Annotated in this window: 108 protein-coding genes, 12 tRNA genes, 1 other RNA gene and 2 pseudogenes (2 of these 123 only partly in view); 32 read left to right on the top strand and 91 right to left on the bottom strand. The window is 65.3% G+C overall.

Going from position 1 to position 111,900, the window contains the following annotated elements; genetic code table 11:
- The 4 genes in view from ACVOMH_RS04955 to ACVOMH_RS04940 are tightly spaced (at most 13 nt apart) and all read left to right on the top strand, a layout consistent with a single transcriptional unit that may run on beyond the window.
- Positions 1–838 carry the 3' portion of an AAA family ATPase gene (locus ACVOMH_RS04955; protein WP_481551220.1) on the top strand. It extends 110 nt beyond the left edge of the window, so the window shows 838 of its 948 coding nt (coding positions 111–948); the start codon falls outside the window, past its left edge; it ends in the stop codon at positions 836–838.
- Between the two features lie 13 nt (positions 839–851).
- Positions 852–1,796 carry a DUF58 domain-containing protein gene (locus ACVOMH_RS04950; RefSeq protein ID WP_481551572.1) on the top strand — a complete coding sequence of 315 codons (945 nt, stop codon included), beginning with the start codon at positions 852–854 and terminating at the stop codon, positions 1,794–1,796.
- Positions 1,793–3,742: a transglutaminase TgpA family protein gene (locus tag ACVOMH_RS04945; protein WP_481551219.1), complete on the top strand. Its 1,950-nt coding sequence runs from the start codon at positions 1,793–1,795 to the stop codon at positions 3,740–3,742. Before ACVOMH_RS04950 ends, ACVOMH_RS04945 begins: the two co-directional genes overlap by 4 nt.
- Positions 3,739–4,266: a Slp family lipoprotein gene (locus tag ACVOMH_RS04940; protein WP_057506287.1), complete on the top strand. Its 528-nt coding sequence runs from the start codon at positions 3,739–3,741 to the stop codon at positions 4,264–4,266. Before ACVOMH_RS04945 ends, ACVOMH_RS04940 begins: the two co-directional genes overlap by 4 nt.
- A 154-nt stretch (positions 4,267–4,420) precedes the next feature.
- Here ACVOMH_RS04940 and ACVOMH_RS04935 read toward each other — a convergent pair whose 3' ends face one another.
- From ACVOMH_RS04935 to dnaX, 4 genes are all read right to left on the bottom strand, one after another.
- Positions 4,421–4,771, bottom strand: coding sequence for a histidine triad nucleotide-binding protein (locus ACVOMH_RS04935; protein WP_481522881.1), 351 nt, complete (start codon positions 4,769–4,771; stop codon positions 4,421–4,423).
- Between the two features lie 51 nt (positions 4,772–4,822).
- Positions 4,823–5,422, bottom strand: coding sequence for a recombination mediator RecR (recR, locus tag ACVOMH_RS04930; RefSeq protein ID WP_481522880.1), 600 nt, complete (start codon positions 5,420–5,422; stop codon positions 4,823–4,825).
- 93 nt (positions 5,423–5,515) lie between these two features.
- Positions 5,516–5,836, bottom strand: coding sequence for a YbaB/EbfC family nucleoid-associated protein (locus tag ACVOMH_RS04925; RefSeq protein ID WP_054659998.1), 321 nt, complete (start codon positions 5,834–5,836; stop codon positions 5,516–5,518).
- Positions 5,837–5,842: 6 nt separating this feature from the next.
- Positions 5,843–7,738, bottom strand: a complete 1,896-nt coding sequence (gene dnaX / locus ACVOMH_RS04920; RefSeq protein ID WP_481551218.1) for a DNA polymerase III subunit gamma/tau — start codon at positions 7,736–7,738, stop codon at positions 5,843–5,845.
- Between the two features lie 217 nt (positions 7,739–7,955).
- Here dnaX and ACVOMH_RS04915 point away from each other — a divergent pair, with 217 nt between their 5' ends.
- Entirely contained in the window at positions 7,956–10,619 is a 2,664-nt protein-coding gene (locus tag ACVOMH_RS04915) for a methyl-accepting chemotaxis protein (RefSeq protein WP_481551217.1), read from the top strand.
- Between the two features lie 99 nt (positions 10,620–10,718).
- Positions 10,719–10,811, top strand: a tRNA-Ser gene (locus ACVOMH_RS04910).
- 37 nt (positions 10,812–10,848) lie between these two features.
- Here the strand turns inward: ACVOMH_RS04910 and ACVOMH_RS04905 are convergent.
- Positions 10,849–10,998, bottom strand: coding sequence for a hypothetical protein (locus ACVOMH_RS04905; RefSeq protein WP_481551571.1), 150 nt, complete (start codon positions 10,996–10,998; stop codon positions 10,849–10,851).
- A 497-nt stretch (positions 10,999–11,495) separates the two neighbouring features.
- On the opposite strand from ACVOMH_RS04905, the gene ffs reads away from it, so the two are divergent.
- An RNA gene (gene ffs, locus ACVOMH_RS04900) (signal recognition particle sRNA small type) lies at positions 11,496–11,592 on the top strand.
- A 36-nt stretch (positions 11,593–11,628) separates the two neighbouring features.
- Here ffs and ACVOMH_RS04895 read toward each other — a convergent pair.
- Positions 11,629–12,387, bottom strand: a complete 759-nt coding sequence (locus ACVOMH_RS04895; RefSeq protein ID WP_057506284.1) for an MBL fold metallo-hydrolase — start codon at positions 12,385–12,387, stop codon at positions 11,629–11,631.
- Between the two features lies 1 nt (position 12,388).
- A complete protein-coding gene (locus tag ACVOMH_RS04890) occupies positions 12,389–13,138 on the bottom strand; it encodes a 3-deoxy-D-manno-octulosonic acid kinase (protein ID WP_481551216.1) in 750 nt (249 codons plus the stop codon).
- Positions 13,139–13,160: 22 nt separating this feature from the next.
- On the opposite strand from ACVOMH_RS04890, the gene ACVOMH_RS04885 reads away from it, so the two are divergent.
- Complete coding sequence (locus ACVOMH_RS04885) at positions 13,161–14,207, top strand: glycosyltransferase family 9 protein (RefSeq protein WP_481551215.1); 1,047 nt, start codon at positions 13,161–13,163, stop codon at positions 14,205–14,207.
- 65 nt (positions 14,208–14,272) lie between these two features.
- Here the strand turns inward: ACVOMH_RS04885 and ACVOMH_RS04880 are convergent, their stop codons facing one another.
- Positions 14,273–14,671 carry a DUF6165 family protein gene (locus ACVOMH_RS04880; protein ID WP_054658772.1) on the bottom strand — a complete coding sequence of 133 codons (399 nt, stop codon included), beginning with the start codon at positions 14,669–14,671 and terminating at the stop codon, positions 14,273–14,275.
- Between the two features lie 178 nt (positions 14,672–14,849).
- Positions 14,850–14,940: transfer RNA gene (locus ACVOMH_RS04875), tRNA-Ser, on the bottom strand.
- Between the two features lie 203 nt (positions 14,941–15,143).
- On the opposite strand from ACVOMH_RS04875, the gene ACVOMH_RS04870 reads away from it, so the two are divergent.
- Positions 15,144–15,848, top strand: coding sequence for a PP2C family protein-serine/threonine phosphatase (locus tag ACVOMH_RS04870; RefSeq protein WP_054657159.1), 705 nt, complete (start codon positions 15,144–15,146; stop codon positions 15,846–15,848).
- A gap of 15 nt (positions 15,849–15,863) precedes the next feature.
- Here the strand turns inward: ACVOMH_RS04870 and dnaQ are convergent, their stop codons facing one another.
- Genes dnaQ through ACVOMH_RS04855 form a run of 3 tightly spaced genes read right to left on the bottom strand, consistent with a single transcriptional unit; the run spans position 15,864 to position 17,654 of the window.
- Positions 15,864–16,592, bottom strand: a complete 729-nt coding sequence (dnaQ, locus tag ACVOMH_RS04865; protein WP_481522875.1) for a DNA polymerase III subunit epsilon — start codon at positions 16,590–16,592, stop codon at positions 15,864–15,866.
- A gap of 8 nt (positions 16,593–16,600) precedes the next feature.
- Positions 16,601–17,053: a ribonuclease HI gene (gene rnhA / locus ACVOMH_RS04860; protein ID WP_054657155.1), complete on the bottom strand. Its 453-nt coding sequence runs from the start codon at positions 17,051–17,053 to the stop codon at positions 16,601–16,603.
- 16 nt (positions 17,054–17,069) lie between these two features.
- Positions 17,070–17,654 (bottom strand): class I SAM-dependent methyltransferase, encoded by a 585-nt coding sequence (locus ACVOMH_RS04855; protein WP_241772669.1) that lies wholly within the window; start codon positions 17,652–17,654, stop codon positions 17,070–17,072.
- Positions 17,655–17,734: 80 nt separating this feature from the next.
- Between ACVOMH_RS04855 and gloB the strand changes: the two genes are divergently transcribed.
- Both gloB and ACVOMH_RS04845 read left to right on the top strand, forming a co-directional pair.
- Entirely contained in the window at positions 17,735–18,499 is a 765-nt protein-coding gene (gene gloB, locus ACVOMH_RS04850) for a hydroxyacylglutathione hydrolase (protein ID WP_481522873.1), read from the top strand.
- Positions 18,496–19,710: a lytic transglycosylase domain-containing protein gene (locus ACVOMH_RS04845; RefSeq protein ID WP_481551214.1), complete on the top strand. Its 1,215-nt coding sequence runs from the start codon at positions 18,496–18,498 to the stop codon at positions 19,708–19,710. Before gloB ends, ACVOMH_RS04845 begins: the two co-directional genes overlap by 4 nt.
- A gap of 87 nt (positions 19,711–19,797) precedes the next feature.
- Here the strand turns inward: ACVOMH_RS04845 and ACVOMH_RS04840 are convergent, their stop codons facing one another.
- From ACVOMH_RS04840 to ACVOMH_RS04765, 16 genes are all read right to left on the bottom strand, one after another.
- Positions 19,798–21,765 (bottom strand): peptidyl-prolyl cis-trans isomerase, encoded by a 1,968-nt coding sequence (locus tag ACVOMH_RS04840; RefSeq protein WP_481551213.1) that lies wholly within the window; start codon positions 21,763–21,765, stop codon positions 19,798–19,800.
- A gap of 130 nt (positions 21,766–21,895) precedes the next feature.
- Positions 21,896–21,972, bottom strand: a tRNA-Asp gene (locus ACVOMH_RS04835).
- 69 nt (positions 21,973–22,041) lie between these two features.
- A tRNA-Asp gene (locus ACVOMH_RS04830) sits at positions 22,042–22,118 on the bottom strand.
- A gap of 80 nt (positions 22,119–22,198) precedes the next feature.
- A tRNA-Asp gene (locus ACVOMH_RS04825) sits at positions 22,199–22,275 on the bottom strand.
- A gap of 26 nt (positions 22,276–22,301) precedes the next feature.
- Positions 22,302–22,376 (bottom strand) — tRNA-Val (locus ACVOMH_RS04820).
- Positions 22,377–22,388: 12 nt separating this feature from the next.
- Positions 22,389–22,661 carry an HU family DNA-binding protein gene (locus tag ACVOMH_RS04815; RefSeq protein ID WP_054657149.1) on the bottom strand — a complete coding sequence of 91 codons (273 nt, stop codon included), beginning with the start codon at positions 22,659–22,661 and terminating at the stop codon, positions 22,389–22,391.
- Positions 22,662–22,868: 207 nt separating this feature from the next.
- Positions 22,869–25,325 carry an endopeptidase La gene (lon, locus tag ACVOMH_RS04810; protein ID WP_481551212.1) on the bottom strand — a complete coding sequence of 819 codons (2,457 nt, stop codon included), beginning with the start codon at positions 25,323–25,325 and terminating at the stop codon, positions 22,869–22,871.
- A gap of 177 nt (positions 25,326–25,502) precedes the next feature.
- Positions 25,503–26,789, bottom strand: coding sequence for an ATP-dependent Clp protease ATP-binding subunit ClpX (clpX, locus tag ACVOMH_RS04805; protein WP_054657145.1), 1,287 nt, complete (start codon positions 26,787–26,789; stop codon positions 25,503–25,505).
- Between the two features lie 127 nt (positions 26,790–26,916).
- A complete protein-coding gene (gene clpP / locus ACVOMH_RS04800) occupies positions 26,917–27,543 on the bottom strand; it encodes an ATP-dependent Clp endopeptidase proteolytic subunit ClpP (RefSeq protein ID WP_054657143.1) in 627 nt (208 codons plus the stop codon).
- A 66-nt stretch (positions 27,544–27,609) separates the two neighbouring features.
- Positions 27,610–28,905, bottom strand: a complete 1,296-nt coding sequence (tig, locus tag ACVOMH_RS04795; RefSeq protein ID WP_481551211.1) for a trigger factor — start codon at positions 28,903–28,905, stop codon at positions 27,610–27,612.
- Between the two features lie 182 nt (positions 28,906–29,087).
- Positions 29,088–29,172: transfer RNA gene (locus ACVOMH_RS04790), tRNA-Leu, on the bottom strand.
- Between the two features lie 138 nt (positions 29,173–29,310).
- A tRNA-Lys gene (locus ACVOMH_RS04785) sits at positions 29,311–29,386 on the bottom strand.
- Positions 29,387–29,496: 110 nt separating this feature from the next.
- Positions 29,497–29,572, bottom strand: a tRNA-Lys gene (locus ACVOMH_RS04780).
- A gap of 77 nt (positions 29,573–29,649) precedes the next feature.
- Positions 29,650–29,726, bottom strand: a tRNA-His gene (locus ACVOMH_RS04775).
- Between the two features lie 34 nt (positions 29,727–29,760).
- A tRNA-Arg gene (locus ACVOMH_RS04770) sits at positions 29,761–29,837 on the bottom strand.
- A gap of 44 nt (positions 29,838–29,881) precedes the next feature.
- Positions 29,882–29,958 (bottom strand) — tRNA-Pro (locus tag ACVOMH_RS04765).
- A 141-nt stretch (positions 29,959–30,099) separates the two neighbouring features.
- Here ACVOMH_RS04765 and ACVOMH_RS04760 point away from each other — a divergent pair.
- Positions 30,100–30,861, top strand: a complete 762-nt coding sequence (locus ACVOMH_RS04760; protein WP_481551210.1) for a Bax inhibitor-1/YccA family protein — start codon at positions 30,100–30,102, stop codon at positions 30,859–30,861.
- A gap of 243 nt (positions 30,862–31,104) precedes the next feature.
- Here ACVOMH_RS04760 and ACVOMH_RS04755 read toward each other — a convergent pair whose 3' ends face one another.
- The 3 genes from ACVOMH_RS04755 to grxC form a co-directional block, all read right to left on the bottom strand.
- Entirely contained in the window at positions 31,105–32,109 is a 1,005-nt protein-coding gene (locus ACVOMH_RS04755) for an isocitrate dehydrogenase (protein ID WP_057505861.1), read from the bottom strand.
- A gap of 131 nt (positions 32,110–32,240) precedes the next feature.
- Positions 32,241–32,633 (bottom strand): carboxymuconolactone decarboxylase family protein, encoded by a 393-nt coding sequence (locus ACVOMH_RS04750; protein ID WP_054657139.1) that lies wholly within the window; start codon positions 32,631–32,633, stop codon positions 32,241–32,243.
- On the bottom strand, positions 32,630–32,926 hold the full coding sequence (grxC, locus tag ACVOMH_RS04745; protein ID WP_054657137.1) for a glutaredoxin 3: 297 nt from the start codon (positions 32,924–32,926) through the stop codon (positions 32,630–32,632). The genes ACVOMH_RS04750 and grxC overlap by 4 nt, the downstream gene beginning before the upstream one ends.
- A gap of 151 nt (positions 32,927–33,077) precedes the next feature.
- Between grxC and ACVOMH_RS04740 the strand changes: the two genes are divergently transcribed.
- The 8 genes from ACVOMH_RS04740 (at position 33,078) to lpxH (ending at position 43,119) form a co-directional block, all read left to right on the top strand.
- Positions 33,078–34,730: a M48 family metalloprotease gene (locus ACVOMH_RS04740; protein ID WP_481551209.1), complete on the top strand. Its 1,653-nt coding sequence runs from the start codon at positions 33,078–33,080 to the stop codon at positions 34,728–34,730.
- Between the two features lie 111 nt (positions 34,731–34,841).
- The gene (gene phoB, locus ACVOMH_RS04735; RefSeq protein WP_054659077.1) at positions 34,842–35,531 is read left to right on the top strand and encodes a phosphate regulon transcriptional regulator PhoB; all 690 of its coding nucleotides are present in this window, start codon (positions 34,842–34,844) and stop codon (positions 35,529–35,531) included.
- A gap of 62 nt (positions 35,532–35,593) precedes the next feature.
- A complete protein-coding gene (gene phoR / locus ACVOMH_RS04730) occupies positions 35,594–36,934 on the top strand; it encodes a phosphate regulon sensor histidine kinase PhoR (RefSeq protein WP_481551208.1) in 1,341 nt (446 codons plus the stop codon).
- A complete protein-coding gene (gene ppk1 / locus ACVOMH_RS04725; RefSeq protein WP_481551207.1) occupies positions 36,931–39,018 on the top strand; it encodes a polyphosphate kinase 1 in 2,088 nt (695 codons plus the stop codon). The genes phoR and ppk1 overlap by 4 nt, the downstream gene beginning before the upstream one ends.
- A gap of 74 nt (positions 39,019–39,092) precedes the next feature.
- Positions 39,093–40,613 (top strand): exopolyphosphatase, encoded by a 1,521-nt coding sequence (ppx, locus tag ACVOMH_RS04720; RefSeq protein ID WP_481523061.1) that lies wholly within the window; start codon positions 39,093–39,095, stop codon positions 40,611–40,613.
- Positions 40,614–40,703: 90 nt separating this feature from the next.
- Entirely contained in the window at positions 40,704–41,834 is a 1,131-nt protein-coding gene (locus ACVOMH_RS04715) for a glycosyltransferase family 4 protein (protein WP_481551206.1), read from the top strand.
- Positions 41,821–42,357: a phosphatase PAP2 family protein gene (locus tag ACVOMH_RS04710; RefSeq protein WP_481522861.1), complete on the top strand. Its 537-nt coding sequence runs from the start codon at positions 41,821–41,823 to the stop codon at positions 42,355–42,357. The genes ACVOMH_RS04715 and ACVOMH_RS04710 overlap by 14 nt, the downstream gene beginning before the upstream one ends.
- A gap of 21 nt (positions 42,358–42,378) precedes the next feature.
- A complete protein-coding gene (gene lpxH / locus ACVOMH_RS04705; RefSeq protein WP_481551205.1) occupies positions 42,379–43,119 on the top strand; it encodes a UDP-2,3-diacylglucosamine diphosphatase in 741 nt (246 codons plus the stop codon).
- Positions 43,120–43,177: 58 nt separating this feature from the next.
- On the opposite strand, the gene ACVOMH_RS04700 is transcribed toward lpxH, so the two are convergent.
- The 9 genes from ACVOMH_RS04700 to ACVOMH_RS04660 all read right to left on the bottom strand — a co-directional run bounded on the left by ACVOMH_RS04700 (position 43,178) and on the right by ACVOMH_RS04660 (position 51,411).
- Positions 43,178–43,627 (bottom strand): COG3650 family protein, encoded by a 450-nt coding sequence (locus ACVOMH_RS04700; protein ID WP_481522859.1) that lies wholly within the window; start codon positions 43,625–43,627, stop codon positions 43,178–43,180.
- Between the two features lie 34 nt (positions 43,628–43,661).
- Positions 43,662–44,102: a DUF2628 domain-containing protein gene (locus ACVOMH_RS04695; protein ID WP_054659399.1), complete on the bottom strand. Its 441-nt coding sequence runs from the start codon at positions 44,100–44,102 to the stop codon at positions 43,662–43,664.
- A gap of 219 nt (positions 44,103–44,321) precedes the next feature.
- Positions 44,322–45,134 carry a ferritin-like domain-containing protein gene (locus ACVOMH_RS04690; RefSeq protein WP_256202360.1) on the bottom strand — a complete coding sequence of 271 codons (813 nt, stop codon included), beginning with the start codon at positions 45,132–45,134 and terminating at the stop codon, positions 44,322–44,324.
- Between the two features lie 30 nt (positions 45,135–45,164).
- Positions 45,165–46,631 carry an amidophosphoribosyltransferase gene (gene purF, locus ACVOMH_RS04685; RefSeq protein WP_054659395.1) on the bottom strand — a complete coding sequence of 489 codons (1,467 nt, stop codon included), beginning with the start codon at positions 46,629–46,631 and terminating at the stop codon, positions 45,165–45,167.
- Between the two features lie 29 nt (positions 46,632–46,660).
- Positions 46,661–47,425, bottom strand: a complete 765-nt coding sequence (locus ACVOMH_RS04680) for a CvpA family protein (protein ID WP_481551204.1) — start codon at positions 47,423–47,425, stop codon at positions 46,661–46,663.
- Between the two features lie 64 nt (positions 47,426–47,489).
- Positions 47,490–48,494 (bottom strand): SPOR domain-containing protein, encoded by a 1,005-nt coding sequence (locus ACVOMH_RS04675; RefSeq protein WP_481551203.1) that lies wholly within the window; start codon positions 48,492–48,494, stop codon positions 47,490–47,492.
- Positions 48,495–48,560: 66 nt separating this feature from the next.
- Complete coding sequence (folC, locus tag ACVOMH_RS04670) at positions 48,561–49,835, bottom strand: bifunctional tetrahydrofolate synthase/dihydrofolate synthase (RefSeq protein ID WP_057505882.1); 1,275 nt, start codon at positions 49,833–49,835, stop codon at positions 48,561–48,563.
- Between the two features lie 155 nt (positions 49,836–49,990).
- Complete coding sequence (locus tag ACVOMH_RS04665) at positions 49,991–50,755, bottom strand: energy transducer TonB family protein (protein WP_481551202.1); 765 nt, start codon at positions 50,753–50,755, stop codon at positions 49,991–49,993.
- Positions 50,756–50,766: 11 nt separating this feature from the next.
- Positions 50,767–51,411, bottom strand: a complete 645-nt coding sequence (locus ACVOMH_RS04660; RefSeq protein WP_481522853.1) for a histidine phosphatase family protein — start codon at positions 51,409–51,411, stop codon at positions 50,767–50,769.
- Positions 51,412–51,808: 397 nt separating this feature from the next.
- On the opposite strand from ACVOMH_RS04660, the gene ACVOMH_RS04655 reads away from it, so the two are divergent.
- Positions 51,809–52,678: a type II toxin-antitoxin system RelE/ParE family toxin gene (locus tag ACVOMH_RS04655; protein WP_481551201.1), complete on the top strand. Its 870-nt coding sequence runs from the start codon at positions 51,809–51,811 to the stop codon at positions 52,676–52,678.
- A 326-nt stretch (positions 52,679–53,004) separates the two neighbouring features.
- Here ACVOMH_RS04655 and ACVOMH_RS04650 read toward each other — a convergent pair whose 3' ends face one another.
- A complete protein-coding gene (locus tag ACVOMH_RS04650; RefSeq protein ID WP_481551200.1) occupies positions 53,005–55,170 on the bottom strand; it encodes a S46 family peptidase in 2,166 nt (721 codons plus the stop codon).
- A gap of 153 nt (positions 55,171–55,323) precedes the next feature.
- On the opposite strand from ACVOMH_RS04650, the gene tdh reads away from it, so the two are divergent.
- The gene (tdh, locus tag ACVOMH_RS04645; protein ID WP_481551570.1) at positions 55,324–56,346 is read left to right on the top strand and encodes an L-threonine 3-dehydrogenase; all 1,023 of its coding nucleotides are present in this window, start codon (positions 55,324–55,326) and stop codon (positions 56,344–56,346) included.
- A 307-nt stretch (positions 56,347–56,653) separates the two neighbouring features.
- On the opposite strand, the gene ACVOMH_RS04640 is transcribed toward tdh, so the two are convergent.
- The 6 genes from ACVOMH_RS04640 to ACVOMH_RS04615 form a co-directional block, all read right to left on the bottom strand.
- On the bottom strand, positions 56,654–57,406 hold the full coding sequence (locus ACVOMH_RS04640; protein ID WP_481551199.1) for a TorF family putative porin: 753 nt from the start codon (positions 57,404–57,406) through the stop codon (positions 56,654–56,656).
- A 110-nt stretch (positions 57,407–57,516) separates the two neighbouring features.
- On the bottom strand, positions 57,517–58,554 hold the full coding sequence (locus ACVOMH_RS04635) for a sulfate/molybdate ABC transporter ATP-binding protein (protein ID WP_481551198.1): 1,038 nt from the start codon (positions 58,552–58,554) through the stop codon (positions 57,517–57,519).
- A gap of 7 nt (positions 58,555–58,561) precedes the next feature.
- A complete protein-coding gene (gene cysW / locus ACVOMH_RS04630) occupies positions 58,562–59,509 on the bottom strand; it encodes a sulfate ABC transporter permease subunit CysW (RefSeq protein WP_481551197.1) in 948 nt (315 codons plus the stop codon).
- Complete coding sequence (gene cysT, locus ACVOMH_RS04625; protein ID WP_481551569.1) at positions 59,506–60,351, bottom strand: sulfate ABC transporter permease subunit CysT; 846 nt, start codon at positions 60,349–60,351, stop codon at positions 59,506–59,508. The genes cysW and cysT overlap by 4 nt, the downstream gene beginning before the upstream one ends.
- 16 nt (positions 60,352–60,367) lie before the next feature.
- On the bottom strand, positions 60,368–61,390 hold the full coding sequence (locus ACVOMH_RS04620) for a sulfate ABC transporter substrate-binding protein (RefSeq protein ID WP_481551196.1): 1,023 nt from the start codon (positions 61,388–61,390) through the stop codon (positions 60,368–60,370).
- Between the two features lie 11 nt (positions 61,391–61,401).
- The gene (locus tag ACVOMH_RS04615) at positions 61,402–62,823 is read right to left on the bottom strand and encodes an OprO/OprP family phosphate-selective porin (RefSeq protein WP_481551195.1); all 1,422 of its coding nucleotides are present in this window, start codon (positions 62,821–62,823) and stop codon (positions 61,402–61,404) included.
- A 161-nt stretch (positions 62,824–62,984) separates the two neighbouring features.
- Between ACVOMH_RS04615 and kbl the strand changes: the two genes are divergently transcribed.
- On the top strand, positions 62,985–64,199 hold the full coding sequence (kbl, locus tag ACVOMH_RS04610) for a glycine C-acetyltransferase (protein WP_481551194.1): 1,215 nt from the start codon (positions 62,985–62,987) through the stop codon (positions 64,197–64,199).
- 67 nt (positions 64,200–64,266) lie between these two features.
- Here kbl and ACVOMH_RS04605 read toward each other — a convergent pair whose 3' ends face one another.
- From ACVOMH_RS04605 to ACVOMH_RS04590, 4 genes are all read right to left on the bottom strand, one after another.
- Positions 64,267–64,575 carry a hypothetical protein gene (locus ACVOMH_RS04605; protein WP_481522845.1) on the bottom strand — a complete coding sequence of 103 codons (309 nt, stop codon included), beginning with the start codon at positions 64,573–64,575 and terminating at the stop codon, positions 64,267–64,269.
- A gap of 56 nt (positions 64,576–64,631) precedes the next feature.
- Positions 64,632–65,504 (bottom strand): pseudouridine synthase, encoded by an 873-nt coding sequence (locus ACVOMH_RS04600; RefSeq protein ID WP_481551193.1) that lies wholly within the window; start codon positions 65,502–65,504, stop codon positions 64,632–64,634.
- Between the two features lie 28 nt (positions 65,505–65,532).
- Positions 65,533–66,021 (bottom strand): hypothetical protein, encoded by a 489-nt coding sequence (locus ACVOMH_RS04595; RefSeq protein ID WP_481522843.1) that lies wholly within the window; start codon positions 66,019–66,021, stop codon positions 65,533–65,535.
- 190 nt (positions 66,022–66,211) lie between these two features.
- On the bottom strand, positions 66,212–67,318 hold the full coding sequence (locus ACVOMH_RS04590) for an OmpA family protein (RefSeq protein WP_054657988.1): 1,107 nt from the start codon (positions 67,316–67,318) through the stop codon (positions 66,212–66,214).
- 385 nt (positions 67,319–67,703) lie between these two features.
- Between ACVOMH_RS04590 and ACVOMH_RS04585 the strand changes: the two genes are divergently transcribed.
- The 5 genes and pseudogenes from ACVOMH_RS04585 to ACVOMH_RS04565 all read left to right on the top strand — a co-directional run bounded on the left by ACVOMH_RS04585 (position 67,704) and on the right by ACVOMH_RS04565 (position 73,502).
- Positions 67,704–68,729: a zinc-binding alcohol dehydrogenase family protein gene (locus tag ACVOMH_RS04585; RefSeq protein ID WP_481551192.1), complete on the top strand. Its 1,026-nt coding sequence runs from the start codon at positions 67,704–67,706 to the stop codon at positions 68,727–68,729.
- Positions 68,730–68,833: 104 nt separating this feature from the next.
- A pseudogene (gene yczE / locus ACVOMH_RS04580) lies at positions 68,834–69,457 on the top strand (membrane protein YczE); the annotation flags it as partial.
- Between the two features lie 383 nt (positions 69,458–69,840).
- Positions 69,841–71,871 carry an oxidoreductase gene (locus tag ACVOMH_RS04575; RefSeq protein ID WP_481551191.1) on the top strand — a complete coding sequence of 677 codons (2,031 nt, stop codon included), beginning with the start codon at positions 69,841–69,843 and terminating at the stop codon, positions 71,869–71,871.
- Between the two features lie 453 nt (positions 71,872–72,324).
- Positions 72,325–72,783 (top strand): cell wall hydrolase, encoded by a 459-nt coding sequence (locus ACVOMH_RS04570; protein WP_054660722.1) that lies wholly within the window; start codon positions 72,325–72,327, stop codon positions 72,781–72,783.
- 101 nt (positions 72,784–72,884) lie between these two features.
- A complete protein-coding gene (locus ACVOMH_RS04565) occupies positions 72,885–73,502 on the top strand; it encodes a glutathione S-transferase family protein (RefSeq protein ID WP_481522840.1) in 618 nt (205 codons plus the stop codon).
- Between the two features lie 93 nt (positions 73,503–73,595).
- Here the strand turns inward: ACVOMH_RS04565 and ACVOMH_RS04560 are convergent, their stop codons facing one another.
- Together ACVOMH_RS04560 and prpE are read right to left on the bottom strand one after the other, a co-directional pair.
- Complete coding sequence (locus ACVOMH_RS04560) at positions 73,596–74,075, bottom strand: hypothetical protein (protein WP_481551190.1); 480 nt, start codon at positions 74,073–74,075, stop codon at positions 73,596–73,598.
- 135 nt (positions 74,076–74,210) lie between these two features.
- Positions 74,211–76,103 (bottom strand): annotated as a pseudogene (prpE, locus tag ACVOMH_RS04555) (propionate--CoA ligase); the annotation flags it as partial.
- Positions 76,104–76,544: 441 nt separating this feature from the next.
- On the opposite strand from prpE, the gene ACVOMH_RS04550 reads away from it, so the two are divergent.
- Entirely contained in the window at positions 76,545–77,843 is a 1,299-nt protein-coding gene (locus ACVOMH_RS04550) for a M14 family zinc carboxypeptidase (RefSeq protein ID WP_481551189.1), read from the top strand.
- A gap of 21 nt (positions 77,844–77,864) precedes the next feature.
- Here the strand turns inward: ACVOMH_RS04550 and ACVOMH_RS04545 are convergent, their stop codons facing one another.
- From ACVOMH_RS04545 to ACVOMH_RS04535, 3 genes are all read right to left on the bottom strand, one after another.
- Positions 77,865–78,488: an RluA family pseudouridine synthase gene (locus tag ACVOMH_RS04545; RefSeq protein ID WP_481551188.1), complete on the bottom strand. Its 624-nt coding sequence runs from the start codon at positions 78,486–78,488 to the stop codon at positions 77,865–77,867.
- A 107-nt stretch (positions 78,489–78,595) separates the two neighbouring features.
- On the bottom strand, positions 78,596–79,579 hold the full coding sequence (locus tag ACVOMH_RS04540) for a malate dehydrogenase (protein WP_481551187.1): 984 nt from the start codon (positions 79,577–79,579) through the stop codon (positions 78,596–78,598).
- Positions 79,580–79,696: 117 nt separating this feature from the next.
- Positions 79,697–80,191, bottom strand: coding sequence for a peptidylprolyl isomerase (locus ACVOMH_RS04535; protein ID WP_054658419.1), 495 nt, complete (start codon positions 80,189–80,191; stop codon positions 79,697–79,699).
- Between the two features lie 211 nt (positions 80,192–80,402).
- Between ACVOMH_RS04535 and typA the strand changes: the two genes are divergently transcribed.
- Genes typA through ACVOMH_RS04520 form a run of 3 tightly spaced genes read left to right on the top strand, consistent with a single transcriptional unit; the run spans position 80,403 to position 84,370 of the window.
- Positions 80,403–82,232: a translational GTPase TypA gene (typA, locus tag ACVOMH_RS04530; protein WP_054658417.1), complete on the top strand. Its 1,830-nt coding sequence runs from the start codon at positions 80,403–80,405 to the stop codon at positions 82,230–82,232.
- Between the two features lie 5 nt (positions 82,233–82,237).
- The gene (locus ACVOMH_RS04525) at positions 82,238–82,711 is read left to right on the top strand and encodes a DUF7144 family membrane protein (protein ID WP_481522836.1); all 474 of its coding nucleotides are present in this window, start codon (positions 82,238–82,240) and stop codon (positions 82,709–82,711) included.
- A gap of 45 nt (positions 82,712–82,756) precedes the next feature.
- Entirely contained in the window at positions 82,757–84,370 is a 1,614-nt protein-coding gene (locus tag ACVOMH_RS04520; RefSeq protein WP_481551186.1) for an amidase, read from the top strand.
- Between the two features lie 16 nt (positions 84,371–84,386).
- Here the strand turns inward: ACVOMH_RS04520 and ACVOMH_RS04515 are convergent, their stop codons facing one another.
- From ACVOMH_RS04515 to rpoC, 35 genes are all read right to left on the bottom strand, one after another.
- Positions 84,387–85,769 carry a class II 3-deoxy-7-phosphoheptulonate synthase gene (locus tag ACVOMH_RS04515; protein WP_481551185.1) on the bottom strand — a complete coding sequence of 461 codons (1,383 nt, stop codon included), beginning with the start codon at positions 85,767–85,769 and terminating at the stop codon, positions 84,387–84,389.
- A 42-nt stretch (positions 85,770–85,811) separates the two neighbouring features.
- On the bottom strand, positions 85,812–86,318 hold the full coding sequence (locus tag ACVOMH_RS04510; RefSeq protein ID WP_481522833.1) for a disulfide bond formation protein B: 507 nt from the start codon (positions 86,316–86,318) through the stop codon (positions 85,812–85,814).
- Positions 86,319–86,462: 144 nt separating this feature from the next.
- Positions 86,463–86,849 (bottom strand): 50S ribosomal protein L17, encoded by a 387-nt coding sequence (gene rplQ / locus ACVOMH_RS04505; RefSeq protein WP_054657231.1) that lies wholly within the window; start codon positions 86,847–86,849, stop codon positions 86,463–86,465.
- A 192-nt stretch (positions 86,850–87,041) separates the two neighbouring features.
- Positions 87,042–88,040 (bottom strand): DNA-directed RNA polymerase subunit alpha, encoded by a 999-nt coding sequence (locus tag ACVOMH_RS04500; protein ID WP_054657229.1) that lies wholly within the window; start codon positions 88,038–88,040, stop codon positions 87,042–87,044.
- A gap of 54 nt (positions 88,041–88,094) precedes the next feature.
- A complete protein-coding gene (gene rpsD / locus ACVOMH_RS04495; protein WP_017355428.1) occupies positions 88,095–88,724 on the bottom strand; it encodes a 30S ribosomal protein S4 in 630 nt (209 codons plus the stop codon).
- A gap of 14 nt (positions 88,725–88,738) precedes the next feature.
- Positions 88,739–89,131, bottom strand: coding sequence for a 30S ribosomal protein S11 (gene rpsK, locus ACVOMH_RS04490; protein ID WP_054657227.1), 393 nt, complete (start codon positions 89,129–89,131; stop codon positions 88,739–88,741).
- Positions 89,132–89,143: 12 nt separating this feature from the next.
- On the bottom strand, positions 89,144–89,500 hold the full coding sequence (gene rpsM, locus ACVOMH_RS04485; RefSeq protein WP_057505879.1) for a 30S ribosomal protein S13: 357 nt from the start codon (positions 89,498–89,500) through the stop codon (positions 89,144–89,146).
- A 347-nt stretch (positions 89,501–89,847) separates the two neighbouring features.
- Positions 89,848–91,203, bottom strand: coding sequence for a preprotein translocase subunit SecY (secY, locus tag ACVOMH_RS04480; protein WP_054657223.1), 1,356 nt, complete (start codon positions 91,201–91,203; stop codon positions 89,848–89,850).
- Positions 91,204–91,210: 7 nt separating this feature from the next.
- Complete coding sequence (gene rplO / locus ACVOMH_RS04475; protein WP_054657221.1) at positions 91,211–91,654, bottom strand: 50S ribosomal protein L15; 444 nt, start codon at positions 91,652–91,654, stop codon at positions 91,211–91,213.
- A gap of 6 nt (positions 91,655–91,660) precedes the next feature.
- Complete coding sequence (gene rpmD / locus ACVOMH_RS04470; protein WP_054657219.1) at positions 91,661–91,852, bottom strand: 50S ribosomal protein L30; 192 nt, start codon at positions 91,850–91,852, stop codon at positions 91,661–91,663.
- Positions 91,845–92,387: a 30S ribosomal protein S5 gene (rpsE, locus tag ACVOMH_RS04465; RefSeq protein ID WP_054657217.1), complete on the bottom strand. Its 543-nt coding sequence runs from the start codon at positions 92,385–92,387 to the stop codon at positions 91,845–91,847. Before rpsE ends, rpmD begins: the two co-directional genes overlap by 8 nt.
- A 158-nt stretch (positions 92,388–92,545) precedes the next feature.
- Positions 92,546–92,899: a 50S ribosomal protein L18 gene (gene rplR, locus ACVOMH_RS04460; RefSeq protein WP_054657216.1), complete on the bottom strand. Its 354-nt coding sequence runs from the start codon at positions 92,897–92,899 to the stop codon at positions 92,546–92,548.
- A 33-nt stretch (positions 92,900–92,932) separates the two neighbouring features.
- Positions 92,933–93,460 carry a 50S ribosomal protein L6 gene (rplF, locus tag ACVOMH_RS04455; RefSeq protein WP_054657214.1) on the bottom strand — a complete coding sequence of 176 codons (528 nt, stop codon included), beginning with the start codon at positions 93,458–93,460 and terminating at the stop codon, positions 92,933–92,935.
- A gap of 15 nt (positions 93,461–93,475) precedes the next feature.
- Positions 93,476–93,874 (bottom strand): 30S ribosomal protein S8, encoded by a 399-nt coding sequence (gene rpsH / locus ACVOMH_RS04450; protein ID WP_054657212.1) that lies wholly within the window; start codon positions 93,872–93,874, stop codon positions 93,476–93,478.
- 214 nt (positions 93,875–94,088) lie between these two features.
- Positions 94,089–94,394, bottom strand: a complete 306-nt coding sequence (gene rpsN, locus ACVOMH_RS04445) for a 30S ribosomal protein S14 (protein WP_057505880.1) — start codon at positions 94,392–94,394, stop codon at positions 94,089–94,091.
- A gap of 18 nt (positions 94,395–94,412) precedes the next feature.
- A complete protein-coding gene (gene rplE / locus ACVOMH_RS04440) occupies positions 94,413–94,955 on the bottom strand; it encodes a 50S ribosomal protein L5 (RefSeq protein WP_054657210.1) in 543 nt (180 codons plus the stop codon).
- Positions 94,956–94,966: 11 nt separating this feature from the next.
- On the bottom strand, positions 94,967–95,284 hold the full coding sequence (gene rplX / locus ACVOMH_RS04435) for a 50S ribosomal protein L24 (RefSeq protein ID WP_054657208.1): 318 nt from the start codon (positions 95,282–95,284) through the stop codon (positions 94,967–94,969).
- Positions 95,285–95,300: 16 nt separating this feature from the next.
- The gene (rplN, locus tag ACVOMH_RS04430; protein WP_003479595.1) at positions 95,301–95,669 is read right to left on the bottom strand and encodes a 50S ribosomal protein L14; all 369 of its coding nucleotides are present in this window, start codon (positions 95,667–95,669) and stop codon (positions 95,301–95,303) included.
- Between the two features lie 12 nt (positions 95,670–95,681).
- Entirely contained in the window at positions 95,682–95,951 is a 270-nt protein-coding gene (gene rpsQ / locus ACVOMH_RS04425) for a 30S ribosomal protein S17 (RefSeq protein WP_054657206.1), read from the bottom strand.
- A gap of 11 nt (positions 95,952–95,962) precedes the next feature.
- On the bottom strand, positions 95,963–96,148 hold the full coding sequence (gene rpmC / locus ACVOMH_RS04420; protein ID WP_054657204.1) for a 50S ribosomal protein L29: 186 nt from the start codon (positions 96,146–96,148) through the stop codon (positions 95,963–95,965).
- Entirely contained in the window at positions 96,148–96,561 is a 414-nt protein-coding gene (rplP, locus tag ACVOMH_RS04415) for a 50S ribosomal protein L16 (protein ID WP_054657202.1), read from the bottom strand. The genes rpmC and rplP overlap by 1 nt, the downstream gene beginning before the upstream one ends.
- 5 nt (positions 96,562–96,566) lie before the next feature.
- Positions 96,567–97,301 (bottom strand): 30S ribosomal protein S3, encoded by a 735-nt coding sequence (rpsC, locus tag ACVOMH_RS04410; protein ID WP_054657200.1) that lies wholly within the window; start codon positions 97,299–97,301, stop codon positions 96,567–96,569.
- 17 nt (positions 97,302–97,318) lie between these two features.
- On the bottom strand, positions 97,319–97,654 hold the full coding sequence (rplV, locus tag ACVOMH_RS04405) for a 50S ribosomal protein L22 (RefSeq protein ID WP_054657198.1): 336 nt from the start codon (positions 97,652–97,654) through the stop codon (positions 97,319–97,321).
- A 12-nt stretch (positions 97,655–97,666) separates the two neighbouring features.
- Entirely contained in the window at positions 97,667–97,936 is a 270-nt protein-coding gene (gene rpsS / locus ACVOMH_RS04400) for a 30S ribosomal protein S19 (protein WP_054657196.1), read from the bottom strand.
- Between the two features lie 6 nt (positions 97,937–97,942).
- Positions 97,943–98,770 carry a 50S ribosomal protein L2 gene (gene rplB / locus ACVOMH_RS04395; protein ID WP_054657195.1) on the bottom strand — a complete coding sequence of 276 codons (828 nt, stop codon included), beginning with the start codon at positions 98,768–98,770 and terminating at the stop codon, positions 97,943–97,945.
- Between the two features lie 10 nt (positions 98,771–98,780).
- Positions 98,781–99,080, bottom strand: coding sequence for a 50S ribosomal protein L23 (rplW, locus tag ACVOMH_RS04390; protein WP_054657193.1), 300 nt, complete (start codon positions 99,078–99,080; stop codon positions 98,781–98,783).
- Positions 99,077–99,682, bottom strand: a complete 606-nt coding sequence (gene rplD / locus ACVOMH_RS04385) for a 50S ribosomal protein L4 (protein ID WP_054657239.1) — start codon at positions 99,680–99,682, stop codon at positions 99,077–99,079. The genes rplW and rplD overlap by 4 nt, the downstream gene beginning before the upstream one ends.
- A 12-nt stretch (positions 99,683–99,694) precedes the next feature.
- Positions 99,695–100,345, bottom strand: coding sequence for a 50S ribosomal protein L3 (gene rplC, locus ACVOMH_RS04380; RefSeq protein ID WP_481522831.1), 651 nt, complete (start codon positions 100,343–100,345; stop codon positions 99,695–99,697).
- An 11-nt stretch (positions 100,346–100,356) separates the two neighbouring features.
- Complete coding sequence (rpsJ, locus tag ACVOMH_RS04375) at positions 100,357–100,668, bottom strand: 30S ribosomal protein S10 (protein ID WP_010341589.1); 312 nt, start codon at positions 100,666–100,668, stop codon at positions 100,357–100,359.
- A gap of 449 nt (positions 100,669–101,117) precedes the next feature.
- Positions 101,118–103,922, bottom strand: a complete 2,805-nt coding sequence (locus ACVOMH_RS04370) for a M14 family metallopeptidase (protein WP_481551184.1) — start codon at positions 103,920–103,922, stop codon at positions 101,118–101,120.
- Positions 103,923–104,166: 244 nt separating this feature from the next.
- The gene (gene tuf, locus ACVOMH_RS04365; RefSeq protein ID WP_481522827.1) at positions 104,167–105,357 is read right to left on the bottom strand and encodes an elongation factor Tu; all 1,191 of its coding nucleotides are present in this window, start codon (positions 105,355–105,357) and stop codon (positions 104,167–104,169) included.
- A gap of 54 nt (positions 105,358–105,411) precedes the next feature.
- Positions 105,412–107,553: an elongation factor G gene (fusA, locus tag ACVOMH_RS04360; protein WP_057506326.1), complete on the bottom strand. Its 2,142-nt coding sequence runs from the start codon at positions 107,551–107,553 to the stop codon at positions 105,412–105,414.
- Between the two features lie 138 nt (positions 107,554–107,691).
- Positions 107,692–108,159 (bottom strand): 30S ribosomal protein S7, encoded by a 468-nt coding sequence (gene rpsG, locus ACVOMH_RS04355; RefSeq protein WP_054657535.1) that lies wholly within the window; start codon positions 108,157–108,159, stop codon positions 107,692–107,694.
- 10 nt (positions 108,160–108,169) lie between these two features.
- Positions 108,170–108,544 (bottom strand): 30S ribosomal protein S12, encoded by a 375-nt coding sequence (gene rpsL / locus ACVOMH_RS04350; RefSeq protein ID WP_004145320.1) that lies wholly within the window; start codon positions 108,542–108,544, stop codon positions 108,170–108,172.
- Between the two features lie 228 nt (positions 108,545–108,772).
- A protein-coding gene (rpoC, locus tag ACVOMH_RS04345) for a DNA-directed RNA polymerase subunit beta' (protein ID WP_481551183.1) crosses the window boundary here: on the bottom strand, positions 108,773–111,900 show its 3' portion. The gene runs 1,099 nt beyond the window's last position; only the last 3,128 of its 4,227 coding nucleotides appear in the window; its start codon lies beyond the right edge, outside the window; it ends in the stop codon at positions 108,773–108,775.

The following is a 111,900-nucleotide window of genomic DNA, read 5'->3' as shown; positions in this document are numbered from 1 at the left end:
GGCCTTTGTCGCCCTGCTGTCCGGAGGGCACCTGTTGATCGAGGATCTGCCGGGCCTGGGCAAGACCACACTGGCGCATGCCATGGCCTCCAGCGTCGGCCTGCAGTTCCAGCGTGTGCAGTTCACCTCGGACCTGCTGCCGGCCGATGTACTGGGCATCTCGATCTATGAGGCCCACAGCCGCAGCTTCCAGTTCCATCCCGGGCCGGTGTTCTGCAATGTGCTGCTGGCCGACGAAATCAACCGGGCACCGCCGCGCACCCAGAGTGCGCTGCTGGAGGCCATGGCCGAACAGCAGGTCACGCTCGATGGCGTGACCCATGCCCTGCCCGATCCGTTTTTCGTGATCGCCACCCAGAACCCGGCCGACATGTCCGGCACCTTCCCGCTGCCCGATTCGCAGCTGGACCGCTTTTTGCTGCGGCTGACCCTGGGCTATCCCAATACCGAATCCGAACGTGCCCTGCTGGCAGGCAGCAGCCGCCGGGAACTCATCGCACAGACAATGCCGTGCCTGTCCGAAGACGATATCCGCCAGCTCCGTGCGGCCGTTGAACACATCCATGCCAGCGATGCGCTGATCGACTACGTACAGCGCTTGCTGACGCGCAGCCGCCAGCAACCGGGGATACGGGTGGGACTGTCACCGCGCGCGGGCATCGCCCTGCTGTGTGCGGCCAAGGCCCATGCGCTGCTGCTGGGACGGCAGCACGTGCTGCCGGAAGATGTGCAGGCGCTGTTCCTGGGTGTGGCCGGCCATCGGCTGGTTCCCGAAGCCGAGTCGACCACCGGGCCGGCGCTGGCCCGCGCGATCCTGCACGGTGTGCAGGTTGATTGAAGTACGCCAGCTCATGCGCGGCGACTGGCAGGTGTTGCAGCTGCTGGCCCGTCCACGCCATCCCGAGACCCTTCCGGTCACCCTCGACCGGAAGCGGATCTACGTGCTGCCCACGGGTTTTGGCCTGTTTCTGGCCGTTCTGCTGACGGTGATGCTGCTGGGCGCGCTCAACTACAACAACAACCCCGCACTGCTGCTTGCGCTGCTGCTGGCAACCACCGCACTGGCCAGCGCGCTGCAGGCCCACCTGCAGCTGTCCGGGCTGCAACTGGAAGCGCTCTCAGCCGAGCCGGTCGCCGCCGGCCAACCACTGCGGTTGCGGCTGGTGATCGCCCGCCAGGATCGGCGCCCGCGCCGCGGCCTGCGGATCGAACACCCGCAGGCCCACGCCCGCGCGGACCTTGAGGGTGATGAGCGCAGCGAAGTGGACCTGTGGCTGACGACCTCCCGCCGGGGCTGGCTGGATCTGCAGCGCATCCGGTTCTCCACCACCCAGCCGCTGGGGTTGCTGCGGGCCTGGAGCTGGGTGTGGCCCGAAAGCCCCGTGCTGGTCTACCCCGCGCCGGAAACGCCCGCACATCCGCTGCCCGACAGCAGCGACGGCGCCACCCGCACCCGTATCCATCCGCTCGGCGAGGAACTGCAACAGCTGCGCCCGTACCGGCAGGGCGACGCCATGCGCACCATCGCCTGGAAACACTCCGCACGCCGCGATGGCCTGCTGGTACGCGAGTACGAGCGCCCCGCCGGTGCGGAACTGGTGCTGGACTGGGCCACCCTGGGCGCGTTGCCGTATGAGTGGCGCATCGCCCGTTTGGCACGCTGGGTGGACGACGCCGAGCGTGAAGGCCGCCGCTATCGCCTGCTGCTGCCCGACGCCGCACCGATCGGCCCGGGCAGCGGTGATGCACATCGCCACCAGTGCCTGAGGGCGTTGGCCCTGATGCCGCCGGCATGAAGACCAGCCCACCACTGGACGCCCCCACCCGGGGCTGGGCACTGCTGACCACCGCCCTGGCCCTGCTGCCCCTGCTGCTGCAGCTGCCGGCAGTGCTGGCCGTCGGCTATGCGATCGCCGCCATCGCCGTGGCGGCACTGGCGTGGCGCCACACGGTTCCCATGTCGCTGCGGCTGCTGCTTATCGCCGTCATGCTGGTGGCCATCTACTGGCAGATGGGTCCGCGCCCGGGCCGCGACAGCGGCTGCGCCCTGCTGGCGGCGATGCTGGCGATCAAATCCAGTGAACTGCGCACGCTGCGCGATGCCCGCAGCCTGCTGGGCTTCGCCCTGTTCGCGCCATTTTCGGCATTTCTGCTGGACCAGGGCCCGGGCACCCTGCTGCTGGCACTGGCTGCCGTGATCAGCACCCTGCTTAGCCTGCAGCGTATCGCGGATGGTGAAGCCGGGCGCGCCTCTGCGGCGATCAACCAGCAACTGCGCGTGGTAGGCCGCTTGATGGTCGTCGCCCTACCGCTGGCGCTGGCCGCGTTCTGGCTGGTACCGCGCCTGCCCACACCACTATGGGGTATTCCCGAACGCGCGGCCGGACGCCCCGGTCTTTCGGACACGATGCAGCCGGGCGAGTGGATCGACCTGATGGCCGATGACAGTCCGGCCTTGCGGGCGCAGTTCTTCGGTCCGGTGCCGGCGGCGAGTCAGCGTTACTGGCGCGGCCCGGTGCTGACCCGTTTTGACGGGCGCGCCTGGACGCGGCTGGACAGCCAGCGCCACACCGCCGCCCCCCGCCTTGTGGCCGCCGATGTCCGCTGGGACTACCAGATCGAATACGAGCCTACCGAACGCCGCCAGTTGGTTGCACTGGACCTGCCGACCACCGCGCCGGCGGACACCCAACTGGATGCCGATTACAGCCTGACCAGCCGACGCCCGCTGACCGCGCTCACGCGCTGGCGCCTGCAGTCCACCAGCTACCGCCAGTTCCAGCCGGACCTGCCGCCGCTGTTGCGCCAGCAGGCGCTGCAGCTGCCACCCGGCTTCAACCCGCGCACGCAGGCATTGGGACAGCAATGGCGCAGCGAGGCCGGCGGCGACGAGGCCGCCATCGTGCAGCGCGCCTTGCAATGGATCACCCGCGAGTTCGCCTACACCCTGGAAACGCCGCTGGCCGGCCGGCACAGCGCCGATGAATTCCTGTTCGAACAGAAGGCCGGCTTCTGCGAGCACTTCAGCTCGGCCTTCGTGGTGCTGATGCGCAGCGCCGGCATACCCGCGCGGGTGGTCACCGGCTATGCCGGCGGGGTGCGCAACCGTTTTGGCGACTACTGGGTCGTGCGCAAGATGGACGCGCATGCCTGGAGCGAAGTGTGGCTGTCCGGACGTGGCTGGGTCCGCGTGGACCCCACCGCCGCCGTCGCCCCGGAACGGATCTATGACACCCTCGAAGACCGTCTCGGCCAAGCCAATGCCGGCGGCTTCGACGTCGCCGGGCAATGGAACCAGCTGGCCCAGCTCGGCGACTGGATGCGCCGTGGCTGGAATGACATGGTGCTGTCCTTCGATGCCAGACGGCAGCAGCAGCTGCTGCGTCCACTGGGCATCGAGCGTCTGCAGCCGGCGCAGCTGATCGCGCTGTTCGCGGTGCTGGCGCTGCTGACGGTCGGTGCGATGATCCGGCTGCTGGCCCGCGGCGAACGCGAGCGCGATCCACTGCTGCGTGCCTGGCACCGCCTGGGCGCCCGCTATACCCGGCTCGGCCTTGCCCGTGGGCCCCACGAATCCGCTACCGCCTGGGCACGAAGGGTCGAGGAAAAACATCCCGGCAGCGACCTGCCATTACTCAGCCAACGTTTCAGCGATGCGCGTTACGCTGGCGCCCAGTCCGACCTCGCTTCACTATTGGCAGACCTGCGCAGGCATCGCCCGAAACCCGGAGCACGAACATGAAGACCCGCATTTTCCTCACCCTTGCCGCCAGCCTGGTACTGGCCGGCTGCGCGACCGCTCCCAAGCCGCTGCAAGGGCAGTTCAGCACCGTCTCGCCGCGTGATTCGGTGGCCCAGAAGCAGACCGGTACGCCGGTGCGCTGGGGCGGTCGCATCATCGAAACGCTGCCGGGACAAGGCGAGACCTGCTTCCAGATGATCGCCCGCCCGCTCAATGGCAGCGGCCGCCCGAGCAGCACCTCGGCCGACGCCAGCGACGGTCGTTTTATCGCCTGCCGTGCCGGCTTCTATGATCCGGCGGTGTTCGAGCCGGGCCGCGACGTGACCTTCATCGGCCGCATCGATGGCTACCAGACCACCAAGATCGGCGAGTACGACTATCCGCTGCCCAAGATCGCCGCCGACGTGGTCTATCTGTGGCCGGTGCAGCGCGAGGTGGAAGTGGTACCGGCCTACCCGTACGGCCCGTGGGGCCCGGGTTGGGGTCCTGGCTGGGGCTGGGGCTGGCGCGGCGGCTGGTGGTGATCCAGCCGCGTGTGACCGAAAAACGCCGCCCGATAGGCGGCGTTTTCATTTTCGTAGTGCGTGCACCCCAGCGATCGGCACGGCCGGGGGCACCTGCAACTGCGGGAGTTCCATACGTGCGCAGCGCGCGCCGGACCACTCCGCGCCCTGCTGCTCAGCCAGCGCCGAAACGCCCCAGTGGTGCGCCGGCCAGCAGATGCAGGTGGATATGGAACACGGTCTGCCCGGCATCCTCGCGGCAGTTCATCACGATGCGGTAGCCCTTCTCGGCAACCCCCTGCTGCCGTGCGTACGCGGCGGCGGCCAGGGCCAGTTTGCCGATCAGATGCGCCTGCGACGGCTGCAGGTCATCCAGGGTCGGGATGACCTCGTTTTTCGGGATGAAAAGCACATGCACCGGCGCCTGTGGCGCGATGTCCTGGAAACCCAGCACATCCTCATCTTCATAGACGATGGTGGCGGGAATCTCGCGGCGGATGATCTTGCCGAAAATCGTGTCGGTCATGCGACTTCTCTCTGCAGGAAACGGCCTACAGCTTAGCGCCTCACCCGGCGCTTATTCGCCGATTTCGCTGCGGCTGCCAAACGCATGCGACAGCGTGCCGCGGTCCACGTACTCCAACTCGCCGCCCAGCGGCAGGCCCTGCGCCAGCCGGCTCGGCCGCACCTTGTGGCGGCGGGCCAGCTGCGCCAGGTAGTGCGCGGTGGCCTCGCCTTCGACCGTGGAATTGGTAGCGATGATCAGCTCGGTGACCTCCCCCTGTGCCAGCCGCGCTTCAAGCCGGTCCAGCCCCAGCTCACGCGGGCCGATGCCGTCCAGCGGCGACAGGCGCCCCTGCAGCACGTAGTACACGCCGCGGTAACTGGTGGCATGTTCGATCGCCAGCCTATCGGCAGGTGATTCGATCACGCACAGCATCTGCCGCTCGCGACTGGCGCTGGCGCACACCGGGCATACCTCGGACTCACTGAAATCGCGGCACTGCGTGCAATGGCCGATCTTCTCGATCGCCTCGGCCAGCACTTCCGACAGCCGCTGACCGCCCTCGCGGGCGCGTTCCAGCACGTGATAGGCCATGCGTTGCGCGGTCTTCTGGCCGACGCCGGGCAGCACCCGGAAGGCTTCGATCAGTTGTTCCAGCAGCGGCAGGCTCATCGCGACAAGCTCTCTTCAAAACGAACGCGCGAAGCCTTCGAGGCTTCGCGACGTGGGCGACACATGTGCCGGGCAGCGCCGGCACGCGTCTGGTCAGAACGGCAGTTTCATGCCCGGCGGCAGCTTCATGCCGGCCGTGGCCGAGCCCATGCGGCTCTGCGATTCGACATCGATCTTGTTGGACGCATCGTTGAAGGCGGCCGCGATCAGGTCTTCCACCATTTCCTGGTCGGACAGCAGCGACGGATCGATGCGTACCTTGCGGCACTCCTTGGCGCCGGTCAGGGTGACGCTGACCATGCCGCCGCCGGCACTGCCGGTGACTTCCAGCTTGGCGATCTCTTCCTGGGCCTTCTGCAGGTTTTCCTGCATTTTCTGGGCCTGCTGCATCATTTGGGCGATATTGCCGCGCATAGTTGCTTACTCTTCAATGGGACGGATGGAATCGGCCACGACCCGGGCGCCCTGCTGGAGCAGCTGACGCACCTGGGGGTCGGCCATGAACACGGCTTCAGCCGCATTCTGGCGCTCACCGCGCTGACGGTCAGCGCGTTCGTGCAACGTCTCGGCCTGAACGTTGCCGGTTTCAATCACGATTTTCGGTGTGGTGCCCAGCGCCTGCGCCAAGGCCTGGGCCAAGGCCGTCAACGCACGCTCGGTCTGCAGGTATTCAAACCCCGGCAGCAGGCCCAACCGCAACACGCCGTGCTGAAAACTCACGAAGGCGCAGTTGGCCGCCAGCTCACGCGACGGCCCCGAAAGACCACTGTCCGCCACCAGGTCCAGCCACTGCTCGGCATTTTCCAGCGCGCGCACAGGGACATCCGGGCCACGCTCAACGGCATCAGCGACCGGCGGCACCACAGCGGGCGCGGCTACCGGCGCCTGGCCTACCGGTTCGGGTTCGGCCTGCGCCATCTCCATGGCCATGGCTTCATCACGCGCACGGGCATCGGCGGCCTCTATCGCCCAAGGCGGCAGATCGTCGGTGGATACGGGTTTCCCGGCGGATACCTCCGGTGCCGACGGCCGCACGGGGTCAGGCACGGGCGCGGTCGTCGCCATCGCGACAGGGGGCGCCGGTGGGGGTGGCGCAACCGCCGGTGCCGGTTCGACAGGCCTGGCCACCGGCGGCGCTGGCGGCAATACGGGAGGCGCAGTGGCCACGGCCGAGGCTGCCGGTGCTGCCGCGCCCGGAGCCATCGGCATCACGCTCTCGGGAACGGCCGGCACCACGCCGGCCGGACGGAACGCCAGCATCCGCAGCACCGCCATCTCAAAGCCGGCACGCGGACTCGGCGCCAGATGCAGGTCGCGACGGCCACTCAGTGCCATCTGGTACCAGAGCTGCACCACTTCCGGGCGCAGCCGCTGTGCGAAGGCGCCCGAATCGATCCCTTCACCAGGCACCACGGTCCCGGGCACTAGCTGCTGCACCTGGATGCGGTGCAGCCCCTCGGCCAGCGCATCGAGCACGCCGTTCCAGTCCGGCGAGAACTCTGCCAGCGTGGCCACCACCTGCAACAGGCGCGCACCATCTCCTGCGGCCAGCGCATCGAGCATGGCCGCCACCTGGGTGCGATCGACTGTGCCGAGCATGGCGCGCACCACGTCATCGCGCAGCGCGCCACCGGCATAGGCGATGGCCTGGTCCAGCAGCGACAGCCCGTCACGCAGCGAGCCATCGGCGGCGTGGGCCAGCTGCACAAGGGCGCTGTCGTCGAATTCGATGCCCTCGGCGGTCATGATCCGCATCATCTGCCCGCGGATCTGCTCCTGGTCCAAGCGCTTGAGGTTGAACTGCAGGCAGCGGCTGAGCACGGTCACCGGCAGCTTCTGCGGATCGGTGGTGGCCAGCAGGAATTTCACATGCTCTGGCGGCTCCTCCAGCGTCTTGAGCAGCGCGTTGAATGCCGCCTTGGACAGCATGTGCACTTCGTCGATCAGGTAGACCTTGTACTTGCCGCGCGAGGGCATGTACTGCGCGTTCTCGATCACTTCGCGTACGTCATCCACGCCGGTGTTGGACGCGGCGTCGATCTCCAGCAGGTCGATGTAGCGGCCCGAATCGATGTCCAGGCAGGCCGGGCACTGGCCGCACGGATCGGCGCTGGTGCCCTGCTCGCAGTTCAGCGACTTGGCGAAGATGCGGGCGATCGTGGTCTTGCCGACACCGCGGGTGCCGGTGAACAGGAAGGCGTGGTGGACGCGACCACTGTCCAGCGCATTGCTGAGCGCGCGGACCACGTGTTCCTGGCCCACCAGCTCGGCAAAACGCTTCGGACGCCACTTGCGGGCAAGGACGAGATAGGACATCAGGCAACCGTCTTCATCTGAGGCCCCATTGTGCCATGCCGGGCCCCGCCGGCCGTATCCGGCGCCTGTCCCGGGCCAGTGCGCGCATGGCTCAGGTTCGCGTGCGCGCGGCCGCTACCTCCGGAGTAACCCCCGGACAGCGACCCACGAGGGAATTCCTGCTGGCCGGCCCCCGATTCCACAAGGGAGAGGCCCGATGCGGATACGCAAGACAGGATTGACATCGATTGTGGCGCGCACCGCGCTGGTACTGGGCCTGGTGGCTGCCACCTGCTTCGCCGGGGCGGCTTGGCTGATCCAGCAGAAAGCGGCCGCCGTTCAGGAAGCCAGCGCACTCAATGAACTGGAGCAGCTGGCCCGCGCGGAGGCCGCCAAGGTGCGGGGCTCGGTCAACGAGCCGCTGTCGCGGGTGCGCGGGTTGGCCGACGCCACATTGGCGCTCATGGACCGCGGCAACGGCTCGCGCGCCGAAGTTTCCGCCCTGGTGCGCCGCTATGCCGACACCGACCCTGCTGTGCTGGGCTACTGGCTGGAATTCGAACCCGATGGCTTCGATGGCGCCGATGCCCGCTTCGCACGCAGCTGGCCGGACGGCGAACCGACGGACGACACGCTGAAGACGTTCGTCGCCGGTCTCTCCGAAGATCAGCGCATCAGCACCGATTCGGGGCGGCTGTCGCTGTACTGGACACGCGAGCCCTCCGGGCAGACCTCCCTGCAGGACGCGGTCGGGCCGGAAAACGACCTCAAGGTCGATGGCCCGGACGCGGAAAAGTACTACGTGGCCGTGCGCGAACGCGGCGACGAGCTGATGTTCGAACCCTACGCCGATGAGGTCTCCGGCCAGCAGGTGCTGATGACCAGCCTGATGGTGCCGATCAAGGTCGACGGCCAGTTCCGCGGCGTGGCCGGCGCGGATATCGCGCTGTCCACCATCCAGGCCGAATTGGCCAAGATCCGCCCCTACCAGCGCGGCGTGGTACGCCTGCTCTCGCCCACCGGGCGGGTGCTGGCTGCGCCGGAGCAGCAGAATCTGGGCAAGCCGTTCGCCGCGGATATGGCGCCGCTGCTGGCGCAGCTGGCCAAGGGCCAGATCGTCCGCCAGCGCACCTTCGACCCGACCGTGGGCGGTGAGGTGCTGCGCATCTATGTCCCCGTCACCGCCGGCCGTTCGCCCGATGCCTTCGCACTGATGGTGTCCGCACCGGTCGACGCGGTCATGGCCGGCGTGGTGGAGATCCGCAACCGGGTGATCCTGGTCGGTGTGGCCAGCGTGCTGCTGCTGGTGGTGGTCGTGGTGGTGTTGCTGCGCACGCTGGTGGGCACGCCGCTGCGCGGCATCGTGCAGGGCGTGGACGCGGTGGCGGCCGGGCAACTGGACTATCCGATCAGCGCCGGGGGTGAGGATGAAGTCGGCCAAGTCTCCCGTGCCCTGCGCAAGATGCAGACCGATCTGAAGGCCCGATTGGACAGCGAACGCGCGATCGCCGCCGAGAACCTGCGCGTGCGCATCGCCTTGGACAATGCCGGCACAGCCATGCTGATCGCCGACGCCCACGGCCAGGTCGCCTACGCCAACCCGGCGATGCAGCGGCTGCTGCAGCAGCATCGCGGTGAACTGGCGCAGCACCTGCCGCACGCGAACCTGGACCATCTCCAAGGCCAGACGCTGGCGCAACTGCAACCGGCAGGCGGCAACGATCCAGCCAAGGTCCAATCCACGCAGCAGAGCGAGCTGCGGTTTGGCACCGCGGTGTTCGCCCAGACCGTGGCTCCGGTGATCTCGGCCGAGGGCCAGCGGCTGGGCGTGGTGGTGGAATGGCGCGACCGCAGCCAGGAAGTGGCGGTGGAAGCGGAAGTGGCCGGCGTCATCGATGCCGCCGCTGCGGGCGACCTGTCGCAGCGGATCGACACTCTCGACAAGAGCGGCTTCTTCCGGCGCCTGGCCGAAGGTGTGAACAGCATGTTCGATACCAACGCCGCGACCATCGGCGATGTGCAGCGCGTGCTCGGCGCCCTGGCGCAGGGCGACCTGACCCAGCGCATCACGGCCGACTACCGTGGCGTGTTCGGGCGGATGCGCGATGACACCAACACCACCGTCGAGCACCTGACCGGCATCCTGCAACGTGTGCATGGCGCGGTCGATGCCATCAGCAGCGCCGCCCGCGACATCAACGCCGGCAACAACGACCTGGCTGCGCGCACTGAACAGCAGGCCGCCAACCTGGAGGAAACCGCCGCCTCGATGGAAGAGCTGACGTCCACGGTGAAAAACAACGCCGGCACCTCGCAGCAGGCCCGCCAGCTGGCAACCGGCGCGGCCGACATCGCCGCACGCGGCGGCACGGTGGTCGCGCAGGTAGTCGAGCAGATGGACGGCATCACCCATGCCTCGCGGCAGATCGAGAGCATCATCGGCGTGATCGACGGCATCGCCTTCCAGACCAATATCCTGGCGCTGAACGCGGCGGTGGAAGCCGCCCGCGCCGGCGAACAGGGGCGCGGTTTTGCGGTGGTCGCCAGCGAAGTGCGCTCGCTGGCGCAGCGCTCGACCGAAGCGGCACGGCAGATCAAGCAATTGATCGGCGATTCGGCGCAGCGGGTGGACCAGGGCGCGGTGCTGGTCAACGACGCCGGCCGTACCATGCAGGAGGTGGTCACCGCGGTGCGCCAGGTCAACGAGCTGATGGCCGAGATCTCGGCCGCCTCGCAGGAACAGAGCGCCGGCATCGAGCAGGTCAACCAGACCATCATCCACATGGACAATGCCACCCAGCAGAACGCGGCGATGGTGGAGGAAGCCACCGCCGCGGCCCATGCCCTGCAGGAGCAGGCCGACGAGCTGGCACAGATGGTGGCCGTGTTCCGTCTACAGTGAGCCCCGGCATATGGCCCCGGTGCAGATTCGACTTGTGGCCGCCGCCGCGACCCTATAGAATTTGCGCCCCTGCAGCGCCTTTACGGTTGCGGCAGGTCCGGAGAGGTGTCCGAGTGGTTGAAGGAGCACGCCTGGAAAGTGTGTAAGCGTCTAAACCGCGCTTCGGGGGTTCGAATCCCCCTCTCTCCGCCAGTTTTGAAGAAAAAGGCCGCCCACCGGGCGGCCTTTTTCATATCCCTCTCCCAGTTGAGCCGCAGCGGCTTGATAGCTGTATCAGCTCAAGAGCACCGACAATCAGCAGCGCAGCGCCCATGCGCCCGGCATGGATCTGCTGGCCCAGCAAAACGATGCCGACCGCAAATGCACCGACCGCACCGATGCCGGTCCAGATCGTGCAAGCGGTACCCAGCCCGGCACATGGCCAAGGCCAGCCACCAGCAGCAGCTGGCGATCCTGCCGACCAGGGTGACAGTGCCGGGAACCCGCCGGGTGAATCCCTGCAACTGCCTCATCGTCAGCGCCCACACACTCTCCAGCCAAGCTGGCAATCAGCACATAGATCCAAGCGATCCGACCTGCGGGAAGGGGCCTGGCCGTTCGGGGGAGATTCCGAAGTTGGGAACAGGTCGTCTTCCCTGCGTGCGGCGTTCCAGCCAATCACGGGGCTGCCGCAGCAGCCCGCCTTGTGCGGGTTGCAGACGATTCAATGCATCTGCGGCTGGCTGTTGTGTCCCCGCATACGTTACAATCGCCGCGCGCTGCAGGGTTCGTGATCCGCAGCGCCCCTTCTGGAATACCCGCCGGCTGATATCCATCGCCCCGTTTTCCAGAAAGAGCTCAGGCCGCCGCAAGGCGGCCAACGTCTCTATGGTGGCCCCGTCGGCCCCTCGCGACGCTAGGTCGAAAATCCCGCCAGGGCCGGAAGGCAGCAACGGTATCGATCGACGCGGGCGCCGAGGTCAGCCGGCGGGGCCACCGCCTTTTTGGGCCACGTCGCCGCGTGGCCTGTTCAGACCGGCGCAGCAGTGGCGGCGGTCGGCCCAGCCAGGACCACACATTCGCCCGGCATCGCCACGCGATGTCCGCGTGCGCGCAGCGCATCGCCATCGGCCGCACTGGCGTAGTGGTAGAGGATCATCCGCGCCTGCGTCGCCGCGTCGTATTCGCGTTCGAGATCATCCACCCCGGTATGCGAGGGATTGCCATGCAGGCCGCAATCATGGGCGATCAGCTCGCCGTCGGCAGCATAGCGCAGCAGCATCTCCGGAATCGGACGGGTATCCCCGCTCCACACCAGCGCCCCTTTCAGGCGCAGACCGTAGGCGGTTTCCGGCCAGTGATGGCGCACGGGGAACACCTCCAGCCGCACGCCGTCATGCCAGAACGCCTCACCGACGGCGATCAGCTGGAAGGCATCCCAGAAATTGGCACCGCCCTCGGCCAGCACATTCGGATAGTCGCCGATGCGCCTGTGCAGCAGTGGCAGCACCGTGGCCGGCACATACACGCGCACCGTGCCGCGCCGGCGCGGATTGAAATACGCATCGACGAACAAGCGCTCGAAGCCGGCCACGTGATCCAGGTGCACATGGGTGACAAACAGCGCATCGGGCATCGCCGCGTAGTGCGCGCGATAGGCCGTGAGCCCCTCACCGCCACAGTCGATGGTCAACCACGGCTTGCCGTCGCGCTCGATCACCGCCATCGGCGAACCCAGATCGACCGCCGAGGCGTTGCCGACGCCCAGAAAACGTAATGCCCAGCTCATTTCAGACGCCCCGGTTCCAGGCCAGATCATAGGCACGGCGCAGCCGCGCGAAGTCATGCGCCACCTCCTCGCAACTGCGCTCACCGCGCAGTTTGAGCAGGGAGCGCAGCAGACGCTTGAGGTTGCGCTCGCGCCAGCGGGTGGCGGGAATACGCAGCACGCCACGATCGAAGTCGATCAACCAGCCGTGCCCGTTGGCATCGAACAGGATGTTGTGGGCGTTCAGATCGGCGTGATCCAGACCGGCGCGGTGGAAGCGGGCGATCAGCCGGCCGGTTTCCTCCCATGGCGCGCCACGCCCGGTCACCAGCGCACGATCGGCCAGCGAACGCACACCCTCCAGCCGTTCCATCAGGATCGCCGCGCGGTAGCCCAGCCCGTCGCGCATATAGAACGCGGCCAGCGGCCGCGGCACCGGAAGCTTGTGCGCGATCAGCTCACGCATCAGCCGGAACTCGGCGAAGCTGCGGGTGCGATGTGCGCCCTGCCACAGATACAGATCGCGGCTGAACTTGGCCGCGACACCGCCACGCAGGTAGCCGCGCAGCACGCAGTGCCCGAACGGCGCGTCGACAAACCACGCACCTCCGCGCCCCCCCTCGCCGACCGGCCGGGCCTTCTCGCCCCAGTGCGCAGGCGAAAACAGAGCAGGCTCGGCTTGCCGCAGGCGTTCGCGGTCGAACAGAATGGCGCCATAACCGCGACCATCGCGGCAGGGCGTCAGCGCTTCAGTGGCGTCGAATGCGACCATTCTTTGCGAGTCTAACAACACCATGCCTGCATCGTCCCCCTCATTGTGCCTCTTGCGCCTTTCGGCATTGGGAGATGTGACCCATGTAGTCCCCTTGGTGCGCACGCTGCAACAGGCACGACCGGGCACGACGCTGCACTGGGTGATCGACAAGGCAGGCCACAAATTGCTCGAAGGCCTGCCTGGCGTGACCTTCCATGTCTACGACAAGAAGACCGGCGTGGCCGGAATGCGCGCACTGCGCGAGCAGTTGCCTGCGGCGCGATTCGATGCGCTGCTGCAGATGCAGGTCGCCTTCCGCGCCAACCTGCTCTCGGCCTTCATCCCGGCCCGGCGCCGCATCGGCTATGACAGGTCGCGCTCGAAGGATCTGCACGGCCTTTTCATCAATGAACGTATTGCCGACCGTCCCGGCATCCATGTACTGGATGCGATCGGCAGCTTCTGCGAACCGCTGGGATTGAAGCAGACCGAGGTCAGCTGGGACCTGGCCACGCCACCAGAAGCTTCTGAGTGGGCGCACGCGCAGTGGGACGAGGATGGTCGTCCGGTGCTGATGATCTCGCCCTGCTCCAGCCACCAGCGCCGCAACTGGTATGCCGAGCGCTACGCGGCGCTGGCCGATCACGCCGCAACGCAGGGTTGGCGCGTGGTGTTGTGCGGCGGTCGCAGCGAACTGGAGCGCAGCACCAGCGATGCCATCCTTGCCGCGATGAAGCACCCGGCACTGGATCTGGTCGGCAAGGACACGCTCAAGCAGCTGCCGGCGCTGCTGGCCCGCGCCCATCTGCTGGTCACGCCGGACTCGGGCCCGATGCACATCGCCAACGCCGTGGGCACCAAGGTGCTGGGCCTGCATGCGGCCAGCAACCCGGCGCGCAGCGGTCCGTATTCGGATAGGCGCTATTGCGTGGACCGTTATGACGACGCCGCCCGCCGCTACCTGCACAAGCCGGCCAGCGCGCTGAAATGGGGTACCAAGATCGAGTTCGACGAGGTGATGTCGCTGATCAGCGTGGACGACGCCATTGCCGCCTTCGAGCGCTACCGCAGCGACCATCCACAGTGAACCGGCCGCGATGATGCCAAAGGCCGCCTCGATGGGCGGCCTTTGGCCTCCGGCAACCGCGCCTCTCAGCTGGCGCGGTAGTCCTGGTAGGACTTCTCTTCCACGTAACTGGAACCCAGCGCCAGGTTAATCGCCTTCTTGATCCGCGCGCGTTCGTCGTTCTGGAAATAGACGCTGCGCGCCAGCTGCACAAAGCCGTCATCGAACAGCTGCGCCTTTTCCTTCAGGCGGATGTCATCTTCGATATCCCACAGCCGCTCGTTGACCGCCTTCAGGTCCGCACGCAGGGCGGCGATGTCCTGGGCCGCGGCCGGGTGCGCCCTCCAGGTGGCGTCCAGCGCCGCCAGCTCCTTGCGCACATTGGCCAGCTTGGCCGCATCGCTCATCCGTTCGGACTTGATCTGCAGGATCGAGATCTTGTCCAGCAGCTCGCCGAAGGACACCGGCACCAGGATTTCAGACATGAAAGTCACCATTTGGATCAGGCGCACAGTGTAGCGGGCCAGACGCGCCATGGCCGGGCAACGCTGAGTAAGGTCCCCGACGCGACCGCGACCGGTGTCGGGTTCTTGCGAGAGCGGACACCGCGCCCTGATCCGCGCCCAAGAAAAAAGCCACCCGCAGGTGGCTTTTTCCGGTATCTGGCGGAGAGGGGGGGATTCGAACCCCCGAGGCGCTATAAACGCCTGCCTGATTTCGAGTCAGGTACATTCAACCGCTCTGCCACCTCTCCAGATGGTCCCCGGCGAACCGGGCTGCGAATGATAAGGGGCATTGGCATTGCCGACAAGCGGTTTTTCACAATTGACGCGCCATCGCTTGCCCGGAGCGGGCGTTGCGGCAACCGGCAGGCCATATTGCGACGCTTGCTGTACTCCTCCATGAACGCGATGATGCGTTGCCCTTCCTGACGCAATACAGCCCACGCCGGCACTCATGATCGAATTCGGACACCTCAGCCATGTCGGCCTGCGCCGCCAGCTCAATGAAGACACCTACTACGGTGACAGCGAGCTCGGCCTGTGGCTGGTGGCTGATGGCATGGGCGGACACGCCTGTGGCGAAGTGGCCAGCGCCCTGGCGCGGGAAACCATCGTCCGCGAGATCCGCAAGGGGATCCCGCTGGTCCAGGCGATCCGTATCGCCGATGAGGAGATCATCCGCACCTCGCGACGGCGCAATGACAGCCTGCCGATGGGCACCACCGTGGTGGCCGCACAGATCCTGGGGCACCAGTTCGAAGTGGCCTGGATCGGCGACAGCCGCGCCTACCTGTGGCGGGACGGCAAACTGAGCCAACTGAGCCAGGACCACAGCTACGTGCAGGAGCTGGTCGCAAAAGGCTCACTGACCGCCGAACAGGCCCGCGCCCACCCGCACCGCAACGTGGTCACCCAGGCATTGGGAGTCACCGACCCGGCGCACCTGAACGTGGCCACGATGACCGGGGAATTGCGCCCGGGCATGCAGCTGCTGCTGTGCAGCGACGGGCTGAGCGAGGAAGTGGACGATGCCAGCATCGCCAGCATGCTGGCCCATGCCGATTGCAGTGCGCAGGAATGCGTGGACACCCTGGTCGGCGCGGCACTGGATGGCGGCGGCTCGGACAACGTGACCGTCATCCTCGTCCGCTGCCACTAGCCCCCTTCGATTGCCTCAGGCGGTTTCCGGCGCCACCGGCGCACGCTCACCATCCCACCAGGCGTGACCGGCCTTCTTGCGCAGCCGCGCCAGCCGGGCTTCGTGCGCCTCCAGCTCGGAACTGGTCGCCAGCACCCGCGGGCGCGGCAGCAAGACCGCAGGGTCAAATGCCTGTACCGCGCCGACAGCGCCACTGCGCTCGGCCTCTGGCTGACCGAAGCCGATCTCCTCCTGGCCCGAGGTCAGGGCGATATACACATCGGCCAGAATCTGCGCATCGAGCAGTGCGCCGTGCAGCTGGCGATGCGAGTTGTCCACGCCCAGCCGCCGGCACAGCGCGTCCAGCGAGTTGCGCTGGCCAGGGTAGCGCTCGCGCGCCATCAGCAGGGTATCGGTGACGGTGACCCGCTCGGCCAGCCGGGTTTTTCCGGCCAGCGCCAGCTCGTTCTCCAGGAAGCCCATGTCGAACGAGGCGTTGTGGATGATCAGTTCGGCGCCATCGACATAGGCCAGGAACTCGTCGACTACTTCTTCAAAGCGCGGCTTGTCGGCGAGGAACTCCAGGGTCAGCCCGGTGACTTCCTGCGCCCCACTCTCGAACTCGCAATCGGGCTTGAGGTAACGATGGAAATTGTTGCCGCTGGGGCGGCGTTCAAGCAGCTCCACGCAGCCGATCTCGACCACGCGGTTGCCTTTCTTCCAGTCCAGGCCGGTGGTTTCGGTATCAAGGATGATCTGGCGCACGGCCTACCTCAGTTGCTTGCGGCGCTGGCGCGCACGCGGATGGCTTCATCGCGGGCCAGCTGGTCCACGCGTTCGTTGTCCGGGTCGCCCGAATGGCCCTTGACCCAGCGCCAGTCGATCCGATGCCGCTGGGTGGCCGCGTGCAGACGCTCCCACAGATCGCGGTTCTTGACCGGATCGCCACCGGCGGTTTTCCAGTTGCGTCGCACCCAGCCGCCCATCCATTCGGTGATGCCCTGGCGCACGTACTGCGAATCGGTATGCAGCACGATCTCACACGGCTCGGTGAGGGTCTCCAGGCCCGAGATGGCGGCCATCAACTCCATGCGATTGTTGGTGGTGTGACCTTCCCCGCCGGTGACCTCGCGCTCATGTCCCTTGTAGCGCAGCAGGGCGGCCCAGCCGCCCGGCCCGGGATTACCGAGGCACGCGCCGTCGGTGTGTATTTCAATGGATTTCATGTAGTTCCGTAAAAAGTCAGGTCGCCAGCGGCCGGCGCCAATCGGCCGTCCTGAGCTGGCCAATAGCGGTCAACGTGGTGGTGCGTTTTTCCCCGCTCAATACACAGATCGCGCGCAGTGCCGCCAACGAAGTACCTGCGCCTGCACCGGAGGAATCCAGCAAAGGCCCCAGATGGCGCAGCGAGGTGCAGCGCAGGCCCTGGCGTTGGATCAGCATCCGGCAATGCCCCGCCGAGGGTGGCCGTGCGCCCTGCCATTGCCAGTGCGTGCGGTAGGGACTGCAGCGGTTGAGCAGTGTCATCCACAGCCGCCCCCCGGGCATCAAGATCCGCGCGCACTCGGCCAGCAGATCCGCCGCCTGCTCCGCCGCCACATGCTGCAGCACGATCGCATTGACGGACTCGGCCGGCAGCGGCAGGGGCAGCGAGCAACGCAGATCGCCGTCGTACCCCGGTCCGGTCACATGCGGATGCAGCCGGATGCCCCGACCCTGGGGTGGAGACACGGGCAACCAGCTGGCCGCCGGCCCCATCCACAGCCAAGGCTGCGCCGGTACCGCACGCAACTGTTCAAGCAGGGTCCGATGCTCGAGTTCACGCATCGCAAGCGCGCCAGTTTTCTCAAACCAGGCCGAGACTGCAGCTTGACGGGGGAACGGGGCGGCAGGCATGGTCCAATTCTATGCGACTGACCGCCCTGCCTGCATTTCAGGACAACTACATCTGGGCGCTGCAAACGCCTGACGACCGCACGGTTTTTGTCGATCCGGGCCAAGCCGGCCCCGTATTCGACGCCGCGGACCAAGGCATGCAGCCCGCTGCCGTCCTGCTCACCCACCACCACGACGACCACATCGGCGGCGTCGCGGCGCTGCGCCAGCGCTGGCCCTGGCTGCCGGTGTTCGCCCCAGCCGATGAACGCATCACTTTGGATTGTGAACGGGTGGGTGAAAACGACCGGGTACAATTGCCCGGCTTCGATTTCACCGTGCTGGAAGTTCCCGGCCACACCGGGAGCCATATCGCCTACCTCGGCCACAACCACCTGTTTTGTGGCGACATGCTGTTCAGCCTGGGCTGTGGACGCATGTTCGAAGGTACGCCCGCCCAGATGCTGGCCTCGCTGCAACGCCTGGCCGCGCTGCCCCCGCAGACATGGGTCTGCTGCGGGCACGAGTACACACTGGCCAATGCCGTGTTCGCTCGGCATATCGATCCCACCAACGCGGCATTGCAACGCCGCCAACAGGAAGCTCAGGACATGCGCAGCCGCTCACGCCCCTCCGTTCCCGCCTTACTGGCCAGCGAACTGCAGTGCAACCCATTCCTGCGCACCAACGACTCCGCCATTCGCGCCGCCGTCGCCACCCGCCTAGGCCGGGCGCCAGCCGATGAAGTGGAGACCTTTGCCGAATTACGGCGCTGGAAAGACGGTTTCCGCGCATGAAGCGGCACGCTCTGGCGCTCGCGCTCGGGATGTTTCTGGGCGTGGGCGCGGCTGCCGCCAGTACCCCGGCGCTGCCCGTCAGCGCCGGGGTGAGCCAGAACCTCGCGGCACTGGGCGCCTTGCCCATTGACCCGGCCTCGCTGCCGCCGCCGACCAGCCGCAATGGTCGCGAGATTTTTGCCAACTTCCGCGAAGGCCTGGCCGACGCCCAGTGCGATGCCGCCGCGACCAGTCCCCGCTGGCGCAAGCACTTCGCACACGCCCCTTCGCGCCTGGGCAATATCGAAGACGACGCACTGCCGCTGTTCGGTTACGTGGTTGATGAACTGCGTGAGGCCGGCCTGCCGACCGAATATGCGTTGATCCCGTTTGTGGAAAGCGGCTACAGACCCGGCGCGCGCAATGCCGGGGGCCCGGCCGGCCTGTGGCAGTTCATCGCCACCACCGCACGCAACCACCGTGTACCGATGGAAGCCGGCTACGACGGCCGCCTTTCTGCGGTGGATTCCACCCGCGCGGCCGTTCGCTACCTGAAAACGCTGCACGGCATATTCGGCGGCGACTGGCGGCTGGCGGTGATGGCCTACAACGCCGGCGAGTACCGCATCCTGCAATCGCTACGGCGGGCCGGCATGAACGCCCAGAACGCGCGTCCTGCAGAGTTGCCCGGGCTCTCGCCCATCACCTATTCGTATGTCGAGAAACTGCACGCGCTGGCCTGTGTGCTGGAACAGGCCGAGAAGCAACCGGATCTGATGGCCGCCCTCGACCGTCCAGTACCGATTCTCAAGGGCCATTCGCTGCCAGCCAACACCACGCTGGCCGCCTGGTCGGCGCAGAACGCACTGGATCCGGCCCGAATCGCCCGTCTCAACCCGGCCGTGACCGGTGCACGCCCGGGCGTGCGGGTGCTGGCACCTGCGATGATCGGCCATGCAGAAGGCGCCATGGCGCCGACCGACAGCGTCGCAGTGGCCTCCTCCTCCCCACCACCTCCGGCCACGGCTGTAGGCGCGCGTGTGGCCAGCAGCAGCGCGGCAACCACCACTGGCCGGACCTCACGCCGCCATACCGTGCGCAGCGGCGAATCGGTCTGGTCGATCGCACGTCGCTACGGGGTTACCGTCAAAGCGCTGCTGGCCCGCAACAACCTGGACGCCAAGGCGACGCTCAAACCGGGCATGGTGCTCAACTTCGAAGAGGCGCGCTGAGGCCGCAACTCCCCTGCCCACCCGGCACTGCAGGACAGACAAATGAAAAAGCCCGGCGAAAGCCGGGCTTTTTACTTGACCCCAGACCTAGAGCTGGGATTCCTGCACCTGCACCTTGAAGCGCTTGCGCATGCCATCCACATAGGCCTTCGCCGCCGCAGCGCCATCGATCTGGCTGAGCTGCTGCTTCAACATGGACTGCTGCTGCTCACTCACTTCAGCGATATCGCCAGGCGTCACCTTGGTCACCGCGAACACCGCATAGCGACCATCGCCCATGTCGACTTTGCCATAGCTCGGCTTGTCGGCACTCGGCGGTGCTGCGGCGAATACGGCTCGATTGGCCTCAACGGTAGGCATCGGCGCGGTACGCGGCAGACCCGGCATCGGCAACAGCTGCAGTTTGTCGGATTCGGCCAGCAGCTGCAGGGTTTGTCCGCTGCCCAGCTTGGCCAGCAGTGCATCAGCGGCCTTGCTCGATGCTTCTTCCGTACGGTGTGCGCGAATGGCCGCAATCACCTGCTCACGTGCCTGCGCAAGCGGGATCGGCTGCTCCGGCGTGTGCTCGGTGACACGCAGCATCACGTTGTGGTTTGGCGCGATCTCGATCGGGTCACTGACCGTACCGTCTTCCACCCGCGCGTCGGAGAACGCTGCACGCAGCACTGCCGGATTGGCAGCGACGCCGCTGGCGGTGGTACGCGTGAACGGTCCCAGCACCTGCACCGGCACGCCCACTTCCTTGGCTGCCGGCTCCAGCGCGGTCGGGTTCTTGTAGACCAGATCCACCAGTCGGCCGCTCAGCTCGCTGAACGCCTTTTCGTTGTCGGCCTGCAACTGTTCGGCAGCCAGCTGGTCACGGACTTCCTCGAACGGACGCCCCTCACCACCCTTGATCTCGCGCAGCTTCAGCACGTGATAACCGAAGTCGGTCTTGACCGGCCCGGTGATCTCGCCAACCTTCATCGCATACAACGCGTCTTCGAACGGCTTGACCATCACGTCACGCTCGACCCAACCCAGATCACCGCCCTCGTTCTTCGAACCCGGGTCATCGGAGTTGGCTTTTGCCAATGCTTCAAAATCAGCGCCCTGCTTGGCTTCTTCGGCCAGCTTTGCCGCCTTGGCCTCAGCAGCCTTCTGCGATGCCGCATCGGAACCGGCGCTGATCAGGATGTGCGAGGCCAGACGCTGTTCCGGCGCGACGAAACGCGCCTTCTCCTCGTCATAGCGACGACGCAGCGTGGCTTCATCGGCCGGCGTTACCGCCGGCAGCGTCGCTGCATTGAGTTCCACGTACTCGATGGAGACGCTTTCCGGCTGCAGGAAATCCTTGGGATGAGCGTCGTACCACTGCTTGATCTCGTCATCGCTGACGGCTGCGGTGTCGGCTTCCGGCGCCGGCAACAGCGCGAACTCGACGTCACGGGTTTCACCCAGCAGCTTCAGCAGCCGCTCGCTTTCACCCTTGGTGGCAAAACCCGACTGGGCAAGCGCACTGGGAATGATCGACTGCTGCAAACTGGTGCGCACCAGCTGTTCGAACATCGCCGGCGTCCGCGGCGGTGCACTCTGCGCCAGCACCAGCCGGTACTGGTCGGCATCGAACTTGCCATCGCGCTGGAACGCCGGAATGCTGGCGATGTAGTCGCGCACCGCGGCGTCGCCGATCACGATATGCGCGTCTTCAGCCGCCAGACGCACGACTTGCTCGTCGATCAGCTGATCCAGAACCAGCAGTTTGTTTTCCGCCGTTTCGAATTCACGCGGATCAAAATCCTCACCCTGCTGCTCACGCGCCTGCATGCGCGCCTGCTCGAAACGGGTACGGAATTCTTCGGCACTGATTTCGTGATGGTTCCACAGGAACGACATCGGCCACCAGGACGGCGCCGACTGCCACCAGGTCGGCGGCGCCGACACCTTGGCCACGTTCTGCGCACCGACACCGCCGAGATAGCTGTTGTCGATCACGAACAGGAACGGAATCATCAACAGGCCCATGATCACGGTAACGATCCAGCCCGAGGTCTTGTCGCGGAGTTTCTGCAGCATGGGAAAAATCACGGCCCGATTGGCGAGCCGGGCAGTGTAACCCGCTTCCCGCCTGACTCCCAGCGCAGCCGTGCCGCACGGGCGGCCAAAGAAAAAGCCCCCGGCTTGCGCCGAGGGCTTTTGAGACAACTGGCGGAGCGGACGGGACTCGAACCCGCGACCTCCGGCGTGACAGGCCAGCATTCTAACCAACTGAACTACCGCTCCACGTTTTGACTCGTCCGTTTTGCCAGGTTTCCCCTGCAAAACGCGCATTCCGAAGAATGACTGGATAAATGGCGGAGCGGACGGGACTCGAACCCGCGACCTCCGGCGTGACAGGCCAGCATTCTAACCAGCTGAACTACCGCTCCACATTTAACCTTTTTGTTTTCTCTCATTCCGAAGAACTTGAGAAAACGAGGCCCCCGATTTCTCAGGGGCCCGTATGAAGTGGCGGAGCGGACGGGACTCGAACCCGCGACCTCCGGCGTGACAGGCCAGCATTCTAACCAGCTGAACTACCGCTCCACTTTCAAACTTTTACCAGTGATGCTTGGTGGGTGCTGAGGGTTTCGAACCCCCGACCCTCTCCGTGTAAGGGAGACGCTCTACCGCTGAGCTAAGCACCCTAGGTGAGCCGCTTAGTTTACAGCGTCTTTCAGAGCTTTACCAGCCTTGAACGCAGGATTTTTCGAAGCGGCGATCTTGATGGTGTCACCGGTCTTCGGATTGCGGCCGGTGCGCTCGGCGCGCTCGCGAACCTGGAACGTACCAAAGCCGACGAGAGTCACGGCATCACCCTTCTTCAGGGCTTTGGTGATCTCGGCGATGACGGCGTCAACTGCACGGCCGGCTTCAGCCTTGGACAGATCAGCAGCAGCGGCAACGCCATCAATCAATTCGGTCTTGTTCATTCGGTAAAACTCCCTTTGCGGTAATGCCGCGGAATAGATGGGTGGGTCGTCGCCCGCATTTGCAGCAGCGGCAACCGGAAAATCCTTCAAACACGCTGCCTGTGATTTCACAGGTACGTGAGTCGCACTTTTATACCAGCCGCCCCCTACCCGCGCAAGCTGAAAAGCCAATAACGACGCGGGTTTCAGGGGTTTTCAGCAATACGTTCAATGCTTGACGCGCGTAGCCGGAGATGTCTTGGCCTTGCCACGCACTGCCACACGCGGCGCTTTCTTGCCCACCTTCTTCGGTGCCAGTGGCGACTCCAGTGCGATATCCAGCACTTCATCGATCCACTTCACCGGGACGATGTGCAGATCGCGGGTGACGTTGGCCGGAATATCGGCCAGATCCTTGCGATTCTCATCGGGGATCAGCACCGTGCGGATACCGCCACGCAGCGCCGCCAGCAGCTTCTCCTTCAACCCGCCGATGGCGGTAACGCGGCCGCGCAGCGTGATCTCACCGGTCATCGCCACACCCGCCTTGACCGGAACCTTGGTCAGCGTGGAGACCAGCGAGGTGACCATCGCGATACCCGCGCTGGGGCCATCCTTCGGCGTGGCGCCATCGGGCACATGCAGATGCACATCGTGTTTCTGCAGGAAATCGACATCGATCCCCAGCGTTTCGGCACGCGCACGCACCACCGACAATGCCGCCGTCGCCGACTCCTTCATCACATTGCCCAGCTGGCCGGTCAGGGTGACAGCGCCTTTGCCCGGAATCAGTGTCGACTCGATCTGCAACAGGTCACCGCCGACCTCGGTCCACGCCAGACCGGTGACCAGGCCGATCTCGTTCGCCTCCTCGGCACGACCGAAGTCGAAGCGCTGCACGCCCAGGTATTTCTCCAGGTTCTTCGCGTCCACCACCACGGCTTTCGGCTTCTTGGCAGATTTCTTTGCAGCCACTTTCTTCACCGGCTGCGGACCGGCCAGGGCAATTTCCTTCACCACCTTGCGGCAGATCTTGGCGATCTCACGTTCGAGGTTGCGCACGCCCGATTCGCGCGTGTAGTAGCGCACGATGTCACGGATCGCCCCCTCCTCGATCGCCAGCTCCTCCACCTTCAGGCCATTGGCCTTGAGCTGCTTGGGCACCAGGTAACGGGTGGCGATGTTGAGCTTTTCATCCTCGGTATAGCCCGGGATGCGGATCACTTCCATGCGGTCCAGCAGCGGACCGGGGATGTTCAACGAGTTGGAGGTGGCCACGAACATCACTTCGCTCAGGTCCAGGTCGACCTCGAGGTAGTGGTCGTTGAAGGCGTTGTTCTGCTCCGGGTCCAGTACTTCGAGCAGCGCCGAGGACGGATCGCCACGGAAATCCATCGACATCTTGTCGATCTCATCCAGCACGAACAGCGGATTCTTGCTGCCGACCTTGTTGAGGTTCTGCACGATGCGGCCCGGCATCGAGCCGACGTAGGTACGGCGATGGCCACGGATCTCGGCCTCGTCGCGGACGCCACCCAGGCTCATGCGCACGAACTTGCGGTTGGTGGCCTTGGCGATGGACTGGCCGAGCGAAGTCTTGCCCACGCCCGGCGGTCCGACCAGGCACAGGATCGGGCCCTTCATCTGCTTCACGCGCGACTGCACGGCCAGATACTCGAGAATGCGATCCTTGACCTTCTCCAAGCCGTAGTGGTCGGCATCCAGCGTGTCCTGCGCGGCCTTCAGATCCTTGCGGACCTTGGTGCGCTTGTTCCACGGCACACCCAGCAGCCATTCCAGATAGTTGCGCACCACCGCCGCTTCTGCCGACATTGGCGACATCTGCTTGAGCTTGTTGAGTTCGTTCTTGGCCTTGGCCTCGACCGCCTTGGGCATGCCGGCGTCGGCGATCTTGCGCGCCAGCTCTTCCAGCTCGCCCGGCGCGTCATCCAGATCACCCAGTTCCTTCTGGATGGCCTTCATCTGCTCGTTGAGGTAGTACTCGCGCTGGCTCTTTTCCATCTGCGACTTCACGCGCCCGCGGATGCGTTTCTCCAGCTGCTGCACGTCGATCTCGCCGTCGACCAGGCCGACCAGCATTTCCAGACGATCACCGATCTGCAGGGTTTCCAGCAGCTTCTGCTTGTCGGCCAGGCGCACGCCGATGTGCGCGGCGATGGTGTCGGCCAGGCGCGCCGGCTCATCGATACCGGCCAGCGTCTGCAGCAGCTCCGGCGGCAGCTTGCGGTTGGTCTTGACGTACTGCTCGAACAGCGACATCAGCGAACGGGCGATCGCCTCGATCTCTCGCGGCTCGCGCGTTTCATCCGATTCGATTTCCACGCCGTGCCCCTGCAGCGCGCCATCCCGCTCATGGACCTTGTCCACGGCCACGCGCGAGAGCCCCTCGACCAGCACCTTGATGGTGCCATCGGGCAGCTTCAGCAATTGCAGCACCTGCGCCAGGGTGCCGACGGTGTACAGGTCCGCCGCGGCCGGATCATCGGTTTCGGCCGACTTCTGCGCCAGCAGCAGGATGCGCTTGTCCGCCTCCATCGCGCGCTCCAGCGCCTGCATGGACTTGTCGCGGCCCACGAACAGGGGAATGACCATGTGCGGGAACACCACCACGTCGCGCAGTGGCAGGACCGGCAGGTCGAGGACTTCGAGTTGGGACTGGGCCATGGGGGCTCCGCAGGAATTCGGGGGAACAACCAGCCGGGAGCTGGTGGGTGGACAAGGCTGAAATAAAAAAGCCGATGGCCCCGTTATGGGGCCATCGGCGAGGTGTTGCAAGAGGTGTACGAGCGAGATTCTGAACGGGCAACCCAGCCCCGCAGCAGTGCGTCCCGTCGCCCCTGTTCAGTCGCCGGAAGCAGCCTTGGGCGGTGCCGGCGGCGTCTGGTAGATCACGTACGGCTCGGACTTGTTCTCGATGACCGATTCATCGACCACCACCTTGCTGACATTTTCCTGCGACGGCAGGTCATACATGGTGTCCAGCAGCACCGACTCGACGATCGTGCGCAGGCCGCGGGCACCGGTCTTGCGCTTGATCGCCTTTTTGGCGATGGCTGCAAGTGCATCAGGCCGGAACTCCAGCTCGACGTTCTCCATCTCGAACAGTTTCTTGAACTGCTTGGTGATGGCGTTCTTCGGCTCGGTCAGGATCTTGATCAGTGCCGGCTCATCGAGCTCTTCCAGCGTGGCGACCACCGGCAGGCGGCCGACAAACTCGGGGATCAGACCGAACTTGATCAGATCTTCCGGCTCGACCTCGGCCAGCACCTTGCCGATCTCCTGCTTGCGCTCGGTGCTCTTGACCTTGGCGCCAAAGCCAATACTGCTGGTTTCCGAGGAACGCTGCTGGATCACCTTATCCAGGCCGGCGAACGCGCCGCCACAGATGAACAGGATGTTCTTGGTATCGACCTGCAGGAACTCCTGCTGCGGATGCTTGCGTCCGCCCTGCGGCGGCACGCTGGCCACGGTGCCTTCGATCAGCTTCAGCAGGGCCTGCTGCACACCTTCGCCGGACACGTCGCGGGTGATCGACGGGTTCTCGCTCTTGCGCGAGATCTTGTCGATCTCATCGATGTAGACGATGCCCTGCTGCGCCTTCTCGACGTCGTAGTCGCACTTCTGCAGCAGCTTCTGGATGATGTTCTCCACGTCCTCGCCCACGTAACCGGCTTCGGTCAGCGTGGTCGCATCGGCCATGGTGAAGGGCACATTGAGCAGCCGCGCCAGCGTTTCGGCCAGCAGCGTCTTGCCCGAACCGGTCGGGCCGACCAGCAGGATGTTGGACTTGGACAGCTCGACGTCGTCGTTCTTCTGACGGCTTTCGATGCGCTTGTAATGGTTGTACACCGCCACCGCGAGCGTGCGCTTGGCGCGGGTCTGACCGATCACATACTGGTCCAGGACCTCGAGGATCTCCTTCGGCTTGGGCAGCGAACTGCGTGCCGACTGGGCCTTCTCCTCAAGCTCCTCACGGATGATGTCGTTGCACAGCTCCACGCATTCATCACAGATGAACACGCTCGGGCCCGCGATCAGCTTGCGTACTTCATGCTGACTCTTGCCGCAGAACGAGCAGTAAAGAATCTTGCTGCTGTCCCCGGAACGACCTTGCCGGTCTTCGCTCATGCTTCGCTTACCCAGTTGCTTCCCCCTATGAACAGGGGGTTCAAATTCGAGAATAACACAGGGCCGGAGGGACACCAGTCCCGTTCCGACCCTGCAGAATTGCCGTGTTTTCCGGCAGTTTTTACCATCAGGCCGCTTGGATCGACTCGTCCGGACGACGCTCAAGCACCTGGTCCACCAGACCATAGGCCTGGGCCTCGGCCGCGCTCTTGAAATTGTCGCGCTCGGTGTCGCGCGCGATGGTTTCCAGCGATTGCCCGGTGTGCTTGGACAGCACCTCGTTCAGGCGAGCGCGCAGGGTCAGGATTTCACGCGCGTGGATGTCGATGTCGGTGGCCTGGCCCTGGAAGCCACCCAGCGGCTGATGGATCATCACCCGCGAATTGGGCAGCGCATAACGCTTGCCGGCCGCACCGGACGCCAGCAGCAGCGCGCCCATGGAGGCCGCCTGACCGATGCAGATCGTGCTCACATCCGGCTTGATGTACTGCATGGTGTCGTAGATCGCCATACCGGCGGTGACCACGCCACCGGGCGAATTGATATAGATGCTGATGTCCTTTTCCGGATTTTCCGCTTCCAGGAACAACAGCTGCGCCACCACCACGTTCGCCATGTGATCGTCGATGGGACCGACCAGGAAAATCAGGCGTTCTTTGAGCAGGCGCGAGTAGATGTCATAGGCGCGCTCGCCGCGGGCGGTCTGTTCGACCACCATTGGAACCATGTTCAGGGCTTTGGCTCGGTTGTCCATTACGTGGGGCACCTATTTTGAGAGGAACACCCCGCGCCAGCGGCGCGGGGATCAAACGCCCGCCAGTTACTGGCGGATGGCTTCCTGGAACGACAGCGACTGCTCGGTGTGCTGGGCACGCTCGGCGATCCAATCGATCACCTGCTCTTCCATCACACGGTTCTGCAGGCCAGCCATAAGCTGGGGGTCGTTGCGGTACATCTCAATGACCTGCTCGGGCTCTTCGTAGGTCGAAGCGATCAGGCGCATGGTTTCGTTCAGGCGCTTCGGATCCAGGCGCAGCTCGTTCTTGCGGGCCACTTCACCGACCAGCAGGCCGACCAGCACGCGCTTGGCAGCGGCGTCCTTGAAGCCCTCATGGGCATCGGCCGGCACTTCGCCCGGGTTGCCGCCCTGGCGACGGATGGCCTCGATCTGCTGGGCCAGCATCGCACGGGCCTCGTTCTCGACCAGACGCGGCGGCAGCTCCACCGAGGAATAGGCGGCAATCAGCTGCTCGCCCACTTCACGGCGCAGACGGTTCATCAGCGCACCCTTGAGCTCGCGCTCCAGGTTGGAACGGATGTCGGCGCGGAACTGCTCCGGATCACCGTTCTTCACACCGAAGCTCTTGATAAACGCGGCGTCGACTTCCGGAACTTCCTGTTCGGAGACTTCAACGGCCTTGACGGTGACCTTGGCCGTCTTGCCGGCCAGCGCCGGCACGCGCCAGTCGGCCGGGAAATCGACGTCCAGCGTCTTTTCCTCGCCCTTGGCCAGCCCGACCAGGCCCTTTTCAATCGACTCGAACATCATGCCCTGGCCGAGAATGATGGTGCCCTTCTCGGCACCTTCCGCCGGCAGGCGCTCGTCGCCGACCTGCGACCAGGTTTCCAGACCGACCAGATCACCTTCCTGCGCACCACGGGCGACCGGCTTCCAGGTACGGCGCTGGGCACGCAGGTTCTCGATCATCTGATCGATGTCCGCATCGCTGATTTCAGCGGTGTGGCGCACCACGGTCAGCTTGGTCACGTCGACATCGCCGAAGTCCGGCACCAGCTCCACGGTAGCGACGAAATCGAACTCGCCGTCGCCCGCCTTGTCGATGCGCGGATTGCCGGCAATGCGCAGTTCGTGCTGGCGCAGCGCGGCGTCGAACGTCTCGCGCAGCAGGCCATCCACCGCCTCGGCGCGCACCTGCTGACCGAAGCGCTGCTCGATCACCTTGGCCGGCACCTTGCCCGGGCGGAAACCCTTGATGCGCGCAGTGCGAGCGATCTCACCCAGACGTCCATTGATGTGGGTCTGCAGGCGCTCCTCCGGAAGGGAGAAGGTCAGGCGGCGTTCCAGGTTGCCGGTGGATTCGATCGAAGCTTGCATGTGGACTCCTGCCACCGGTGGCGCATGGGCCCCGGCTCGATTGGTAGAGAAACGGATTTGAACGGCGCACGTATCCACGCCAGCCCGGTAGTTTCGCTGATTCTGGCGGGCGCTTCCAGCCCGCTGCAAGACCGCAGCACCGAAACCGGCGCCAGGAAGATGGGACCGGCAATATCCAAAGATGGTGCGAAAGGGGGGACTCGAACCCCCACGCCTTGCGGCACTGGAACCTAAATCCAGGGCGTCTACCAATTCCGCCACTTTCGCGATGCCGATTCAGACCGCCATTGTTGCAGGAGCGCCAGAAAAGCGGAAGACAAGCACCCGCCCTCCACCCAACGCCCCAGACCGGCACCGTGCCTGGCAAGAAAAAAGCCGCCAGATCACTCTGACGGCTTTTCAATCTGGTGGGCTGTCAAGGATTCGAACCTTGGACCTATTGATTAAGAGTCAACTGCTCTACCAACTGAGCTAACAGCCCTGAAACTTCGGCGCCAAGTCTACACCAGAGGGTGTTTTCCACGCCACCCCAAAATGCGGGGCTTACACATAAAGAAAAAGCCGCCAGATCGCTCTGACGGCTTTTCAATCTGGTGGGCTGTCAAGGATTCGAACCTTGGACCTATTGATTAAGAGTCAACTGCTCTACCAACTGAGCTAACAGCCCTGAAAATCAGGAGGCGAATAATGCCGCAACCTGGCTTTTATTGCAAGCCCGGATTTCACTCCGAAGCTTTGAAACAGTGGGGTGGCTGAGGGGATTCGAACCCCCGACCACCGGAATCACAATCCGGTACTCTAACCAACTGAGCTACAGCCACCACTGAAAACTTGCCACCTACCGCTTGCACCTGATGGTGCGCCCGACAGGAATCGAACCTGTAACCGCCGGCTTAGAAGGCCGGTGCTCTATCCAGTTGAGCTACGGGCGCTCTGACCGGATTGTCGCATTCCAACACGCGCTTGGTGCATTGGATGGTCGGGGTAGAGGGATTCGAACCCCCGACATCCTGCTCCCAAAGCAGGCGCGCTACCAGACTGCGCTATACCCCGGCGGTGAATCTCTCCGATGCCCCGGAAAGGTCGGCTATTGTCGTAACTGTGGCGCAGTCTGTCAACGGTAAATTTCACTTCGATTGATACGGGTATGCTTGATGCAGCACCCGCCCCTCATTCCTCGCAACGGAGACTTGCATGCGCAGCGGCAACCCCGCCCTTTCCGAATCCACCTTCCTCGATCTTGGCAGTGGCAGCGTGGTCTCACGCGGCGCGCAGGTGATGACGATCAACGGTACCGTCAACAAGACCGGCCTGCTGTTGCTGCTTGCCGTGCTCACCGCCGCGTTTGCATGGAGCGGCACGATCAGCGACAGCGGCGAGCTGCTGCCGGCCGCCAAACTCTACCTGTGGGGCGGCATGATCACCGGCCTCATCCTGTCGCTGGTGACGATCTTCAAGAAGAGCTGGGCACCGGTCAGCGCACCGCTGTACGCATTGGCCGAAGGCTTCTTCCTTGGCTCGATCTCGGCCATCTACGAAGCCCGCTTCAACGGCATTGTCTTCCAGGCGGTGATCCTGACCTTCGGCACACTGTTCGCGCTGCTGTTCGCCTATCGCAGCGGACTGATCAAGGCCACCGAGAACTTCAAGCTGGGCGTGGTCGCCGCCACCGGCGGCATCGCACTGGTGTACCTGGCCACGATCGTATTGGGCTTTTTCAATATCAACATCCCCTTCATCCATGAGTCCGGCCTGATCGGCATCGGTTTCAGCCTGTTCGTGGTGGTGATCGCGGCGCTGAACCTGGTGCTGGATTTCGACTTCATCGAAAGCGGCGTGGAAGCCGGAGCACCCAAGTACATGGAGTGGTACGGCGCGTTCGGGCTGATGGTCACCCTGGTGTGGCTGTATATCGAATTCCTGCGCCTGCTGTCCAAGCTGCAATCCCGCAACTGAGGGCCTGCAGCAGAAGGTGATGCAAAGGGCGCCCTCAGGCGCCCTTTGTTTTTTTGGGACGTTGCGCCGCTGACCTGCAACGCGGAGAGTGCACAGGGCCCGGCCCCCGCCCTTTCACATAGCGAAGGCGCGGCGATGACGTTGCGACCGTCCGCAGCACACCGCCCACGCGATCAATCCAAACAGAAACGGAGCGCTTGCGCGCCCCGTTTCGTCAACCACCAGAACGTGCCTCCGCCGCAATCAGATGCGGCTGGCGATCGCCTTGGCGAAGCCCATGGTGGTGCCGGTGCCGCCCAGATCGCCGGTCAGCGAGTCCTTGGCTTCCATCGTGGCGACGATGGCCTTGCGCAGGCGCTCGGCGTTTTCCGGCTGGCCCACGTGGTCCAGCATCTGCGCCGCACCCAGCATCAGCGCCACTGGGTTGGCCTTGCCCTGACCGGCGATGTCCGGCGCGGTGCCATGCACGGCTTCGAAGATCGCCACGTCAGCACCGATGTTGGCACCCGGAGCCAGACCCAGGCCGCCGACCAGGCCGGCACACAGGTCGGAGATGATGTCGCCGAACAGGTTGGTGGTGACGATGATGTCGAACTGCTCCGGACGCATCACCAGCTGCATGCAGGCGTTGTCGACGATCATTTCCTGGAATTCGATTTCCGGGTACTTGGCGGCCACTTCACGCGCCACGTCCAGGAACAGGCCCGAGGTCGACTTGATGATGTTGGCCTTGTGCACGGCGGTGACCTTCTTGCGGCCGGTGCTCTTGGCCAGCTCGAAGGCGTAACGCACGATGCGCTCGGAACCCTTGCGGGTGATGCGGGTGCCGGAGAACGCGGTCTCGCCGTCGGCCGACACTTCCTGGCCTTCGGCCAGGTAGGCGCCTTCGGTGTTCTCGCGCACCGTGATCATGTCGATGTTCTCGTAGCGCGACTTGGTGTTCGGGAACGAGATGGCCGGACGCACGTTGGCGTACAGGTCGAACTGGCGACGCAGGGCGACGTTGATCGAGCTGAAACCACCACCCACCGGCGTGGTCAGCGGGCTCTTCAGCGCCACCTTGTTCTTCGTGATCGATTCCAGCGTGGACGCCGGGATCAGCTCACCGTGCTTTTCCAGCGCGGCCAGGCCGGCGTCGGCGTATTCATAGGTCAGGCCGGTGTTCAGCGCGTCGAGCACGAACAGGGTGGCGTCCATGATTTCCGGGCCGATGCCATCGCCGCGGATGACGGTGATTGTCTGCGTCATTTTGGGTATTCCAAACAGGGAGGAGGGGAAAGCGCCATCCGGCTGCCCGGAACCCGGCGCGATTGAAAAGGTTTCAACTGTCAATTATGCCCGATCCGCCCCTCCGCCCCCAACTGGACCAAGGTCTGGGTTCAGCCGTGGTCGTGCCCGGCCGGCGCCTGGGCCGCCCCGTTCTCGAGCTGGTCGAGGAAATCCACCGCCCGCCGCAGGTGCGGAATGACGATCGAGCCGCCCACCACCAGACCGACCGAGAAGGTCTCGAAGAACTCCTCGCGACTGACCCCGGCCTCCTTGCACTGGGCCACGTGGTAACTGATGCAGTCGTCGCAGCGCAGTACCAGCGAGGCGACCAGACCCAGCAGTTCCTTGGTCTTCACATCCAGCGCACCGGCCTGGTAGGTCTGGGTGTCCAGCGCGAAGAAGCGCCGCACCACCTGGTTGGGCTCGGCCAGGATGCGCTGGTTCATGCGCTGGCGGAATTCGGTGAATTCGGCCAGACGGTCCTTCTCGGTCCCGGCGCTCATGCGCCCTGCCCCGCCAGCAGCGGCTCGAGCTTGCCGGCACGATGCAGCGCCATCATGTCGTCGTAGCCACCGACGTGGACGTCGCCGACGAAGATCTGCGGCACGCTGGTGCGCCGGGTCAGCGCCATCATCTTCTCGCGCTCGGCCGGATCCAGGTCGATACGGACTTCGGTCCACGACTGGTTCCTGCTCTTCAGGAAGTTCTTGGCGGCCACGCAGTAAGGACACACGGCGGTGGAGTAGATGGTCACTGCAGGTGCGCCGGACACTGCGCCGGTGACGGGATTGCTCACAAGGAAACTCCTCGCTGGAAATGTTGTCCTTATATGGTAGCGGGCGCATGGATTTTCGATGCCACCGGCAGAACACTCTGGATTAACCTGCGCTTCACACCCCGCCGCCGCTTCCCCGTCATCCTCCGCCCAGTCCTACCGGAGTCACCGTTTGCGCCCGTTGCTGCTTGCCACCGCTTTGACCTTGGCTCTGGCCGCCCCGCCCGGCGCGGCCCAGGACACGAAACTGCCGGACATCGGTTCATCGGCCGGCGAGCTGCTCACGCCCGCCCGTCAGGCTGAATACGGCGGCATGATGCTGCGCGAGCTGCGCAACTACGGCTACCTGCTGGACGACCCCCTGATCGACGACTGGCTGCAGGGGATGGGCACCGGGCTGGGGGCCAACAGCGCGCAGCCGCGCCAGCCGTTCACGTTTTTCATGCTCAAGGACCGGCAGATCAACGCCTTCGCCACCCTGGGCGGCTACATCGGCGTGAATGCCGGGCTGGTGCTGACCGCCCAGCGCGAAGACGAGGTGGCCGCGGTGCTGTCCCATGAAATCGCCCACGTCACCCAGCAGCACGTGCTGCGCGGCGTGGAGCGCGCCCAGCGGGACCAGATCCCGATTCTGCTGGGCATGCTGGCGGCGGTGGTCGCCGCGCAACAGGCCGGGGGCAACTCCTCCGGAGACGCCACCCTGGCCGCGATCACCTCGGGTATGGGCCTGATGCAGCAGCGCCAGATCAATTTCACCCGCTCCAATGAATCGGAGGCCGATCGCCTCGGCATCCGCACCCTGGCCCACAGCGGCTATGACGTGGACGCGATGGCCGGCTTCTTCGAGCGCATGTCCGCGGCCATGCGCGGCAACGAGGGCGGCTACAGCACCCCGGATTTCCTGCGCACCCATCCAGTCAACATCACCCGCATCAGCGAGGCCAAATCCCGCGCCGAGCAGATGAAAAAAGACACCGTGCTGCTCACCACGCAGACGCCCACCGGCGTGCACCAGGAGCGGGTGAATCCGACCCTGCCGGATATCCGCGACCCGCTCGGTGCCGGCGGCAATCCGCTGCTGCCGAGCTCCCTGCAGCTGTCGCTGCCGGCCAGCAGCGTGGCCCGCGGCGCGAGCGGCCAGTTCGACTGGGCCCGCGAACGGCTGCGGGTGCTCAGCGCGCCGACGCCGTCGGAGCTGGTCCGCGAATACGAGGATCTGCGCCGCAGCCAGAAGGACGGCCTGGATGATCCGCAGCGCTACGGTGTGGCCATCGCGCAACTGCGGGACGGCGGCAGCAACACCCGGCAGGCGCTGGAGGATCTGCAGCAGCTGCACGCCACCTACCCGGACAACCTGTGGGTCAGCCTGGCCCTGGGCGAAGCCGAGTCGCGCAGCGGGAAGCGCACCGAGGCCAATCAGCGCTTCGATACGCTGCTGCAACGCCTGCCGCGCAACCGTGCGGTGGCGCTGACCTACGCCCAGGTACTCAACGAGCAAGGCGGCGCCGAGGCAGGCAAGCGCGCCCAGAGCATGCTGCGCCCGCTGCTGGCCCGCTCGGGCGATGACCCGGTGTTCCAGCGGCTGTTCGCCCGTGCCTGCGAACTGGCCGGAGACCCGGTGCGTGCCAGTGAGGCCTACGCCGAGGCCGCCTATCTGAATGGTCGCCCGGAACAGGCGCTGCTCCAGTTCGAGGCCCTGCTCAAACAGCCCGGACTGGATTACATCAGCCGCGCCCGCGTGAATGCGCGCATCGAGTCGATCATGCCCACGGTGCTGGAAATGCGCCGCCTGGGTGTGCGTGACCCGGACATGTCACGGAACTGAATCACGCCGCTGCGTACCGCCGCCGGAAGTCTCATCCGATGTCACAAACCGGTCATCAAACCGTAGTCTACTGGGCGCACTCCAGATTGATGGGCTCTACGGTAGGCACACGTGCAGAAACGCATCCTGATAGTCGACGACGAACCCGCGATCCGTGACATGGTCGCTTTCGCCCTGCGCAAGGGCGAGTACGACCCGGTCCACGCCGGCGATGCGCTGGAAGCGCAGACCGCCATCGCCGACCGGGTCCCGGACATGATCCTGCTGGACTGGATGTTGCCCGGCACCAGCGGCCTGGAACTGGCCCGGCGCTGGCGCAAGGAGGCCCTCACCCGCGACGTGCCGATCATCATGCTCACCGCCCGCGGCGAGGAGAACGACCGCGTCGGTGGGCTGGAAGCCGGCGTGGACGACTATGTGGTCAAACCGTTCTCCGCACGCGAGTTGCTGGCCCGCATCCGGGCGGTGATGCGCCGCACCCGCGATGACGATGAGGACGGCAGCGTGGCCATTGGCCCGATCCGCATCGACGGCGCTGCCCACCGGGTGTTCGCCGGCGAGGCGCCGGTGCCGATCGGCCCGACCGAATACCGCCTGCTGCATTTCTTCATGACCCATCCCGAACGCGTCTACACCCGTTCGCAGCTGCTGGACCACGTCTGGGGCGGCAGTGTGTATGTGGAAGAACGCACCATCGATGTGCACATCCGCCGCCTGCGCAAGACGCTGGAGCCGTTCGGTGCGGAGAACATGGTGCAGACCGTGCGCGGCGCCGGCTATCGCTTCTCGGCCTCCATCTGAGCGGCTTGATGCTATAACCAGCAGTCATTTCGACGGATCCATCCGCACCACCCGAGAACGCAATGCCCCGCCAATTCCGATCCGCCTGGTTGAAGACGCTGGCCGCCGTGGCCGCGCTTTTGTTGCTGGCCGGATTGCTGGGCGCACTGGTCGGCCACGTCGGGCTGACCGTCGCGGCCGCCGCGCTGGGAATCCTGGCGTGGCACTACTGGCGCCTGCGGCAGGTGCTGCTGCGCCTGACCGCGCGCCAGCGCTGGGAAACCATCAACGGCAATGGCGTCTGGAACGAACTGGACCGCCTGCTGTACCGCAACCAGCAGGAGATGCGCGCGCGCAAGCGGCGCCTGCTGCAGATGCTGCGCAGCTACCGCGCCGCCGCTGCCGCGCTGCCCGATGCGGTGGTGGTGGTGGACCGCAACACCCAGCGTGTGCAGTGGTTCAACGAGGCGGCGACCACCCTGCTCGGCCTGCAGCATCCGCACGACATGGGCGCGGCGCTGGTCGAACGCCTGCAGCCGCTGCCGCTGGCGCACTGGCTGGCCGGTGGCCGCAACGCCGAGCCGATCCTGGATGCCAACTCGCCGGTGGATTCGGGCATCCGCCTGCACTTGCGGCTGATTCCCTATTCGGACCACCACTGGCTGCTGGTCGCCCGCGACGTCACCAAGCTGCTGCATCTGGAGCAGGTACGCCGCGATTTCGTCGCCAATGTCTCGCACGAGCTGCGCACGCCCTTGACCGTGGTACATGGCTATCTGGACATGATGGAGCCGGAGGATTTCCCCGGGACCGGCCCGATGCTGATGGAGATGCGCAAGCAGTCCCAGCGCATGGCGCAACTGGTGGAAGACCTGCTGACGCTGTCGCGGCTGGAATCGCAGCAGCACACCGAACTCGAAACCGTGGCGATGACGCCGATGCTGGTGTCGCTGCGGCGCGAAGCCGAGGCGCACAGCCAGGGACGCCATACCATCAGGATCGAAGACAACGCCGGGGTGGACCTGGCCGGCTCCAACAAGGAACTGCACAGCGCCTTCTCCAACCTGGTCACCAACGCGGTGCGCTACACCCCGGCTGGCGGTCGCATCACCCTGACCTTTGCCCGCGAGAACGGCGGTGCGGTGCTCGCCGTCACCGATACCGGCTATGGCATTCCGGCCAGCCACCTGCCCCGCCTGACCGAGCGCTTCTACCGCGTGTCGAGCAGCCGTTCGCGCGAAAGCGGCGGCACCGGACTGGGCCTGTCCATCGTCAAACACATCCTCGGCCTGCACCAGGCACGCCTGGAAATCCGCAGTGAAGTCGGCCAGGGCAGCACCTTTGCCTGCCACTTCGATGCCGAACACGTCCGCCCGCGACCGTCTCCCCTGTCGCCAGCTCTCACGGAAGACCCCCCGGCATGACTCCTCCCGTTTCGCCTCCGTCGCCCACGTTTGTCAGCACCGATCCGCTGCGCGATCCGGCGCTGTATATCAACCGGGAACTGTCGCAGCTGGATTTCAATTTCCGCGTGCTGGCCCAGGCCATGGACGCGCAGGTGCCGCTGCTGGAACGGCTGCGCTTTCTGTGCATCTCCTGCACCAACCTGGATGAATTCTTCGAGATCCGCGCCGCCGCGGTACGCCACGCGCAGGAGTTCGGCCTGCCCCCGGCACCGGACGGCCTGGGCCCGCAGGCCATCCTCAGCGCGATCCACGACCGCGCCGCCGAACTGGTCGAGCAGCAGTACCACTGCTGGAACGAGGTGCTGCGCCCGGCACTGGCCGAGGCCGGCGTGGGCATCCTGCACAACCGGACCTGGACGCCGCGCCAGCGCCGCTGGCTGCGCGCCTATTTCCGCAACGAGATCATGCCGGTGCTCTCGCCGCTGGGACTGGACCCCTCGCACCCGTTTCCGAAGATCCTCAACAAGTCGCTGAACATCGTCGTGGTGCTCAAGGGCACCGATGCGTTCGGCCGCGCCGGCCACCTGGCGCTGGTACGTGCGCCGCGCTCGCTGCCACGCATCATCCAGCTGCCCGAATCGCTCGGCGGCCCGCAGAACTTCGTGCTGCTGTCGGCGGTGCTGTCGGCCTTCGTCGACGAGCTGTTCCCCGGCATGGATGTGCAGGGCGCCTACCAGTTCCGGGTCACCCGCAACTCCGAGCTGGTGGTGGACGAGGAGGAAGTGGAGAACCTGGCGCTGGCGCTGCGCGATGAACTGGCCGACCGCGGCTACCGGCCGGCGGTAAGGCTGGAGATCGCGCACGACTGCCCCAAGCCGATCATGCAGACCCTGCTGCAGAACTTCGGCCTGCCCGAAAACGCGGCCTACCGCATTGACGGCCCGGTCAACCTCAACCGGGTGATCCAGGTGTATGACCTGCTCACCCGGCCGGACCTGAAATACCCGCCGATGTCCCCGCGCGTGCTCAAGACCGCCGAGGGCATCTTCGAGAGCGTGGCCGGCAACGACATCCTGCTGCACCATCCGTTCGATTCGTTCAGCACCGTGCTGGACCTGATCCGCGAGGCTTCGGTGGATCCGAACGTGCTGGCGATCAAGCAGACGCTGTACCGCACCGGCAAGGATTCGGGGATTGTCGAGGCGCTGATCCAGGCCGCGCGCAACGGCAAGGACGTCACCGTGGTGGTCGAGCTGCGCGCGCGTTTCGACGAGGAGGCCAACCTCGGCCTGGCCGACCGCCTGCAGGACGCCGGCGTGCAGGTCGTCTACGGCGTGGTCGGTTACAAGACCCACGCCAAGATGCTGCTGATCGTGCGCCGCGAGGGCCGCAAACTGCGTCGCTACGTGCACCTGGGCACCGGCAACTACCACAGCGGCACGGCCCGCGCGTACACCGACCTGAGCCTGATCACCGCCAATGCCGACATCGGCAACGACGTGCACCTGCTGTTCCAGCAGCTGTCCGGGCTGGCGCCGAAGATGAAGCTCAAGTGCCTGCTGCAATCGCCCTTCACCCTGCATGCCGGGCTGATCAAGCGCATCGAGCGCGAGACCCGGCTGGCGCAGGAAGGCAAGCCGGCGCGCATCATCGCCAAGATGAACGCCCTCAACGAGGCCCAGGTGATCCGCGCGCTGTATGCCGCTTCGCAGGCCGGCGTGCAGATCGACCTGATCGTGCGCGGCGCCTGCACCCTGCGCCCCGGCGTCCCGGGTATTTCGGACAACATCCGCGTGCGCTCCATCGTCGGGCGTTTCCTGGAGCACAGCCGCGTGTACTGGTTCGGCAACAACGGCGCCCCGGAGCTGTTCTGCGCCAGCGCCGACTGGCTGGAACGCAACCTGCTGCGCCGCGTGGAAACCTGCTTCCCGATTCTCGATGCGGAGGTCGCCCGCCGCGTGTATCGCGAAACCCTGCAGAACTATCTGGATGACAACCTCAACGCCTGGGAACTGCAGGCCGACGGCCGTTACCGCAAGTGCGCGCCAGGCAACGGTGAACCGCCGCATTCGGCGCAGATGACGCTGCTGGCCGGCGTCTGAGCCGCCGGCCCGCAACGGCTGTCATCAACAGGTGACGGCCGCGCCCGGCCATCGGCTACCATTCCGCCATGCCACTGTCCTCCACGACTCCCCCGCCCCTGCAGGAAGGCGACCTGCTGGCCGCCATCGACCTGGGCTCCAACAGCTTCCACATGGTCATTGCCCGCTACCTGCTGGGGCAGCTGCGCGTGGTCGACCGCCTGCGCGAAACCGTGCGCATGGCCGATGGCCTGGACGGCAAAGGCGGGCTGTCACCGGAGGCCCGGCAGCGCGCGCTGGAATGCCTGGCCCGCTTCGGCCAGCGTATCCGCGACATCCCGCCGTTGCGGGTGCGCGCGCTGGCCACCAACACCGTGCGCAAGCTGCGCTCGCCGCTGGCGTTCCTGATGCCGGCTGAAACCGCGCTGGGCCACCCGATCGAAGTGGTCAGCGGCCGCGAGGAAGCACGCCTGATCTACCTGGGCGTGGCCCACGCGCAGCCACCGCACCCGGGCCAGCAGCGGCTGGTGATCGACATCGGCGGCGGCTCCACCGAATTCATCATCGGCCGCGGCTTCGAGACGATCGAACGTGAAAGCCTGCAGGCCGGCTGCATCGCCAGCACCCGCCGTTTCTTTCCCGGCGGCAAGCTGAGCAAGAAGCGCTGGAAGGACGCGCTGACCGAGATCGGCGCCGAGTTCCAGCCGTTTGCCGCCAAGTACAAGGTGCAGGGCTGGAACGAGGCGCTGGGTTCGTCCGGCACGCACAAGGCGATCAGCGACATGTGCGCGGCGATGAAGCTGAGCAAAGGGGCGATCACCGCCGAGGCGCTGCCGCTGCTGCGCGAGGAACTGCTGCGCGCCAAGCACATCGACGAGATCGACCTGCCCACGCTGTCCAACGAGCGCAGGCCGATCATCGCCGGTGGCATCCTCGTGCTGGAGGCGGCGTTCCAGGCGCTGGAACTGCAGAAACTGCAGGTCAGCAAGGCCGCGATGCGTGAGGGCATCCTCTACGACATTGTCGGCCGTGCCAGCGAGAACGACCTGCGCGATGAATCCGTCGCCGCGCTGATGCACCGCTACGGCATCGACAGCACGCAGGCGCAGCGCGTGGAGGCTACCGCGCAGCGTCTGTTCGAACAGGTCGCCCCCCTGTGGAATCTGGAAACCGATGATGCGCTGATGCTGGGCTGGGCCGCGCGCCTGCACGAGATCGGCCTGGCCATTGCCCACAGCGGTTATCACACCCATGGCAGCTACATCCTGGAGAACTCGGATATCGCCGGTTTCTCACGGCAGGAACAGCAGCTGCTGGCGGCCCTGGTACGCACCCACCGCCGCAACGTGCCCAAATCCGCCTTCGAGGCCCTGCCCGACCGCCTGCTGATGCCGGCCCGGCGCCTGGCCGCGTTGCTGCGCCTGGCCGTGCTGCTGCACCGTGCCCACGAAGCCGATCCGATTCCGACCCTGGAACTGTCGGCAGACGGTGACAACCTGTCGCTGGTACTGGCCCAGGCCTATATCGATGCCCGTCCGTTGCTGCGTGCGGACCTGATCGGCGAGGTCGACGGCATGACCGGCCTGGGTATCAGCTTCAAGCCATTCATCGCCTGAGCACGGGCCGGCTGTCACAACGCCGGCATCTGCGCGACATCCTGCCGCCACACCCGCCCGGCATCCTCCGCTCAAACGCCGGAGGCCGCCATGCGCTTTGCCATCGTCACCGAGACCTATCCGCCGGAGGTCAACGGCGTCGCCCTGACGGTACAGGGGCTGGAACAGGGCCTGCGCGCACGGGGCCATGCGGTGGAGGTGATCCGCCCGCGCCAGGGTGTGCATCCGGCCGCCACGCATGAACTTCTGGTGCATAGTGCGCCGCTGCCCCGCTATCCCGGCCTGCGCCTTGGCCTGCCCGCGCCGCGGCGGCTGGCCCGGCAGTGGCAGTGCCACCGCCCCGATGCGGTCTACATCGCCACCGAAGGCCCGCTGGGCTGGTCGGCGCTGCGCACCGCGCGGCGGCTCGGCATTCCGGTGGCCTCCGGGCTGCACACCCGCTTCGATGAATACCTGGCCGACTACGGCGCCCCCTGGCTGCGGGGCACCGCACTGGCATGGATGCGGCGCTTCCACAACCAGTGCCAGGCCACCCTGGTCCCCACCCGCGAACTGCAGCAGTTCCTGCAGCACAAGGGCTTCGTCCGCGCCCGCCTGCTGGCCCGCGCGGTGGATGGCCGCCAGTTCGATCCGTGCCAACGCGATCCTGCGCTGCGCGCCGACTGGGGCATCGAAGGCGAGGGGTTCGTGGCGATCCACGTCGGCCGGATCGCCGCCGAAAAGAACCTCGGGCTGGCGGTCAAGGCGTTCCGCCGGATCCAGCAGGTCCGGCCGCGGGCGCGGTTCGTCTGGGTGGGCGATGGCCCGCTGCGCGAGCGACTTGCGTATGAAAACCCGGACTTCATCTTCTGTGGCATCCAGCGCGGCCAGGCGCTGGCCCGGCACTTTGCCAGCGGTGACCTGTTCCTGTTCCCCAGCCGCAGCGAAACCTTCGGCAATGTGACCCTGGAGGCCATGGCCAGCGGCGTGGCGACGGTGGCTTTCAACTACGGCGCCGCAGGCGAGCATCTGCAAAACGGTCACAGCGGGGTGGCGGTGGACAACGAGCAGACCTTCATCGCCGCCGCCGTGCAGCTGGCCGGCGATGACGAGATGCGTGCCACGCTCGGCGCCAACGCCCGCCGCGCGATGCAGCGGCTGCATCCGGAACAGGTCGTGGCCCAGTTCGAGGCGCTGCTGCAGGAGCTGGCCGCGCAAAGGCACACCGATGCAGCCGCCTGAGGGCATCCTCGCCCGCGAGGCCCGCTGGTGCCGGCGGGCGAACCGCTACGGCCGCCGACGCGGTATCCGCACGCTGTTCTCGGTGCTGAGCCGGCTCGGTGACGGGGTGTTCTGGTATGTGCTGATGGTCGCGCTGGTGCTGGCCGACGGACTGGACGGGCTGCGCGCCGCCCTCCATATGGCGCTCACCGGTGCAGCAGCGCTGGCGCTGTACAAAGGGCTCAAGCGCTGGACCCGGCGCCCGCGTCCGTTCGCCGCCGACCTGCGCATCCGCGCCTGGATAGCGCCCCTGGACGAATACAGCTTTCCGTCCGGACACACACTGCATGCCGTGGCATTCACTTGGGTGGCGCTGACCTACTACCCGCAGCTGGCGCCGCTGCTGCTGCCGTTCTGCGCCGGCGTGGCGCTCTCGCGCGTGGTGCTGGGGCTGCATTATCCCAGCGACGTACTGGCCGCCACCGGCATCGGTCTGGGGCTCGGCGGCCTCTCCGTGCACCTCGCCCCCATGTCCGCCGGGTGAACAGCCCCTACAATGCGGAGCATGACGACACTGTTCATCTCCGACCTGCACCTGGACCCGAGCCGTCCGGCCATCACCGAGCTGTTCCTTGATTTCCTGCGTGACCAGGCGCGCCATGCCGAGGCGCTGTACATCCTCGGCGACCTGTTCGAAGCCTGGATCGGCGATGACACGCCCTCCAGCGCGGCCGATGCGGTGGCTACCGCCCTGCGCGCACTCCACGACGCCGGTATCCCGGTGTACTTCATCCGCGGCAACCGCGATTTCCTGCTCGGCAACGACTATGCCGCCCGTGCCGGCATGCGCATCCTGCCCGACCCGGCGGTGATCGAGCTGTACGGCAAACCGGTGCTGCTGCAGCACGGCGACCTGCTATGTACCGATGACACCGCCTACCAGGCCTTCCGCACACAGACCCGCGACCCGGCCTTCCAGGCCCAGTTCCTGTCGCAGCCATTGCAAGCCCGCATCGCCTTCGCCCAGCAGGCGCGGGCGGCCAGCCAGGCCCACCAGTCGGAAATGAAGGAAGGCGACCGCGCCCAGTTCGAAACCGTCACCGACGTGGCCCCGGCCGAAGTCGCTGCGACGTTCCAGCGCTACGGGGTGGACACCATGATCCACGGCCACACCCACCGCCCGGCGATCCATGCGCTGAAGGTGGGCGGACGCGATTGCACCCGCATCGTGCTGGGCGACTGGTACGAACAGGGCTCGGTACTGCGCGTGGAGGCCGATGGCTTCACGCTGGATGCGCTGGGCTAGACCTAAGCGCCACCTGGCCCAACAACGGAACGGCAGCCTCGCGGCTGCCGTTGCTGTTTCAGGGTGCGGGCACCGGCACCGCCGGATCTCGGGCGCAGCCTTTGAGGGTTTCCGCACCCAGCACAAACTCCGCCGTGTAGGGATGGGGCAGATCGGACATGCCATCCGAACAGGTCGCACGTTCGATGGTCAGGCGGAATGCGTCCTGCCCTTCACCGCCCTGCACCCGCAGGCGGCCGTCGCGCACCTCACGCGTCCCCTCGAAATGACGGGGGCTCTGCTGGGTGTCCGGGGTGGTGTAGTCCAGCGCCGCACCCTCCACGCGTACGCCCCAGAACGGCTCGGTACCGGAGGCCTGCAGAACGGCCGGATAGTCATCGGCAGCAGCCGCCGCGGTGATCGCGGAAGACGACGCGGAGGGCGCAGCGGCGACCGGTTCGGGCGCCTGCCGGGCACAGCCCAGCAGAGCCAGCATCGGCACGACCAGCCAGAGAGGCGAATGCTTCATTTCAGATCCTTGAGAGCAATGACGGACCTCAACCCTACAGCCACAGCGCCTGCTGCTGTATCACCCGCTGGTAATAGCTGATGTTGGCACGCGTTGCATAGAGGGCAGCGAAAACGTAACCGACACCGTTGGCGAACTTACCCAAGCCAATCAATTCCATAACCAGCACGCAGGTTATGGCGATGATTACGTACGCCAGCGCCTGCCGCCACAACCCTTTGGCCAGGAAGTAGAACGGCCCGAACAGAAAAGCGAGGATGTTGAACTGGATGCCGGCGCGCTCACCAAATGGCAGCTCTTTGAACCTGGGCAGCTTTGGTCCACCGGCGGCTTCTATCGTGCGGAAACGCCGCTTCCAGGTATCGGACACATCCGCCTGCGCAATGGCGTCGCGCTGCATGGCGCGTGGCGGTGAGGGTGGCTGCGCCACCGATGCCGGCGCTTGATAGGGATTGCTGTTGTATGGATCTGTCATCGCCCACTCCATTGCACGCAGCCCAGTGGCACCGACGTCGCCTCGTCGGCACGATCAACCGCGCCGATACTGGGCTGGGCCATGGATCAGGTCAAGGCGGAAGCTACCGGGCCGTGGTCGGGGGCGGCACGCCTCTGCGGACGACACAGCTTCATTCGCTGACAAGCAACGCCGTGCGCGCCGGCAGCGTCACCTGGCAACATCAGCAAGCGGCAGCGCTCAGCCCGCCTGCTCCACCAGATCGGCCAGTTCCTCGTCATCGAAGCCGGCCAGCAGCCGCGCCTCCAGATTGAACGGCCCGCGCAGATAGCCGTGGGCGTATTCGCCCAGCAGCTGCTTGAAGCGCTCACGCGGCTCGACGCCTTCGCGCTCGCAGTACCAGCGGTACCAGCGCGAACCGGCGGCGACATGCGCCACTTCCTCGCGCAGGATCACCTCCAGCACATCGGCGGTGGCGTCATCGCCCAGCGAGCGCAGTTTGCCGATCATCGCCGGGGTGACATCCAGCCCGCGCGCCTCCAGCACCCGCGGCACCAGCGCCATGCGCGCCAGCCCGTCATGCGCGGTCTTCTCGCACATCTCCCACAGGCCGTTGTGCGCGGGGAAATCGGCGTAGTCGTGGCCATGCGCCCGCAGCCGCTCGCGCAACAGCACAAAGTGGCGCGATTCATCGTCCGCGCAACTGACCCAGTCCGCATAGAAACTGCCCGGCAGGCCACGGAAGCGGTACACCGCGTCCCAGGCCAGATCGATTGCGTTGAGTTCGATATGGGCGATGGCGTGGATGAAGGCCGCGCGTCCTTCCGGCGAACCCAGCCCGCGTCGCGGCACGTCGCGCGGATGCACCAGCACCAGCTGCGGTGGCCGCCCCGGCATGCGGATCGGCTGCGGATCGGACGCCTGTGCCGGCAGCTTCAGTCCCCCGGCACGGAACCGCGCGGCGAAATGCTGGGTCAGCGCCACCTTGCGCAGCGGGTCGGCCTCGACCAGGCACAGTTGCGCGGCCTGCAGCAGATCATCGACCGCAGGCATGCCGGCGGCGGCACAACCGGTGTGCATGGATCAGGCGCGGCGCTGGTTCTTGGCTTCGTCCGAACGCAACTGCTGGATGCGTTCGAAGTAGCCCGACTCGATGCCGGTGACGTACTCGCCATTGAAGCAGGACGAATCGAAGGCCTTCAGCTCCGGGTTGCCCTCGCGCACGGCCGCTTCCAGGTCTTCCAGATCCTGGTAGATCAGCCAGTCGCAGCCCAGGTGCTTTTCGATGTCCTCGATGCTGCGCTCGTGGGCGATCAGCTCTTCGGCGGCCGGCATGTCGATGCCGTAGATGTTCGGGTAACGCACCGGCGGTGCGGCGCTGGCCAGGTAGACCTTGCGCGCGCCGGCGTCACGCGCCATCTGCACGATCTGCTGGCTGGTGGTGCCGCGCACGATCGAGTCGTCCACCAGCAGCACCACCCGGTTGCGGAACTCCAGATGGATCGGATTGAGCTTGCGGCGCACGGATTTCACCCGCTCGCCCTGCCCCGGCATGATGAAGGTGCGGCCGACATACCGGTTCTTGACGAAGCCTTCGCGGTACTTCACGCCCAGCACGTTGGACATTTCCAGGGCGGCGTCACGCGAGGTATCGGGAATCGGGATGATGGTGTCGATGTCATGGTCCGGACGCAGGCGCAGGATCTTCTCGCCCAGCTTCTGGCCCATGCGCATGCGCGCCTTGTGCACGGAGACGTTGTCGATCATCGAATCCGGGCGCGCGAAGTACACGTACTCGAAAATGCACGGGGTCTGCTGCGTGGTGGTGGCGCAGACCTCGGAAAACAGCTCGCCGCGCTCGGTGATCACCACCGCTTCGCCCGGCGCGACATCGCGCACGCGCTCGAAGCCCAGCACATCCAGCGCCACCGATTCGGAAGCGACGATGTACTCGTCACCTTCGGCATGGCTGCGCTTGCCCAGCACCAGCGGACGGATGCCATGCGGATCGCGGAACGCCACCAGACCCAGGCCCAGCACCACGCTGACCACGGCATAGCCGCCCTTGCAGCGACGGTGCACACCGGCCACCGCGCGGATCGCCGCTTCCGGGGTCAGCATGCGCTGCGCGTCCAGCTCATAGGCGAACACGTTCAGCAGCACTTCGCTGTCCGAATCGGTGTTGATGTTGCGGCGATCAGCCTCGAACACCTGCTTGCGCAGCGCTTCGGTGTTAATCAGGTTGCCGTTGTGCGCCAGCGCGATGCCGTAGGGCGAATTGACGTAGAACGGCTGCGCCTCGTCGGTGCCCTCCGAACCGGCGGTGGGATAGCGCACGTGGGCGATGCCGATGCGCCCCTTCAGCACCTGCATGCGGCGCTCGTCGAACACGTCGCGCACCAGGCCATTGGCCTTCTCCACGCGCAGACGGGTGCCATCGACCGTGGCGATACCGGCCGCATCCTGGCCACGATGCTGGAGGACGGTCAGACCGTCATAGAGCTGCCCGGCGACGTTCTGGTTGCCGACGATTCCGACGATGCCACACATGTTGCGCGATCTCCGCTGGGCGATGCCCGTTAACGTGAAGGTGGCCGTACCTGGCCGGGGGACTCGACCCGTGCCGGATCGGGGTGACCCGGGCGCACCTGCGCCGGATCGATATTGGAAGGCAACGCCTTCGCCGGGTCCTGGTCGTCTGCATCCGCGGCCTGGCCAGTGGCACCTGTCAGCGCCCTGGACACCACCTGCGACAGCACGCCGCCCTTCATCATCTCGTTCAGGGCCGCATTATCGCCTGCGATGGGCAACTTGCCCACGTCCAATCGCGCATCCTTGCCCGGCTCCGGCGCAGACAGTCCGCCCACGTCCACCTCCGGCATCTGGAAGTCCGGCAATTGCGCACGCATCCAGCCGGTAGCCGGCAGCAGCAACGGCAACAGCAGGGATTGCTGCCACGCGGCTTCGCGCGGCATCGGCGTGAAGCCCATCAGCAGGATCAGGAGGCAGCTGAAAAAGGCACCGCGCAGCGCGCCCAGCGCAAATCCCAGCGCACGGTCGGTACCGGTCAGCCGGGTCGCCTGGACGAGGCTGCGCACCGCCATGCCCAGCAGCGCCACCAGCACCATCGCGCCGATGAACACCAGCACATAGCCGCCGAGGTAATTGGTCATCGAGGGCTGCGCGCCTTCGGCCAGCCAGTGCGCGGCGCGATCGCCGAACTGGAAGGCCGCCCAGCCGGCCAGCAGCCACGAAACGGTGCCGACCACGATGCCGACGAAACCTTTCATCAGGCCCAGCAGGGCCGACACCCCGATCACCGCCAGCAGCAGCAGGTCGATCATGCGCCACCTGCGGCGCGTGGCCGGGCCGGCAAGCGGGCGACGGGAGCGCTCAGGTCAACGCGCATCAGGGATGCGGTCGGACCATGCCGGCGATACCCACTTTGGCGGCGACCTGCGCCTTGAGCTGCTCGGCATCGGCGCGGCTGGCCACCGGGCCGACCCGCACGCGGTTCAACACGCCGCTGTCGGTGCGCACCTGCTCGACGAAGGCGCTGAAACCGGCCGCCCGCACCTTGTCGCGCAGCGCATTGGCATCGGCAGCCTGGCCGAACGCGCCCAGCTGCACGGCGAACCCGACCGAACTGGCCGCCGGAACCGTCGGCTTGGGCGCCGCTGCCGGAGCAGGCGTGACGGCGACCGGTTTGGCCGGTGCGGGTTTGGGCGCTTCCGGCTTCGGCGCCGGTTTGGATTCGGGTTTGGGCGCGGCAGCAACCGGCTTGGCCGGTTCGGGCGGCAAGGTCTCGGTCCGCACCGGTGCCGGCGGCGGGGCGGCGGCCGGGGTACTGGCCACCGCCTCGGGCGCCGTGGCCGCATCGGCATTGAGCACGACCACCTGCGCGTTCACATCGTTGCGCACCTTGCCCGCTTCCAGACGCACCAACTCGGCCTGCGCGCGATCGGCATACGGACCGATGCGCACGCGCCAGGCCTGGCGGCCGTTGATGGTGTCGGCCTGGCGGAAGCCCGGCAGATTGGATTTCTTCAGGTGGGCGATGACCGCATCGGCATCGGCCTCGGTGGCGTAGGCGCCAAAGTTCACCGCGTAGTTGCCCGCCGCCGTTGCCGGCGGCAGCTCGGCACCCGGCTGCCCGGTGGACGGCGCGGCGGCGGCCGTTTCCGGCTGCGCGGCGGGCATACCCAGTGCGCCACCGGGCGGCGCACTCGGCGTCACCAGCGGCAGCTCACGGGTTTCGAACTGGCCCTCGGACGGCGCGATCGGCGCCTTCAGCGGCACGTCCTGCACACCACTGTCCGGCGCCGGTCCTTTGACCAGCATCGGCAGGAAAATCACGGCCAACGCCACCAGAACGATGGCACCAATCAGTCGCTGTTTCAGAGGAGTTTCCACAGATGGCGTACAAGCGGCGCGGCGGAATGCCGTGGCGATTATAGGCGGGACGCCCGGCTCACCGCTTCAACCGGCTGAACGGAGCAGCGGCAGGACCTCGGCCACGGTGTGGAACGAGCCAAACACCAGTACCCGGTCTCCCGCCTGCGCCTGCGCCAGCGCGGCTTCCAGCGCCCGGCCGACGTCATCGGCCAGCACCGCGGTGGCGGCCTCGGTCTGGAGCAGCCGGTCCCGCAATTGCAGCGCGCTCTGGCCACGCGCAGCGTCGAGCCCGGCCAGGAACCAGCCAGCCACCTGGCCCTGCAGCGCGGCGACCACGGCCGGCGCATCCTTGTCGGCCAGCGCTGCATACACCGCCAGCGTGCGGCCGGCAGCGGGCTCGGCCTTGAGCGCGGCCGCCAGCGCCGTGGCGGCCTGCGGGTTGTGGCCGACATCGACCAGCACTTCCACCCCCTCGCGCATGAAACGCTGCAGGCGCCCGGGCACCTGCGCGGCGGCCACGCCCTGCGCCCATGCCGCCAGCGGTACCTCCCGGTCCAGCGCGCGCAGCGCGGCGATGGCGGTGGCGGCGTTGTTGCGCTGGATCGGCGCCCACAACGCCGGCTGCGGCAGCTCGACCTGGAAAGACACATCGCGCCAGCGCCAGCATTGCGCATCCACCGCCTCGGCGAAGAAATCACTGCCGAAACGGATCGCGTTGGCGCCCAGCACATAGGCGCGGCGCAGCACGCTGGAGGGCGGGTCGATCTCGCCCAGGATCACCGGCTTCCAGCCGCGGATGATGCCGGCCTTCTCCGCACCGATCGTTTCGCGGTCATTACCCAGCCAGTCGGCGTGGTCGATGTCCACCGTGGTGATCACCGCCACGTCGGCGTCGATCAGGTTGACCGCATCCAGCCGGCCACCGAGCCCGACCTCGAGCACCGCCAGATCCAGCCCGGCCTGTGCGAACACCCACAGCGCGCACAGCGTGCCGTACTCGAAATAGGTCAGCGGGGTATCGCCGCGCGCGTCTTCCACGGCGTTGAAGCCGGCCACCAGCGTGGCGTCGTCCACGTCCTGGCCGTCGATGCGTACCCGCTCGTTGTAGCGCAGCAGGTGTGGCGAGGTGTAGGCGCCCACCCGCCAGCCGGCGGCACGGGCGATGGACTCGATGAACGCCACCGTCGAGCCTTTGCCGTTGGTACCGCCGACCACGATGCTGCGTTCGGCCGGTTGACCGGGCGGCATACGCTGGGCGACCTCGCGCACGCGCTCCAGGCCCATCGCGATGTTCTGCGGATGCTGCTGTTCGATATGGGCGAGCCACTGCTCGAGCGTGGCGGGACGGACGGAAGACATGCTGACGTTTCTCAGGATCATGGCCGGGCTGCAGGCCGGCTGCGCGTTGCGCGCGGGACAGGTGCCCATGATACAGCCCGCCGTCGACGCCCTGCGTGTGATCCGGCCCCGCAGGAAGGCCGCCATGCGACCTGTGCAGCCGATGCCGCGGGTGGCTACGGCGCCGGGGCTTCCAGCGGCAACGGCTGCTGCCGCGTGCGGGCGGCGCGCAGCTGCGCCAGCGATTGCCGGCATGCCTCCAGATCACGCCCGCACAGCACGCTGCTGACCACGAACCGGCGCTGTCCGTCGTTGACCAGCCGGTTGCGCACCAGCATCGTGCCGTTGAGCTGGAACAGGCTCAGCCCCTCCTCATCGCGCAGCCAGAAATTGACCTGATCGCCATAACGGCGGAATACCGCCAGCGGGCCGATGGCCGCGATCGCCTCGGGAATCTGCATGAAACCGATCGGCACCGGATCGGCCACGAAGCCCGGCATCCCCTGTGCGCTGTTGCCCAGCCCCGGCCGCACCTGGCCGCTACGGCGTTCTTCGAAGAACGGATCGCGCACCCGCGCGGCGGCGCGCGCCGGCACCGCCTCGGGCAGCGGATCGAACGCGAACGGCAGACGATAGCGGGGCTGGCCACGGTACTCCGGCGCCACAACCCAGCCGCGCGCGGCCTCCAGCGCCACCGCATCCAGCGCCGCCACGCCCGAGGACTGCTCCAGGCGGGCAGCGCCGACCCGGCCACAGCGGTCGGTCTCGATGATCACGTTGACGGTGTAGTCCAGCAGCCGCCACAGCTCGTCCACCGGATAGGACGGCGCGCGGTTGGCGTGCGCCGGGAACGGCGGGCAATCGGCCTGGGTCGCCGGCTGCGCCGCCGCTGCCGACGGCAACGCCAGCAGCAAGGCCACCAGCCCGACGACGGCGGTCACCGCACGCCGCATTACAGCGCGCGGTGCTTGGCTTCGCCGAAGAACGGGGTGTGGTGCGCGCAGTCGTTCAGGCGCACCACTTCCAGATGCTCCACATCCGGGCCTTCGAGCAGGTTCAACGTGGTCGGCGCCTGGCGGAAGCTCCACAGTTTGGCAATCGGCAGGCCCAGGATCTTGCACAGGATCACCCGGTTGACCGCGTCATGGGCCACCACCAGCAGCGTGTCGTCCTCGCCCAGCCCGTCGGCGGCGGCGCTCAGGCCGCGCCAGCTGCGATCCAGCACCTGGCGCAGCGATTCGCCGCCGGGCATCAGCACGGTGTCCGGCTCTTCGCGCCACGCGCGCAGACGCGCCGGGTCCTTGTCGTTGATCTCGCTGGCAAGCAGACCCTCCCACTCGCCGTGGGCGATTTCCTGCAGGTCCGGCTCGGTCAGCAGCATCGCTTCACGGGCAGTGCCCAGCGCGGCCCTGGCGGTCGCCTGGGCGCGGCTCAGTGGCGAGGCCACCGCACGGGCGATCTGCACGTCCGCCAGCCGCTCCCCCAGCGCCCTGGCCTGGGCCTCACCCACTGGCGAGAGGGGAATGTCGATCTGGCCCTGGTAGCGGCCTTCGGCGTTCCACGGCGTTTCGCCGTGACGGGCAAGCAGGATGCGCATGCAGCATTTCCGTTGAAAGGGGGAGAACCGCCGGGTGAATGCGGCGGGACCGGCATCATAGCCTGAGCCCGCCGCGGTGCCAGAAACGGTTGCCTGCGTTACGGACTCGGCGTGTTCAGCGCATCCGCCGTCTGGCCGGAACGGCGACCGCAGGGGAGCCGGCGGCGAATGCGGGCAGACCGGCAACGGCGGGAGATGGTCGCGATCCGGCGTGACCATCCCGTACATGCCGCACAGACCTGTCCGACCGGCGGCCAAGACCGGGGCGCCAGCGCCGCCTTTTGTTGCCCGCCGCGCATTCACCCGGCGACGGCAGGCGTTACCATGCCCGGCTTCCATCGCCCAACCGGTATGACGTCCGCATGAGGGTCCGCACCTCCCACGCCCCCCAGCCGGCATGAACGACGTTCCTGTCGCACCGACGTCCCGCTCCGCCCCCTGGAGCGAACAGCGTGATCCCTGGGCCGCAGCGCTGGTCAGCGCGCTGCTGCATGCGCTGATGCTGCTGCTCCTGCTCCACTCCAATCCCCCGCTGGTATCCACGCCCCAAGGCGCGGTTGGCGGTGGCCGGGTCAAGGTCGATTTCGTCGGCGACGCACCGCCGTCAACGCAGCCAAGCAACGTGCCGCCGCAGGACAAGCCCACCCAGGCCCCGCGCGCGCAACCCAAACCCACCACGCAACGCCGCAGCCCGGAGCGCAAGCCGGTGCCCGAGGCCCGCTACATCGAGCCGCCCAGCGAACCGGAGCAGCAAGAACAGCCGACGCCGCAACCGGCACAGGCGCCGGCCGCGCCACCGCCGGCAGCCAGCCCCTCCGAATCGGTACCGCGCCGCCGGCAGACCTGGACCGGACGCCCGCCCGGCGCGCTGGACAGGACCACCGCCGCGGACGATCACGGGCATTCGGCCGGCCCGGGCAATGACAGCGGCCGCCGCATCGACCGCAGCGCGGGCGCGCCGGCCATGGAAGTGGGCGGCTACCAGATCGTCTATGACCTGATCAGCGAGGAAAAGCTGCGTGCGTGGATGGACGGGGCCAAGGAGGTCGATGGCCAGAAGGAACTGTCGATCCCGCTGCCGGGCACCACCTGGCTGATGGTCTGTCCGGCCGAAGTGGCCCTGCGCCGCGGCTCCAGCAAGTGCCGCATGCTGGCGGCGGACGCGCCCGAACTGCAGGCCATCGGCGATGCGCGGCAGTTCGTCATCGTGATGTACGTCTACCGCTACGGCGAGCTGCTCTGGCGCGGTCCCGGCCCGTACCGCTGAGCACGGTGCAGAATCAGGCACCGTAGCCCGGGTAAGCGCAGCGCACCCGGGAGGCGGGAGACGGGCGATCTTCACTGGGGCACACAAACCTCCCCCGGGTGCGCGTTGCTCCCCCGAGCTACAGCTTTCGCAGGAGCAACGCAGCTCGCGAATCCATCGAAGCCACAACAAAGCAGTAAGGTCCGCACTTGCAGCTGTTTCCGGCAACGGCAACTTCCTCGGCTTCGCAACGGATGTCGTTGTCAAAAAAGCTGTGACCATCCCGGGCACAAAAAACCCCGGGCCGTTTCCCGCCCGGGGTTTTTCATTTCAGACGACGCGATGAATTACTTCGAGGCGGCGTCCATTTCCTTCAACAGCTGCGGCGCCGGCGCCACTTCCTGCATGACCCAACGCATGTAGCGCTCGTCCACCGAGATCATGCGCGTCATCACCGGGTCGAACACCCAGTTGCTAGCGACCGATTCCCAGATGCCGTCGAACGCCAGACCGACCAGGCGACCGTGCGCATCGAGCACCGGCGAGCCGGAGTTGCCGCCGGTGATGTCCAGATCCGACAGGAAGTTCACCGGCACGCTGCCGATGCGCGAATCCTCGAAACCGCCGTAGCGCTTGGCCTTGACCGCATCGATCAGGGCCTTGGGCGAATCGAACGGATCGACGCCGGTTTCCTTGGCGACGATGCCTTCCAGATCGGTGAAGGCCGGCTGCACCTTGCCGTCCAGGCCGGTGTAACCCTTCACGTTGCCAAAGGTGATGCGCAGCGACAGGTTGGCGTCCGGATAGACGAACCCGCCCTGGCTCTTCTTGTAGTCGGCGACGGCCTGCAGGAACAGCGGACGCGCCACCAGCTCCTCGCCCATGCGCACCTTGCGCTGGTGCTCCAATTCCAGCAGCGCCGGCATCACCGCCACCGCGTACTGGATGGCCGGATCGGTGCTGGCTTCGAAGGCGGCCTTGTCGGCGTTGAGCCACTTCAGACGCTCATCCAGGTTGCCCAGCTTGGAGCCGTCCAGACGCGACACCGTCGCCGTCACGGCAGCGGCAGTGTCACCGCCGAGCCACGTGTCGAACGCCGGCAGGCGCTGAGCGGCCGGCAGCTGCACGTACTCGTTGAGCCAGTACTGCTGGAACTGGCGATCCATGGCCGGCACGTAGCGGCGGTCCATCTGCTTCAGGCCGCCTTCGATGGCCGGCAGGTCACGCTCCTGGTAACCCTCCTGGCGCTCGGCGTCGGGCTTGGTCCTCTCGATGGCCAGACGGTACAGGCGCACGGCGGTGCCCAGCGTACCGGTGCGGTTGAGCATGCCCAGATCCATGTCGCGGGCTTGGGTGGCGCGGGCCTGCTGGCCCAGCACCTGCAGCTGCGCATAGGCGTCCAGCGCCGGCTTGCCGGCCGCGCCCTGGCCACGCAGCCATTCCAGCACCGCCGCTTCTTCCTTCTGCTTGTGGGCCAGCACGTTGTTGCGCTTGAAGCCGTCCAGCTGGCCGTCGTAGTTCTTGCTGGTGTTGTTCCAGCTGGCCATGTTCGCGGCGTACTTCACCGCGATGTCCGGGTTGTCCTTGCTGGCCGCTTCCACCAGCGCGATCTGGTCCTTGTAGGCCTTGGCGATGGCCGGGTAGGTCCAGTTGGCGGTGTTCTCGAACTCGCTGACCAGCGCATAGCGGTCGGTGCGGCCCGGGTAACCGGCCACCATCACGAAGTCACCCTCGCCCAGCGGCTGGTTGGCCAGCTTCAGCCAGTGCTTGGGCTGGTAGGGCACGTTGTCGGCGGCGAAGGCGGCCGGCTTGCCGTCCTTGCCGACGTAGGCACGGTAGAACGCGAAATCGCCGGTGTGGCGCGGCCACATCCAGTTGTCGATGTCGCCACCGAACTTGCCGACGCTGCCCGGCGGCGCATAGGCCAGGCGCACGTCGCGGATTTCCATGTTCTTGAACAGACGGTAGGTGTTGCCGCCGGAGAAGCTGTACAGCGTGCAGGCGTAGGCCTCGTCGGTTTCACACTCGGCGATGAGCTTCTTCTCGAACGCTTCCAGCGCCTGGGTGCGCTTGAGCGGATCGGCACCGGCGCCGGCGATGGCCGCCTTGGCCTGCGCGGTCACATCGGTGATGTCGTCCAGCACGTAGATGCGCGCGTTCGGGCCGGCGCTGAGTTCGTCCTTGGTGGTCGGCGCATTGAAGCCGTCCTTGATCAGGTTCTTCTCGGCGGTGGAGTTGAGCTGGATCGCACCGTAGGCGCAGTGGTGGTTGGTGACCACCAGACCCTGCGGCGAGACGAAGCTGGCGGTGCAGCCGCCCAGGGCCACGACCGCGCCCATCGGGTCGCCGGTCAGGTTGGCCAGCTGCTGCGGGTCCAGCTTCAGGCCGGCCTGCTTCAGCGGCCCGGCGATTTCCGGCAGCTGCTGCGGCACCCACATGCCTTCGGCGGCCTGCGCGGCCTGGGCCATGCCCAAACCGGCCACGATGGAAAAAGCGAGAAGATTCAAACGCATGGAACATTCCCCAAATTAAGGTTGCGGCGATTGTAGCGGTTGCAACCGCCGCCCCTCCCCTGCCATCGGTCAGTACCGGGTTGTTACAGACGAAAGCATATAATCGGCGCCCTCACTCACACGGCGGTTTTCCCTGCAATGGCACACAACACGATGCGCGCGCTGGTGAAGCGCGAAGCGACCAAGGGCATCTGGATGGAACAGGTGCCGGTCCCCACGCCCGGCCCCAACCAGGTGCTGATCAAGCTGGAGAAGACCGCCATCTGCGGCACCGACCTGCACATCTACCTGTGGGACGGGTGGAGCCAGCGCACCATCACCCCGGGCCTGACCATCGGCCATGAATTCGTCGGCCGCATTGCCGAAATCGGCCCGGGCGTGACCGGCTACGAGATCGGCCAGCGCGTGTCGGCCGAAGGCCACATCGTCTGCGGCCACTGCCGCAACTGCCGCGGCGGCCGCCAGCACCTGTGCCCGAACACGGTGGGCATCGGCGTCAACGTCAACGGCGCGTTCGCCGAATACATGGTGATGCCGGCCACCAACCTGTGGCCGATCCCGGACCAGATCCCGTCGGAGCTGGCCGCGTTCTTCGACCCCTACGGCAACGCCGCGCACTGTGCGCTGGAGTTCGATGTGATCGGCGAGGACGTGCTGATCACCGGCGCCGGTCCGATCGGCATCATCGCCGCCGGCATCTGCAAGCACATCGGTGCGCGCAATGTGGTGGTCACCGACGTCAACGACTTCCGCCTGAAGCTGGCCGCCGACATGGGCGCCACGCGCGTGGTCAACGTCGCCAACACCTCGCTCAAGGACGTGATGGCCGAGCTGCACATGGAGGGCTTCGACGTGGGCCTGGAAATGAGCGGCAACCCGCGCGCCTTCAACGACATGCTCGACTGCATGTACCACGGCGGCAAGATCGCCATGCTCGGCATCATGCCCAAGGGCGCCGGCTGCGACTGGGACAAGATCATCTTCAAGGGTCTGACCGTGCAGGGCATCTACGGCCGCAAGATGTACGAGACCTGGTACAAGATGACCCAGCTGGTGCTGTCCGGCTTCCCGCTGGGCAAGGTGATGACCCACCAGTTGCCGATCGACGACTTCCAGAAGGGCTTTGACCTGATGGAAGAAGGCAAGGCCGGCAAGGTCGTGCTGAGCTGGAACTGACGGCCAGCAGATGACGCACCGAAGGCGCCGCAAGGCGCCTTCGGTCGTTGCGGGAGACACCGAACGGACGCAACTCCGGCAAATCGTCGCAGCGCGCGTACGCGGCGGCCCCTTCTGATCGCCCGTCCCCCCGGCGCGAACGGCAGGTAGGCAGCTGTTGCCGGGCCGGTCAGCATCGCGCGACCTGTAGCAGGTGATGGCAGGTGGCAGCGGCAGGGCCGCGGCGGCGCGGCGCTTTCCCCGACGGCGGAACCCGCCAAGAAAAAGGCGCCTTGCGACGCCTTTTTCACACCACATCAAACACCGATCAGGGCACGTCCACCGAGACGGTGAACACCACGCCCGGCTTGTAGGTGTCCGACTCGCGGCGCAGCGACGGCGCGTCTGCACCGAAGGTGTCGTAGTAGCCCACGGTGGCGGTGGCCGGGCCGAACGCCTTGGACACCGAGATCGAGCCGTCGTAGTAATCCTCGCGACGCGGCCAGTCGTTGCCCTGGGCCTTGATCGTGGTGTAGCCGGCCGAGGCGCCGATCGAGAAGCCGGTCTCGCCGATGTCGTAGCTGGCTTCCAGCGCGCTGTAGGTCTGCTCGGCACCGCTGTTGCTGTAGTCGTCGGCATAGCCCAGCAGGCCGCTGACGGTCACCGGGCCGGTCCAGGTGACCTTGGCCAGATATTCGTTGTAGTCGATGTCGCCGTAGTCGCTGGAGGCGCTGGTGTAGGTGTAACGGTTCACCCCCAGGTCCAGATTCCAGCGGTCGGACAGGTCCTTGCTCCAGCCGATGGCGTAGTCGACCTCGAAGTTCGGGCCGCCTTTCTCGCCGAAGTCGACGTTGGAGCCCCAGACGGTGGCATACAGGCCGAACGGCGCGCTGTAGCTGGCCTCGGCCTGGAACGCCGGGCCGTTGTCGGTCTGCGACACACCACGGAACACGTAGTCGGTGGTGACCGTCGCGTTGAAGCTGAACGGGGATGCGGCTTCCTCGCTGTCCTGGGCGCTGACAGCAAACGGTACGGACAACAGGGCGGCGCAAACGGCAGCGGCAAGGCGCTTGTTGTGCATCAGGGATTCTCCAGGCAGTGGGGGATATCGAAACCGTAGCGGCCACGATTCACGAATTTTTAACCGCATCCTATTGCGATGCAACAACTTCGTGCTCCCCGCCCCTGTATTCACCGCTCCGTGCGCGGGAACACGCCATAGCGTCGCACCTGCAGATGCACGGTGCTGCCGGGCGTGTAGGCCGGCGCCGCCGTCGGCAACTCCAGCTCCAGTTCCGAAGCATCGGCATCGAGTTTTGCGCGCAGCCGGACCTTGCCCCCACTGCGCTGCAGCGCGGTCACCGTGGCCGGCCAGCCGCCCTCGCCCACTGCCAGATCCTCCGGTCGCACATAGATTTCCACCGCACCCGCGGTGCTGGTCGAGGGCGCGGCCAGACTGCCGCCGCCCACCGCCAGCCGGCCGTCCAGCAACTGCGCCGGCAGCCGGTTGGCCTCGCCGACAAAGCCGTAGACGAACGGCGACACCGGCTGGTCGTAGACCTCCGCCGGTGTGCCCAGCTGTTCGATGCGGCCGCGGTTGAGGATCGCCACGCGGTCGGCCAGCTCCAGCGCCTCTTCCTGGTCGTGGGTGACGAACACCGTGGTCAGCCCGGTGCGGTCATGCAGTTCACGCAGCCAGCGCCGCAGCTCACGGCGGACCTGGGCATCCAGCGCGCCGAACGGCTCGTCCAGCAGCAGCACCCGTGGCTCGATCGCCAGCGCGCGTGCCAGCGCCACGCGCTGGCGCTGGCCGCCGGAGAGCTGTGCCGGATAGCGCCCGCCCAGCCCGTCCAGCTGCACCAGCGACAGCAGTTCCTGCACCCGCGCATCGATGCGCGCCTTGGGCCAGCGCCCGGCGCCGCGCCGCACCTCCAGGCCGAAGGCGATGTTGCCGCGCACATCCAGATGTTTGAACAGCGCGTAGTGCTGGAACACGAAGCCGGCGCGACGTGCCTGCACGCTCAGTGCGGTGGCGTCTTCGCCATCGAACAGGATGCGGCCGCTGTCGGCATGTTCCAGCCCGGCGATGGCCCGCAGCAACGTGGTCTTGCCCGAGCCGGAGGGGCCGAGCAGCGCCAGCAGCTCGCCCTGATGGATATCCAGGCTCACATCCTCCAGCGCGGTGAAGCTGCCAAAGCGCTTGCCCAGGTGTTGTATGCGTATGCTCATGCGGTCCTCAGCGGCGATGGAGAGCGGCCAGCGATTCGCCGTGGCGCCACTCCAGGAAAGTCTTGACCACCAGCGTCAGCAACGCGCTGGCCGCCAGCAGCGAGGCGCAGGCGAAGGCCGCGCTGTAGGCGTATTCGTTGTAGAGAATCTCCACGTGCAGCGGCAGCGTGTTGGTGCGCCCCCGGATATGCCCGGACACTACCGACACCGCGCCGAACTCGCCCATCGCCCGCGCACTGCACAGCAGCACGCCATACAGCAGGCCCCAGCGGATGTTGGGCAGGGTCACCTTCCAGAACATCTGCCAGCTGCTGGCCCCCAGCGTCAGCGCGGCCAGTTCCTCGTCATGGCCCTGCTGCTCCATCAGCGGCATCAGCTCGCGCGCGATGAACGGGAACGTGACGAAGGTGGTGGCCAGCACGATGCCGGGAATGGCGAAGACGATGCGGGGCAGCTGCAGCAGCCGCTCGCCCAGCAGCGGCAGGTGCAGGCGCAGGCCGTCCTCGATCAGCGGCCACAGCCAGCCGTCGCGGCCGAACAGCAGGATGAACACCAGCCCGGCGACCACCGGCGAAACCGAGAACGGCAGGTCGATCAGCGTCACCAGCCAGCGCTTGCCGGGAAACGGGTGCTTGCTCACCGCCCAGGCCGCGGCCACGCCGAACAGCAGATTCAGCGGCACCACGATCGCGGTCACGGTCAGCGTCAGGCGCAGCGCCGCCACCGCGTCGGCATCGCTGAGCGCGTTCCAGAACGCCAGCACGCCGCCGCGTAGCGCCTCGGCGAACACCAGCACCAGCGGCAGCAACAGGAAGGACAGCAGAAAGCCCAGCGCGCCGAGGATCAGCAACCCCTGCACCCAGCGAGGCTCGGTGATGACGCTGGGCGTGCGCGCGATGGGGCCGGCCGGTGTGACGGGCAGCGCCTGCGCCGAGACGATGCTCAATCCGCTCATCGTGCCCCCCGCCGCTGCAGCCGCGCCTGCAGGGTGTTGACTCCCAGCAGCACCGCGAAGGACAGCAGCAGCATCGCCGCGGCAATGGCGGTGGCACCGGCGTAGTCGAACTCCTCCAGACGGATGGTGATCAGCAGCGGCGCGATTTCGGTGACGTGCGGCAGATTGCCGGCGATGAAGATCACCGAGCCGTATTCGCCCACGCCACGGGCGAAGGCCAGCGCGAACCCGGTCAGCATCGCCGGCCACAGCGCCGGCAATACTACCCGCATGAGGGTCTGCAGGCGGCTGGCGCCCAGCGTGGCGGAGGCCTCTTCCAGTTCGCGCTCGGCCTCGGCCAGCACCGGCTGCACGATCCGCACCACGAACGGCAGGCCGACGAACACCAGCGCCACCACGATGCCCAGCGGCGTGTAGGCGACCTTGATCCCGAGCGGCTCCAGCCATTGCCCGAGCCAGCCGTTGCCGCCGTACAGCGCGGTCAACGCGATGCCGGCCACGGCGGTGGGCAGCGCGAACGGCAGGTCGATCACCGCATCGAACAGGCGCAGGCCCGGAAAGCGGTAGCGCACGAACACCCATGCCACCCAGGTGCCCATCAGCGTGTTGAAGGCGGCGGCGGCGAAGGCGGTGCCGAAACTCAGCCGCAGCGCCGCCAGCACCCGCGGCTCGCTCCAGATCTGCCAGATGCCCGCAGGCCCCAGTCCGGCGGCCTTGGCGAACACACCCAGCAGTGGCAGCAGCACGATCAGACCCAGCCAGGTCAGGGTGATGCCCATGCTCAAACCAAACCCCGGAAGCACCCGGGGGCGGCGTCGCGGCACTGCGGCCGATGTCTGCAACACGGCGCTCACGTTCTTACTTGCCCGCCTGGATCTGGTCGAACACACCACCGTCGGCGAAGTGTTCGGACTGGGCCTTGGCCCATGAGCCGAATGCCTGCTGGATGGTCACCCGTTGCACCGGCGGGAAGCGTGCGATGTCGGCACGGTCGGCCTGCTCGGGATGGCGCGGCCGGTAGTAGTGGCGGGCGGCGATGCGCTGCCCCTCCGGCGAATACAGGTACTGCAGGTAGGCCTGCGCGACCTCGCGGGTACCGTGACGGTCGACGTTGCGGTCCACCAGCGCCACCGACGGCTCGGCCAGGATCGACAGCTTGGGCACCACGATCTCGAACTTGTCCGGACCCAGCTCTTCCTGCGCCAGAAAAGCCTCGTTCTCCCAGGCCAGCAACACATCACCGATGCCACGCTGGACAAAAGTAGTCGTGGCGCCGCGTGCACCGGTATCAAGCACCGGCACATTGCGGAACAGCGCGCGCATGTAGTTCAGGACCTTGTCGCGATCACCCTTGAAAATGTGGTCGCCATAGGCCCAGGCCGCCAGATAGTTCCAGCGTGCGCCGCCGGAGGTCTTCGGGTTCGGCGTCACCACCGACACGCCGCTGCGCAGCAGGTCCGGCCAGTCGCGGATGCCCTTGGGGTTGCCCTTGCGCACCAGGAAGACAATCGTCGAGGTATAAGGCGCGCTGTTTTCCGGCAGACGCGACTCCCAGTTGGCGGGAATCAGCCCGGATTTCTGCGCGATCGCGTCCACGTCGTAAGCCAGCGCCAGCGTCACCACGTCGGCCTCGATGCCATCGATCACCGCCCGCGCCTGCTTGCCCGAGCCACCGTGCGAGGTTTCAACCGTGACGGTGTCGCCCCGGGTCTCCTTCCAGTGCTTGGCGAAGGCGGCGTTGTAATCGCGGTACAGCTCGCGGGTCGGATCGTAGGAGACGTTGAGCAGCTGCACATCGCGCGCGAACACATGGCCGGCGGACACGGCCAGGCCGAAGGCCAGTGCCGCGCTGGCGATGCGGGAAACAAAAAAATGCTTCATGGGGCTCTCCGTCAGAAGGAAACTTGCAGGCGCGAGAAAACGGCTTTTTCATCAGGCAACGTCGCGCCACCGGCAGCCGCATCGAAACGGCTGTGCAGGTAGTTGGTGGCCAGCTTCAGGTTGGCGGTGAGGTACCAGTTCGCGCCCAGCGTCCAGGACTGGATCCGCGCGGCCGAGACCGCCGGATCGGCGTAGAGCGGGAATGCCGCGTCATCGATCCGCAGTTCGCCGTAGCGCGCGGTGAGTTCCAACGCGCCCAGCCCGCCATTGACGCCCAACGGCCGTAACGGCGTCACTCCGCGGTAGCCGGCCTCCTCGCCGGTGAGCACATAGCTGGCGGTGGCCTGCCAGGCGTGGTGCTCCAGTTCCTTGCGGCGTGCGTCGCGTGCTACCGCCTGCCGCGAGGCGATGTACTCGGCCTGCAGACCGAAACCGTTGCGGTAGAACCAGCCCTGCGGCGACCAGCGGCGGTGTTCACCGGCGGCGATCACCGAGCTGCGATAGGCGAAGAACGTGGCCTGTCCCGGGGTGCGATAACGCGGCAGGAAGTTGTTGCCGCTGCCATGCTTTTCGCCGGCGCTGGCGCCGATGCCAAAGCCCAGCCCGGCCCAGACGCTGTCACTGCCCTTGAGCGGTTCGAGGAACACGCGGCCGGCATACTCGAATTCGTCGTCCGGGTTGCTGGTGACCGCATCGCGGCCATCGACCGCACCGTTGAACACACCCAGCGCATAGCTGACCTTGCCCTTGGCCAGATCACCCTGCAGCTGCACGCCCAGATCACGGTTGGGCGCCAGTTCGCTGGCCAGCGCGCGCTCCACATCCACCAGCGCCGCCGAGGACTGCAGCCGCTCCAGACCGACCGGCGAGGTGAACTTGCCCACCCGCAGCGTGTAGGCCGGATCGAAGCGCAGGTCGGCATAGACGTCGACGATGCTGGCAGTGTCGCCGGCGAACTCCTGGGTGAAACGGTAGGCCACCAGCTTGCCCAGTGAGCCCTCCAGCGTCGGCCGTGCGATGCGCAGCAGGAAGGTGTCGTTCTGGCTGCTGTCGCCGAGGAAAACCCGCGCATCGCCCTGCAACAGGCCGCGCAGCTTCAGCTCGTAGTTGCCGTCGCCGGACTTGAAGGAGGCACCCTTCTGGTCGATGGCGATCTTCGGCGCGGCCCTGGCGGCGGCCTCGCGCTCTTCCTCCTGCAGTTCCAGGCGACGCTCGAGAATGCGCAGGCGCTGGTCCAGATCGCTCAGGGCGATACCCTCGGCGCCGCCGGCGACACCGGCCAGACGTTCCAGCCGTTCCAGACGCTGCTGCAGCAGCTCCACCGTCAGCGTCTGGCCCTGCGCCGATGACCACGCCCCGCACGCCGCCACGGCCAGGCTGAGGGACAACAGCTTCCTGGTCGGCAACGTGAACGGGGAGCGTGAGGCGGTCATCGGCAGCTCCTTTGGTGGGGTGTGCCGTGGATGCTGCAGGCGCACACCCGACCGGAGAAATGACTTCGACCCCGCCGCTTATAGCGTTTGCGCATGACGCCAGCGCCGAAGGTGGCGGACGGCTAAAATCGGCCATCCCTTAGCTGCTGTACGGCCCTGTCATGACTTCTATCCAGACCGATTCCCCGCTCACCCGGCACTACGCCGAGGAACTGGACGCGATCCGCGCGCAGGGCCTGTTCAAGTCCGAACGCATCATCACCAGCCCGCAGTCGGCGGAGATCACCCTGGACGACGGTCGCACGGTGCTGAATTTCTGCGCCAACAACTACCTGGGCCTGGCCGACCATCCGGACCTGATTCAGGCCGCCAAGGACGCGCTGGACAGCCACGGCTTCGGCATGGCCTCGGTGCGCTTCATCTGCGGCACCCAGGACCTGCACAAGCAGCTGGAAAAGCAGATCGCCGAGTTCTTCGGCAAGGACGACACCATCCTCTACGCCGCCTGCTTCGACGCCAACGGCGGTCTGTTCGAACCGCTGCTGGGCGAGAACGACGCGGTCATTTCCGACAGCCTGAACCATGCCTCGATCATCGACGGCGTTCGCCTGTGCAAGGCCAAGCGCTTCCGCTACGCCAACTGCGACATGGCCGATCTGGAAGCGCAGTTGCAGGCCGCCGACGCGGCCGGCTGCAAGACCAAGCTGATCACCACCGACGGCGTGTTCTCGATGGACGGCTTCATCGCCCCGCTCGATGAAATCACCGCGCTGGCCAAGAAGTACAACGCGCTGGTGCATATCGACGAATGCCATGCCACCGGCTTCCTCGGCGCCACCGGCCGCGGCTCGGCCGAGGTCAAGGGCGTGCTGGAGAAGATCGACATCATCACCGGCACCCTGGGCAAAGCCATGGGCGGCGCATTGGGCGGCTTCACCTGCGCCAGCACCGAGGTGATCGAACTGCTGCGCCAGCGCTCGCGCCCCTACCTGTTCTCCAACTCGCTGCCGCCGCATGTGGTCGCCGCCGGCATCAAGGCCTTCGAGATGCTGGCCGCCGCCGACGACCTGCGCGCCACGCTGCGTGAGAACACCGCCTATTTCCGCGAGAAGATGACCGCCGCCGGTTTCGACGTGAAGCCCGGTGTGCATCCGATCAGCCCGGTGATGCTGTACGACGCACCGCTGGCACAGAAATTCGCCGAGCGCCTGCTGGAAGAAGGCATCTACGCGATCGGCTTCTTCTTCCCGGTGGTGCCCAAGGGCCAGGCCCGCATCCGCACCCAGATCAGCGCCGCGCACAGCCGCGCCCACCTGGACCGCGCCATCGACGCGTTCACCCGCATCGGCCTGGAGCTGGGCGTGATCAAGGGCTGATCACCGCCTGGGTAGAAACAGAAAAGGCGCCGTCACCGGCGCCTTTTTCGTACCCGTGGCAAGCGGCTCAGTTCTTGCCGCGCTTGGCCGGCTTGGCCGCTTCCGGCACCGGCGCCGGCGCGCCCTTGGCCACGCGGATACCGTTGGCCTTCATCCACGCGTCGAACTGGTCGGCGCTCATTCGCTTCTCGCCCTGCTGCATCAGGAAGCGGTAATTGCCCTGCGCATCTTTCTGCGCCACCGGTGCATCCACCGTCACCGTGACCGGCTTGTCCTCGGCCTTGGCTGCCGGCTTGCCGGAGGACGCGCACCCGGCCAGAAATGCCACAGACGCCATCAACACGGCAATGGCGGAAACGCGAGCGGAAGAGTGCATGACCATGACCTCGGAAAACAGGGGATCAGTCTAATCAACCCCTGCAACAACTCCAGCTATTCGACTGAATTATTTGAACCCGATACAAAATCGTCTTGCTTGGCCAGGCCCTTGCCGCCGGCCAGCGCCTGGAGCTCTTCCGCGGCCAGCTCGCGCCATTGCCCTTTTGCCAGCTCTCCGAGCTGGACCGGGCCGATCGCCACGCGCACCAGCCGCAACACTTCCCACCCAAGAACCTGCAGCAGGCGCCGGATATGGCGGTTGCGCCCTTCGTCCAACACTATTTCCAACCAGGCGGTACGTCCGTTCTGGCGCAACAGCCTGGCGCTGTGGGCTGCCAGATGTTCGCCGGCGTCCTCAACGCCATGATGCATCCTTGCCAACTGGTCCGCATCCGGAATCCCATCGATCTGTACCCGATAGGTTTTCAGCGGTCCAGTGAGTGGGTCGGTCAACCGCGCCGCCCACTCCGGATCATTGCTGAAGAGAAGCAGGCCCTCACTCGCCTTGTCCAAGCGCCCGGCCGGTGCCAGCCACGGCAATTCCGCTCCGTCAAAGCAGCGATAGACCGTCTGCCTGCCCTGCTCGTCCTTCACCGTGGTGACCAGCCCCCGCGGCTTGTTCAACGCCAGGTAGAGCCGCCGTGCTGCCGACAACGGCTGACCATCGGCCACAATCCGGTGAACGCCCTGGATGATGGGAAATTCCGGATCCCGGATGACCAGTCCATCCACGCTGACCCGGCCGTCCTGAATCCGTCGCGCCGCCTCGCTGCGCGAACACAAACCGGCCTTGGACAGCACCCGCGCCAGCCCGTGACGCCCCCCGGCGTTGGCCACCGGCCTGATCGGTGACGCACCGGAAACAAAATGCCCGCTCCTGTTGCCAGGGCGGGCATTGTAGTTATGGGGGTGCTTGCGGGAGGCCATCTGTGATTGCGAAGGGGCTCCCGCCGCCTTACTTGGCCTCGGTTGCCGGTTGGGCCGGCGCAGCAGCCTCCGCCGCAGCCGGACGTGCCTTGACCACGCGCACGCCACGCGCCTTCATCCACGCATCGAACTCCTCGGCGGTCATGCGCTTGCCGTTCTGGCTCATGTCAAAACGCCACGGCGTGTTGTCGAACTCGGTCTGCGGCTTGTACGCCGCCGGATCATTGGCGTTGATCGCCGGGCGCGCCGGTATCGCGCTGGCCACGTTGTTGCAGCTTTCCACCCGCAGGCGCATCAGCACCTGGTCCAGCGACTGCCCCTCGCTGGAGCCGGAACTGAGCACCCCCGAGGGCATCCCCAGCTGCCCCTGGCGGGCGTACAGCTCCGAGGCCACCGGTGCGACTACCGTCGCCGCCAGCGGCGCGGGCATCACCGCGCTGGCCGAACAATCGACAGCGGCGTGCGCGGCGGGAACAAGAACCAGACCCAGCACACCGGCCAGTGCGATACGCAACATGGTGACTTCCATTCGAACAGGAGAACTTCGCGAGTGTAGGCAGGCACCGGGGTGCTTTCAACCGTCTTCTGCCAGCGGTTCTGTGGCCGGCCGCACACCCCCGCCAAGTCAGGGGTGAAAAAGTCCCGCCAAAACAAAAAACAAGGCCCGGCAATGCCGGGCCTTGTTGTGTCTCAACTGTAGCGTCCGATCAGTTCTGGACGTTCAGCTCGGTGCGACGGTTCTTGGCGCGACCTTCCGGATTGTCCGAACCATCCGGGTTGGTGTTCGGAGCAATCGGGCGGCTCTCGCCGTAGCCGATCGGGCCGACCATACGCGAGGTGTCAACACCGTTGTCCTTCAGGTAGTCGTACACCGCAGCAGCGCGACGCTCCGACAGCTTCTGATTGTACGCGTCGGTGCCCTTCGAGTCGGTGTGACCGGCCACTTCAACACGCAGATCCGGGTAACGCTTCAGGATCTCGGCGGCTTCGCCCAGGATCGCAACAGCGTCCGGACGCAGGGTGGCCTTGTCGAAGTCGAAGTTCACGCCCTTCAGATCGATCGACACCGGCACCGGGCAACCGTCCGGACCAATGGTCTGGCCAGGCTGCGAGGTCGGGCACTTGTCGTCGCAGTTGTTGACGCCGTCACCGTCGTCGTCCAGGTCCGCGCAGCTCGGCGCGACCGGAGCCGGAGCCGGAGCAACCGCCGCGACCGGAGCCGGCCCCAGCGGGATCACGACGCCGACCGAAGCCAGCACGTCGCCGAACCAATCCTGCTGGTCGCCAGCTGCGGCGGTAGCAACGCTCTGGTCGTCGAAGTCGGCGCGGTAGGCCAGCTCGGCACGCACGGCGACGCGCTTTTCAAACGTGGTCTGCAGACCCACACCGACCTTGGCGGCCAGGTTGCCGTCCTTGCGCTGGGCCGGCGAGTCGACCGAGTTGATCACATATTCTTCTTCCGACTTCTGGTAGCCCAGACCTGCCAGCAGGTACGGGTTCCAGCCACGGCCGTCCTGGATGAAGTGGCGACGCAGGTCCAGCGAAACGCCGTACTGCGACCAGTTCAGATCCTGGTTGTTGTCGAAGTTCGGGTTCTGGTAGTTCAGCTCACCGTCCAGCGACCAGTTCGGGCTGATGAACTTGCCCAGACCCAGGGTTGCGAACGGAGCATCGTTGGTGCCACGGTCGTTGTCCTGGAAGTTGAAACCAGCAGCACCGGTCAGGTACCAGCGATCATCGAATTCCTGGGCCGAAGCGGCCTGGGCGAATGCAAGACCACCCAGCAGTGCGGCGGTAAGAATCTTCTTATTCATGAATACAACTCCTTGTGTTTCGGGGGTATGAAACCGGTAGAGGCATGGTCCAGCACAGCGATTTCATTCGTCGCGTTCAGAGACGGCCGTTTCCGCACGCCATCGCGATAAACAGTATTCGCAGGGCCGTGAAGACGATGTTAACGGCTGCGTAACAATTTGCACGGCCATCCAGTCCGTACGCTTCCGGCTGAGCGCACCGTATACAGCTTCGTCAAACCCCGCAAGATCGAGCCTTGGCAAGGGCTCCCGGCCAATTGCTGCAGCGCAGGGTCCTTTTGCCATGCAAGCCCTTGAAATTCAGTGTCGAATACCTGCGTAAGCGGCAGCTGAACAGTCCACTGCGTATCATGTCCCTGCCCCCACTGCGACGGAACTTTTCCGCATGAAAGCTGTTGGCCTGAGCCGCTATCTCCCCATCGTCGATCCCGCCTCGCTGGAAGATGTCGATCTGCCTGATCCGGGCGCTCCCCAAGGCCAGGATGTGCTGGTAAGTGTGCAGGCGGTTTCGGTCAACCCCGTCGATACCAAGCTGCGCGCGCCCAGGCCCGGCGAAGAACGTCAGCCAAAGGTGCTGGGGTTCGACGCGGCCGGCATTGTGGTGGCCGTGGGACCGGAGACGACCGCGTTTGAAGCGGGTGACGAGGTCTACTACGCCGGCGATGTCACCCGCCCGGGCTGCAACGCCCAGCTGCAGCTGGTGGACGAGCGCCTGATCGGGCGCAAACCCGCCACGCTGGATTTCGCCGAAGCCGCCGCGCTGCCGCTGACCACACTGACCGCATGGGAGCTGCTGTTCCAGCGCATGCCGTTCCAGCTCGATGGCAAACGCCATTGCGGCCGCAGCTTGCTGGTCATCGGTGGGGCCGGTGGTGTCGGCTCGATGGCGATCCAGCTGGGCCGCCATGCCGGCTTCACCGTCATCGCCACCGCCTCGCGCGAGGAAACCCGCAGCTGGTGCCGGCAGATGGGGGCCGATCATGTGATCGACCATCGCCAGCCGTTGGCGCCGCAGTTGCAGGCGCTGGGCATTGCACAGGTGGATGCCGCGCTCAACCTGGCCGACACCGACCACTACTGGCAACAGCTCGGCCAGTTGCTGGCACCGCAGGGTCACGTCGGCCTGGTGGTCGAACCCAAGGGGGAGCTGCACATCGGCGATCCCTACAAGGCCAAGTGCATCGGCATCCACTGGGAATTCATGTTCGCGCGCGCCCGCTTCCGCACCGCCGACATGGTCGAGCAGCACCGCATTCTCACCCGTGCGGCCAGCCTGATCGATGCCGGCGAGTTGCGCACGACCTTGACCCGGCGCCTGGGGCCGATAACCGCGGCCAATCTGCGCGAGGCACATGCGCTGCTGGAATCGGGCCGCACCATCGGCAAACTGGCCCTGGAGGGCTGGGACTGATCCCGCGCCCCTCAACCGCCACCACCGCATGCGCCGGCCTGACGGCGGTGCATATCGCCCTTACCCGGCCCGCGGCAATGCGGGCCGCTCACGCCTGTCATCCGATGCCCACCCTGACGTTCACCAAGCGCCTGCTGCAGCTGTTGCTGGGGCTGTTCCTGTTCGGCATCGCGTCGGCGCTGATGATCCGCGCCAACCTCGGTATTGCGCCGTGGGATGTACTGGGCCAGGGCATTGCCGTCCGCAGCGGTCTGTCGTTCGGCCTGGCCACCAATCTGATCGGCGCCGCTGTACTGCTGATGTGGTGGCCGCTGCGACAGAAGCCCGGGTTGGGCACGCTGCTGAACGTGCTGATGATCGGCCCCAGCGCGCAACTCGGATTGACCGTGCTGCCAGCCGTGAACGGACTGGGGTGGCAACTGCTGGTGTTTGCCGCCGGGCTGGTGCTGATGGCCACCGCCACCGGTCTCTATATAGGAGCGCGTTTCGGCCCCGGCCCCCGCGACGGCCTGATGACCGGCCTGCACGCACGTACCGGCCGGGCGATCTGGCAGGTGCGCACACTGATTGAGGCCACCGCGCTGCTCATCGGCGGATGGCTGGGCGGGAATATCGGCTGGGGCACGCTGGTCTTCGCGTTGCTGATCGGCCCGCTGTGCGGGCTCACGTTGCCGCTGTTTGACCGGCAACGGCGCCCGCTCGACCTCCCGCTGGCCCGACGAGGTCCGTGGCCCAGCCTCTGTGTGGCCAGCACCGGCTGGCATAGATGTCCTTTTCCGCAGCGCCACCTGCCCCGCCATATGGCGTGTCGTGGCAGCGGTGGCTGTACCGGTAATGGTCCTTGTGCCTGCGGGCTGCACGCCCCTGCCAACCCGGCAGCTTCGGTACTTCCCGTGGCAGCGGCATGCGCGCGGGGCGTACAGCCGTGCGAACCGCGTCAGCACCTGCCCGCCATCGACAGAGCGTACGGAGGCCGCCCAACCGGCGGCGCAAACTCTTCCGGAGATGCCACAGTCGTTGACCACACCACGCCGCCCGACGCTGGCAACGATTGAGAAACAGGCCGATTGGCAGTAAGAATGGGCACATTCCATACGCAAGCGTATCCCACATGACGCCCGCCACCGACACCGCCTATCCACACCTGTTCACCCCTCTGGACCTGGGCTTCACCCGGCTGCGCAACCGCATCCTGATGGGCTCGATGCACACCGGACTGGAGGACCATGCCCGCGATTTCCCCAAGCTGGCCGCCTATTTCGGCGAGCGTGCGGCCGGTGGCGCGGCGCTGCTGGTGACCGGCGGGTTCGCGCCGAATGTGGTGGGCTGGCTGGCGCCGTTCGGCAGCAAGCTGTCCTGGCCATGGGAAGTGGGCCGCCACCGCCAGGTGACCACGGCGGTGCATACGCATGGCGCGAAGATCTGCCTGCAGCTGCTGCATGCCGGCCGCTACGGCTACCACCCGTTGCAGGTGGCACCGTCGAAACTGAAGGCACCGATCAATCCGTTCACGCCGCGCGCGCTGTCGTCCGGTGGCGTGGAACGGCATATCGCCGACTACGCCCGTGCCGCGAAGTACGCGCGCGAGGCGGGCTATGACGGCGTGGAGGTGATGGGCTCGGAAGGCTATCTGATCAACGAGTTCATCGCCCCGCGCACCAACGGCCGCAGCGATGCCTGGGGCGGTGACGCGACCAAGCGCATGCGCTTTGCGGTGGAGATCGTGCGTCGCATCCGTGAGGCCTGCGGCCCGGACTTCATCATCATCTACCGGCTGTCGCTGGTGGACCTGGTCGAGGACGGCAGCAACTGGGAAGAGATCGTGCAGCAGGCCAAGGCGATCGAAGCGGCTGGCGCGACCCTGATCAACTCCGGTATCGGCTGGCACGAGGCGCGCATCCCGACCATCGCCACCTCGGTACCGCGCGCCGCGTTTGCCGGCGTCACCGCCAAGCTCAAGCCGCACGTGGGCATTCCACTGATCGCCACCAACCGCATCAACATGCCCGACGTGGCCGAAGGGATCCTCGCCGGCGGCGGCGCCGACATGGTGTCGCTGGCGCGGCCGCTGCTGGCCGATCCGCAATGGCCGGCCAAGGCCCGCGCCGGCAAGCCGGAGGCGATCAACACCTGCATCGCCTGCAACCAGGCCTGTCTGGATCACGTGTTCCAGCAGAAGCGCGCCAGCTGCCTGGTCAATCCCCGCGCCGCGCATGAAACCGAGCTGGTCTACCTGCCGACCAGCGCGCCCAAGCGTGTTGCGGTGGTCGGCGCCGGCCCGGCCGGGCTGGCCTGCGCCACCGTGGCCGCCGAGCGTGGCCATCAGGTGACCCTGTTCGATGCGGCCGGCGAGATCGGCGGCCAGTTCAACGTGGCCAAGCGCATCCCCGGCAAGGAGGAATTCCACGAGACGCTGCGCTACTTCCGCCATCAGCTGGCCGAAACCGGGGTCGATGTGCGCTTGAACACCCGCGCCGATGTCGAGGCATTGAGCGGCTTCGACGAGGTGGTGATCGCCACCGGCATCACCCCGCGCAAGGCCAGCTTCCCCGGCGCTGACCACCCGATGGTGGTCAGCTATCTGGATGTGCTGCTGGGCCGGGTAACGGCTGCCGACAAGGTGGCGATCATCGGCGCTGGTGGCATCGGCTTCGACGTCGGCGAGTTCCTGGTGCATGAAGGGCCGTCCCCGGCGCTGGACCCGACCCGCTGGATGGCCGAATGGGGCGTGGATGCCACCTTCGAAACCCGCGGATCACTGGCCCGGCCGCAGCCCGCGCCCGCCGCGCGCCAGGTCTGGCTGCTGCAGCGCAGCCCCGGCAAGCCCGGTGCGCGACTGGGCAAGACCACCGGCTGGATCCACCGCGCCACGCTCAAGGCCAAGGGCGTGCAGATGTTCGGCGGGGTCGAATATCTGGGCGTGGACGACAGCGGCCTGCGCATCCGCGTGGACGGCAGCGAGCAGCTGCTGGAAGTGGGCACCGTGGTGGTCTGCGCCGGCCAGGAGCCGCGCCGGGATCTGGCCGATGCACTGCGCGCGGCCGGTCGCCCGGTGCACATCATCGGCGGCGCCGACGTGGCCGCCGAGCTGGATGCCAAACGCGCGATCGACCAAGGCAGCCGCCTGGCGGCCGCGCTCTGAGCACGCGGCGGACGGCCCCCTTGCCGGCGGGGCGCGGCCGATGGGGCCGGCGCCGGTAATCGGCCTGTTTGAGCGGCTTATAGCGCTGAAAACGCGATGCGCATCACGCATTTTCCCCGCTGAAATGGGGAAATCCGGGCCTCCGCGCCGTGCTGCGTGGCGCCCGCCCAAAATGTGAATACGCAAAACCGGCGCCCATTCGGCTTCAGATGCAAACCTGAATGTCAAGAAATAACGTTCAGGATGAGTTTTGGATTCGCCCCCTACCTTGCGCGCACTTCTCGCTCACCCCCAGTCCCGGTGAGCCAGGCGCGGTCCTCCCCATCTGATGGAGAGCCGCCCACGGGGCGGCCCCGATGCCATGGCCGCCTCCCCATAACGCCAAGTCCGACGTGCCGTTCTGCTCCATTCCCGGAGCAGGTTGCCGCGGGCCCATACGGAGCAAGGAGATTTATGAAACTGGCCTGGATTCTCTGGCTGTCGCAGATGTTGCCGCAGCCGGCTGCCGATTCGCTGTGCTTGAGTACCACCGTCTATCTGGAAGCCCGCGACCAGACCCTGCGCGGCCAGCAGGCCGTGGCCGAAGTCGCCCTGCGGCGGCTGGACAGCGGCCTGTGGGGCGACTCGATGTGCCAGGTGGTGACCGCGCGCAAGCAGTTCGCCCCGACCCTGGTCGCCCCCGGCACCCAGCTGCGCAACAACGATGCCTGGGCGGAAGCCGTTGACGTGGCCTTTGCCGCCGAGCGCAACTGGGCACTGCCCGTGGGCGAACGCAAGGAGATCGTGCCCGGCGCCAGCCATTTCGCCGCCCATGCCATCGCCAGCCCGAGCTGGCGCAACGCCTACCAGGTCGCGGTCATCGGCGGCCACACCTTCTATAAGGTGCAGTCGCTCAAGCCCCGCAACTCCTGAGCAGATTGAACGCGTGGCGCACTGTCTGTGCTACGCATGGCCACAAAGGGCAGCGCGCTTGTAGCGATAATGCGGAGTCCCATCCCTTCGACAGGATTCCCATGAAGCTCTACACCAAGCCCGGCGCCTGCTCGCTGGCCGACCATATCGCGCTGATCTGGTCCGGTCTGCCGTTTGAAGTCCAGATCGTGGATATGCCGACCATGAAGTCGCCCGAGTTCCTGGCGATGAATCCTTCCGGCGCGGTGCCGGTGCTGGAAGACGGCGGCTGGGTGCTGACCCAGAACGCGGCGATCCTGCACTACATCTGCGACAAGGCGCCGGCCGCCGGCCTGGACGGTGGCAGCGAGCCGCGCACCCGCGCCGAAGTGAACCGCTGGCTGTCCTTCGTCAACGCCGATCTGCACCCGGTGTACTACCCGATCTTCGGTTCGACCCGGTATCTGGAAGACGAGGCGGTGATCGCCCGCACCCAGCAGAACGCGCGCGACAGGCTCAAGGCCTTGTACCAGCGGGTGAACGACCGCCTGGCGCAGGTGGACTGGCTCGGCGGCACGCCGCGTCCGTCCATCGCCGATGCCTACACCTATGTAACGCTGCGCTGGGCGCGCGGGCTGAAGCTCGACCTGGCCGGCATGGATGCACTGGACCGCTTCGAGCAGCGCATGCAGGCCGATCCGGCGGTGCAGGCCGCCCTGAAGGCTGAAGGTCTGGTCTGACCGGCCGGCGCGCTGCGGACCGCCTGCACACCGCCGCCTGAAAAACCACGGCCGCCGGCCTCGCGCTGGCGGCCGTGGGCGTTTCAGGCCGCCTCAGCCCAACACCAGCGCGCGGGCTTCCTCCAGCCAGCGGGTGGCAAAGGCCGGGCTCTTGGCCTTGCCCAGCGCACCGGCCAGTTCCGGCCACAGCTGCTCCAGTGCGACCGCGGTCTTGCTGCGCTCGATCTTCAACTGGATCAGATAGCCTTTCAGCCCCAGGTGCTTGCGCACCGATTCGGCCATCCAGTCGCGCAGCTGCTGGTAGCGCAACGGATCATCGCCCAGCTGCGTGGTCACCGGCAGTGCCGGTTTGATCTCGGCACTGCCGCCCACCGCTTCGATCAGTTCCAGCGACGCCAGTTGCACCAGAACATCCCCGGGTGCACGCAGGCCCTGCGCCATCTGCGACAGTTCATGCTCATCGCGCTGGCCATCGACCAGCAGCAGCACCGAGCGCAACGCCGGCGCCAGACGCAGCGCACGGTCTTCGATCTCACGACGGCCAGCGGCCGTCTTGGCATAGATGAATGCCATTCCCCCTCCCACATGTGATGCATCGCCAACACGGCACGCATCACGCGCGCCGGGGCCCCCGCCCCGGATCACCGCACCTGCCTGCGTACCGCCCCCTTGCGATCGCTGCTGCTGCCGCCTGCCAGCCCGGCGGCGCTATGTCCCCAGAGCGCGACGGATTTCCTCCAGCGCGCCGGGATCGTCCAGTGTGGACAGATCCCCCGGGTCGCGCCGTTCGGCCAGGGCCTGCAGCGAACGCCGAAGCAGCTTACCCGAACGCGTCTTGGGAAGTGAATGGACGATATGGACCTGCGCCGGTCGCGCCACCGCCCCCAGCGAGGTGGTCACCGCCTGCAGCATTTCCGCTGCCAGCCGCGGCACCTCGTCCTGGGCCGCGGCCTGTTTGAGGGTGACGAACACCAGCGGCACCTGCCCCTTCAGCTCGTCATGGACGCCGATCACCGCCGCCTCGGCCACGCGCGGATGGCTGGCGATGGCCTCCTCGATCTCGCGCGTGCCCAGCCGGTGCCCGGCGACATTGATCACATCGTCGGTGCGCCCGAGGATGAAGGTGTAGCCGTCCGCGTCGCGGATGGCCCAGTCCAGCGAGCTGTAGAGCAGTTCGTTGAAGTGGCTGAAATAGCTTTTGAGGAAACGCGCATCGTCCTTCCAGACGGTGCTCATGCAGCCCGGCGGCAACGGCGGCTGGATCACCAGCACGCCCTTCTGTCCGGCTGGCACTTCGGCACCGCTCTGCTCGTCGATGATCTTCATCCGGTAGCCGAGGTTGGGGAAGCCGGGTGAGCCGAACTTGACCGGTTTCATCTCCAGACCCGGCAGCAGGGTCAACGCCGGCCAGCCGGTCTCGGTCTGCCAGTAGTTGTCGATCACCGGTTTGCGCAGCGCGCCGCTGATCCACTGCGCGGTGGGTTCGTCCAGCGGTTCGCCGGCCAGGAACAGGTACTTCAGCTCGGACAGGTCGTGACGGTCGATGAAGTCCACGTCGTGCTTCTTCAGCACCCGGATCGCGGTGGGGGAGGAGAACATCGTGCGCACTCCGTACTGCTCGCACAGCGCCCACCAGATGCCGGCGTCCGGCGTGGTCGGCAGGCCCTCGTACAGCAGCGAGGTGCAGCCGCCGATCAACGGGCCGTAGACGTTGTAGGAATGCCCCACCGCCCAGCCGACGTCGGAGGTGGAAAACATCACCTGCCCCGGCGCGCAGTCGAACACCGTGCGCATGGACTGCGCCATCGCCACCGCGTAGCCACCGACATCGCGCTGCACGCCTTTCGGCTTGCCGGTGGTGCCGGAGGTATAGAGCAGATAGCTGGGCTCGTTGGATTCCAGCCACACCACCGGCACTTCCGCATCACCGACCTGCGCGCGAAGCGCGGCATAGTCTTCATCGCGGCCGGCGATGCGCGGCTGGGCCGCATCCAGCCCGCGCGAAACGATCAGCACTTTCGGCGGCGGTGACTGGGCTTCGGCGCAGGCCGCATCGACCATCGGCTTGTAAGGAATGACCTTGCCACCGCGCATGCCGGCATCGGCGGTGATCAGCAGCTTGGGCGTGGCGTCGTCGATCCGCAGCGCCAGGTTGTGCGCGGCAAAACCACCGAACACCACCGAATGCACCGCGCCGATGCGCGCGCAGGCCAGCATCGCGAACACCGCCTCGGCCATGTTCGGCATATAGATGACCACGCGGTCGCCACGAACGACATTGAGCGTTTGCAGCACCGCGGCGAAGGCATTCACCTCGCGATGCAGCTCGCGGTAGGTGATCTCGCGGGTGACATCGGTTTCGGTCGAGATGGCGACCAGTGCGAGCTGATCGCCGCGCGCGGGCAGATGCCGGTCCACCGCGTTGTAGCAGAGGTTGGTTTCCCCACCGACAAACCAGCGCCGGAACGGCGGGTTGGAATAGTCCAGGATCTGCTGCGGCGGGCGATGCCAATGGATCGCCTTGGCCTCTTCGGCCCAGAAGCTCTCCGGTTCTTCGATGGAACGGCGGTAGATCTGCTCGTACTGCACGACATCCTCCGGCACCTGCGCGTTTGATCCGAGCATAGTCCGCGCCCGTGCCCCGCTCCTTCCGACATTGGTCGTAGGAGGCCTGCCAGACACGGGTAGGTGCGGCCCCAGTCAAAGCCGTCGCACCGTCCCCGACGCGGGCGACAGCGGCTTTCCGGCATGACCCGATCCTGCAACCACACTGCCCTGTCTTTTCCGCGCTGCCGTTGCCTGCAATACCAGCCCGCTTGCACGGCTTACGGCCCGCAAGCGACGTCACCGAACACCGGTCAACGCGCCAGCGCCGTGCGCGTGACACCGACGTGGCCGATGAGATGGGCCCCGGAAGCGGCACCAGGATATGCCCAGCGGTTACGAGCGCAGCGCCATTGACACCGGGCCCCACACTCGCCGACGCTGCCGGCCTCGCTGTTCGTTGCCGTGCCCATGATCCGACCTGCGTTGATGCTCGCGATGTTGATGCTGCTTCCCCACGTCGCGTCCGCCGCGCCGGCAACCGCCAGCTCACCAGCCGAGCTGCCGCCACCGCCGGCATGGCTGGCTGTTGTGGAGGCCGACTATTCCCGCCACCACGTCGATGGTCTGTCCTCGCGCATCTTCACTGCGGAGCACTGGTGGGAAATCGCTACCCCGCTGCTGACGACGGAAGCCGGTTTCGAAATCGAGCCGATCGGCTACAGCGCCGAGGGCCGCCCGTTGCGCCATGTGCACTGGGGAGACGGCCCGACCCGCGTCCTGCTCTGGTCGCAGATGCATGGTGATGAAAGCACCGCCAGCATGGCGCTGGCCGATCTGTTCCATTTTCTCGGCCAATCCCCGGCGCATCCGCTGGCAGATCGCCTGCGCCGGCAGCTGAGCCTGCACGTCGTGCCGATCCTCAATCCCGATGGCGCGGCCCGCTTCCAGCGCCGCAACGCGCAGGGCATCGACATCAATCGCGATGCCGCCGCGCTGGCCTCGCCGGAAGCCCGTGCGCTCAAGACCCTCCGTGATCGCCTGCAACCGGCCTTCGGCTTCAACCTGCATGACCAGCGTCCCGGCTACCGCGTGGGCGACTCCGCACGTGGCACCGCGATCGCCCTGCTCGCGCCGCCGTTCAACGAACAGCGGGAAGTCAATGACGTGCGCGGACGCGCGATCGGCGTCTCGGCGCTGATCCGCGCCGCACTGGAACCGCGCATCGGCGGCCATATCGCGCGCTGGGACGACGAGTTCAACCCGCGCGCGTTCGGTGATCTGATGACGTACTGGGGCACCAGCACCGTGCTGATCGAATCCGGCGGCATCGAAGGCGATCCGCAGAAGCAGAAGCTGCGCAAACTGAACTTCCTCGCCCTGCTGGTGGCGCTGGATGCCATCGCCAGCGGCGACTACGCCAGCGCGCCTCACGCCCTGTACACCGGGCTGCCGGAGAACGGCGACGTGTGGCCCGATCTGCTGATTCGCGGCGCCACCCTCGCCAGCCCGGGCGTGGCACCGGCACGCGCCGACATCCTGGTGGAGTTCGAGCATGCCCTCAGCGGCGAAGGGGGCCGCATCACCGATATCGGCGATCTGGGCGCACGCTCTGCCCGCACGGTGATCGATGCGCGTGACCTCTACCTCACTCCCGTCCCGGGCAGCCGCCTGGTACACAACGCCCCGGCCCGATTCGCCCTGAGCCGGGACCCGGAAGGTCTCCAGGTGGTCTGGTCACTGCTGGACGATCTGGACACCACCCAACCGATGCCGGAAAACGCCGGGCGGCATTGAGCCGGCGCCAGCACCCGCAACTCAGAACGGCGCCGGTGACAGGAAGCGCAGCGGTTGTCCGGATTCGGGATGCACGAAAGCCAGCGCGCAGGCATGCAGCGCAACCCGCTCGGCCGGAGCCGCGCCGTAGAACACATCGCCGACCATCGGATGGCCAAGGCTGGCCATATGCACCCGCAATTGGTGGCTGCGGCCAGTCACCGGTTCCAGCGCGACCCGCGTACGCTGCGCGACGGCATCGCGCCCGATCACCCGCCAGCGCGTCAGCGCCGGTTTGCCAACCTCGAAATCGACGATCTGCCGCGGCCGGTTCGGCCAATCGCAGATCAGGGGCAGGGCCACCTCGCCGGCCTCGCCAGCCACCTCCCCCTCCAGCAGCGCCTCATAGCACTTGTCGACCTGGCGCCGCTCGAACAGTCCCGACAGCGCCGCCTGCATCGGCTTGCCGCGCGCATACAGCATCAGCCCGGACGTCACCTGGTCGAGCCGGTGCACGGTCAGGGCCTCCGGATACACCTGCTGCAGCCGGGCGATCACGCAATCCTGGTTCTCCGGCAGGCGCCCGGGCACGGACAACAGCCCGGCCGGCTTTTCCGCCACCAGCAGATGCGCGTCCAGGTGATGCACGCTGATATCAGGGCTCATGACAACTCACATGCGAGCAACGCAACAGCGTCGCTTCGAACCGGAAAAACAATAAAAAACGGGGAAGCCCAAGCTTCCCCGTCGGTCACACCATCACACGTGTGGGTTTACAGCAGGTCGGCAACGCCGGCGCGCTCTTCTTCCAGTTCGTTCAGGGTGATGTCGATGTACTTCTGCGAGAAGTCATCGATCGGCAGATCCTTGATGATGGTGTACTCGCCGTTCTCGGTGGTTACTGGGAAGCCGAACACGACGCCTTCCGGGATTCCGTAGGAGCCGTCGGACGGCACGCCCATGGTCACCCACTTACCGTTGCTGCCCAGCACCCAGTCATGGACGTGGTCGATGGCGGCATTGGCGGCCGACGCGGCCGAGGACAGGCCACGGGCGGCGATGATCGCCGCGCCACGCTTGCCGACGGTCGGGATGAAGGTGTTGGCGTTCCATTCCTGGTCGTTGATCAGCTCGGCAACCTTGGCGCCGCCGGTGGTGGCGAAGCGGTAGTCCGGGTACATGGTCGGGCTGTGGTTGCCCCACACGGTGAACTTCTCGAAGCTGTCCACGGTCTTGCCGGTCTTGGCGGCCAGCTGGCTCAGCGCACGGTTGTGGTCCAGGCGCAGCATGGCGGTGAAGTTGCGCGGGTTCAGGTCCGGGGCCGACTTCATCGCGATGTAGGCATTGGTGTTGGCCGGGTTGCCGACCACCAGCACCTTCACGTCACGCTTGGCGACGGCGTTCAGGGCCTTGCCCTGCACGGTGAAGATCTTGGCGTTTTCCAGCAGTAGGTCCTTGCGCTCCATGCCCGGGCCGCGCGGACGCGCGCCGACCAGCAGGGCGACGTCCACATCCTTGAAGGCCACCAGCGGATCGGCGGTGGTCACCACGCCGGCCAGCAGCGGGAACGCGCAGTCTTCCAGCTCCATGACCACGCCCTGCAGGGCGGCCTGGGCCTTTTCGTTGTCGATTTCCAGCAGCTGCAGGATGACCGGCTGGTCCTTGCCCAGCATTTCGCCGGAGGCGATGCGGAACAGCAGGGCGTAACCGATATTACCGGCGGCGCCGGTGACGGCAACACGTACAGGAGTCTTCATGGGGGATTTCCTCTGCTTGATAAAGCGTGTGGGGTGAGAGTCTGCGCAGGTCGCCGTGCCGGGCACGACGGCCGGATCAAAAACGGCCACCGGATGAAGGGTGGCCGTCGAAAGGAATCAGGCGGCGAGGATCTTGTTCCACTCGGCCACGCGGTCGGCCTTGGCGGCCAGCACCGCCTCGGCGTCGCCCTCGAGGGTGATCTTGTTGATCACGTCGCCCATGGCCACGCTGTCGACCACATCCATGCCTTCGAGCACCTTGCCGAACACGGTGTGCTTGCCATCGAGCCAATCGGTCTTGATGTGGGTGATGAAGAACTGGCTGCCATTGGTCGACGGGCCGGCATTGGCCATGGACAGCACGCCGCGATCATGGCGCACGCCGTTCTTGGTCTCGTCCTCGAACCGGTAGCCCGGGCCGCCGCGGCCGGAGCCTTCCGGGCAGCCGCCCTGGATCATGAAATCGGCGATCACGCGGTGGAAGATCAGGCCGTCGTAGAAGCCATGCTTGACCAGGTTGACGAAGTTGGCCACGGTCAGCGGGGCCTTGTCGGCGAACAGCTCGACCTTGATGGGGCCGCGGGAGGTGTCGAAATGGGCGATCAGGGACATGGGAATCCTTGTGGGAGAAGACATTTTCGCTAGCCCCATAGGATACACCCGCCCCCGCACCCGGCGCTGCCCCTGCGGCCCTCACCTCTGCCGATGCCAGCTGAACCCCCGGTCCGGTCGATTTCACAGGTACTTTTCGCGATGGGGCCACATACCGGTATAATGTTGAACTCTTTTCCCCAATTCACGGCGCCGGCTGGCCGTCTTTCGCATGTCTATCGAAAATCTTCGCAACATCGCCATCGTCGCTCACGTGGACCATGGCAAGACCACCCTGGTTGACTGCCTGCTCAAGAACTCCGACACGCTGTCCGAGCGCACGGTGCTCGCCGAGCGCGTGATGGACAGCAACGACCAGGAAAAGGAACGCGGCATCACCATCCTGGCCAAGAACACGGCCATCAAGTGGAATGGCAACCGCATCAACATCGTCGACACCCCCGGACACGCCGACTTCGGCGGCGAAGTGGAGCGAGTGCTGTCGATGGTCGACTCGGTGCTGATCCTGGTCGACGCGATGGACGGCCCGATGCCGCAGACCCGTTTCGTCACCCAGAAGGCCTTCGCGATGGGCTTCAAGCCGATCGTCGTGGTCAACAAGGTCGACCGCCCGGGCGCGCGTCCGGAGTGGGTGATCGACCAGGTGTTCGACCTGTTCGACAAGCTCGGCGCCACCAATGAGCAGCTGGACTTCCCGATCGTCTACGCCTCGGGCCTGAACGGCTACGCCGGCCTGGAAGACACCGTGCGTTCGGGCGACATGACCCCGCTGTTCGAAGCGATCATGAAGTACGTGCCGGTGCCGGACGTGGATCCGGAAGGCCCGTTCCAGATGCGCATCAGCCAGCTGGACTACAACAATTTCGTCGGCGTGATCGGCATCGGCCGCATCCAGCGCGGCAAGCTGAAGAAGAACATGCCGGTCACCGTGATCGACCGCGAAGGCAAGAAGCGCAACGGCAAGGTGCTTCAGGTGCTGGGCTTCATGGGCCTGGAGCGGGTGGAAGTCGAAGAAGCCGAGGCCGGTGACATCGTCGCCATCTCCGGCATCCAGGAACTGACCATCTCCGACACCATCTGCCATCCGGATGCCCCGGAAGCGCTGCCGGCACTGACCGTCGACGAGCCGACCATCTCCATGACCTTCCAGGTCAACAACTCGCCGTTCGCCGGCAACAAGGACCTGTCCGGCGGCAAGTTCCTGACCAGCCGCCAGCTGAAGGAGCGCCTGGAGCGCGAGACCGTGCACAACGTGGCACTGAAGGTCGAGCAGCTGGAAGACGCGGACAAGTTCCTGGTCTCCGGCCGTGGCGAGCTGCACCTGTCGGTGCTGATCGAAACCATGCGTCGTGAAGGCTACGAGCTGGCCGTGTCGCGCCCGGAAGTGATCATCAAGGAAATCGACGGCCAGATGATGGAGCCGATCGAGCAGCTGGTCGTCGATATCGAAGAACAGCACCAGGGCGGCGTGATGGAGAAGCTGGGCATCCGCAAGGGCCTGCTGAAGAACATGGAAGCCGACGGCAAGGGCCGTGTGCGTCTTGACTACATGATTCCGGCCCGTGGCCTGATCGGCTTCCAGAACGAGTTCAAGACCCTGACCCAGGGTTCGGGCCTGCTGTTCCACGTGTTCGACCATTACGGCCCGAAGGAACAGGGCGCCATCGCCAAGCGCCAGAACGGCGTGATGATCGCCAACGCCCCGGGTGCCACCCCGGCCTACGCGCTGGGCCCGCTGGAAGAGCGCGGCAAGCTGTTCGCCGCCGAAGGCGACAACGTGTACGAAGGCCAGCTGATCGGTATCCACTCCAAGGACAACGATCTGACCGTCAACGCGATCAAGACCAAGCCGCTGACCAACATGCGCGCGTCGGGCAAGGATGACGCGATCAAGCTGACCCCGGCCATCAAGTACACGCTGGAGCAGGCACTGGACTTCATCGAGGACGACGAGCTGGTCGAAGTCACCCCGAAGGAAATCCGCCTGCGCAAGAAGTTCCTGACCGAAAGCGACCGCAAGAAGGCCTCGCGCGCCGGCTGATTGCATTGACCGGCACGTCGCCCTACAACCCGGATCCGCATGCGCATCCGGGCCTGGCAGCCATCGCGCTGCTGGAAGCGGGAAAGGCCCTTGCGGCCTTTCTCGCCGCGGCCGGCCTGGAAGTGTCCGGGCCTGCCCCGCTGCGCACCGTCATCAACACCCTGATCCTGCGCCTTGGCGGCGATCCCGAGCACGGGTCATTCTCTTCGCTGCTCGGCCAGATCACTCCCGATACCGTCCACCTCGCCGCCACCGTACTGGCCGCTTATGGCCTGCTGCGTGCCGTGGAAGCGTGGGGGCTGTGGCGCGCCCATGCGTGGGCCTCGTGGCTGGGCTGCATCTCCGCGGCGCTGTATCTGCCACTGGATCTGTACGCCATCGTCAAACACCCCGGCTGGGCGTCGTGGCTGCTGCTGGCAGTCAACGTACTGGTGGTCTGGGTGCTGGCACGGGATATCCGCAAACGCCACCTCGACTGAGCGCGGCATTTGCAAAGCCCCCTGCCGGCTGGCTAGCCTGCGCAGATGGACACCCCCTCGCGCCGCTCCCAGCCCTTCCTGCTGACCGCCCTGACCCTGCTGCTGGGCAGCGCCTGCACACGCACGCCAGTACCCGCCGACGCCCCCGTGGCGCCATTCGCCTATGCCGAAGCCCGCATCGACGATCTGCAGGCGCTGATGGCCCGCGGTGAGCTGGACAGCGTCACCCTGACCGAAGCCTACCTGCAGCGGATCGCCAGCCTGGACCGCAGCGGCCCACGCCTGCGCTCGGTACTGCTGATCAACCCCGCCGCCCGCCGCGAGGCTGCCCAGCGCGATGCCGAGCGGCGCAGCGGCCGTATCCGCGGCCCCCTGCATGGCTTGCCGATCCTGCTCAAGGACAATATCGACGCCACGCCAATGGCCACCACCGCCGGCTCATTGGCGCTGCGCTCATTCCACCCCGACGAGGACGCCTTTGTGGTGCAGCGGCTGCGCGAGGCCGGCGCGGTGATCCTGGGCAAGACCAATCTCAGCGAATGGGCCAACTTCCGCTCCAGCAGCTCCACTTCCGGCTGGAGCGCGGTAGGCGGCCAGACCCGCAACCCCTACGCACTGAGCCACAATCCCTGCGGCTCCAGCGCCGGCAGCGCGGTGGCGGTGGCGGCCAACCTGGCCGTGGCGGCCGTGGGCACCGAAACCGACGGCAGCATCGCCTGTCCGGCGGCAGTGAACGGGATCGTCGGACTCAAGCCGACCGTGGGACTGGTCAGCCGCGGCGGCATCGTGCCGATCTCTTTCAGCCAGGACACCGCCGGCCCGATGACCCGCAGCGTCGCCGACAGCGCCATCCTGCTGGGCATCCTGGCCGGCCGTGACGGCGCCGACCCGGCGACCGCTACCATGCCCGGCCGGGCGGTGTACGACTACCACGCCCGCCTGCACCCGGACGCCCTGCGCGGAGCCCGCATCGGCGTACTGCGCCCCGCCCTGGTCGAACAGCCGGAGATCGCCGCAGTGTTCGCCCAGGCCATCGCCGCGCTGCGCGATGCCGGTGCCACGGTCATCGAAACCCGCATCCCTACCGAGGGCCAGTGGGAGCAGGACGAGCAGACCCTGCTGCTGTATGAATTCAAGGCCGGGCTGGAGCGTTACCTTGGCACCGCCAAGGCGCCGATCCGCACGCTGGAACAGTTGATCGCCTTCAATCACGAACATGCCGCACGCGAAATGGCGCACTTCGACCAGGATCTGCTGGAGCAGGCCGCCCGCCAGGGCCCCCTCACCGATCCGGCCTATATCGCCGCCCGCACCCGCGCACGACGTCTTGCTGGTCCGCAGGGGATCGATGCCGCCCTGCAGGCAGACCGGCTGGATGCACTGATCGCCCCGACTACCGGCACCGCATGGCTGACCACGCCCGGCCAGGGCGATGCGTTCCCCGGCGGCAGCTACAGCGCCGCAGCCGTGGCCGGCTATCCGAGCCTGAGCGTGCCGATGGGGCACGCCAATGGCCTGCCGCTGGGGCTGCTGTTCATGGGAACTGCCTGGAGCGAGCCCAGGCTGCTGGCGCTGGGCTACGCCTATGAACAGCTCACCCAGGCCCGGCAGCCACCGGCGTTTTCCGCCAGCCCCGCTGCGCCGGCCCGCCGGCACTGAGTCCGACGGGCGCCACTCACGGGGCGGACTGCCCCTGCTTGCGCACGATCGCCATGGCAATCTCCAGCGACTGTTCGTAGTTCAGCCGCGGATCGACAGTGGAGCGATAGGCACGCTCCAAATCACGTTCGGTCAACTCGCGTGCGCCGCCGGTGCACTCGGTCACATCCTCCCCGGTCAGCTCCAGATGCACGCCTCCCAGACGGGTGCCGGCTGCGGCATGCAGATCGAAGGCCAATTCCACCTCGCTGCGGATATTGTCGAAGCGGCGGGTCTTGTAGCCGTTGCTGGTGCTTTCGGTATTGCCGTGCATCGCATCGCAGACCCACAACACCCGACGCCCGTCGCGCCTGACCGCATCGAGCAACGGCGGCAGCTTCTCGGCGATCTGCGCCGCCCCCATGCGGTGGATGAAACTCAGCCGGCCCGGCTCGTCATCCGGATTGAGCACATCCATCAGCCGCAGCAACTGGTCCTGCTGCACCGATGGCCCGACCTTGATCGCGATCGGATTGCGCACGCCGCGCAGGTATTCCACATGCGCGCCATCCAGCGCCGCCGTACGCATGCCGATCCACGGGTAATGCGTGCTCAGGTTGAAGTGGCCGTGCTGGCGCGGCACCTGGCGGGTCAGCGACTCCTCATAGGGCAACAACAGCGCCTCATGCGAGGTGTAGAAGTCCACCCGGTTGAGGTTGTGAACGGGCGCGCCAGCCAGCGTCTCCATGAAACGCACCGCATCGCCAATGGAGCCCACCATCTTCTGGTACTCGGCCGCTAGCGGCGAGCAGCCCACCCAGCCCAGGTTCCAGTACTCGGGGTGATGCAGATCGGCGAAGCCGCCATCGATCAGCGCCCGTACGAAGTTCATCGTCAGCGCCGAACGCGAATGCGCGGTGATCATCCGTTGCGGGTCGGGAACACGCGCCGCCTCAGTGAACTCCGGGGCGTTGATCACATCGCCGCGGTAGCTGGGCAGGGTCACGCCGTCGCGGGTTTCAGTATCGGCCGAGCGCGGCTTGGCGTACTGCCCGGCAAAGCGGCCGACGCGGATCACCGGCTTGCGCAGCCCATGCACCAGCACCAGACTCATCTGCAGCAGCACCTTGAGCCGGTTGGAGATTGTGGCCGATTCGCAATCGGCGAAATTCTCGGCGCAATCCCCGCCCTGGAGCAGGAAGCGTTTGCCCTCCTGCGCCTCGGCCAGCTGCTGCTTGAGCGCGAAGATCTCCCAGGAGGTGACCAGCGGCGGCAGCTGCCGCAATTGACCCAGCGCCGCTTCCAACGCCACCGGATCGGGATAGGTCGGCATCTGCAGTCCCGGCTTGCCACGCCAGCTCGACGGCGCCCAGCCCGGATCTGGAACAGGATAAGCAACAGAAGGCGCAGACTGGTTCATGCAATTACCGGCAAGAGAGGAAGAAAGAAAACGACGCGGCGATCAGCGCGCCACCCGGCGCAAGCCGGCATACAGGGCCCACAGCCCCAGCAACACGAACCACACCAGACTCCACATCGGCATGGTCAGGCCCAGGAACTGCCAGTCGATGTTGCCGCAATCACCGGTGCCGGTAAGCACCGTACGGAACACCTCGAACGGCCCCATGGTCTCGCTCAGGAAGCTCAACGGCGGGCCACAGCTGCTGCCGAGGTCCTTCGGCAGCAACTGCACATAGACGTGGCGCCCGGCGATGCCGGCCCCCACGCCTGCCGCGATCAGGGTCAACACGCCATAACCGGCGCGGCCAGCGCGGCTGGAAGGACCGTGCAGCGCGCCGAGCAGGAACAAGACGCCAACCGAGGCGAAGGCGATGCGCTGGTAGATGCACAGCGGGCATGGCTCCAGCCCCATCTGGATCTGCATGTAGATCGCAAAGGCCAGCAACCCGGCACAGATCAAAAAACCCAGCAGGCACTGCGCACGGAAATTCCAACGCAACGGATTCATCGGCAACCCCCTTACAAATAAGGTCGCAAGAGTAGCAGCCCCCATGCCTTCCGGCAGCCGTCTTGCAGATGCCGGGTACGCAAAAGCAAGAAGCCCGGCATAGGCCGGGCTTCCGCAGGATCCGTCGCTTGGCGAGTGCGCCGATTACTCGGCGACTTCCTCGGCCACAACAGCCGGACGGTCCACCAGTTCGACATAGGCCATCGGTGCGTTGTCGCCAGCACGGAAACCGCACTTCAGCAGACGCAGGTAGCCGCCCGGACGGTTGGCGTAGCGCGGGCCCAGGATGGTAAACAGGTTGCCGACGGCTTCCTTGTCACGCAGACGGGCGAACGCCAGACGGCGGTTGGCGACCGAGTCGACCTTGGCCAGGGTGATCAGCGGCTCGGCGACGCGGCGCAGTTCCTTGGCCTTCGGCAGGGTGGTCTTGATCAGCTCGTGCTTGAACAGCGACGCAGCCATGTTCTTGAACATCGCTTCGCGGTGGGCGCTGGTGCGGTTGAACTTGCGGCCCGACTTCATGTGACGCATGGGTGTATTCCTTGGTTAATGATGGATCGTTGAACTTCGCTGTCGCCATCCAGGCGTTGAAACTGTGGACTGCGGATGGTCCTGGTCGTCCGTCCTGGACGACCTGCGTGCCGGCATCTGCACCGGTCAACGCGGGTACTGCAGACAACATTCCCCCACATGGTTACCCATGCGGGGGAATGGATTTTACTCTCAGCCGAGCATGCCGTGCTGGGAAACACCGGCCGGCGGCCAGTTTTCCAGCTTCATGCCAAGGGACAGACCACGCTGGGCCAGTACTTCCTTGATCTCGGTCAGCGACTTCTTGCCGAGGTTCGGGGTCTTGAGCAGCTCCACTTCGGTCTTCTGGATCAGATCACCGATGTAGTAGATGCTCTCGGCCTTCAGGCAGTTGGCCGAACGCACGGTCAGCTCCAGATCGTCGATCGGGCGCAGCAGCACCGGATCCACGCCGTTGTTGGCCGGCTTGGCTGCACCGCGGTCGCGGTGGGTGAAGTCACCGAACACCGACAGCTGATCGCTGAGGATGTCGGCCGCGGTGCGGACAGCTTCCTCGGCATCGATCGTGCCGTTGGTTTCGATCTCGATGACCAGCTTGTCCAGATCGGTACGCTGTTCCACACGGGCCGCTTCCACCGAATAGGCGACGCGGCGAACCGGCGAGAACGAGGCGTCCAGAACCAGACGGCCGATCGCACGGGTTTCTTCGTCCGGACGACGACGCGCGGCCGCCGGCTGGTAGCCGAAGCCACGTTCGATCTTCAGACGCATGTTGATCGATGCATCCTTGGTCAGGTTGCAGATCACATGGTCGCCGTTGATCACTTCGACGTTGTGGTCGACCTTGATGTCGGCAGCGGTAACAACGCCCGGGCCCTGCTTGGACAGGGTCACGGTGGCGCTGTCGCCGGTATGCATACGGACTGCCACATCCTTCAGGTTGAGCAGGACTTCCAGCACGTCCTCCTGCAGACCTTCAAGGGTGGTGTATTCGTGCAGCACGCCGTCGATCTCGACTTCCGTAATGGCGAAGCCCGGGATGGACGACAGCAGCACGCGACGCAGGGCGTTGCCCAGCGTATGCCCGTAACCACGCTCCAAGGGTTCGATAACGACCTTGGCGCGGGTGTCGGTAAGGCGTTCGATCTGCGGGCCACGAGGACGCAGAACCTGGTTTGCGGTAACCGTCATGTTGCGGGTTCTCCTGCGAACCTCCGGTGCAACCCGGAGGTTCTCCATTGTGAATTACTTCGAATACAACTCGACGATCAGCGCTTCGTTGATATCCGCAGGCAGATCGGCGCGATCCGGCACGGCCTTGAAGATGCCAGCGAACTTGCCCGAATCAACCTCAACCCACGACGGACGCAGGTCGTGCTGGGCGGCAACGGTCAGGGCTTCCTGAACGCGCAGCTGCTTGGCAGCCTTTTCCGACAGCGCAACGGCATCGCCAGCCTTGACCTGGTACGAAGCCAGATTCACCGACTTGCCATTGACCGTGACACCGCGGTGCGAGACCAGCTGACGGGCAGCCGGACGGGTCACTGCGAAGCCCATGCGGTAGACGACGTTGTCCAGACGGGTTTCCAACAGCTGCAAGAGGTTCTCGCCGGTGTTGCCCTTCTTGGTCGAGGCCTTCTTGTAGTAGTTGCGGAACTGACGCTCCAGCAGACCGTAGATACGCTTGACCTTCTGCTTTTCACGCAGCTGGGTGGCGTAGTCGGACAGCTTGCCCTTGCGGGCGGTAGCGCCGTGCTGGCCGGGCTTCTGCTCCAGCTTGCACTTGGAATCCAACGCGCGGGCCGGGCTCTTCAGAGAGAGGTCGGCGCCTTCGCGGCGGGCGAGCTTACAGGTGGGACCGATATAACGAGCCATTTCTTATCGCTCCCTTAGACGCGACGCTTCTTCGGCGGACGGCACCCGTTGTGCGGGATTGGCGTCACGTCGATGATGTTGGTGATCTTGTAGCCGACGTTGTTCAACGAACGTACGGCCGACTCACGGCCCGGACCCGGACCCTTGATGCGGACTTCCAGCGACTTCAGGCCGTAATCCAGCGCAGCCTTGCCAGCCTTTTCGGCGGCAACCTGGGCAGCGAACGGAGTCGACTTGCGCGAACCACGGAAGCCAGCGCCACCGGAGGTGGCCCAAGACAGCGCATTGCCCTGGCGGTCGGTGATGGTCACGATGGTGTTGTTGAACGAAGCGTGGACGTGGGCGACGCCGTCAGTGACGACGCGCTTGATCTTCTTCTTGGTTTTTGCAGCAGCGGGCTTAGCCATTATTTAGGTCCCTTACTTCCTGATCGCCTTGCGCGGACCCTTGCGGGTGCGGGCGTTGGTACGGGTACGCTGGCCACGCAGCGGCAGACCGCGACGGTGACGCAGGCCGCGATAGCAGCCCAGGTCCATCAGGCGCTTGATTGCGATACCGATTTCGCGACGCAGGTCGCCTTCCACGATGTACTTGCCGACTTCGGCGCGGAGACGCTCGATTTCCGGCTCGGACAGTTCGCGGATCTTGGTGGTCGAAGCAACGTTTGCGGCTTCGCAAACCTTCTTCGAACGGGTACGGCCGATGCCGTAAATGCTTTGCAACCCGACCCAGACGTGCTTCTGGGCTGGCAGGTTGACGCCTGCAATACGCGCCATGACGCGGTTCTCCAGCTGAGTGATGGCCGAATGCGCACCAACAGGCGCGCCAATCCGGCAGGATGGATCAAAAAAGTTAATTAGCGATCTAACAAGGCCTCGGTTTGCTTTGAGGTCCGCATAACCCGAAGGTTCCACAGACCCGGCGTGGGGAGTGTGCCCACGCTCCGGCGCCGGATGTGCTTGGCAAAGTGATACCACCTCTGCCGCCCGCGCTACTCCTGCGCAGAACCACCACATCACACCCCCACCCGAGACCGCTGCGGGGGCCGCCCTTCTGTCTTGAAGACCCCAACGGGAACCGGAGGGGATCTTCTCGCTATGAAGCGGAAAGTATACCGGGTGAATCAGCCGCGCGCAAAACCGCCGCGGTTGCCGCCCTTCAGGTTGGCCTTCTTCAACAGGCTCTCGTACTGGTGAGACATCAGATGCGCCTGGATCTGCGCAATGAAGTCCATCACCACCACCACCACGATCAGCAGCGAGGTGCCACCGAAGTAGAACGAGGCGTTGAGCTGGGTGCGCATGATTTCCGGCAACAGGCAGACGATGACCAGGTAGGCCGAGCCGGCCGCCGTCAGGCGCGTCAACACACCATCGATATAGTCGGCCGTTGCCTTGCCCGGACGGATACCCGGAATCAGAGCGCCCGACTTCTTCAGGTTGTCAGCGGTTTCCTGCGAGTTGAACACCAGCGCGGTATAGAAAAACGCGAAACCGGTGATCAGTGCAGCGAACACGATCATGTGCAGCGGCTCGCCCGGACCCAGCGCATTGGCCACTTTCTGCAGCCAAGTGGCCGAGCTGGCCTGGCCGGACCACATCGCCAGCGTGGCCGGGAAAGCCAGGATGCTGGAAGCGAAGATCGCCGGAATCACACCCGCCATGTTCAGCTTCAACGGCAGGAACGAGGTCTGGTTCATGTAGGCGTTACGGCCACCCTGACGGCGGGCGTAATTGACAGTGATGCGGCGCTGGCCGCGCTCGACGAACACCACGAAGTAGGTGAACGCCAGCACCACCAGCACAATCAGCAACAGCGAAATGAAGCTCATGTTGCCATCGCGATAGGCCTCGACGGTCTGGATCACCGCCGCCGGAAGGCCCGCGACGATACCGGCGAAGATGATCAGCGACACACCGTTGCCGATACCCCGCTCGGTGACCTGCTCACCCACCCACATCAGGAAGATGGTGCCGGCCGTGAGTGCGACCACAGCGGTGAGCACGAACCCCATGCCCGGTGCGTACACCACCGGAGCACCGCCCGGCGACACCTGGTTCTGCAATGCCAGCGCGATACTGCCGCCCTGCACCACCGCCAGGAGCACCGCGCCGATGCGCGAATACTGCGTGATCTTGCGACGACCGGACTCACCTTCCTTTTGCATGGCCTTCAGGGCCGGGAAGATGTGGACCGCCAGCTGCATCACGATGGATGCCGAGATATACGGCATCACGTTCAACGCGAAGATGCTGAAACGGTGCAGGGCGCCGCCCGAGAACATGTTGAACATGTCCACGATTCCGCCGCCCTGCGCCTGCATCAGCGCAAGCATGGCATCGGGATTGACGCCCGGCACCGGCACATAACAGCCAATGCGATAGACGAGCAATGCCCCGAGTACGAACAGAAGACGCTGGCGAAGTTCCGTGAACTTGCCCATCCCGCCCGCGAGGTTACCGATGCCAGCTTGCGCCATGTTCCAGTTACTCCTGTACGCTGCCGCCGGCAGCTTCGATCGCAGCCTTGGCGCCGGCAGTTGCCGCAACACCCTTCAGGGTGAACGCCTTGCTCAGCTCGCCCTTCAGGACGATCTTGGCCTTCTTGGCAGTGGACGGGACGAGCTTGGCAGCACGCAGTGCCGCAAAATCGATCTCGCCAGCTTCCAGACGGTCCAGATGGTAGGACAGCACTTCAGCGGTGTCCTTGGCCGTACGGGAAACGAAGCCGATCTTCGGCAGACGACGCTGCATCGGGGTCTGACCGCCTTCGAAGCCGGCCTTGATCTTGCCCTTGCCCGAACGGGCGAACGAACCCTTGTGGCCGCGGCCACAGGTCTTGCCCAGGCCGGAGCCGATGCCACGACCGACGCGCTTGCGCTCGGTACGCGCGCCCTCAACCGGGCTCAGTTCATTAAGACGCAAAGTCATGGTCAATTACTCCTCAACCTGGACGAGGTACTGAACCTTGTTGATCAGGCCGCGAACCTGCGGGCTGTCCTTCAGTTCACGCACATCATTGAGCTTGTTCAGGCCCAGGGCACGCACCGACAGGCGGTGACGCGACTGGGTTCCACGCAGGCCACGCACCAGGCGCACCTTCACGGTCTTGACGTTCTGATCAGCCATGGTTGAGATCCTCCACCTTCTTGCCGCGCTTGGCCGCAATGCGAGCCGGCGACTGCACGCCTGCCAGACCCTTCAGCGTGGCGCGAACCAGGTTGATCGGGTTGCGCGAACCCACCGCCTTGGCCAGCACGTCCTTCACGCCAACCGCTTCCAGCACAGCGCGCATCGCGCCGCCGGCAATCACGCCGGTACCTTCCGAAGCCGGCTGCATGAACACGCGAGCCGCACCGTGGCCGTCCTTGACGGTGTGCCACAGCGTGCCGTTGTTCAGATCAACGCTGATCTGGTTCTTGCGGGCCTGCTCCATCGACTTCTGGATGGCGACCGGCACTTCGCGCGCCTTGCCGTAGCCGAAACCGACCTTGCCTGCACCATCACCGACCACGGTCAGTGCGGTGAAGGTGAACTGACGACCACCCTTGACGGTCTTGCTGACGCGATTGACCGCGACCAGCTTTTCGATCATGCCATCGTCGACTTTTTCTTCGCGGTTGCGATCGCGATCGCGACCCCGCGACTGACGTTCTTCAGCCATTTCTATTCCTTGTTGTGTGGATTATGTACGGCTCGAAGCCGCTTATAGTTGTGGGACGAAACGTTCACTCGTCGGCCGCTGCATAAGAGCGGAGACGCCCGGCACAGCCCGTACCGGCAGGCAGGCGGAAAGGGGCCAACGGCCCCTTTCCCGATCCCTTAGAACTGCAGGCCGCCTTCGCGGGCTGCATCGGCCAGGGCCTTGATGCGGCCGTGGTAGCGGTAACCAGAACGGTCGAACGCGACCTTTTCGATACCGGCAGCCTTGGCGCGCTCGGCAATCATCTTGCCGACCTTGGCAGCTGCGTCGCAGTTCTTGCCGTTCTTCAGGCCTTCCATGACTTCGGCCTGGGCGGTGTTGGCAGCAGCCAGCACCTTGGAGCCATCGGCGGTGAAGACCTGTGCATACAGGTGCTGGCCGGTGCGCAGGACCGACAGGCGCGCCACACCCAGGGTGCGGATGTGCGAGCGGGTCGACTTGGCGCGACGCAGACGTGCAATGTTCTTGTTCATGTTCTTTATCCTCGAAAGCTGAAAACCTAGGAATTAGGCCTTCTTGGCTTCCTTGCGAATGATGACTTCACCGGCGTACTTCACACCCTTGCCCTTGTAGGGCTCCGGCGGACGGTAACCGCGGATCTTGGCGGCGACTTCACCGACAACCTGCTTGTCCGAACCCTGGACCAGAATTTCGGTCTGGGTCGGGGTCGACAGGGTGATGCCTTCCGGCGCCACGAACACGACAGGGTGGGAGAAGCCCAGCGACAGGTTCAGGTCCTTGCCCTGCATGGCGGCGCGGTAACCCACACCCACCAGCTCCAGCTTCTTTTCGAAGCCTTCGGACACGCCCTGGACCATGTTGGCCAGGATCGAACGGACGGTGCCGGTCAGCGCGTCGAAGGAGATGTCCTTCGGGCTCAGCGTGGCAACGCCATTGTCGAGAGTGATTTCAACGCCAGCGGCCTTGTTCAGCGACAGGACGCCCTTCGGGCCCTTCACGGTCACAACTTCCGGCTGGATGGTCAGTTCAACGCCCTTGGGCAGGTTGATCGGCTTCTTGGCTACGCGGGACATAGTGGACTCCTTCCCTTAGGCCACGAAGCACAGGACTTCGCCGCCGACGCCCAACTGGCGCGCCTGCGCATCAGTCATGATGCCCTTGGAGGTGGAAATGATGGCGACGCCCAGGCCGTTGAGGACCTTCGGCAGTTCAGACTTGCCACGGTACTGGCGCAGACCCGAACGCGAGAAGCGCTTCAGGGTCGCGATGACCGGCTTGCCCTCGAAATACTTCAGGACGATTTCAAGCTCGGCCTTGTTGTTTTCGGTGTTGGTCACGCGCAGGTCAGTGATGTAACCCTCGTCCTTCAGGACCTGGGCAATGGCCACCTTGACCTTGGACGACGGGGCTTTCACCGTCTGCTTGCCAACCGCGGCCGCATTCTTGATGCGTACCAGCAGGTCGGCGATGGGATCAGTCATGCTCATGTAGATACCTTTGAGTGCACCGATATCCGCTTTCGCGAAAATCTCGTGTTTTCCTGGGATGGGCCAGGGCCCCTACCACACCAGCCAGCCGGTTTCGGACAGGCAAGGAGCGGGATTATACGACAAAAAGTCCGACTGGCGTCGGACTTTTTGAGTCACCTTCAGGTTGCCCTGCCGATGCTCCGGCCGGACCTTGCGGCCCGGCCGGAATTTCTTACCAGCTGGCCTTGCGCAGGCCCGGCACATCGCCGCGCATGGTGGCTTCGCGCAGCTTGTTACGGCCGAGGCCGAACTTGCTGTACACGCCACGCGAACGACCGGACAGCTCGCAACGGTTGCGGTGGCGGCACGGCGACGAATCGCGCGGCAGCTTGGACAACTTCGTCGAGGCCTCGATCTTCTCTTCGTAGGTCGCGTCCACCGAGGACACGATCTTCTTCAGAGCCGCACGCTTTTCAGCGTACTTTTCAGCCAGCTTTTTCCGCTTGATGTCGCGGTTGACCATGGAGGTCTTTGCCATTTCGGTATCCTCGACGAATCAGTTACGGAACGGGAACTTGAACGCTGCGAGCAGCGCCTTGGCTTCCGCGTCGGTCTTGGCAGTGGTGGTGATGGCGATATCCATACCGCGGATCGCATCGACGGCGTCGAAGTCGATTTCCGGGAAGATGATCTGTTCCTTCACACCCATGTTGTAGTTGCCACGACCGTCGAACGAACGACCCGACACGCCGCGGAAGTCACGCACGCGCGGCAGCGAGATGTTGATCAGACGATCCAGGAACTCAAACATGGTGTCACGACGCAGCGTGACCTTGCAGCCGATCGGCCAGCCATCACGGATCTTGAACGATGCCACCGAAACACGCGACTTGGTGACGATCGGCTTCTGACCGGTGATCTTGGTCATATCCGCGACGGCGTTTTCCAGAACCTTCTTGTTGGTAGCCGCTTCGCCCACACCCATGTTCAGGGTGATCTTGACGAGCTTCGGCACTTCCATCGGGTTCTTGTAGCCGAACTGCTTGGTCAGCGCCGGCACAACTTCGTCTTTGTAAAACTTTTCGAGACGGGAATTCATTCGATCATTCCTCAGGCGTCAAGCGCCTCACCGCTGGAGCGGAACACACGCAGTTTGCGTCCATCCTCCAGCACCTTGAAGCCAACGCGCTCGCCCTTGCCCGTTGCCGGGTTCAGAACATTGACGTTGGAGATATGGATCGACGCTTCACGCTCGACCACGCCGCCGGCAACGCCTGCCTGCGGATTCGGCTTGGTGTGGCGCTTGACGATATTCACGTTGGCGACGATCACACGATCGCCGTCGACGCGGACGACTTCGCCCTGCTTGCCCTTGTCCTTGCCGGTGTTGACGACGACCTGGTCGCCCTTCTTGATACGGTTAGCCATGATTATCTCCTGGCGCTCACAGAACTTCGGGAGCGAGCGAGACGATCTTCATGAACTTCTCAGAACGAAGTTCACGGGTCACCGGCCCGAAGATGCGGGTGCCGATCGGCTCTTGCTTGTTGTTCAGCAGGACCGCGGCATTGCCATCGAAGCGGATCAGCGAACCGTCAGCGCGACGCACACCCTTGCGGGTACGCACCACGACTGCGTCATACACTTCACCCTTCTTGACCTTACCGCGCGGAATCGCATCCTTCACGGTGACCTTGATGATGTCACCGATGTGTGCGTAACGGCGCTTCGAGCCGCCCAACACCTTGATGCACATCACTTCCTTGGCACCAGAGTTGTCAGCGACGTCGAGGTAGCTCTGCATCTGAATCATGATTCAGGCTCCTTATTTCGCTGCGCGGGTGATGATTTCCACCACACGCCAGTTCTTGGTCTTGGACAGCGGAGCAATCTCGGTCACACGCACGAAATCACCTTCATTGCAGGTGTTCTCGGCGTCGTGTGCATGCAGCTTGGTCGAGCGCTTGATGTACTTGCCGTACAGGGCGTGCTTGACCTGGCGCTCCACCAACACGGTGACCGTCTTGTCCATCTTGTTGCTGACGACACGGCCTTCGACCGTGCGCAGCGTCTTGCTTGCGTTATTTTCGCTCATAGCAGCCATCCTTACTTCGTGCTGCCGATCAGGTGCTTGACGCGAGCGATCTCGCGGCGCACCCGGCGGGTTTCGTGGGTCTTCGGCAGCTGGCCGGTGACCTGCTGCATACGGAGCGAGAACTGCTCCTTACGCAGGTCGGTCAGGTGGGCCTTGAGTTCGTCAGCCGACTTCTCGCGGAGTTGTTTGATGTCCATCAGCGCACCGTCCGGGTCACGAAAGTGGTGGTGACCGAGAGCTTGGCAGCGGCCAGGCGGAACGCCTCGCGTGCCACTTCCTCGGAAACGCCCTCGATTTCATAGATCATGCGGCCGGGCTGGATCTGCGCGACCCAGTATTCCACGCCACCCTTACCAGCACCCATTCGGACTTCGATGGGCTTCTTGGTGATGGGCTTGTCGGGGAACACGCGGATCCACATCTTGCCGCCGCGCTTGACGTAGCGGCTGATCGAGCGGCGGGCCGCTTCGATCTGACGCGCGGTCAGCTGACCGTGAGCGGTTGCCTTCAGGCCGTACTCGCCAAAGCTGACGGCATTTGCGCTCCAGCTCAGGCCGTCGTTACGACCTTTGAACATCTTGCGGTATTTGGTTCGCTTGGGTTGCAACATTGCCGTTACCTCGCTTCACGAGCCGGGCGCGACGGACGGTCACCACGGTCGCCGCGATCGTTACGATCGTTGCGCGGGCTGTCGTCCTGCTTTTCCTGGCCAACCTGGGAGAAATCAAAGACCTCGCCCTTGTAGATCCAGACCTTGATGCCGATGATGCCGTAGGTGGTGCTGGCTTCAGCGAAACCGTAGTCGATATCCGCACGCAGGGTGTGCAACGGCACGCGGCCTTCGCGGTACCACTCCGAACGGGCGATTTCAGCGCCGTTCAAGCGGCCGCCGACGTTGACCTTGATGCCCAGGGCACCCAGACGCATCGCGTTGCCGACCGAGCGCTTCATTGCGCGGCGGAACATGATGCGACGCTCCAGCTGCTGCGCGATCGACTCGGCAACCAGCTGTGCATCCAACTCCGGCTTGCGCACTTCAGTGACGTTGATGTGCGCCGGAACGCCCATCATCTCACTCACTTCCTTGCGCAGCTTCTCGATGTCCTCACCACGCTTGCCGATCACCACGCCCGGACGGGCGGTGTGGATCGTCACGCGAGCGGTCTTTGCCGGACGCTCGATCAGGATCTTGCTGATGCCGGCCTGAGCAAGCTTCTTGCGCAGCATCTCACGGACTTTCAGGTCGGCTGCCAGGTAACCAGCAAACTCGGCCTTGTTGGCGTACCACTTGGAGTTCCAATCCTTGGAAATACCGAGGCGGATACCAATCGGATGAACTTTATGACCCATGGTCTTTTCCTTTCCGCTTACTTGCCGGCGCCCACAACCACAGTGATGTGGCTGGTGCGCTTGAGGATGCGGGTACCGCGGCCTTTCGCCCGCGCCATGAAACGCTTCAGGGTCGGACCTTCATCAACCATGATGGTCTTGACCTTCAGCTCGTCGACGTCAGCGCCCTGGTTGTTCTCGGCATTGGCAATAGCCGACTCCACCACCTTCTTGATCAGGTGGGCAGCCTTCTTGTCCGAGAACTTCAGCAGGTTGACCGCACGCTCGGCCGGCAGACCGCGCACCTGGTCAGCGACCAGACGGGCTTTCTGCGCAGAGATGCGCGCGGAGCGCAGGATTGCTTTCGCTTCCATTGTCATCTCTCCTTACTTGCCCGACTTCTTGTCGCCACCGTGACCCTTGAAGGTCCGGGTGACGGCAAATTCGCCGAGCTTGTGGCCGACCATGTTCTCGTTGACCAGCACCGGAACGTGGTTCTTGCCGTTATGAACGGCGATGGTGACGCCTACCATTTCCGGCAGGATCATCGAACGGCGCGACCAGGTTTTGATCGGCTTCTTGCTGCCCGCAGCGGCCTCCACCTTCTTGATGAGGTGGTGATCGACGAACGGGCCCTTCTTGAGTGAACGTGCCATGGTCGATTAGCCCCTACGATCGCGGACGATGAACTGCTGAGTGCGCTTGTTATGGCGCGTCTTGTAACCCTTGGTCGGAACACCCCACGGGGTGACCGGATGCGGATTACCCTGACCGGCCTTGGCCTCACCACCACCATGCGGGTGATCCACCGGGTTCATGGCAGCACCACGAACGGTCGGCTTCACGCCACGCCAGCGCTTGGCACCAGCCTTGCCCAGCTTTTCCAGGTTGTGCTCGTCATTACCGACTTCACCGATGGTGGCGCGGCATTCGACCGGCACCTTACGCATTTCACCCGAGCGCAGACGCAGGGTGGCGTAGATACCTTCACGAGCGACCAGCTGCACGGCTGCACCGGCGGCACGGGCGATCTGGGCGCCCTTGCCCGGCTTCAGCTCGATCCCGTGAATGGTGGTACCCACCGGGATGTTGCGCAGCGGCAGGGTGTTACCGGTCTTGATCGGCGCGTGTGCACCGGAGATGACCTGGTCACCCGCCTTCAGGCCCTTGGGGGCGATGATGTAGCGACGTTCGCCGTCGACATAGCACAGCAGGGCGATATGGGCGGTGCGGTTCGGATCGTATTCGATACGTTCCACGCGCGCCGGAATACCTTCCTTGTTGCGCTTGAAGTCGATCAGACGGTAGTGCTGCTTGTGACCACCACCCACGTGACGGGTGGTGATGCGACCGTGGTGGTTACGACCACCGGACTTGCTCTGCGGCTCCAGCAACGCTGCGTGCGGTGCGCCCTTGTGCAGATCGGGCGTGACCACGCGCACGGCCGAACGACGGCCTGCGGAGGTGGGCTTGAATTTCATCAATGGCATGGGATGTACCTCAGGCCTTGGCCGTTACATCGATGGACTGGCCATCGGCCAGACGCACGTACGCCTTGCGCCAATCGCCACGGCGGCCAGCGCGATTACGGAAGGACTTGCTCTTGCCCTTGACGTTCAGCACGTTGACGGCCTCGACCTTGACGTCGAACAGCTGCTCAACCGCGGCCTTTACATCGGCTTTGGTGGCTTCGCTCGAAATCTCGAAGACATACTGGTTGGAAAGTTCCTGCAGGCGCGCGGTCTTCTCGGAGACTCGCGGAGCACGCAGCACGCTGAAGATTTTTTCGTTGCTGCTCATGCCAGCCACTCCTCGACCTTCTTGACCGCGTCAGCGGTGATGACGACCGTGTCGGCACCGACCAGAGCCACCGGATCCAGACCCTGCACGTCACGCACCTGCACGTACGGCAGATTGCGGGCCGACAGGTACAGCGACTCGGAAGCGTCTTCGGTCACGATCAGCGGGCGCTTGCCCACCGACAGACCCGCCAGCTTCTCGATGAGCGCCTTGGTCTTGACAGCATCGACGTCGAAGGATTCGACGACGGTGATGCGACCCTGACGGTTCAGCTCGGACAGGATCGCGCACATGGCGGCACGGTACTGCTTGCGATTGACCTTCTGGTCGAACGAACGCGGCTTTGCGGCAAACGTCACGCCACCGCCGACGAAGATCGGAGCCGTCAGCGCGCCATGACGCGCACCGCCGCCCTTCTGCTTCTTCGACTTCTTGGTCGTGCCGTTCACTTCCGAACGCGTTTTCTGAGCCTTGGTGCCGGCGCGAGCGGCGTTGCGGTAAGCAACGACGACCTGGTGAACCAGATCTTCGCTGAAATCGCGACCGAACACGGCGTCGGAGACCGAGACCTTGTTGTTGCTACCCGTGATAACGAGTTCCATCGTCATCTCTCCTTATGCCTTGCTAGCCGGACGCACGATCACGTCACCACCGGCTGCGCCAGGCACGGCGCCGCGAATGGCGATCAGACCACGCTCGACGTCGACCTTGACCACTTCCAGGTTCTGCGTGCTCTGCTGCACAGCACCCATGTGGCCGGACATCTTCTTGCCCGGGAAAACGCGACCCGGGGTCTGGCGCTGACCCAGCGAACCCGGCGCGCGATGCGACAGCGAGTTACCGTGGGTTGCATCGCCCATACGGAAGTTGTGGCGCTTGATGGTGCCCTGGAAGCCCTTACCCTTGGTGACACCCTGGACGTCGACCTTCTGGCCAACTTCGAAGATGTCCGCCTTGACTTCGCCACCGACGGCGAAATCGCCGATCTGTGTGTCTTCAACGCGGAATTCCCACAGGCCACGGCCCGCTTCCACCTTCGCCTTGGCGAAGTGGCCGGCTTCCGGCTTGTTGACCAGCGCAGCGCGACGGGCGCCGACGGTCACCTGCACGGCGCTGTAGCCGTCGGTTTCGACGGTCTTGATCTGCGCGATGCGGTTCGGGGTTGCTTCAATCAGGGTCACCGGGATGGACTGGCCATCTTCAGTGAAAACGCGGCTCATGCCAGCCTTGCGGCCCACGAAGCCCAACGAATATTTCTTCGTCATGGTCGTAGTCCTCAGGTCAACTTGATCTGCACGTCGACGCCGGCAGCCAGTTCGAGCTTCATCAGCGCGTCCACGGTCTTGTCGTTGGGGTCGACGATGTCAAGCACGCGCTTGTGCGTGCGGGTCTCGTACTGGTCACGCGCGTCCTTGTCGACGTGCGGGGAAACGAGGATGGTGTAACGCTCGATCTTGGTCGGCAGGGGGATCGGGCCACGCACTTGCGCGCCGGTCCGCTTTGCCGTTTCAACGATCTCGCTGGCCGAACGGTCGATCAAACGATGATCGAACGCCTTCAACCGAATCCGGATCTTTTGGTCCGCCATGACGGTGTTCCTATAGGTCTAAAGAGCGACAGGTCCGGCCCCTGAGTGTGCCGAACCCCATGAATACGACAAAAAGCGCCGAAGCACCCTCCGTCGCGCGAATCCTTTCGATACAAGGAAGGCGGCCCGGTTTCCCGGCCCGCCCCAGACACAAACAAACGCGCAACACCCCTCCGGCTATGCCGGAGCGATCCACGCGACCTGTCCTTAGCCTGGCGAACACGAGGCGCTTCCTGCACCTCTTTTCGCTGGTTGCGAAGCTGCACTGATGCGCACCTTCGCGAGTGGTCGTGCATTCTGTCAGTTATTGCCAGCCACCGCAAGCCACCCTGCAACCGCCGCACAGAGGCTTCAGCCAATAGACAGACAGACTGCCTGTTCAGGAAGACGCCTCGCGCCCCCGGAGCTGGCCCAGGCCGCGCAACGGCGGCCCGGACCGGGAGCGGATCTCAGTTCTGCGCCGCGTCCGATCCACCTGCGCGCAGCAGGCCATTGAACAGCAACTTGAACGAGCCATGGGTCTGCGCGCGGAACGTGATGTCGGTGCCGACAAAGGTCAGCCGTCCCGTACCGATATCCGCCTCGGCCGCCAGCACCCCGCCCTGCAGATGCTCTTGCCCCCAGGCCCAGCCGGAACGCAGCGGAGCCGGACCGGCAAAGCTCAGCAGCGGCCGGATGTCCGCCCGCCCCGCCGGCAACTCGAATACCGGTGCATTGTCCCAGCGACCATCGGAGAAATACACATCCAGCTCCGACGGCAAGCCCCAGCTCAACGGACTGGACTTGTCCACCGCGACCTGCAGCACACTGCCCGGGATGTAGTACTCGCGCTGACCGAGCGCGCGCATCCCGCCCTCAGCCGCCGGCGTACGCAGATGGCTTTGCAGCGGCAACCCCAGCGCCAGCGCCAGCCCGCTGGAAGACCCGGTCGCCACCACATGTCCGCCGGACTCGAGAAACCCGCGCAGCACCGGCACCACCTTTTGCGCCGTCAGCTCGCCGAGCAGCGGATGGTACTGGTCAGGAATCGTCGCCGGATCCGGGGAAGCCGGCACCCTGCCAGCCTTGCCCTCGATTGCCAGCGCCTCCGGCAACGGCAGTGCTCCACTGGGCAGGATCATCACGTCGAACCGCTCACGCAGCCCGCCCTTGAGGATCTGCTGCGGATACACCACCTCGTAGTCGAAGCCGAAATTCTCCAGCACCAGGCGCGTCCATCCGGACACCATCGAACCGCCGTAGTGATCCCACAGCGCGATGCGCGGCGCGTGCACCACTTCGCCCGCCTCCACCCGCCCCTTGGGCACCACCGCGCGAACACCCGTGCCGCGCAGCGCCCGCTCGAGCTGCGGCACAGGCACCGCAGGCAGGAAGAAGGCACCGTCCCGCCCTGGCAACCGCCGGACCTCAACCCCCTCCCTGAGCAGGCGATTGACCACCAGCACGCTGTCATTGACCCGCGCATCCAGCAAATAACCGCGCGAGGAATGTGCCACAGGCAAGTCAACAGGCGCTTGAAGCTGCCCGATCGGCAGCGCCTGGAACGGGCCGGTAAAGCCGTCCATGACCCGATCAAACCTCACCCCCATCTGGTAGGCCAGCGTCCACCCCGCCGAGTCATACGGCGCGATCGGCGGACCACCGTCATATTCGAAATCGTGGGGATGATCCTGCGGTTCGAACATGTCCCGCACGTGCGGGCGGAAAGCCTGATCGCCACGCACCACGAAGGAACCGGCCGGGTATTTTTTGCCTGCGACCGTGAACTCACGCGAGGCGCGCATCACCTCCACACCGCCCAGCTGCAAGGCATCGACGAACTTCACCGCGGTCGGGAAATCCGCCTGGTCGGCCGGGATGATATAGCCACGCGCATCACGCTGATCGGGCTGGCGCAGCAGTTGCTGCACCTGCGCCGCGGCCAACGCGCCCTTGTCCCTGCCCGCTTTTTCCACCGCCTGCTTCGCCTGCGCCAGAGCTGTCGGACTTGGCGTCCAGGTGTCGCGGCTGCCCCGCTCGATCGAGTTGCGCCCCATGCGGTAGATGTTCAACAACAGCTGTTCACGATTGCGCGAAGCGTAATCCAGCAGCGCCCAGTTGGCCGTCAGGCTGTAATCGATGGACTGGCGGAAATGCCAGGTCTGGGCCGCCACCGGCGCGGGCAGATTGCTGTCTGGCAACTGGCGCTCCGGAATGAACGGGATCTGCATCGGCGTCGGGTTGCCGGTGATCTCGGTCAGCACGCCCATCATGTTGTGGAAGTACGGCATTGTGCGCAGGCCGCCGTTCCACCACGTCGAGTACACGCTGCCACGCTTAGAAACCGCACCCGGCTTGCTCTCCTGGAGGTAGCGCAGGTTCATCGCCGACCCCAGCGCCTCCAGCCCGACCGGAATCATCGCGTCGATGTTGTAGTTGTACGGATCGCGATAGGGCGGGATCACGATCACCGTGCCCTTGGGCGAGGTCTGGTGGTGGTTGTAGACAATCTGCGGATACCAGCGGGTGTACATCGCCCGATTCAGGTTGCGCGTTTCCTGCAACGCCGCCATGTAGAAGTCACGGTTGTTGTCGTGCCCGGCGTACTTCTGGTACAGCCGCGGCGGCTTGTCGAGCACCCGCTTCTCGGGCACCGGCTCCCGCATGTACCAGTCCGCATACAGCTCCTGCCCGTCCGGGTTGGCATGCACCAGCAGGATGATGGTGTCCTCCAGAATGCGCCGGGTTTCGGCATCGTCGCGGCTGGCCAGCTGCCAGACCGTCTCGATCAGCTGGTGGGCGCCGACCGTCTCGTTGGCATGCAGGCCGCCATCGATCCACACCACCGCCTTGCCCTGCGCCGCCAGCGCCCGCGCGGTGGCCTCGTCATCCCGTGCCCGCGCCATGCGTCCGGACAGCGCCCGATATTCCTCCAGGCGGGCGAGATTGGCCGGCGACGATGCCACCAGCATCAACTGGGATCGCCCTTCCGAAGTCTTGCCCAGCTCCTGCAGCACGAACCGGTCGGAAGCGGCCGCCACTTTGCGGAAATACGCCTCCGTCTGCGTGTAGTTGGCGAGCATGTAGTCATCGCCGATATCGAATCCAAAATGCTCGCGCGGCGAAGGCGCAGCGGCCTGCCCCATACCTGCGGCCAGCAACATCACCAACGCAAGGGCGATACGCCCGCGCCATTGTCCAAATCCGTACTTCACTTCCTCTCCCCAGGAGCAGCCCTGCACCAGATACCGGCACGGCCACCCCGCAACAGCCATATTCGGCACCGGAGTCCGCGCATGCACACAGCCCCGACACCCCTGGCCCAGTCACCGTGAATACTCCGACGACAGGCAACAAACAGACGCACGGACGCGGCTTTTCCGCCATCCCGCCGGCGACCGAAACCACCCGAACACCTTATTGCAGGCAAGCAAACGAAGAAGGGCAGCCCAGAGGCTGCCCTTCCCGATGACATCCCGCCTGAAGCACCTCTTTGAAGAAGGTGCTCGAACCGGGCTATTACTTGGTGATCTTGGAGACCACGCCGGCGCCGACGGTACGGCCGCCTTCGCGAATCGCGAAGCGCAGACCTTCGTCCATGGCCACCGGATTGATCAGGGTGACGGACATCTTCACGTTGTCACCCGGCATCACCATCTCGACGCCTTCCGGCAGCTCGCAAGCGCCGGTGATGTCGGTGGTACGGAAGTAGAACTGCGGACGGTAGCCCTTGAAGAACGGGGTATGACGGCCACCCTCGTCCTTCGACAGCACGTACACTTCGGCTTCGAACTGGGTGTGCGGGGTGATCGAGCCCGGCTTGGCCAGCACCTGGCCACGCTCGACGTCATCACGCTTGGTGCCACGCAGCAGCAGACCGGCGTTGTCACCTGCCTGACCCTGGTCCAGCAGCTTGCGGAACATTTCCACGCCGGTGACGGTGGTCTTGACGGTCGGACGGATACCGACGATCTCGATTTCCTCACCGACCTTGATCACGCCACGCTCGATACGACCGGTCACCACGGTGCCGCGGCCCGAGATCGAGAACACGTCTTCCACCGGCATCAGGAACGGCTTGTCGACGTCACGCTCCGGGGTCGGGATCCAGCTGTCCAGTGCATCGACCAGCTTCAGGATGGCCGGCACGCCGATCTCGGACTGGTCGCCTTCCAGCGCCAGACGAGCCGAACCGGACACGATCGGGGTGTCATCGCCCGGGAAGTCGTACTTGGACAGCAGCTCGCGCACTTCCATTTCGACCAGTTCCAGCAGCTCGGCGTCGTCCACCATGTCGGCCTTGTTCAGGAACACGACGATGTACGGCACGCCGACCTGACGCGACAGCAGGATGTGCTCGCGGGTCTGCGGCATCGGGCCGTCAGCGGCCGAGCACACCAGGATCGCGCCGTCCATCTGGGCGGCACCGGTGATCATGTTCTTGACGTAGTCGGCGTGACCCGGGCAATCCACGTGGGCGTAGTGACGGGTGGCGGATTCGTATTCGACGTGCGAGGTCGAAATCGTGATACCGCGGGCCTTCTCTTCCGGCGCCTTGTCGATCGCGTCGTACGCGTGGAATTCGCCGCCGAAGCGCTCAGCGCCAATCTTGGTCAGCGCAGCGGTCAGCGTGGTCTTGCCATGGTCGACGTGACCGATGGTGCCGACGTTGACGTGCGGCTTGGTACGTTCGAACTTACCCTTTGCCATTTTTGTTCTACCTTAAATAGTTCGTAATTGGGGTCAGAAGAAGCTGAGCGAGGCTCAGCCCTTCTTGATGACGGTTTCGGCGATGTTGTTCGGCGCCGGCTCGTAATGGTCGAATTCCATCGTGAAGGTTGCGCGACCCTGGGTCTGCGAACGCAGCGCGGTGGCGTAACCGAACATTTCGCCCAGCGGGATCATCGCATTGATGATGCTGGCCGAACCGTCACCGGTGGTGCCCGAGCCCTGCAGCACGCCACGACGGCGGCTCACGTCGCCCATCACGTCGCCCTGGTAATCCTCCGGGGTCACGATCTCGACCTTCATGATCGGCTCCAGCAGCACCGGCTTGGCCTTGGCGAAGCCCTGCTTGAAGGCCATCGACGAAGCGAGCTTGAACGCCATTTCCGAGGAGTCGACGTCGTGGTACGAGCCGAACACCAGCTTGACCTTGACATCCACCACCGGGAAGCCAGCCAGCGGACCGCTGGTGATGGTTTCGCGCAGGCCCTTTTCCACGGAAGGAATGAATTCCTTCGGGATCACGCCGCCGGTGATGTCATTGATGAACAGGAAATCGTCCTTGATCAGCGGAGCGATCTTCGGATCGGCGCGGTCTTCAGCGGTGATCGGCGACAGCTCGATCACAACGTGACCGTACTGGCCCTTACCACCGGACTGCTTGGCGTGCTTGTAATCGGACTTGACGTCAGAGGCCTGGATGGTTTCACGGTAGGCCACCTGCGGCTTGCCGACGTTGGCTTCAACGTTGAACTCGCGCTTGAGGCGGTCAACGATGATGTCCAGGTGCAGCTCGCCCATGCCCGAGATGATGGTCTGGCCGGATTCTTCGTCGGTCTTGACGCGGAACGACGGATCTTCCTGCGCCAGACGGCCCAGGGCCAGACCCATTTTTTCCTGGTCGGTCTTGGTCTTCGGCTCGACAGCCATCGAGATGACCGGCTCCGGGAAGGTCATGCGCTCAAGCACGATCGGTGCATCGATCGAGCACAGGGTATCACCGGTCGTGGTGTCCTTCAGACCCACGGCAGCGGCGATGTCACCGGCCAACACTTCCTTGATTTCCTCGCGGTTGTTGGAGTGCATCTGCAGGATGCGGCCGATACGCTCCTTCTTGTTCTTCACCGAGTTCAGCACGGTGTCGCCACCGTTCAGGGTGCCGGAGTAGACACGGAAGAAGGTCAGCGCGCCGACGAACGGGTCGGTGATGATCTTGAACGCCAGCGACGAGAACGGAGCCTTGTCGTCGGACTTGCGGGTCATTTCCTTAGTTTCGTCGTCGACGTCCACGCCCTTGACGTCCGGCACGTCCACCGGCGACGGCAGCAGCTGGATGACGCCGTCGAGCATGGCCTGCACGCCCTTGTTCTTGAACGCCGAGCCGCAGTACATCGGCACGATCTCGGTGGCCAGCGTACGGGTACGCAGCGCGCCAATGATCTCGGCCTCGGACAGCTCTTCGCCACCGAGGTACTTCTCCATCAGCTCTTCGCTGGCTTCAGCGGCGGTTTCCACCATGAAGTTGCGGGCCTCTTCGGCCGGCGCCTGCAGCTCGGCCGGAATTTCGGCGTACTCGAACTTCATGCCCTGGGACGCTTCATCCCAGTGGATCGCCTTCATCTTGAGCAGGTCGACCACGCCCTTGAAGCCTTCCTCAGCGCCGATCGGCAGCTGCATCGGCACGGCAACGGCGCCGAGCTTGGCCTTCAGCTGGTCGCGGACCTTGAAGAAGTTGGCACCGGTGCGGTCCATCTTGTTGACGAACGCAATGCGCGGAACCTGATACTTGTTGGCCTGGCGCCACACGGTTTCCGACTGCGGCTGCACGCCACCGACGGCACACAGCACGAACACGGCACCATCGAGCACGCGCAGCGAGCGCTCCACTTCGATGGTGAAGTCGACGTGCCCGGGGGTGTCGATGATGTTGAAGCGGTGCTCAGGCAGGGACTTGTCCATGCCCTTCCAGAACGCGGTGGTCGCAGCGGACTGGATCGTGATGCCACGCTCCTGTTCCTGCTCCATCCAGTCCATGGTGGCGGAGCCATCGTGCGTCTCGCCCAGCTTGTGGTTCTTGCCGGTGTAGAACAGGATGCGCTCGGACGTGGTGGTCTTGCCGGCATCGATGTGGGCCATGATGCCGAAGTTACGGTAACGCTCGATGGGAGTAGTGCGGGCCACAGGGAGCCTCTCAGATTCTTCGTATTTCGGAATGGCCGAACGCCGCCTTTCGGCGGCCTTCGGGTTGAAGCGGCGCTCAAAGCGCCACAGTGGCACCAGTTGGTGCCCGGGACCCAGTACTCAAGGTCCCTTTGGAACTCACCAGCGGTAGTGCGCGAACGCCTTGTTTGCTTCCGCCATACGGTGGGTTTCTTCGCGCTTCTTGATAGCGCCGCCGCGGTTTTCCGAGGCGTCCAGCAGCTCAGCAGCCAGCTTGCGCGGCATGGTGTTTTCGCCACGCTTGCGGGCCGAGTCGATCAGCCAGCGCATGGCCAGCGCCATCTTGCGCGAGGAGCGCACTTCGACCGGCACCTGGTAGGTGGCACCACCAACGCGGCGCGACTTCACTTCGACCGACGGTGCAACGTTGTCCAGGGCCTTCTGCACCAGCTCAACGGCGTTCGGGTTCTTTTCACCGATCACGTCCATGGCGCCATACACGATCTTCTCGGCGACGGACTTCTTGCCGCTGAGCATGACCATGTTGATGAAACGGGCGATGGTTTCGCTTCCGTGCTTCGGATCCGGCAGGACAGCGCGCTGCGGAGTATTACCTTTACGGGACATAGTCTACTCCTTAAGCCTTCGGACGCTTGGCGCCGTACTTGGAACGGGCCTGGCGACGCTTGGCAACGCCGGCAGCATCGAGCGAGCCGCGCACGGTGTGGTAACGCACACCCGGCAGATCCTTGACGCGACCACCGCGGATCAGGACCACGGAGTGCTCCTGCAGGTTATGGCCTTCACCACCGATGTAGCTGATGACCTCTTCCTGGTTCGTCAGGCGCACTTTGGCAACCTTACGCAGAGCCGAGTTCGGCTTCTTCGGGGTGGTGGTGTAAACACGGGTGCAAACGCCACGACGCTGCGGGCATTTGTCGAGTGCCGGCGAGGCACTCTTGTACGTGGTCGCTTGCCGCGGCTTGCGGACCAGCTGGTTGATCGTCGCCATCAGTAGGTTCTTCTGATTGGGGCCGTAAAAACGGCCAGAGATGCGGAAATTGTAAAGCAGGCCAAATTTTTGGCCTGCTGAGACAGACGATTGTAGCAACCCGTCAAAAGCACAGTCAAACGCGCCTCAGTCAGGCCGGCCCTGATCCAGAGCCGTTACAGGGGGGCCTCCATGTACCCCGTTCAGGTCGAACCGCCGGCCCGCGAACGGGCCGGCCAGTCGTCACTATTACTCTTCGCCACCGACAGTCTGTTCGACTTCCGGGGCTGCAACCTCCACTTCGGGAGCTGCTGCAGTGCCGGACAGGGTCTGGATTTCAGACTCGGTCAGGCCGGACGCACTGCGACGGCGCTTGGTGTGGTATGCAAGACCGGTACCCGCCGGAATCAGGCGGCCGACGATCACGTTCTCCTTCAGACCGCGCAGATTGTCCGAGGTGCCGCGGACGGCCGCTTCGGTCAGCACGCGCGTGGTTTCCTGGAACGATGCGGCCGAGATGAACGATTCGGTCGCCAGCGACGCCTTGGTGATACCCAGCAGCACCGGATCGAAACGGGCCGGCAGCTCATTGCGGGCGACCAGTTTCGCATTTTCCTCGATCACGCGCTGGCGCTCGGCCTGCTCGCCATTCAGGAACTTGCTGTTGCCCTGATCGGTGATTTCCACCTTGCGCAGCATCTGACGCGAGATCACTTCAATGTGCTTGTCGTTGATCTTCACGCCCTGCAGGCGGTACACGTCCTGGATTTCCTTGACCAGGTAGCGGGCCAGCTCTTCCACACCCTTCAGGCGCAGGATGTCCTGCGGGCTCGGCTCGCCGTCCACGATGGTTTCGCCGCGGCTCACGTGCTCACCTTCGAACACGATGATCTGGCGGTACTTCGGAATCAGCTCTTCGTGCTCCGAACCATCGGTGTCCTTGATGATCAGGCGCTGCTTGCCCTTGGTGTCCTTGCCGAAGCTGATGATACCCGAACGCTCGGCCAGGATCGCCGGATCCTTCGGCTTGCGCGCTTCGAACAGGTCGGCAACGCGCGGCAGACCACCGGTGATGTCGCGGGTCTTGGAGGCTTCCTGCGGAATCTTGGCGACCACGTCACCCACGCCGACCGGCACGCCGTCCTGCAGGTTGACGATCGAGCGCGGCGGCAGCAGGTACTGCGCCGGCAGATCGGTACCCGGGATGGTCAGGTCATTGCCCTTGGCATCGACGATGCGCACGATCGGACGCAGATCCTTGGCCTGCGAACCGCGACGCTTCGGATCGGTGATCTCACGCGAGGCCAGACCGGTCAGCTCGTCGGTCTTCTCGATGACGGTGACGCCGTCGATGAAGTCGATGAAGCGGATGAAACCGGCCACTTCCGACACGATCGGGTGGTTATGCGGATCCCAGGTCGCCACGGTCTGGCCAGCCTTGATTTCCGAACCGTCCTTGACCGTGATGTTGGCACCGTACGGCAGCTTGTAGCGCTCACGCTCGCGACCGTGCGGATCCAGCACCGAGATTTCGCCCGAACGCGACACCGCCACCAGCGAACCGTTGGCGTGCTCGACGTGCTTGAGGTTGGAGAACTTCACCGAACCGGTGGTCTTGACGGTGATGTTGTCCACCGCCGCCGCACGCGATGCCGCACCACCGATGTGGAACGTACGCATGGTCAGCTGGGTACCCGGCTCACCGATCGACTGTGCGGCGATCACACCGACCGCTTCACCGATATTGACGATGTGGCCACGGGCCAGATCGCGGCCGTAGCAGAGACCGCAGACACCGAATGCCGATTCACAGGTGATGGTCGAGCGGACCTTGATGGACTCCACGCTGGCTTCTTCCAGCTTGGCCACCCACTGCTCGTCGAGCAGCGTGTTGCGGGTCACGATCGGATCCTCGTCGTTGCCCGGCAGGAACACGTCCTCGGCAACCACGCGACCCAGCACGCGGTCCTTCAACGGCTCCACCACGTCGCCGCCTTCCACGATCGGCGTCATGGTCAGGCCTTCGACGGTGCCGCAGTCGACTTCGGTGATCACCACGTCCTGGGCCACGTCGACCAGACGACGGGTCAGGTAACCGGAGTTCGCCGTCTTCAGCGCGGTATCGGCCAGACCCTTACGGGCACCGTGGGTGGAGTTGAAGTACTCCTGCACGTTCAAGCCTTCGCGGAAGTTCGCCTTGATGGGCGTCTCGATGATCGAGCCGTCCGGACGCGCCATCAGGCCACGCATACCGGCCAACTGACGGATCTGCGCCTGGCTACCACGCGCACCGGAGTCGGCCATGATGTACAGCGAGTTCATCGACTTCTGGTCGACGACCTTGCCTTCAGCATCTTCCACCTTCTCGGTACCGATGGTTTCCATCATCGCCTTGGCGATGCGCTCGTTGGTGCGCGACCAGATGTCGACCACCTTGTTGTAACGCTCGCCCGCGGTGACCAGACCGGACTGGTACTGCTCCTGGATTTCCAGCACTTCGGCTTCGGCTTCGCCCAGGATGCCCTTCTTCGCATCCGGGATCAGCATGTCGTCGATACCGATCGACACGCCGGCGCGGGTGGCGTAGGCATAGCCGGTGTACATCAGCTTGTCGGCGAACACCACGGTGTCCTTCAGACCCAGCAGACGGTAGCTCTGGTTGATCAGGCGCGAGATGTTCTTCTTGGTCATCTCGGTGTTGCACAGCTCGAACGGCAGGCCCTCGGGCATGATCTCGCTCAGCAGCGCACGACCCACGGTCGTGTCCTCGATCGAGGTGCGCTTGACCTTGTTGCCATCGGCATCACGCTCGACGTGGGTGATACGCACCTTGACCTGGGCATGCAGCTCGACCAGACGGTTGTCGTAGGCGCGCTTCACTTCGTCGGTGTTGGCGAAGACCATGCCCTCGCCCTTCTTGTTCACCAGCGAGCGGCTCATGTAGTACAGGCCCAACACCACGTCCTGCGACGGCACGATGATCGGCTCGCCGTTGGCCGGCGACAGGATGTTGTTGGTGGACATCATCAACGCACGCGCTTCCAGCTGGGCTTCCAGCGAGAGCGGCACGTGGACGGCCATCTGGTCACCGTCGAAGTCGGCGTTGAATGCGGTACACACCAGCGGATGCAGCTGGATGGCCTTGCCTTCGATCAACAGCGGTTCGAACGCCTGGATGCCCAGACGGTGCAGGGTCGGCGCACGGTTCAGCAGCACCGGATGTTCGCGGATGACTTCTTCCAGGATGTCCCAGACTTCGCCTTCTTCGCGCTCGACCAGCTTCTTGGCGGCCTTGATGGTGGTGGCCAGCCCGCGACGCTGCAGCTTGGCGAACACGAACGGCTTGAACAGCTCCAGCGCCATCTTCTTCGGCAGGC

The sequence above is a fragment of the Stenotrophomonas sp. STEN013 genome (genome assembly GCF_056760355.1).
The sequence above is the reverse complement of the archived record's forward strand: the minus strand, read 5'-3'. Positions and strand labels throughout refer to the sequence as shown.

Bases quoted from the DNA above. Each gene is read 5' to 3' on its own strand.
- ACVOMH_RS04950 (WP_481551572.1), top strand. From the start codon at position 852: ATGCGCGGCGACTGGCAGGTGTTGCAGCTGCTGGCCCGTCCACGCCAT.
- ACVOMH_RS04945 (WP_481551219.1), top strand. From the start codon at position 1,793: ATGAAGACCAGCCCACCACTGGACGCCCCCACCCGGGGCTGGGCACTG.
- ACVOMH_RS04940 (WP_057506287.1), top strand. From the start codon at position 3,739: ATGAAGACCCGCATTTTCCTCACCCTTGCCGCCAGCCTGGTACTGGCC.
- ACVOMH_RS04935 (WP_481522881.1), bottom strand. From the start codon at position 4,771: ATGACCGACACGATTTTCGGCAAGATCATCCGCCGCGAGATTCCCGCC.
- recR (WP_481522880.1), bottom strand. From the start codon at position 5,422: ATGAGCCTGCCGCTGCTGGAACAACTGATCGAAGCCTTCCGGGTGCTG.
- ACVOMH_RS04925 (WP_054659998.1), bottom strand. From the start codon at position 5,836: ATGCGCGGCAATATCGCCCAAATGATGCAGCAGGCCCAGAAAATGCAG.
- dnaX (WP_481551218.1), bottom strand. From the start codon at position 7,738: ATGTCCTATCTCGTCCTTGCCCGCAAGTGGCGTCCGAAGCGTTTTGCC.
- ACVOMH_RS04895 (WP_057506284.1), bottom strand. From the start codon at position 12,387: ATGAGCTGGGCATTACGTTTTCTGGGCGTCGGCAACGCCTCGGCGGTC.
- ACVOMH_RS04890 (WP_481551216.1), bottom strand. From the start codon at position 13,138: ATGGTCGCATTCGACGCCACTGAAGCGCTGACGCCCTGCCGCGATGGT.
- ACVOMH_RS04885 (WP_481551215.1), top strand. From the start codon at position 13,161: ATGCCTGCATCGTCCCCCTCATTGTGCCTCTTGCGCCTTTCGGCATTG.
- ACVOMH_RS04880 (WP_054658772.1), bottom strand. From the start codon at position 14,671: ATGTCTGAAATCCTGGTGCCGGTGTCCTTCGGCGAGCTGCTGGACAAG.
- ACVOMH_RS04870 (WP_054657159.1), top strand. From the start codon at position 15,144: ATGATCGAATTCGGACACCTCAGCCATGTCGGCCTGCGCCGCCAGCTC.
- rnhA (WP_054657155.1), bottom strand. From the start codon at position 17,053: ATGAAATCCATTGAAATACACACCGACGGCGCGTGCCTCGGTAATCCC.
- ACVOMH_RS04855 (WP_241772669.1), bottom strand. From the start codon at position 17,654: ATGCGTGAACTCGAGCATCGGACCCTGCTTGAACAGTTGCGTGCGGTA.
- gloB (WP_481522873.1), top strand. From the start codon at position 17,735: ATGCGACTGACCGCCCTGCCTGCATTTCAGGACAACTACATCTGGGCG.
- ACVOMH_RS04845 (WP_481551214.1), top strand. From the start codon at position 18,496: ATGAAGCGGCACGCTCTGGCGCTCGCGCTCGGGATGTTTCTGGGCGTG.
- ACVOMH_RS04840 (WP_481551213.1), bottom strand. From the start codon at position 21,765: ATGCTGCAGAAACTCCGCGACAAGACCTCGGGCTGGATCGTTACCGTG.
- ACVOMH_RS04815 (WP_054657149.1), bottom strand. From the start codon at position 22,661: ATGAACAAGACCGAATTGATTGATGGCGTTGCCGCTGCTGCTGATCTG.
- lon (WP_481551212.1), bottom strand. From the start codon at position 25,325: ATGGCCCAGTCCCAACTCGAAGTCCTCGACCTGCCGGTCCTGCCACTG.
- clpX (WP_054657145.1), bottom strand. From the start codon at position 26,789: ATGAGCGAAGACCGGCAAGGTCGTTCCGGGGACAGCAGCAAGATTCTT.
- clpP (WP_054657143.1), bottom strand. From the start codon at position 27,543: ATGGACAACCGAGCCAAAGCCCTGAACATGGTTCCAATGGTGGTCGAA.
- tig (WP_481551211.1), bottom strand. From the start codon at position 28,905: ATGCAAGCTTCGATCGAATCCACCGGCAACCTGGAACGCCGCCTGACC.
- ACVOMH_RS04760 (WP_481551210.1), top strand. From the start codon at position 30,100: ATGCGCAGCGGCAACCCCGCCCTTTCCGAATCCACCTTCCTCGATCTT.
- ACVOMH_RS04755 (WP_057505861.1), bottom strand. From the start codon at position 32,109: ATGACGCAGACAATCACCGTCATCCGCGGCGATGGCATCGGCCCGGAA.
- ACVOMH_RS04750 (WP_054657139.1), bottom strand. From the start codon at position 32,633: ATGAGCGCCGGGACCGAGAAGGACCGTCTGGCCGAATTCACCGAATTC.
- phoR (WP_481551208.1), top strand. From the start codon at position 35,594: ATGCCCCGCCAATTCCGATCCGCCTGGTTGAAGACGCTGGCCGCCGTG.
- ppk1 (WP_481551207.1), top strand. From the start codon at position 36,931: ATGACTCCTCCCGTTTCGCCTCCGTCGCCCACGTTTGTCAGCACCGAT.
- ACVOMH_RS04715 (WP_481551206.1), top strand. From the start codon at position 40,704: ATGCGCTTTGCCATCGTCACCGAGACCTATCCGCCGGAGGTCAACGGC.
- ACVOMH_RS04710 (WP_481522861.1), top strand. From the start codon at position 41,821: ATGCAGCCGCCTGAGGGCATCCTCGCCCGCGAGGCCCGCTGGTGCCGG.
- lpxH (WP_481551205.1), top strand. From the start codon at position 42,379: ATGACGACACTGTTCATCTCCGACCTGCACCTGGACCCGAGCCGTCCG.
- ACVOMH_RS04700 (WP_481522859.1), bottom strand. From the start codon at position 43,627: ATGAAGCATTCGCCTCTCTGGCTGGTCGTGCCGATGCTGGCTCTGCTG.
- ACVOMH_RS04695 (WP_054659399.1), bottom strand. From the start codon at position 44,102: ATGACAGATCCATACAACAGCAATCCCTATCAAGCGCCGGCATCGGTG.
- ACVOMH_RS04690 (WP_256202360.1), bottom strand. From the start codon at position 45,134: ATGCCTGCGGTCGATGATCTGCTGCAGGCCGCGCAACTGTGCCTGGTC.
- purF (WP_054659395.1), bottom strand. From the start codon at position 46,631: ATGTGTGGCATCGTCGGAATCGTCGGCAACCAGAACGTCGCCGGGCAG.
- ACVOMH_RS04680 (WP_481551204.1), bottom strand. From the start codon at position 47,425: ATGATCGACCTGCTGCTGCTGGCGGTGATCGGGGTGTCGGCCCTGCTG.
- folC (WP_057505882.1), bottom strand. From the start codon at position 49,835: ATGTCTTCCGTCCGTCCCGCCACGCTCGAGCAGTGGCTCGCCCATATC.
- ACVOMH_RS04660 (WP_481522853.1), bottom strand. From the start codon at position 51,411: ATGCGCATCCTGCTTGCCCGTCACGGCGAAACGCCGTGGAACGCCGAA.
- ACVOMH_RS04655 (WP_481551201.1), top strand. From the start codon at position 51,809: ATGAACGACGTTCCTGTCGCACCGACGTCCCGCTCCGCCCCCTGGAGC.
- ACVOMH_RS04650 (WP_481551200.1), bottom strand. From the start codon at position 55,170: ATGCGTTTGAATCTTCTCGCTTTTTCCATCGTGGCCGGTTTGGGCATG.
- tdh (WP_481551570.1), top strand. From the start codon at position 55,324: ATGCGCGCGCTGGTGAAGCGCGAAGCGACCAAGGGCATCTGGATGGAA.
- ACVOMH_RS04640 (WP_481551199.1), bottom strand. From the start codon at position 57,406: ATGCACAACAAGCGCCTTGCCGCTGCCGTTTGCGCCGCCCTGTTGTCC.
- ACVOMH_RS04635 (WP_481551198.1), bottom strand. From the start codon at position 58,554: ATGAGCATACGCATACAACACCTGGGCAAGCGCTTTGGCAGCTTCACC.
- cysW (WP_481551197.1), bottom strand. From the start codon at position 59,509: ATGAGCGGATTGAGCATCGTCTCGGCGCAGGCGCTGCCCGTCACACCG.
- ACVOMH_RS04620 (WP_481551196.1), bottom strand. From the start codon at position 61,390: ATGAAGCATTTTTTTGTTTCCCGCATCGCCAGCGCGGCACTGGCCTTC.
- ACVOMH_RS04615 (WP_481551195.1), bottom strand. From the start codon at position 62,823: ATGACCGCCTCACGCTCCCCGTTCACGTTGCCGACCAGGAAGCTGTTG.
- kbl (WP_481551194.1), top strand. From the start codon at position 62,985: ATGACTTCTATCCAGACCGATTCCCCGCTCACCCGGCACTACGCCGAG.
- ACVOMH_RS04605 (WP_481522845.1), bottom strand. From the start codon at position 64,575: ATGCACTCTTCCGCTCGCGTTTCCGCCATTGCCGTGTTGATGGCGTCT.
- ACVOMH_RS04600 (WP_481551193.1), bottom strand. From the start codon at position 65,504: ATGGCCTCCCGCAAGCACCCCCATAACTACAATGCCCGCCCTGGCAAC.
- ACVOMH_RS04595 (WP_481522843.1), bottom strand. From the start codon at position 66,021: ATGTTGCGTATCGCACTGGCCGGTGTGCTGGGTCTGGTTCTTGTTCCC.
- ACVOMH_RS04590 (WP_054657988.1), bottom strand. From the start codon at position 67,318: ATGAATAAGAAGATTCTTACCGCCGCACTGCTGGGTGGTCTTGCATTC.
- ACVOMH_RS04585 (WP_481551192.1), top strand. From the start codon at position 67,704: ATGAAAGCTGTTGGCCTGAGCCGCTATCTCCCCATCGTCGATCCCGCC.
- ACVOMH_RS04575 (WP_481551191.1), top strand. From the start codon at position 69,841: ATGACGCCCGCCACCGACACCGCCTATCCACACCTGTTCACCCCTCTG.
- ACVOMH_RS04570 (WP_054660722.1), top strand. From the start codon at position 72,325: ATGAAACTGGCCTGGATTCTCTGGCTGTCGCAGATGTTGCCGCAGCCG.
- ACVOMH_RS04565 (WP_481522840.1), top strand. From the start codon at position 72,885: ATGAAGCTCTACACCAAGCCCGGCGCCTGCTCGCTGGCCGACCATATC.
- ACVOMH_RS04560 (WP_481551190.1), bottom strand. From the start codon at position 74,075: ATGGCATTCATCTATGCCAAGACGGCCGCTGGCCGTCGTGAGATCGAA.
- ACVOMH_RS04550 (WP_481551189.1), top strand. From the start codon at position 76,545: ATGTTGATGCTGCTTCCCCACGTCGCGTCCGCCGCGCCGGCAACCGCC.
- ACVOMH_RS04545 (WP_481551188.1), bottom strand. From the start codon at position 78,488: ATGAGCCCTGATATCAGCGTGCATCACCTGGACGCGCATCTGCTGGTG.
- ACVOMH_RS04540 (WP_481551187.1), bottom strand. From the start codon at position 79,579: ATGAAGACTCCTGTACGTGTTGCCGTCACCGGCGCCGCCGGTAATATC.
- ACVOMH_RS04535 (WP_054658419.1), bottom strand. From the start codon at position 80,191: ATGTCCCTGATCGCCCATTTCGACACCTCCCGCGGCCCCATCAAGGTC.
- typA (WP_054658417.1), top strand. From the start codon at position 80,403: ATGTCTATCGAAAATCTTCGCAACATCGCCATCGTCGCTCACGTGGAC.
- ACVOMH_RS04520 (WP_481551186.1), top strand. From the start codon at position 82,757: ATGGACACCCCCTCGCGCCGCTCCCAGCCCTTCCTGCTGACCGCCCTG.
- ACVOMH_RS04515 (WP_481551185.1), bottom strand. From the start codon at position 85,769: ATGAACCAGTCTGCGCCTTCTGTTGCTTATCCTGTTCCAGATCCGGGC.
- ACVOMH_RS04510 (WP_481522833.1), bottom strand. From the start codon at position 86,318: ATGAATCCGTTGCGTTGGAATTTCCGTGCGCAGTGCCTGCTGGGTTTT.
- rplQ (WP_054657231.1), bottom strand. From the start codon at position 86,849: ATGCGTCACATGAAGTCGGGCCGCAAGTTCAACCGCACCAGCGCCCAC.
- ACVOMH_RS04500 (WP_054657229.1), bottom strand. From the start codon at position 88,040: ATGACGGTTACCGCAAACCAGGTTCTGCGTCCTCGTGGCCCGCAGATC.
- rpsD (WP_017355428.1), bottom strand. From the start codon at position 88,724: ATGGCTCGTTATATCGGTCCCACCTGTAAGCTCGCCCGCCGCGAAGGC.
- rpsK (WP_054657227.1), bottom strand. From the start codon at position 89,131: ATGGCTAAGCCCGCTGCTGCAAAAACCAAGAAGAAGATCAAGCGCGTC.
- rpsM (WP_057505879.1), bottom strand. From the start codon at position 89,500: ATGGCGCGTATTGCAGGCGTCAACCTGCCAGCCCAGAAGCACGTCTGG.
- secY (WP_054657223.1), bottom strand. From the start codon at position 91,203: ATGGCGCAAGCTGGCATCGGTAACCTCGCGGGCGGGATGGGCAAGTTC.
- rplO (WP_054657221.1), bottom strand. From the start codon at position 91,654: ATGACTTTGCGTCTTAATGAACTGAGCCCGGTTGAGGGCGCGCGTACC.
- rpmD (WP_054657219.1), bottom strand. From the start codon at position 91,852: ATGGCTGATCAGAACGTCAAGACCGTGAAGGTGCGCCTGGTGCGTGGC.
- rpsE (WP_054657217.1), bottom strand. From the start codon at position 92,387: ATGGCTGAAGAACGTCAGTCGCGGGGTCGCGATCGCGATCGCAACCGC.
- rplR (WP_054657216.1), bottom strand. From the start codon at position 92,899: ATGAACAAGAACATTGCACGTCTGCGTCGCGCCAAGTCGACCCGCTCG.
- rplF (WP_054657214.1), bottom strand. From the start codon at position 93,460: ATGTCCCGCGTAGCCAAGAAGCCGATCAACCTGCCCAAGGGCGTTGAA.
- rpsH (WP_054657212.1), bottom strand. From the start codon at position 93,874: ATGAGCATGACTGATCCCATCGCCGACCTGCTGGTACGCATCAAGAAT.
- rpsN (WP_057505880.1), bottom strand. From the start codon at position 94,394: ATGGCAAAGACCTCCATGGTCAACCGCGACATCAAGCGGAAAAAGCTG.
- rplE (WP_054657210.1), bottom strand. From the start codon at position 94,955: ATGAATTCCCGTCTCGAAAAGTTTTACAAAGACGAAGTTGTGCCGGCG.
- rplX (WP_054657208.1), bottom strand. From the start codon at position 95,284: ATGGCTAACCGTATCAAGAAGGGCGACCAGGTCGTCGTCAACACCGGC.
- rplN (WP_003479595.1), bottom strand. From the start codon at position 95,669: ATGATTCAGATGCAGAGCTACCTCGACGTCGCTGACAACTCTGGTGCC.
- rpsQ (WP_054657206.1), bottom strand. From the start codon at position 95,951: ATGAGCGAAAATAACGCAAGCAAGACGCTGCGCACGGTCGAAGGCCGT.
- rpmC (WP_054657204.1), bottom strand. From the start codon at position 96,148: ATGGACATCAAACAACTCCGCGAGAAGTCGGCTGACGAACTCAAGGCC.
- rplP (WP_054657202.1), bottom strand. From the start codon at position 96,561: ATGTTGCAACCCAAGCGAACCAAATACCGCAAGATGTTCAAAGGTCGT.
- rpsC (WP_054657200.1), bottom strand. From the start codon at position 97,301: ATGGGTCATAAAGTTCATCCGATTGGTATCCGCCTCGGTATTTCCAAG.
- rplV (WP_054657198.1), bottom strand. From the start codon at position 97,654: ATGGAAGCGAAAGCAATCCTGCGCTCCGCGCGCATCTCTGCGCAGAAA.
- rpsS (WP_054657196.1), bottom strand. From the start codon at position 97,936: ATGGCACGTTCACTCAAGAAGGGCCCGTTCGTCGATCACCACCTCATC.
- rplB (WP_054657195.1), bottom strand. From the start codon at position 98,770: ATGCCATTGATGAAATTCAAGCCCACCTCCGCAGGCCGTCGTTCGGCC.
- rplW (WP_054657193.1), bottom strand. From the start codon at position 99,080: ATGAGCAGCAACGAAAAAATCTTCAGCGTGCTGCGTGCTCCGCGAGTC.
- rplD (WP_054657239.1), bottom strand. From the start codon at position 99,682: ATGGAACTCGTTATCACGGGTAGCAACAACAAGGTCTCGGTCTCCGAC.
- rplC (WP_481522831.1), bottom strand. From the start codon at position 100,345: ATGACGAAGAAATATTCGTTGGGCTTCGTGGGCCGCAAGGCTGGCATG.
- rpsJ (WP_010341589.1), bottom strand. From the start codon at position 100,668: ATGGCGGACCAAAAGATCCGGATTCGGTTGAAGGCGTTCGATCATCGT.
- ACVOMH_RS04370 (WP_481551184.1), bottom strand. From the start codon at position 103,922: ATGGCTGTTGCGGGGTGGCCGTGCCGGTATCTGGTGCAGGGCTGCTCC.
- tuf (WP_481522827.1), bottom strand. From the start codon at position 105,357: ATGGCAAAGGGTAAGTTCGAACGTACCAAGCCGCACGTCAACGTCGGC.
- rpsG (WP_054657535.1), bottom strand. From the start codon at position 108,159: ATGTCCCGTAAAGGTAATACTCCGCAGCGCGCTGTCCTGCCGGATCCG.
- rpsL (WP_004145320.1), bottom strand. From the start codon at position 108,544: ATGGCGACGATCAACCAGCTGGTCCGCAAGCCGCGGCAAGCGACCACG.